The sequence below is a fragment of the Paenibacillus sp. H1-7 genome (assembly GCF_022354825.1).
In the GTDB taxonomy this organism is placed as follows: Bacteria; Bacillota; Bacilli; order Paenibacillales; family NBRC-103111; genus Paenibacillus_S.
Window position 1 is genome coordinate 4,840,223 of sequence record NZ_CP031168.1, and the last position, 115,343, is coordinate 4,955,565.

General features: G+C 48.4%; 94 protein-coding genes, 6 tRNA genes, 2 pseudogenes and 2 riboswitches (2 of these 104 running past the window's edge). Of the genes and pseudogenes, 19 read left to right on the top strand and 83 right to left on the bottom strand.

The features are described 5' to 3' along the window. From DVH26_RS21405 to DVH26_RS21420, 4 genes are all read right to left on the bottom strand, one after another. Positions 1 to 26, bottom strand: partial view of an ABC transporter substrate-binding protein gene (locus DVH26_RS21405; RefSeq protein ID WP_239625158.1) — the 5' portion only. 1,279 nt of this gene lie to the left of the window's left edge; 26 of the gene's 1,305 nt are visible here — the first part of the coding sequence; its start codon is at positions 24 to 26; the stop codon falls past the left edge of the window. A 727-nt stretch (positions 27 to 753) separates the two neighbouring features. Next, the gene (locus DVH26_RS21410; RefSeq protein ID WP_239625161.1) at positions 754 to 1,713 is read right to left on the bottom strand and encodes a glycoside hydrolase family 43 protein; all 960 of its coding nucleotides are present in this window, start codon (positions 1,711 to 1,713) and stop codon (positions 754 to 756) included. A gap of 217 nt (positions 1,714 to 1,930) precedes the next feature. Further along, positions 1,931 to 2,917, bottom strand: a complete 987-nt coding sequence (locus tag DVH26_RS21415) for an alcohol dehydrogenase catalytic domain-containing protein (protein WP_239625164.1) — start codon at positions 2,915 to 2,917, stop codon at positions 1,931 to 1,933. Positions 2,918 to 2,932: 15 nt separating this feature from the next. Then, the gene (locus DVH26_RS21420; protein ID WP_239625166.1) at positions 2,933 to 3,907 is read right to left on the bottom strand and encodes a zinc-dependent alcohol dehydrogenase; all 975 of its coding nucleotides are present in this window, start codon (positions 3,905 to 3,907) and stop codon (positions 2,933 to 2,935) included. A 298-nt stretch (positions 3,908 to 4,205) separates the two neighbouring features. On the opposite strand from DVH26_RS21420, the gene DVH26_RS21425 reads away from it, so the two are divergent. The 4 genes from DVH26_RS21425 (at position 4,206) to DVH26_RS21440 (ending at position 8,213) form a co-directional block, all read left to right on the top strand. Further along, complete coding sequence (locus DVH26_RS21425; protein ID WP_239625169.1) at positions 4,206 to 5,018, top strand: AraC family transcriptional regulator; 813 nt, start codon at positions 4,206 to 4,208, stop codon at positions 5,016 to 5,018. Between the two features lie 230 nt (positions 5,019 to 5,248). Continuing rightward, complete coding sequence (locus DVH26_RS21430) at positions 5,249 to 6,103, top strand: alpha/beta fold hydrolase (RefSeq protein WP_239625171.1); 855 nt, start codon at positions 5,249 to 5,251, stop codon at positions 6,101 to 6,103. A gap of 20 nt (positions 6,104 to 6,123) precedes the next feature. Beyond that, positions 6,124 to 6,870, top strand: coding sequence for a hypothetical protein (locus tag DVH26_RS21435; RefSeq protein ID WP_239625174.1), 747 nt, complete (start codon positions 6,124 to 6,126; stop codon positions 6,868 to 6,870). A 260-nt stretch (positions 6,871 to 7,130) separates the two neighbouring features. Beyond that, positions 7,131 to 8,213, top strand: coding sequence for a stalk domain-containing protein (locus DVH26_RS21440; protein WP_239625176.1), 1,083 nt, complete (start codon positions 7,131 to 7,133; stop codon positions 8,211 to 8,213). 207 nt (positions 8,214 to 8,420) lie between these two features. On the opposite strand, the gene DVH26_RS21445 is transcribed toward DVH26_RS21440, so the two are convergent. The 7 genes and pseudogenes from DVH26_RS21445 to DVH26_RS21475 all read right to left on the bottom strand — a co-directional run bounded on the left by DVH26_RS21445 (position 8,421) and on the right by DVH26_RS21475 (position 14,385). Next, positions 8,421 to 8,765 (bottom strand): hypothetical protein, encoded by a 345-nt coding sequence (locus DVH26_RS21445; RefSeq protein ID WP_239625179.1) that lies wholly within the window; start codon positions 8,763 to 8,765, stop codon positions 8,421 to 8,423. A gap of 6 nt (positions 8,766 to 8,771) precedes the next feature. Then, on the bottom strand, positions 8,772 to 9,203 hold the full coding sequence (locus tag DVH26_RS21450; RefSeq protein WP_239625182.1) for a hypothetical protein: 432 nt from the start codon (positions 9,201 to 9,203) through the stop codon (positions 8,772 to 8,774). 16 nt (positions 9,204 to 9,219) lie between these two features. Continuing rightward, complete coding sequence (locus tag DVH26_RS21455; protein WP_239625185.1) at positions 9,220 to 9,585, bottom strand: DUF2089 domain-containing protein; 366 nt, start codon at positions 9,583 to 9,585, stop codon at positions 9,220 to 9,222. Between the two features lie 259 nt (positions 9,586 to 9,844). Further along, complete coding sequence (locus tag DVH26_RS21460; protein WP_239625187.1) at positions 9,845 to 11,098, bottom strand: serine hydrolase domain-containing protein; 1,254 nt, start codon at positions 11,096 to 11,098, stop codon at positions 9,845 to 9,847. A gap of 14 nt (positions 11,099 to 11,112) precedes the next feature. Then, positions 11,113 to 11,979 (bottom strand): pentapeptide repeat-containing protein, encoded by an 867-nt coding sequence (locus tag DVH26_RS21465; RefSeq protein ID WP_239625190.1) that lies wholly within the window; start codon positions 11,977 to 11,979, stop codon positions 11,113 to 11,115. Between the two features lie 15 nt (positions 11,980 to 11,994). Beyond that, positions 11,995 to 12,327: pseudogene (locus DVH26_RS21470) on the bottom strand (PadR family transcriptional regulator). A 486-nt stretch (positions 12,328 to 12,813) separates the two neighbouring features. Next, positions 12,814 to 14,385, bottom strand: a complete 1,572-nt coding sequence (locus DVH26_RS21475) for an FAD-dependent oxidoreductase (protein ID WP_239625193.1) — start codon at positions 14,383 to 14,385, stop codon at positions 12,814 to 12,816. A 450-nt stretch (positions 14,386 to 14,835) separates the two neighbouring features. Between DVH26_RS21475 and DVH26_RS21480 the strand changes: the two genes are divergently transcribed. Further along, positions 14,836 to 16,377: an FAD-dependent oxidoreductase gene (locus DVH26_RS21480; RefSeq protein WP_239625196.1), complete on the top strand. Its 1,542-nt coding sequence runs from the start codon at positions 14,836 to 14,838 to the stop codon at positions 16,375 to 16,377. A gap of 195 nt (positions 16,378 to 16,572) precedes the next feature. Here DVH26_RS21480 and sigJ read toward each other — a convergent pair whose 3' ends face one another. Continuing rightward, positions 16,573 to 17,436, bottom strand: a complete 864-nt coding sequence (gene sigJ / locus DVH26_RS21485) for an RNA polymerase sigma factor SigJ (RefSeq protein ID WP_239625199.1) — start codon at positions 17,434 to 17,436, stop codon at positions 16,573 to 16,575. 44 nt (positions 17,437 to 17,480) lie between these two features. Beyond that, entirely contained in the window at positions 17,481 to 18,677 is a 1,197-nt protein-coding gene (locus tag DVH26_RS21490; RefSeq protein ID WP_239625201.1) for an NAD(P)/FAD-dependent oxidoreductase, read from the bottom strand. Positions 18,678 to 18,851: 174 nt separating this feature from the next. On the opposite strand from DVH26_RS21490, the gene DVH26_RS21495 reads away from it, so the two are divergent. Next, on the top strand, positions 18,852 to 19,730 hold the full coding sequence (locus DVH26_RS21495; RefSeq protein WP_239625204.1) for an RCC1 domain-containing protein: 879 nt from the start codon (positions 18,852 to 18,854) through the stop codon (positions 19,728 to 19,730). A gap of 198 nt (positions 19,731 to 19,928) precedes the next feature. On the opposite strand, the gene DVH26_RS21500 is transcribed toward DVH26_RS21495, so the two are convergent. Next, positions 19,929 to 20,714, bottom strand: coding sequence for a class I SAM-dependent methyltransferase (locus DVH26_RS21500; protein ID WP_239625206.1), 786 nt, complete (start codon positions 20,712 to 20,714; stop codon positions 19,929 to 19,931). A 348-nt stretch (positions 20,715 to 21,062) separates the two neighbouring features. Here DVH26_RS21500 and DVH26_RS21505 point away from each other — a divergent pair, with 348 nt between their 5' ends. Beyond that, positions 21,063 to 22,226 (top strand): MFS transporter, encoded by a 1,164-nt coding sequence (locus DVH26_RS21505; RefSeq protein WP_239625208.1) that lies wholly within the window; start codon positions 21,063 to 21,065, stop codon positions 22,224 to 22,226. 249 nt (positions 22,227 to 22,475) lie between these two features. On the opposite strand, the gene DVH26_RS21510 is transcribed toward DVH26_RS21505, so the two are convergent. After that, on the bottom strand, positions 22,476 to 22,934 hold the full coding sequence (locus DVH26_RS21510; RefSeq protein WP_239625211.1) for a DUF6223 family protein: 459 nt from the start codon (positions 22,932 to 22,934) through the stop codon (positions 22,476 to 22,478). 258 nt (positions 22,935 to 23,192) lie between these two features. Here DVH26_RS21510 and DVH26_RS21515 point away from each other — a divergent pair, with 258 nt between their 5' ends. The 4 genes from DVH26_RS21515 to DVH26_RS21530 all read left to right on the top strand — a co-directional run bounded on the left by DVH26_RS21515 (position 23,193) and on the right by DVH26_RS21530 (position 27,177). After that, positions 23,193 to 23,879 carry a response regulator transcription factor gene (locus tag DVH26_RS21515; protein WP_239625213.1) on the top strand — a complete coding sequence of 229 codons (687 nt, stop codon included), beginning with the start codon at positions 23,193 to 23,195 and terminating at the stop codon, positions 23,877 to 23,879. Beyond that, positions 23,876 to 25,015, top strand: coding sequence for a sensor histidine kinase (locus tag DVH26_RS21520; protein WP_239625215.1), 1,140 nt, complete (start codon positions 23,876 to 23,878; stop codon positions 25,013 to 25,015). Before DVH26_RS21515 ends, DVH26_RS21520 begins: the two co-directional genes overlap by 4 nt. Positions 25,016 to 25,820: 805 nt before the next feature. Further along, positions 25,821 to 26,168 carry a PadR family transcriptional regulator gene (locus DVH26_RS21525; protein ID WP_239625217.1) on the top strand — a complete coding sequence of 116 codons (348 nt, stop codon included), beginning with the start codon at positions 25,821 to 25,823 and terminating at the stop codon, positions 26,166 to 26,168. Beyond that, a complete protein-coding gene (locus DVH26_RS21530) occupies positions 26,155 to 27,177 on the top strand; it encodes an HAAS signaling domain-containing protein (protein ID WP_239625219.1) in 1,023 nt (340 codons plus the stop codon). Before DVH26_RS21525 ends, DVH26_RS21530 begins: the two co-directional genes overlap by 14 nt. Positions 27,178 to 27,262: 85 nt before the next feature. Here DVH26_RS21530 and DVH26_RS21535 read toward each other — a convergent pair whose 3' ends face one another. From DVH26_RS21535 to ehuB, 12 genes and pseudogenes are all read right to left on the bottom strand, one after another. Continuing rightward, entirely contained in the window at positions 27,263 to 28,243 is a 981-nt protein-coding gene (locus tag DVH26_RS21535; protein WP_239625221.1) for a phosphotransferase, read from the bottom strand. A gap of 364 nt (positions 28,244 to 28,607) precedes the next feature. Further along, on the bottom strand, positions 28,608 to 30,161 hold the full coding sequence (locus DVH26_RS21540; protein WP_239625223.1) for a SagB family peptide dehydrogenase: 1,554 nt from the start codon (positions 30,159 to 30,161) through the stop codon (positions 28,608 to 28,610). A gap of 63 nt (positions 30,162 to 30,224) precedes the next feature. Next, positions 30,225 to 32,168, bottom strand: coding sequence for a TOMM precursor leader peptide-binding protein (locus DVH26_RS21545; RefSeq protein WP_239625226.1), 1,944 nt, complete (start codon positions 32,166 to 32,168; stop codon positions 30,225 to 30,227). Continuing rightward, the gene (locus DVH26_RS21550; RefSeq protein WP_239625228.1) at positions 32,165 to 34,090 is read right to left on the bottom strand and encodes a putative thiazole-containing bacteriocin maturation protein; all 1,926 of its coding nucleotides are present in this window, start codon (positions 34,088 to 34,090) and stop codon (positions 32,165 to 32,167) included. Before DVH26_RS21550 ends, DVH26_RS21545 begins: the two co-directional genes overlap by 4 nt. A gap of 1,529 nt (positions 34,091 to 35,619) precedes the next feature. Next, positions 35,620 to 35,798, bottom strand: a riboswitch (cyclic di-AMP (ydaO/yuaA leader). 56 nt (positions 35,799 to 35,854) lie between these two features. Further along, positions 35,855 to 36,673: an ectoine hydroxylase gene (thpD, locus tag DVH26_RS21555; RefSeq protein WP_345774074.1), complete on the bottom strand. Its 819-nt coding sequence runs from the start codon at positions 36,671 to 36,673 to the stop codon at positions 35,855 to 35,857. Between the two features lie 51 nt (positions 36,674 to 36,724). Beyond that, positions 36,725 to 37,105: pseudogene (locus DVH26_RS21560) on the bottom strand (ectoine synthase); the annotation flags it as partial. A gap of 25 nt (positions 37,106 to 37,130) precedes the next feature. Next, positions 37,131 to 38,444 (bottom strand): diaminobutyrate--2-oxoglutarate transaminase, encoded by a 1,314-nt coding sequence (gene ectB / locus DVH26_RS21565; RefSeq protein WP_239625231.1) that lies wholly within the window; start codon positions 38,442 to 38,444, stop codon positions 37,131 to 37,133. Next, positions 38,434 to 38,982: a diaminobutyrate acetyltransferase gene (gene ectA, locus DVH26_RS21570; protein ID WP_239625233.1), complete on the bottom strand. Its 549-nt coding sequence runs from the start codon at positions 38,980 to 38,982 to the stop codon at positions 38,434 to 38,436. The genes ectB and ectA overlap by 11 nt, the downstream gene beginning before the upstream one ends. Continuing rightward, positions 38,979 to 39,818, bottom strand: coding sequence for an ectoine/hydroxyectoine ABC transporter ATP-binding protein EhuA (ehuA, locus tag DVH26_RS21575; protein ID WP_275590419.1), 840 nt, complete (start codon positions 39,816 to 39,818; stop codon positions 38,979 to 38,981). Before ehuA ends, ectA begins: the two co-directional genes overlap by 4 nt. Positions 39,819 to 39,836: 18 nt before the next feature. After that, positions 39,837 to 40,496, bottom strand: a complete 660-nt coding sequence (gene ehuD / locus DVH26_RS21580; RefSeq protein ID WP_239625235.1) for an ectoine/hydroxyectoine ABC transporter permease subunit EhuD — start codon at positions 40,494 to 40,496, stop codon at positions 39,837 to 39,839. After that, on the bottom strand, positions 40,493 to 41,137 hold the full coding sequence (ehuC, locus tag DVH26_RS21585; protein WP_481857533.1) for an ectoine/hydroxyectoine ABC transporter permease subunit EhuC: 645 nt from the start codon (positions 41,135 to 41,137) through the stop codon (positions 40,493 to 40,495). Before ehuC ends, ehuD begins: the two co-directional genes overlap by 4 nt. 36 nt (positions 41,138 to 41,173) lie before the next feature. Then, positions 41,174 to 42,082, bottom strand: coding sequence for an ectoine/hydroxyectoine ABC transporter substrate-binding protein EhuB (gene ehuB, locus DVH26_RS21590; protein WP_239625239.1), 909 nt, complete (start codon positions 42,080 to 42,082; stop codon positions 41,174 to 41,176). A gap of 373 nt (positions 42,083 to 42,455) precedes the next feature. Next, positions 42,456 to 42,600: riboswitch (cyclic di-AMP (ydaO/yuaA leader) on the top strand. Positions 42,601 to 42,726: 126 nt separating this feature from the next. On the opposite strand from ehuB, the gene DVH26_RS21595 reads away from it, so the two are divergent. Continuing rightward, positions 42,727 to 43,905: a KamA family radical SAM protein gene (locus DVH26_RS21595; RefSeq protein WP_239625241.1), complete on the top strand. Its 1,179-nt coding sequence runs from the start codon at positions 42,727 to 42,729 to the stop codon at positions 43,903 to 43,905. Between the two features lie 346 nt (positions 43,906 to 44,251). On the opposite strand, the gene DVH26_RS21605 is transcribed toward DVH26_RS21595, so the two are convergent. Next, a complete protein-coding gene (locus DVH26_RS21605) occupies positions 44,252 to 44,716 on the bottom strand; it encodes an Lrp/AsnC family transcriptional regulator (protein WP_239625243.1) in 465 nt (154 codons plus the stop codon). 148 nt (positions 44,717 to 44,864) lie between these two features. Between DVH26_RS21605 and DVH26_RS21610 the strand changes: the two genes are divergently transcribed. Then, positions 44,865 to 45,686 carry an alpha/beta fold hydrolase gene (locus DVH26_RS21610; protein WP_239625245.1) on the top strand — a complete coding sequence of 274 codons (822 nt, stop codon included), beginning with the start codon at positions 44,865 to 44,867 and terminating at the stop codon, positions 45,684 to 45,686. 519 nt (positions 45,687 to 46,205) lie between these two features. Beyond that, positions 46,206 to 47,315, top strand: coding sequence for a GntR family transcriptional regulator (locus DVH26_RS21615; protein WP_239625247.1), 1,110 nt, complete (start codon positions 46,206 to 46,208; stop codon positions 47,313 to 47,315). A gap of 149 nt (positions 47,316 to 47,464) precedes the next feature. Here DVH26_RS21615 and DVH26_RS21620 read toward each other — a convergent pair whose 3' ends face one another. The 9 genes from DVH26_RS21620 to DVH26_RS21655 form a co-directional block, all read right to left on the bottom strand. Then, positions 47,465 to 50,200 (bottom strand): alpha-mannosidase, encoded by a 2,736-nt coding sequence (locus tag DVH26_RS21620; RefSeq protein WP_481857534.1) that lies wholly within the window; start codon positions 50,198 to 50,200, stop codon positions 47,465 to 47,467. 92 nt (positions 50,201 to 50,292) lie between these two features. After that, positions 50,293 to 51,612 carry an ABC transporter substrate-binding protein gene (locus tag DVH26_RS21625; protein WP_239625251.1) on the bottom strand — a complete coding sequence of 440 codons (1,320 nt, stop codon included), beginning with the start codon at positions 51,610 to 51,612 and terminating at the stop codon, positions 50,293 to 50,295. Between the two features lie 206 nt (positions 51,613 to 51,818). After that, positions 51,819 to 53,117, bottom strand: a complete 1,299-nt coding sequence (locus DVH26_RS21630; protein WP_239625253.1) for an ABC transporter substrate-binding protein — start codon at positions 53,115 to 53,117, stop codon at positions 51,819 to 51,821. 378 nt (positions 53,118 to 53,495) lie between these two features. Then, positions 53,496 to 54,113, bottom strand: coding sequence for an FMN-binding negative transcriptional regulator (locus DVH26_RS21635; RefSeq protein ID WP_239625255.1), 618 nt, complete (start codon positions 54,111 to 54,113; stop codon positions 53,496 to 53,498). A gap of 335 nt (positions 54,114 to 54,448) precedes the next feature. After that, the gene (locus tag DVH26_RS21640) at positions 54,449 to 55,063 is read right to left on the bottom strand and encodes a 3-keto-disaccharide hydrolase (RefSeq protein ID WP_239625258.1); all 615 of its coding nucleotides are present in this window, start codon (positions 55,061 to 55,063) and stop codon (positions 54,449 to 54,451) included. 189 nt (positions 55,064 to 55,252) lie between these two features. After that, positions 55,253 to 56,101, bottom strand: a complete 849-nt coding sequence (locus DVH26_RS21645; protein WP_239625260.1) for a dienelactone hydrolase family protein — start codon at positions 56,099 to 56,101, stop codon at positions 55,253 to 55,255. Positions 56,102 to 56,318: 217 nt separating this feature from the next. Beyond that, complete coding sequence (locus DVH26_RS37365) at positions 56,319 to 56,462, bottom strand: stalk domain-containing protein (protein WP_481857535.1); 144 nt, start codon at positions 56,460 to 56,462, stop codon at positions 56,319 to 56,321. A 178-nt stretch (positions 56,463 to 56,640) separates the two neighbouring features. Continuing rightward, positions 56,641 to 57,672 carry a Cfr family 23S rRNA (adenine(2503)-C(8))-methyltransferase gene (locus DVH26_RS21650; RefSeq protein ID WP_239625262.1) on the bottom strand — a complete coding sequence of 344 codons (1,032 nt, stop codon included), beginning with the start codon at positions 57,670 to 57,672 and terminating at the stop codon, positions 56,641 to 56,643. A 544-nt stretch (positions 57,673 to 58,216) separates the two neighbouring features. Continuing rightward, the gene (locus tag DVH26_RS21655; protein ID WP_239625264.1) at positions 58,217 to 59,746 is read right to left on the bottom strand and encodes a glycosyltransferase; all 1,530 of its coding nucleotides are present in this window, start codon (positions 59,744 to 59,746) and stop codon (positions 58,217 to 58,219) included. 214 nt (positions 59,747 to 59,960) lie between these two features. On the opposite strand from DVH26_RS21655, the gene DVH26_RS21660 reads away from it, so the two are divergent. From DVH26_RS21660 to DVH26_RS21670, 3 genes are all read left to right on the top strand, one after another. Next, entirely contained in the window at positions 59,961 to 60,824 is an 864-nt protein-coding gene (locus DVH26_RS21660) for a glycosyltransferase family 2 protein (protein ID WP_239625266.1), read from the top strand. A 118-nt stretch (positions 60,825 to 60,942) separates the two neighbouring features. Continuing rightward, positions 60,943 to 62,082: a DegT/DnrJ/EryC1/StrS family aminotransferase gene (locus DVH26_RS21665; RefSeq protein WP_239625268.1), complete on the top strand. Its 1,140-nt coding sequence runs from the start codon at positions 60,943 to 60,945 to the stop codon at positions 62,080 to 62,082. After that, positions 62,079 to 62,720 (top strand): acetyltransferase, encoded by a 642-nt coding sequence (locus DVH26_RS21670; protein ID WP_239625270.1) that lies wholly within the window; start codon positions 62,079 to 62,081, stop codon positions 62,718 to 62,720. Before DVH26_RS21665 ends, DVH26_RS21670 begins: the two co-directional genes overlap by 4 nt. A 178-nt stretch (positions 62,721 to 62,898) precedes the next feature. Here the strand turns inward: DVH26_RS21670 and DVH26_RS21675 are convergent, their stop codons facing one another. The 40 genes from DVH26_RS21675 to DVH26_RS21870 all read right to left on the bottom strand — a co-directional run bounded on the left by DVH26_RS21675 (position 62,899) and on the right by DVH26_RS21870 (position 107,133). Then, on the bottom strand, positions 62,899 to 63,513 hold the full coding sequence (locus DVH26_RS21675; RefSeq protein ID WP_239625272.1) for a class I SAM-dependent methyltransferase: 615 nt from the start codon (positions 63,511 to 63,513) through the stop codon (positions 62,899 to 62,901). Positions 63,514 to 63,818: 305 nt separating this feature from the next. After that, positions 63,819 to 64,634 carry a tetratricopeptide repeat protein gene (locus DVH26_RS21680; protein WP_239625275.1) on the bottom strand — a complete coding sequence of 272 codons (816 nt, stop codon included), beginning with the start codon at positions 64,632 to 64,634 and terminating at the stop codon, positions 63,819 to 63,821. Positions 64,635 to 64,715: 81 nt separating this feature from the next. Continuing rightward, a complete protein-coding gene (locus tag DVH26_RS21685) occupies positions 64,716 to 64,895 on the bottom strand; it encodes a hypothetical protein (protein WP_239625277.1) in 180 nt (59 codons plus the stop codon). A gap of 166 nt (positions 64,896 to 65,061) precedes the next feature. Then, entirely contained in the window at positions 65,062 to 67,455 is a 2,394-nt protein-coding gene (locus DVH26_RS21690; RefSeq protein WP_239625279.1) for a glycoside hydrolase family 95 protein, read from the bottom strand. A 93-nt stretch (positions 67,456 to 67,548) separates the two neighbouring features. Then, positions 67,549 to 69,189, bottom strand: coding sequence for a type 2 periplasmic-binding domain-containing protein (locus tag DVH26_RS21695; protein WP_239625281.1), 1,641 nt, complete (start codon positions 69,187 to 69,189; stop codon positions 67,549 to 67,551). 113 nt (positions 69,190 to 69,302) lie between these two features. Further along, positions 69,303 to 70,217: a carbohydrate ABC transporter permease gene (locus DVH26_RS21700; RefSeq protein ID WP_239625283.1), complete on the bottom strand. Its 915-nt coding sequence runs from the start codon at positions 70,215 to 70,217 to the stop codon at positions 69,303 to 69,305. A gap of 15 nt (positions 70,218 to 70,232) precedes the next feature. Then, positions 70,233 to 71,195: an ABC transporter permease gene (locus DVH26_RS21705; RefSeq protein ID WP_239625285.1), complete on the bottom strand. Its 963-nt coding sequence runs from the start codon at positions 71,193 to 71,195 to the stop codon at positions 70,233 to 70,235. A gap of 267 nt (positions 71,196 to 71,462) precedes the next feature. After that, positions 71,463 to 73,712: a helix-turn-helix domain-containing protein gene (locus DVH26_RS21710; RefSeq protein ID WP_239625287.1), complete on the bottom strand. Its 2,250-nt coding sequence runs from the start codon at positions 73,710 to 73,712 to the stop codon at positions 71,463 to 71,465. A gap of 220 nt (positions 73,713 to 73,932) precedes the next feature. Then, positions 73,933 to 74,316: a hypothetical protein gene (locus tag DVH26_RS21715; protein ID WP_239625289.1), complete on the bottom strand. Its 384-nt coding sequence runs from the start codon at positions 74,314 to 74,316 to the stop codon at positions 73,933 to 73,935. A gap of 462 nt (positions 74,317 to 74,778) precedes the next feature. Then, positions 74,779 to 75,408 (bottom strand): hypothetical protein, encoded by a 630-nt coding sequence (locus DVH26_RS21720; protein WP_239625292.1) that lies wholly within the window; start codon positions 75,406 to 75,408, stop codon positions 74,779 to 74,781. 147 nt (positions 75,409 to 75,555) lie between these two features. Further along, positions 75,556 to 75,918 (bottom strand): hypothetical protein, encoded by a 363-nt coding sequence (locus tag DVH26_RS21725; RefSeq protein WP_239625294.1) that lies wholly within the window; start codon positions 75,916 to 75,918, stop codon positions 75,556 to 75,558. A gap of 196 nt (positions 75,919 to 76,114) precedes the next feature. After that, positions 76,115 to 78,709, bottom strand: a complete 2,595-nt coding sequence (gene ppsA, locus DVH26_RS21730) for a phosphoenolpyruvate synthase (protein ID WP_239625296.1) — start codon at positions 78,707 to 78,709, stop codon at positions 76,115 to 76,117. A 587-nt stretch (positions 78,710 to 79,296) separates the two neighbouring features. Continuing rightward, positions 79,297 to 81,348: an IucA/IucC family protein gene (locus DVH26_RS21735; RefSeq protein WP_239625298.1), complete on the bottom strand. Its 2,052-nt coding sequence runs from the start codon at positions 81,346 to 81,348 to the stop codon at positions 79,297 to 79,299. Continuing rightward, positions 81,345 to 82,577: a type III PLP-dependent enzyme gene (locus DVH26_RS21740; RefSeq protein ID WP_239625300.1), complete on the bottom strand. Its 1,233-nt coding sequence runs from the start codon at positions 82,575 to 82,577 to the stop codon at positions 81,345 to 81,347. Before DVH26_RS21740 ends, DVH26_RS21735 begins: the two co-directional genes overlap by 4 nt. An 89-nt stretch (positions 82,578 to 82,666) precedes the next feature. Further along, positions 82,667 to 83,452 (bottom strand): HpcH/HpaI aldolase family protein, encoded by a 786-nt coding sequence (locus DVH26_RS21745; RefSeq protein WP_239625302.1) that lies wholly within the window; start codon positions 83,450 to 83,452, stop codon positions 82,667 to 82,669. Between the two features lie 6 nt (positions 83,453 to 83,458). Beyond that, entirely contained in the window at positions 83,459 to 85,366 is a 1,908-nt protein-coding gene (locus tag DVH26_RS21750; RefSeq protein WP_239625304.1) for an IucA/IucC family protein, read from the bottom strand. Continuing rightward, the gene (locus DVH26_RS21755; protein WP_239625306.1) at positions 85,363 to 87,231 is read right to left on the bottom strand and encodes an IucA/IucC family protein; all 1,869 of its coding nucleotides are present in this window, start codon (positions 87,229 to 87,231) and stop codon (positions 85,363 to 85,365) included. The genes DVH26_RS21750 and DVH26_RS21755 overlap by 4 nt, the downstream gene beginning before the upstream one ends. Before the next feature lie 75 nt (positions 87,232 to 87,306). Further along, positions 87,307 to 88,383 (bottom strand): 2,3-diaminopropionate biosynthesis protein SbnB, encoded by a 1,077-nt coding sequence (sbnB, locus tag DVH26_RS21760; RefSeq protein ID WP_239625308.1) that lies wholly within the window; start codon positions 88,381 to 88,383, stop codon positions 87,307 to 87,309. Between the two features lie 16 nt (positions 88,384 to 88,399). Next, a complete protein-coding gene (gene sbnA, locus DVH26_RS21765) occupies positions 88,400 to 89,389 on the bottom strand; it encodes a 2,3-diaminopropionate biosynthesis protein SbnA (protein WP_239625309.1) in 990 nt (329 codons plus the stop codon). A 169-nt stretch (positions 89,390 to 89,558) separates the two neighbouring features. Next, entirely contained in the window at positions 89,559 to 90,035 is a 477-nt protein-coding gene (locus DVH26_RS21770) for a response regulator transcription factor (protein WP_239625311.1), read from the bottom strand. 60 nt (positions 90,036 to 90,095) lie between these two features. Next, positions 90,096 to 90,929 (bottom strand): hypothetical protein, encoded by an 834-nt coding sequence (locus tag DVH26_RS21775; protein ID WP_239625313.1) that lies wholly within the window; start codon positions 90,927 to 90,929, stop codon positions 90,096 to 90,098. Positions 90,930 to 91,072: 143 nt separating this feature from the next. Further along, on the bottom strand, positions 91,073 to 92,413 hold the full coding sequence (locus tag DVH26_RS21780; RefSeq protein WP_239625315.1) for an LLM class flavin-dependent oxidoreductase: 1,341 nt from the start codon (positions 92,411 to 92,413) through the stop codon (positions 91,073 to 91,075). Between the two features lie 602 nt (positions 92,414 to 93,015). Beyond that, on the bottom strand, positions 93,016 to 94,257 hold the full coding sequence (locus DVH26_RS21785; RefSeq protein ID WP_239625317.1) for an MFS transporter: 1,242 nt from the start codon (positions 94,255 to 94,257) through the stop codon (positions 93,016 to 93,018). Positions 94,258 to 94,812: 555 nt separating this feature from the next. Next, positions 94,813 to 95,703 (bottom strand): phosphotransferase family protein, encoded by an 891-nt coding sequence (locus DVH26_RS21790; RefSeq protein ID WP_239625319.1) that lies wholly within the window; start codon positions 95,701 to 95,703, stop codon positions 94,813 to 94,815. 393 nt (positions 95,704 to 96,096) lie between these two features. Then, positions 96,097 to 96,675: a ribonuclease H-like YkuK family protein gene (locus DVH26_RS21795; protein ID WP_239625321.1), complete on the bottom strand. Its 579-nt coding sequence runs from the start codon at positions 96,673 to 96,675 to the stop codon at positions 96,097 to 96,099. A 221-nt stretch (positions 96,676 to 96,896) separates the two neighbouring features. After that, positions 96,897 to 96,970 (bottom strand) — tRNA-Ile (locus tag DVH26_RS21800). Between the two features lie 4 nt (positions 96,971 to 96,974). Then, positions 96,975 to 97,051: transfer RNA gene (locus DVH26_RS21805), tRNA-Asp, on the bottom strand. Positions 97,052 to 97,055: 4 nt separating this feature from the next. Next, positions 97,056 to 97,129 (bottom strand) — tRNA-Glu (locus DVH26_RS21810). A gap of 26 nt (positions 97,130 to 97,155) precedes the next feature. After that, positions 97,156 to 97,228, bottom strand: a tRNA-Lys gene (locus DVH26_RS21815). 147 nt (positions 97,229 to 97,375) lie between these two features. Further along, positions 97,376 to 97,446, bottom strand: a tRNA-Gly gene (locus DVH26_RS21820). A gap of 3 nt (positions 97,447 to 97,449) precedes the next feature. Beyond that, positions 97,450 to 97,527 (bottom strand) — tRNA-Glu (locus tag DVH26_RS21825). 987 nt (positions 97,528 to 98,514) lie between these two features. Next, positions 98,515 to 99,150, bottom strand: a complete 636-nt coding sequence (locus DVH26_RS21830; RefSeq protein ID WP_239625323.1) for a pentapeptide repeat-containing protein — start codon at positions 99,148 to 99,150, stop codon at positions 98,515 to 98,517. A 76-nt stretch (positions 99,151 to 99,226) separates the two neighbouring features. After that, positions 99,227 to 99,751 carry an adenylyl-sulfate kinase gene (gene cysC / locus DVH26_RS21835; RefSeq protein ID WP_239625326.1) on the bottom strand — a complete coding sequence of 175 codons (525 nt, stop codon included), beginning with the start codon at positions 99,749 to 99,751 and terminating at the stop codon, positions 99,227 to 99,229. 18 nt (positions 99,752 to 99,769) lie between these two features. Next, entirely contained in the window at positions 99,770 to 100,624 is an 855-nt protein-coding gene (locus DVH26_RS21840) for an STM4011 family radical SAM protein (protein ID WP_239625329.1), read from the bottom strand. Further along, on the bottom strand, positions 100,621 to 101,997 hold the full coding sequence (locus tag DVH26_RS21845; protein ID WP_239625331.1) for an STM4012 family radical SAM protein: 1,377 nt from the start codon (positions 101,995 to 101,997) through the stop codon (positions 100,621 to 100,623). Before DVH26_RS21845 ends, DVH26_RS21840 begins: the two co-directional genes overlap by 4 nt. A gap of 20 nt (positions 101,998 to 102,017) precedes the next feature. Next, on the bottom strand, positions 102,018 to 102,803 hold the full coding sequence (locus DVH26_RS21850; RefSeq protein ID WP_239625334.1) for an STM4013/SEN3800 family hydrolase: 786 nt from the start codon (positions 102,801 to 102,803) through the stop codon (positions 102,018 to 102,020). 19 nt (positions 102,804 to 102,822) lie between these two features. After that, positions 102,823 to 104,040: an STM4014 family protein gene (locus tag DVH26_RS21855; RefSeq protein ID WP_239625336.1), complete on the bottom strand. Its 1,218-nt coding sequence runs from the start codon at positions 104,038 to 104,040 to the stop codon at positions 102,823 to 102,825. Between the two features lie 2 nt (positions 104,041 to 104,042). Then, positions 104,043 to 104,888, bottom strand: a complete 846-nt coding sequence (locus DVH26_RS21860; protein WP_239625338.1) for an STM4015 family protein — start codon at positions 104,886 to 104,888, stop codon at positions 104,043 to 104,045. A 184-nt stretch (positions 104,889 to 105,072) separates the two neighbouring features. Next, positions 105,073 to 106,011, bottom strand: a complete 939-nt coding sequence (locus tag DVH26_RS21865) for a hypothetical protein (protein ID WP_239625340.1) — start codon at positions 106,009 to 106,011, stop codon at positions 105,073 to 105,075. A 240-nt stretch (positions 106,012 to 106,251) separates the two neighbouring features. Next, positions 106,252 to 107,133: a sigma-70 family RNA polymerase sigma factor gene (locus DVH26_RS21870; RefSeq protein WP_239625342.1), complete on the bottom strand. Its 882-nt coding sequence runs from the start codon at positions 107,131 to 107,133 to the stop codon at positions 106,252 to 106,254. Positions 107,134 to 107,317: 184 nt separating this feature from the next. Between DVH26_RS21870 and DVH26_RS21875 the strand changes: the two genes are divergently transcribed. Then, complete coding sequence (locus DVH26_RS21875) at positions 107,318 to 107,959, top strand: NAD(P)H-dependent oxidoreductase (protein ID WP_239625345.1); 642 nt, start codon at positions 107,318 to 107,320, stop codon at positions 107,957 to 107,959. A gap of 140 nt (positions 107,960 to 108,099) precedes the next feature. Here the strand turns inward: DVH26_RS21875 and DVH26_RS21880 are convergent, their stop codons facing one another. The 6 genes from DVH26_RS21880 to DVH26_RS21905 all read right to left on the bottom strand — a co-directional run bounded on the left by DVH26_RS21880 (position 108,100) and on the right by DVH26_RS21905 (position 114,568). Beyond that, the gene (locus DVH26_RS21880; RefSeq protein ID WP_239625348.1) at positions 108,100 to 108,699 is read right to left on the bottom strand and encodes a TetR/AcrR family transcriptional regulator; all 600 of its coding nucleotides are present in this window, start codon (positions 108,697 to 108,699) and stop codon (positions 108,100 to 108,102) included. Positions 108,700 to 108,841: 142 nt separating this feature from the next. After that, positions 108,842 to 109,663 carry an SDR family oxidoreductase gene (locus DVH26_RS21885; RefSeq protein WP_239625350.1) on the bottom strand — a complete coding sequence of 274 codons (822 nt, stop codon included), beginning with the start codon at positions 109,661 to 109,663 and terminating at the stop codon, positions 108,842 to 108,844. 118 nt (positions 109,664 to 109,781) lie between these two features. Further along, entirely contained in the window at positions 109,782 to 110,033 is a 252-nt protein-coding gene (locus DVH26_RS21890; protein WP_239625352.1) for a DinB family protein, read from the bottom strand. Between the two features lie 393 nt (positions 110,034 to 110,426). After that, positions 110,427 to 110,585, bottom strand: coding sequence for a hypothetical protein (locus DVH26_RS21895; RefSeq protein ID WP_239625355.1), 159 nt, complete (start codon positions 110,583 to 110,585; stop codon positions 110,427 to 110,429). A 374-nt stretch (positions 110,586 to 110,959) separates the two neighbouring features. Next, positions 110,960 to 111,757: a DeoR/GlpR family DNA-binding transcription regulator gene (locus DVH26_RS21900; RefSeq protein WP_239625357.1), complete on the bottom strand. Its 798-nt coding sequence runs from the start codon at positions 111,755 to 111,757 to the stop codon at positions 110,960 to 110,962. A 426-nt stretch (positions 111,758 to 112,183) separates the two neighbouring features. Beyond that, positions 112,184 to 114,568: a polyprenyl synthetase family protein gene (locus DVH26_RS21905; protein ID WP_239625359.1), complete on the bottom strand. Its 2,385-nt coding sequence runs from the start codon at positions 114,566 to 114,568 to the stop codon at positions 112,184 to 112,186. A gap of 251 nt (positions 114,569 to 114,819) precedes the next feature. Between DVH26_RS21905 and DVH26_RS21910 the strand changes: the two genes are divergently transcribed. Further along, positions 114,820 to 115,343 carry the 5' portion of a pyridoxine/pyridoxamine 5'-phosphate oxidase gene (locus tag DVH26_RS21910; protein WP_239625362.1) on the top strand. 130 nt of this gene lie beyond the right edge of the window, so the window shows 524 of its 654 coding nt (coding positions 1–524); its start codon is at positions 114,820 to 114,822; its stop codon lies beyond the right edge, outside the window.

The window sequence follows — 115,343 nt, forward strand, 5'->3', positions numbered from 1 at the left end:
GCCGTTAGTACTAATTTCCTTTTCAAATTAGATCCCTCCATGTTCAGTGTATCTTTCTAGAATTAACTCTATATGACACAGCGCGGTGAAATACTCATCCATTAAACCAACTACCAATTGCGTGCTTGCGGAAGTGGTGCATCCATGTCAACACACCGGAAACAGAAACCGTTTTCATAATTTCCGCTTCGTTAGCTTGGGTTGCGAAAGAATCTCAATTCGATTAATCCCCCCTATCACCTGCCCCTCTATTCTTCATCTGACTGATAACTGCTAACTATCAGCCACTACTCTAACATCTGCATGCGAAGATACTCCTGTCTCATTTCTTGAGCCATGTCCGCACTTCCCCTCTTCTAGTTAATTTTAAAATTATCTTTATTGCATCCTGGTTAATATAATAGATTCCCTTTGCTCTTATGTCAATCAAAATGTTAATTAGTTAATTAAATGGTTATACTTTCGAGCTGAGTTAGGAGCATGCTAGACGTGACCATGAGAAAGAGGAATATGCTGAAGTGGCAGCCAAACCGGATTTGCTGTCTACCTGAAAAAAACAAAAAAAGCTTGATTTCTCAAGCTTTTTCGAGGCCAGTTATGTCCGTACTTTTATGTCGTCAGACATTTAGATATTGATGATAAGCATGCTCCCAAGCAGCGTATTAGGTCGCATCGTCGACTACTTCTGCCTCTTGAAAAACGTCGTGATTTTGGATGACGTGGCGTTTTTAATAGGGCTCCGCCTCAACCCTTTCATTCCCCTGAAGGCACCGGGATATCACTGCCGATGGGCGCCGGGATACCGAAGTCAGGCGTGCCGTCGGCATGCCATCCGAACTTCTGCGCGCAGGCGCATCGCAGACTCGCCCCGCCGTTCGATTCCGGAATCGCGTGATAGAGGATCCAGTCTTCGGTGCCGTCCGGCGATACGGTGAAGCCGTTATGCCCTGGGCCGAAGGCTTTGTTCTCCACACTTTTGGCGAAGACGGGACCATCGTGCTTGATCCAGCTGGCTGGGTTCATTACGTCGTCCGTCTCGGAAGCGGTCAGCATCCCGAGCGCATAGTCGTCCGACCAGCATGCGCTTGCCGAAAAAATGAGGAACAGCTTACCATTCCGCCTTAGGAATATCGGTCCTTCGTTAATCGCCATGCCGCCCTGCTTCTCCCAAGCCTCTGTAGGCGCGGACAGCAGCACTTCATCGCCAATCGTTGTCCAAGGATCGCTCATTTTCACCATATAGAGCGCTGACCCGTAATCCGGAAAACTCCCATACCCGGAATAGACAAAATACAGCTCGTCCCGGTGCTGCAGCACCGTACCGTCCAGTCCGGCGATCGCCGTGCGGATCTGCCCCTTGTCCACCCATTCGCCGCTAAGCGGATCGACCGACGCGTTCTCCAGCACATAGCACCGCCGCGTCTGGTCGCCCGGCTTGCCGCCTTGGCCGTCATTGGCCGTATAGTAGATGTACCATTTCCCCTGGATGAAGTGAATTTCCGGCGCCCATATGTTTTTGCAGTTCGGTCCGGTTTCAGGAGCCTGCCATACGGTTTGCGGTGTTTTATCGGCAATCCCGCTGATGGTAGCTGATTTCCAAATATCGATCCGGTTGCCCCGCGTCACCGTAAAATAATAAAACCCGTCCGTATGCCGGTATATCCACGGATCCGCGCCTTTTTCCACTAACGGATTGCGGAACGTTCTAGTCATAATGAAGCTCCTCCCCTACGGATTGCATTGGTAAATAATGAAAACATAATCTAACCTATCATACCAAATGATGATGTGATCGCCTATCATTTAGAAAACAACGAATAACAACCCGCTTTCGGCTGCCGGCACGAAGTATGAATGGCCCGACTATATAACGATGTCGGGCCATTCTTTTAAAGACATAAAATTATGATACAGCATTACTTAGCTTGTTTCACCAATCCAATACAACGCCGAGACAGGCCTGTTTGTTATTTAGGATCGTGCGCCACGCCTCAGCCGCCTGGTCGATCGGGAATCGGTGGGTTATTAGTTCCTCCGTCTTCAGCCAGCCCTCATGAATCCCTATAAGTGTTTCATTCATTCGCGGAGTCGTCCAGCCGGACGGGGTATGCAGGGTAATTTCTTTGGGCCTGAGCTTCTGGATGTCGACAATGCCTGAAGTTCCCAGAAACCCTGCAGAAACGATATGACTATCCCGGCTCATTAGCGGCATGAGCTGTTCCACGGTTTTCATCGAGCCAACGGTGTCCACCACGACGGAGATGGCTCCCAAGGAACCGAGCGCTTCATCTAGATCCGTGCCACCCGTCGTATCGACCCGCCGAATCCGTTCATCGGCATAAGCCATACGGTCCGGATGTCTGCCGAGAAGGATCACGTCTGCGCCCCGGTGCAATAGGGTTTGTGCCGACCAATGCCCAACCAGCCCATCACCGATTACGACAACGCGTTCTCCTTGACCAATTGGCGCCCTTGTCCCGCAGTTATACCCTACCTGAGTCAGCACCATACCGGAATAGGCGACCTCCGAGACGTCCTCGGGCAGCTTCCACACCTGACTCTTATCCGCTATCGCCGGATTAATGTGGCCGCCGGACGGGGAAAACATCCCGGAAATTCGACTTGCCGAGACGAAGACGCGATCTCCTTTGCGCAGATGATGGACAGCATTGCCTACTGATTGGACAATGCCGACCTTCTGATAGCCAGCAGCAATCGGAAACGGCCAAGGATCGCCTTCCTGATAGGATGTTTCCCCGGAAATCCGCTCCCCTCTAAGATAGGAAGACTCCGTTCCGATACTGATCCACGAATGCAGCACCTGCACCACGACATCCTGCTCTCCCGGCTCCGGAATGTCCACGGTCTGGTATTCAACCTGCAAACGGTCCGTAAATACTACTGCATTTCCTTTCATATCTATCGCCTCACTTTAATCAGCTTGACTAATACCAGGCACGAAACACACTTTGACCGCCTTCTGGCTTCGCAGCAGATCCACCGCCTGTGTGTATGCCTCCAATGGAAGCTCCACAGAAACCAGTGGAGCCAGATTGAGCCGGTTGGCTGCAATCAATTCCAGCGCATATTCCGCCGCTTCACGGTGATGACCCGGGTAACCGATTACCGTCAGGCTCTTATGGTTGAGTATATAATCGTCCCGCTGCACGGCAAACAGAGCAACCGCTTCCGTGGTATGATCCATGATATACCGGACCGCCTCTGGGTAACCGACACAATCGATCGCGATATCGAATGCGCTCTCGCTCCCCCGCGGCGCCACCTCAGGCGCACCGGGCTCATAAGCTTGATCGGCCCCAAGCTGCCGGGCTATTTGACGCCTCTCCGGGTTGGGGTCGATCCCGGTCACTGCGGCCGCCCCTTCAGCCAAAAGCATCTGGAGCGCAATCAATCCGGCCGGTCCCAAACCGTTGACCGCACACCGTCTGCCCTCTATGCCTACCGCCCGCTTCAGCTTCATCACGCTGGCACCTACGCACATAGCGAGCTCCAGCGAGGCCACCTGCGTATAATGCAGCTCCTTCGGAACAGCCAGCAAAAAATTTTCATCAATGACTACATACTCGGCATAGCAGCCCAGCTGATTATGACCGGGGTCTTTCCACGCACTTACAGTTTGACCGGGCTCGAATTGGGTGCAGCCCTCTCCTAGCTTGGCCACGGTTCCCGTCATCTCATGTCCCGGCTGTCCCGGAGGGTAAGGAAACGGAACGTAAGCTTGGTGGGTAAACATGGGTTTCCCGTAATAGATGTGCAAATCCCACTGCGGACAGGTTGTAACTGCCGTGACTTTGACCAGCACCTGTCCGGGACCGGGCTCCGGTATGGGCATCCGAACGAGCTCCGTCGTTTCCTTGTCAACAATTTGCAATGCTTTCATACTCATACGATCACATCCCTAAGATTATTTGAAAGATTTTCCGACTGACTGACGCTGACCGGAGCATTGAAATTCATTTTTGTTATAATAAGCTTGGAAGCGATTTCTTCTATGTACCATGTTACCCGAGCACAAAAGATTTGTATTTATTAAGATTGTTGCATTTAACAGATCGACACCATCGCATAACTGCACAGCAGCAGGCTGGGATGCAGGGAGCACTTCGGTAAATTTAATAAAAATTGACTTTTGGGGTTTTCCTCTTGATCTATCGTTTGCAAAATACCACAGGGGAGGTTAACGCATGATCCGGACCTGTCGTCATGTATACCCGAAATCGGAGAAAATCATGGGGGGAATTCATCCCTACTTTGAAATTTTATATGTCCTATCCGGAGAACTGTGTCTTCAATGGATGGGCGAAAGCTACTCATTTCATCCTCATTCACTGGTTATTATCTATCCCGATACCCCGCACCAGGTCGCTGCTTTATCCGAGAACTGCAGCTTCTGGTTTATTGAATTGGAAATGAAGGACCCTAGTCTGTTTCCGTCATTGGATACCTGCATCACGTGGAACCGGCAACAAGCTGCTGTAGCTCTGGTTACCATCGAAGAACCGGCTTACGGGGTCACTCTGAGCCTGCTGACTGCGACCATCCTATCCGGTAAAATCGAAACCTCCGACTACTATAAAGAGCTGGCCGTGCTCGATATTCATAAGCTGCTCATCATGATTAAGGCTGCCGGGAATCGGGAAACACCTGCTTTATCAGAGCCGTCGACAGCTCATGAATCGGTAATATTTTTAATGCGTTATATGGAGACCGAATACGCCAAGCCTATTTCCTTAAAAACAATGGTTGAGCTCACTCATTTTAATCCATCGTACCTGATCCGGATTTTTAAAAAAATCAATGGCATCACCCCCGCCCAGTATTTGCAATCGCTCCGATTGAATGCTGCCGCCTGCTATTTATCGACAACCGGGCTGTCTGTAGAGGAGATCGCTTTATGCTGCGGTTTTCAAAGCATTCATTATTTCAGCCAATCGTTTAAGAAAAAGCTGGGGGAAAGCCCTTCCCTATGGAGAAAACGGCTGCGACGCAATGTTTGATTTAGATAGTAGTAAGTAGATGACGTTAGCAATGAGTGAGAATCATTTTTCAAATTATCCGTTAAGCGAGGATATCGTCCGGTTAGTTTGTGATAAAAAAAAGCCTTAGCGGTTGATATGCGCAAGGCTTCTTCGGCCATGCATCGGTGCGGCAAACAGGTTCTTAAAGGTACATCCTTTACATATTTCTTATGCTAGGGTGAGATTGCTGCGAATGGGGGCAAGGAAAATTGGTTCTATATAAAAAAGTGAACATCGACGGGTTGGATATCTTTTTTCGCGAGGCGGGGCATCCGAGTTGTCCGACCATGGTCCTACTTCATGGTTTTCCGAGCTCTTCCCATATGTTCAGGGATTTAATTCCTTTGCTGGCGGACTGGTTTCACGTCATCGCTCCCGATTACCCCGGATTCGGGAATAGCAGCATGCCTTCCACGAAAGAATTTTCCTACACCTTCGAGAATCTTTCCCTCGTCATCGAGAAGCTTCTCGACAGGCTCTGTATTCCTCGTTATTTCTTGTACGTCCATGATTATGGAGGGCCGATCGGATTTAGGCTGGCCGTTCGCCATCCGAACCGGATTCTCGGATTCGTCATTCAGAATGCCGTTGCCGACGTTAAAGGGCTTGGACAGCCATTCGACCTCTTTAAAGCACTGTGGGCGGACCCGAACCCGAAGACAGTAGCGGCATTTTCCACGCTGACCTCCTTCGAATTTACGAAAAAGCAATATTTAACGGGAGTATGCAACCCCTACCTGGTTAGTCCCGACGGATATTCGATGGACCAGTTCTTCCTAGATCGCCCTGGCAATGGGGAAATTCAGCTGGCGCTAGGCTACGATTACCGGAAGAACGTAGAGCAATATCCAGTCTGGCAGCAATATATGCGAATCTATCAGCCCCCGACGCTGGTCGCCTGGGGCAAAAACGATTTTATCTTTACGTTGGAGGGGGCTCTTGCCTTCAGCAGACATTTAAAATATATCGAAACCTGTTTTCTGTGCGGCGGGCACTTCGTGCTGGAGGAACAAAGCCCGCATGTATCGGATTTGATCAAGAGCTTCTTTGCGCGGGTTTGTTAATAGTAAGGAGGAAAAAGTAAATGGCAAAGCGAAAATCAACTGCACCTAAAGTAAAGAAAAATTCATCCGAAGTGGCGCCCCAGACTGAATCAGGAAAGAAAATAATGATTAGCTCTACACCCGATTCCTCAAACAAAGGAGGGGCTTCTGGAGCTTACAGCAACAGCGCGATTGCAATGATGCCACCTGGGCAGTCGGTCCCTACATCGAAGTTGGAACAAATCCTAGGCATTAAGATTGCAAGGGCGATGCAGTCCGGTCCACGACACATCACCAAAGAGGCAACCGTTGCAGAAATGGGGGCAGATGGAAAGCTTACGATCCTACGTCATGGCACCAACCATTGGATCTGCTTCCCTGGAGATGAGAATCAGATCGGCAATCCCCCTATGTGTGCCGATCCCATGGGCTTGCAATGGATGATGGACATCATGGCCAAGAAACCGCAGCCCACGAATACGGCTCCAGGCATCATCTATATGCTGTGTGGAGCTACGCAGCATAGCAACACCGATCCGTTCGATAGAACAAGTCCGGCAATCCCGATTGGTCCGCACTGGATGATCATTTGGCCTTTTGACGCCAATAGGAGCGGCCTGCCCAATACAGTCCGAGATGCAGGTGCCTGGGTGATGTTCGATGGCACACCTTACGCCTATCTGCACATCTGCGGCACACCTTGGGAAGGGAACGTGTACAATGTGGCTATCCCGGGTGATCAGGTGCCGATCTGGACCATGGTGTATGGCTCGCGATCAGAGCCTTAATGTTGACAGTATATGCGGGCGCATGTGGCATACTTGCGCTCACCCTTACTCATCTTTTGGTATCTGAGCATTATTTTAATTAATAACAAAAAGTCCTCCATCTCCACATGTTTAGATTCAATGCCACAAATCAATAGGAGTTACCCCATAGCTTCCAAACATAATTTTGGACAACTGCAACCTATTCGAACTGACCTCCGTCTGTTGTATTGTCAAAATGATTGATGCCAAATTACAAACATCAGAAGGAGCTTAATGATATGAAGCAGAAACTAACTGTATTATTAACTTTGGCTGGAATTCTTGGGACGACGGCTGTAGTTGGAGCGGAAGATCTGGTAGAAAAGGTTACTGGTTACTTACAAAAAGATGTAAAGATTATTGTAAAAGGACAAGACAGCTCGCTTACGCCTGTCTATATCGATGGAAAAGCATATATTCCAGTACGTGACGCTGCGGCTAAGCTTGGTTATACGGTAAATTACGATGAAGCGAACAAAGAGATTGAACTGAATGAGGCGGCTGACTTGATGCGTGCATCTGGTGTGATTGTGAACGTTCAGGCTAAGGAAGACGGTAGTGTCCGAATTGAGCTGCTTGGCAGCACATGGGTCATTTTGACTGCGGACAAATCGACTGTCATCAAAAGCCTAGACGGTAAAGTGCTAACTGCAGCCGATCTGAAAGCCGGTACTCAAATTGACGCCGAGTTCGGGCCAGCCATGGCGATGAGCTATCCGGGTCAAGCGCAGGCTGTGAGCATTAACGTTCACGCAGATCGCTTGGTTAAAGAAGATACAATCAAAGAAGTGAAACAAACGGATGATGGATGGCAAGTTCAATTAGGCGATAGTCTGGTGCTTAACGGCGGTAAAGAAACTCGAGTTATGACATCTCAAGGCGAAGCCTTGAAATGGGAGGATCTGAAAGCCGGCACGAAAGTAAAGGCCTACTACGGTCCATTTGAAACGAAAAGCCTCCCTCCACAAAGCCCAGTATTCCTCCTTGTGGTTCAGGCTCAAGCACCTGGTATGGGTACTCCGAAAATGTCGCCGGAGACAGCGCAGGAATATCGCAACTTGGCATGGTCGCAAGTGAAGGAACAAGCGGCCCATATTACGACTAAGCAAGACGAAGCAGCTGTCCAGATTGTTTCCTCTAAAGAAGTTGGCGTCCTGGCTTCCACAGACGAGCAGAAGAAATTGCTCGCAGACGTTCAAGCAGCGAACGGCAATTTCGTGACGGTTACTTACAACACGGACCAAGACGAGCTGCTTGGACCGTTGACAGCTGTGTTCGATTTTAACACGAAAGCTTTTATCGGTTTCAACGCTAGAAGATAAACGATAGCTCAGCGGCCATGAAATTCAACCACAATTGAATTTCATGGTTTTTTTCTTTTTCAGATGTACAATCAAAATTCACCAATTGAATTGTTCCACCCTCCGATAATTCGGTGTGCTCCTTTTCAATACCGTGGCAATCTCCATCACTGTAATAATGGACCTCCCGTCTTTCAGCTGAACCTTTTCTGCAAATGAAAGCTTCCCCTACAATTTAATCAACACTTCCGTGCCGTCCTGAGCCTGGACATCGACCAGAACCGTTCCTTTGCAACGCTGCAACTCCTTGATGAGCTGCTTGAGCGCTTGCTTCGTGCTTCGGTTATCGAGAATCGACAGCAACAGTTCATTCCCGAACCGGCTGCTGTCCGAATCGAAAGCATGCTCCCGGCTAGAGTGCCCACCCGCACGTCCACCGTGCTTGTTCAGCCAATCCTTCATTATGCGCTGGACTAATTTGGAAGTAAGGATAGCGCTCCCCATGCTTAATACGGCATAAGGGACCGGAATCGTAAAAGCATGCTCCTTGCTCTTAACCCTCACAATCATCATGACCCATCACTCAACCACTACAGTGACGGTATCCCCTTCACTGGAGCGGATGTCAATGATTTGCCCGTCAAGCTCGTTCTCGATAGCGTCGATCAGCAGGTCGATATCGATATCCTTCACATATTTCGCAGCTTGAGGAAGATTCGAGGCGATGCTGTGCCCCGCTCCGAGAACAGCCTTCACCAGTTTAATCGGCAAATTGATGTTGACATTATCATTCTCTTGGGATGTTACGCATATTTTCAATGTTTTGTCTAAATAACCGCCGGATGCCGATGACAGTTTCTTCGAATAGTCTGGTTTCCCCAGCACCTGCATGGCTTGCGTTGTATAAGATGTTTGCTTCTCCTTGAGAGCGTCAATCAATTCTGAAGCCTTGCCTGAATCAATTTTGCCTTCCTGCATCATGGACAGCACTTTGCTGATTTCTTCTTTCATTGCTTCTTCCTCCTCGTTATTCATCCTTCAACATTTTGACCGCTTCATCCGCGGTGATTTCGCCATTCTCCAGCATGGAAATGACCTTCTTCTCATCGACTTCCGGCTTCTTCCGTGTATCGTAACCGAGAGCCGTAATGATATCATTGAGCTTGCCGCGTACCGTCGGGTAAGATATGCCGAGCTCTTTCTCCACTTCCTTAATGTTGCCCCTGTTCACTAGGAAGGTGATCACAAAATGGAGCTGTTCAGGCGAAAGTAAAGCCAGTTTTGATAATTCGAACTTGTTCTCAATCGTCGTTCGGCAATGTCCGCATTCCAGCTTGACGGCGTGCAGCGTATGGTTGCATACAGGACACTGTGTGATGATGGGATATTTCATACTCTTCTCCTTCCTTTTTCAAAAATTATAAATCAATATATTCAATTTGTAAATTCAATTAATTAATAATTATTAATTTCATTATTAACTATTTTAATTTTTAGATGTTTCGCTCAAGATTATTAAACGAATCCATTGGGATGTAGCCAGTTTGGGACACGATAGTTGAATAGAGCGCATCTAAAAAAGAAAAGGCAACCCCTAAAGGATTGCCCTAAAACTTGCCGTTACAGACAGCGCGGTGAGCCGTATCATAAAATCAGTCTTCGATTGCCTGGTAGACCGTGGTCCAGAAGTCGTGGATAAGCCTCGCTGAATCCGGGGTGGACATCCCGACCTGGGTAAGCAGGATTCCGGTGAGCTGGTTGTCCGGGTCGGCGTAGGTCGAGGTACCGCTTCCGCCATCCCAGCCGAACTGGCCGATGGACGCATAGTCACCGCGGTAGGTGCGCACCGCCATTCCCATCCCCCAGCCGCCGTGCTGCCCTTGGCCAAATGACACATGGACATTGTTGGCGGCCATGGCGTTTCGGGCGTCTTGTTGCTCGGGCGTGAGGCGGTTGGTGGTCATCAGCTCGACGGCTGGCCGGGACAAGATCCGTTCGCTCCCGTGCATTCCGTGATTCAGCAGCATCCGGAAGTAGGCGTGGTAGTCATCAACGGTAGAGACCAGCCCGCCACCGCCTCCCTGGAACGCCGGAGGCTGGCTGTGGCGTCCCCCTTTGGCCTCGTCCCACACGATGAACTCTCCAGTCTGCGGGTCGGGGGCATAAAGGGGCGGCAGCCGGTCGATCTTGTCGGCGGGCACATGGAAACCGGTGTCCTTCATGCCTAGGGGGGCGAAGATGCGTTCGCGCAGGAACGTCCCAAACGGCTGGCCCGTGACCCTGGAGACAAGCACGCCGAGTAGATCGTTGCTGATGTGGTACTGCCAGCGCTCTCCAGGCTGATGCATCAAAGGAAGGGCTCCTAAGCGGCGCATCCACTCGTCCGGCTCGGGCATCGGCTCCGGTAGATCGGGCGTGAGCCCCTGCTCGAAGATCGCGCCCATGATCGGAGTGCCGAGCGACGTCATATCCATGCCGAGCCCGAACGTGGAGGTCAACAGATCCCGTACGGTGATCGGCCGCCGCGCCGGCACGGTGTCGTCCAGCGGGCCGTCGATCCGCTTCAGAACTCGCCGGTCGGCAAGTTCCGGCAGCCACGTCTCTACCAGGTCATCCAGCCGCAGCCTGCACTCATCGAGCAGGACCATCGCCGCCGCCACCGCTACCGGCTTGGACGTCGAGGCCATCCGGAAGATCGTGTCCCGGCGCGTCGGCGCGCCACCGTCATGGCGCATCGTGCCGATCGCTTCGACGTGCGTCTCACCGTACCGGCTGACCAGAGCGACGAGCCCAGGAATCTTCCCGGACTCGACATGACGTGCCAGCACGTCGCGCATTCTGCGCAGCCCTGTTTCAGAGAAACCGCTGCTCCTCGATCCAGTTGTAATCTTCGACTTGTTTTGCATGTTCTTCCCCTCCCTCAGATAACCGTTACTTTTGACAAATCGGCACCAATGCCTTTAAGGGCGGCATAGGTCAGCTTATCTATCATCGCGCCGTCAAAACAGATGGTTTTGATAGCACGGTAATACTTATTGGTCAAAGCAAAGCCAGAATGAAAAGACACATTCTTGAGTGTGGCTCCCCTGAACGAAACTTCGTTCAATGCCGCCTTGGTAAACTTAACGCCGTTAAAGGTTTGCCCGTCAAGACATAGACCACGCAGATCGGAGGAATGAAAGTCAACGCCGTCAAACATACAGTTTTCAAAGATCGTTTGTCTAAGGTCGGTCATGGTTAACTTGACATCGGTCAGCTTTACATCTTTAAATTTTGTACCGGCCAACCCCGACTTGCTAAAGTCGGTACGTACGAGAATGGATCTATTGAAGCTCGAATCCGAAAGGTCAATTGTAGTTAGGATGCAGTCCGTCAGATTTGCATTGTCAAAATTAGCTTCACGCACATTGCTGCTCGCAAATGTGCTGCCTGTCAAGTCGGCCCCTGCAAAGTCGGATCCCTGCAGCGAACTTGCTGTAAATTTTCCTTTATGCGCGATAACGCCTGCAAAATCGCTCTTTGCTAGATTACTCGCGCTGAGATTGGTCAGCACCTGCCGCTCCAGCGAACGGGAGAGATTTGCAACCTCCTGTACGGTTTCCTCAATGTCTCCGATGCTATCAATCGTCTTCTTAAACGCAGTGTCATCATCCATGCCCTCGGCTTTCAGTTCTTGGTACCGCTCCTGCAAATCGGAGAGCAGGTCCGCCTTTAATTCGGTAACGCTCTTCACTCCGTCGTATGGCGCAAAAACCCCATTCAGATAGTTCGTCAATTTCTCATTCATAACATCAAGTCTCCTTTATAATAAGTTGTCTAGCACACGCTTGGCGTACTCCCAAATGCTCTTGTTGCGATCGTAAGTTTCCTTCCTTGCCCTCCTCGGTAATTCATAAATATTTGCGCCTTCCGCCTTGTGACTCATCGCCCCAATGCGACTCGATATCTCCGTCAGCCTCAAGCCTCCGTACGCTCGAATACATCGTGGCTTCCTTTAATTCGTACTCGCCGTCTGAACGCTCGGCAATCAGCTTGACAATCTCGTAGCCGCAGCGGTCAGCTTCGGATAAGTGCCTTAAATTATCGTATCCGTATGTCCGTGAAGCAGGTCGGATGTGATTTTGTTCTCTATCATGTAATCACTCCCACAACTGCATGATACGACACATTACTGTGACTGTCAAGGTAATATTTTAAATTTACTACTTTGCCTATAAAATATTTCGCACAATCACGCGGCACCCAATCGATCTATGATTTTTCTCCTTGCCTCGCCCGTAAAGCACAACATCAACAAGTTTCGTTACGCTTATCGGCAGCAGCAACAATCCAGCGGTGGTTCCGGATACAAATGGCCAGAGTTCGGTCGTCAAACTAAAAAAACAACCTCCGCCATATATAGGCGAAGGTTGTCTCCTGCTTATGCATTAATAAACAGCAAATACTGCAGCATCCGCTTCGGCATGACCGGCATCGCTGCTCTCCCTTGCAGCATCCGAAGCGGCGAAGCACGCTATTCGATTCGAAGCGTTGTAACCGATTCAGCACTCAACACGTCAAAGCAGCAACTTGTTTTAAACCGCTGCTGCTTTATGTTTATTAAACACGAGCAAACAGAATTTTACACCGGACCGACTTTAGGCCATGAAAGCTCGATCCCGTGCTCCTTCAGCAGCTTTTGCAGCTCCGTCAGCTTATTCTTGTCAGCGCGAACTTCACGCGGAGTATAATCTTTGGCAAGACAAAACGCAGCCGTGTAGCCTGCGGATTCCCCAATATTCCACTCGACCGGGTGTAGCCGGAAGCAGCCGTTCGTAATATGGGTAGTTCCGATGTTTTTGCACGCGGCAAGAAGATTATTCATCCTTCTCGGAATTAGACTGCCCAGCGGGATTTGGAACGGCAGCGACGAGATGTCCAGGAACGTGCGCCCGCTCATACTCGGATGCAAATCGATTCGATAGCAGCCTATCCCGACTGAGTCGGCAAAGCTCTCCGCCCCCTCCTCGCCTCTTAGGGCGGCGCTGACATGCTGTTCAAGTACCGTAAACTCCGCCTTAATCCTTCGCGATTCGCGTATATAAGGCGCTTGGGCCATGCCGTCCTCGGTGCCCACAACATCCGGCCGCAATCGCAATCCGGGATAGCCTGCTTTCCCGTCCGGGCGGGGCGCTTCGGTTTGAAGCCAATACAACAGCGAATAGCTCAATTGTTTAGCCTGCCGCAGGTGCTTGTGCGATTCGTGGTCCGGCACATCATAGATGTTGCCTAGGAAGTAATCGTTCTGTGCCCAATTCACGAGCGAAATGTCTGACGAATAGGTTCCTTCTATAAAATTGCTTTTATCAATGATCCGCCGGTAGAGAAATAAAGGATATTTGTCCGTTCCGGGAAATAAGGCCTCTTCCGTTGGTTCGAGTGTCCTCGGATCGGGCGATACCCAATTCAGCAGCGGATTCGGCCATATCGGAGGTTGAAAGGATCTCCAGAATTCGTAATCCTTCGGCTTGTCAATCGTGTGATCCTCACCTTCGAAGTAATCCATTGCGAAGCAATAGGTGAAAGCTTGAATGTCGTGAGGATTGGCCGGCCCGTCCAAAGCGTGGGGCTCCTTCGTATCTCGCTTCGACTCGGCACCGGTCACATACTCCACACCGGTCAGAGGAAGCAGATCCCCGCACTCCGTTGCATCAAGGAAATATCGGGCGTGAATCGTCGTCTTATCCCCGCAAGCGTCCTGCACCGTGACTGCCCGCACCGAATCTCTTTCAACTTCGGCTTTGACCGCCTTCGTACGTGTTTGGATGATAAGCTTTCCGCTATTGACGTACGGAGCCAGCATCAGCTGAAGAACAGCGAGCATGGCTCTAGGCTCCGCGCATAGTCTGCTTACCCCTCCATTGCCGGGATTCAGGTAAACGGAAGAGCGGCCGGCATCGGACAACGGATAATAATGTCGGTAGTAGCTGCGCACATGATCTCTAAATTTGCGATAACTGCGCGTGCAGCCAAACTGCTCTATCCATGGATGCTCGTCCGGCGGAACCGCCTGGCTCGTCAACTGACCGCCTATCCAATCGCAAGCTTCGGCCATGTAGACGGTGTGTCCCATACCGCATGCTGCCAATGCTGCCGCGCAGCCGCCAACTCCTCCGCCGATAACGGCGATATCGACCTTCATTTCTCTATTCATCCTTACTTCCTCCTCACCTATCGGCTTCATTTCGATTTCATTACTTAGACGGCAGGAATTCGTAGAACGTTACCTGCTATTCCACGAAATTCCATTTGTAACCCAAAATAAAAAAAGCCTGATCTCTCAATCAAGCTTCCTTCCTTTGCTTACCCTGATTTAGGCCTATTGAAACGATTTCCCTAAACTTCGTTCAACCGCCATGATATCTATGATCTGCTTGCTGCCGGGACGTATCATGTCTACAACGTATACGTGTCTCTTCCGATTTATCTGTTAATGTCCCCCTTGAGAAAATGAAATGACGGTAACGTTTGCCGGCGGATGCATGCAGCCGCCTTTTTTGAATGTAACTATGTGAGCTTATTTAGAAGCTTATTCAGATAAAGTATAAAAACCGCTCCATTGATTAATATTATGAAAAAAATACCATTAAGGGGAAGATACCAAATGACACTACCGCATGAATCTTCAACCGGTCTCCCGCAATATCCTGAATCCTACTGGTTAGCTTCTTCCCGTATTCCTAGCTTTTCTAAGCTAACCCAAGACATATCCGTAGACACGGCGATCGTCGGAGGAGGCATATCCGGTATCGTTACGGCTTACATGCTCTCCAAGCAAGGGCTTAAGGTCGCATTGTTAGAGGCCGGACAAATCCTTAACGGAACCACCGGGCATACAACTGCCAAAATTACGGCCCAGCATGACCTGATATATGATGAGTTCATTTCTCACTTTGGCGAGGAAAAGGCTAGGCTCTATTACGAAGCGAACGACGATGCCTTGCGTTGGATTAAACAAACCATCAAGGAGCATCAAATTTCATGTGATTTTGCGGAAGAGGATGCTTATATTTATACGGCTTCCGATGACTATGTGCAAAGGATTGAAAATGAAGTTAGAGCCTATGGAACCTTAGGCATCCCAGGCGCGTATCTGGAACGGACGCCGCTGCCTTTTGAGACTAAAGCCGCTGTCGTGATGAAGAATCAGGCGCGGTTCAACCCGATTCCTTTTTTAACGAAATTGGTTGAGCAATTTACCGCTCAGGGCGGACAAATTTATGAACATACGACAGCTGCAGCAGTCGAGGAAGGTGATCCGGCCACGGTTACTACCCTTGAGGGTCATAAGGTTACCTGCCGTTTTGTTGTATCGTGCTCCCATTTTCCTTTTGGAGGAGGAGGATTGTATTTTGCAAGATTGCATGCCAGCAGATCTTACGTGCTGGGTGTGCGGACGGATAAACCTTTTCCCGGAGGCATGTACTTAAGCGCCGAAGAGCCCAAGCGTTCACTCCGCTCGGTGACGATTGACGGAGAGCCGATGATTCTTATCGGGGGGGAAAGCCACAAGACAGGACAAGGCATCTGCACCATCAAGCATTATGAGGCCTTGCAGCTGTTCGGTGAAGAAACGTTCGGACTCAAGGAAATTTGCTACCGGTGGTCGGCACAGGACTTGATTACATTGGATAAGCTTCCTTATATCGGGCCAGCGACCGCGGATACTCCGAATATCTTGATTGCCACAGGCTACAAGAAATGGGGTATGACCAGCAGCGTAGCGGCGGCTTTATTAAATGTCAAAACGATAACCGGTGAACACAGTCCTTATCAGGAGCTGTTCACGCCGTCCAGATTTTATGTGGACCCGAGTCTTAAAACATTTATTGTGGAAAACGCGGATGTCGCTAAACATTTGATAGCCGGTAAGCTCGATATGTCTGATAAGCTGCATCCTGACGAGCTGAACCGAGACGAGGGCGGCGTGGTAAGAGTGAACGGTAAGCGGGCAGGAGCCTACAGGGACGAGCACGGTGAGCTCTATATCGTGGATACGACATGCACCCATATGGGCTGCGAGGTGGAGTGGAACAACGGCGACAGAACATGGGACTGCCCGTGCCATGGCTCCAGATTCTCCTATAAGGGCGAGGTCATCGATGGACCTGCGAAAAAGCCTTTAAGCAAGGTCGAAGCCTTGTAGCCAGTGGCTAACTAAAAAAATGCCGGCCATAGCCGGCATTTCTTCATTTTGGGGCTTTTCCGGACAAAGGAAAAGCCCCTTCCGCCATAATGCTGTCTGCAGAAGAGGCTGCTCTTACAATAGCTTCTCGATCTCCTCATTGTAGAGCGAGCTCGCCGCTGCCAACGAGTTTATGAAAAATCTTCAGTCGATTACCTAAACCCGTGCAAGTTTATCCGGGTTTCGAACGGCATACATTCTGGCAATCTTTCCGCGTCGGAGCTGCATGAATAAAACGGCCACGGTTTCGTCCTTCGACCGGATTACGATACTGGTCTCCCCATTCAAAGGGACGAACTCGAAGTGAAAATCACCCTGAAAATTGGATCTTAGGCTGCGGATCCCATCGAGCAGGACTTGGGTCACGTGATCGCTCGTTTGTACCGGATGCCTGAACGCGATTGCTTTCCCGCCTCCATCGGCGATGAACATGACGTCTTCAGTCAACAATGACATCACATGTTCGACGTTCCCTTGCTCGAGGGAGGTGAGGAACCGGCTCACCCATTCCAATTCGACTTCTTCGGCCGCAACCGGCTCACCCTCGGATATGCCCATTTTGCTTCTTGCCCGGCTCAACAGCTTGCGGCAGTTCGCCTCTTGCTTGCCGAGCAGTTCCGCGATTTCGGGATAATCGAAGCCCAGCGCCTCACGCAGGACGAAAACCGTCCGCTCTGTCGGCGTCAGCCGCTCCAATAGTACTAGCATGGCATACGACAGCAAATCGCGTCGGACGACCTTCGTTTCGATCGTATCCTCCTCAGACGTCCTAATTGGTTCGGGGAGCCAAGTGCCCACGTACATTTCCCTCTTCTTCCGTGCCGACTTCTGCAGATTGAGGCAGTGATTGGTCACCATTTTGCACAAATACGCCTTCGGTTCCTCCAGACGTTCGGGATGTACGTCGCACGCCTTAACAAACACGTCCTGCACCGCATCTTCCGCGTCGGCAGCGGAGCCTGTCAACTGATATGCCAGCGTGAACAGCAGCGCTCTATATTGATCGTACAGTTCCTCCATCCGCCATCTCACCTTTTCCTGATGTTGATATTGGTATCTAGCTGCTATCGTAGCATACTGCCTTTATCCCATGCCAGCTGCCTGATTTTCCACCCCAGCTTTCCCGTGATGATAATATTCAGTCCCCATTTGCGTCCCCATACAAATCCGCGATTCTCCCCCAAGCCGATGCAGAAGAAATCCAGTATCGAGCTGGCGGATGTGTGAACCGGCGCGGGGCGGCCCTCCAGATCGGCCATGACGATTTTCCCCAGTCTATCTGCCTGCAGCGCGCCTTCTCCGGCCCTCATCAAATCGGTCTTTCCATTTCTCGGATCGACGATTCTCGCACAGTCTCCGACGCTGTATACGCCCGGCGCCCCTTTGACTCGGTAGCATTCGTCCACCAGCACTTGACCATCGGGAGTAAGCGGCAAGCCCATACTTCGTAGGGCAGGATTCGGGATCAGACCAATTGTCCATATACATAGGCCAACCGGAAGACAATCGCCATTACTGAGCTTCACCGCTCCTGCTTCCGCCTGCATCGCCTTTCGATTGTAAAGTACTTTTACGCCGTATTCGCCGAGAAACAGATCCAATTTCTTTCCTATTTTTTCCGGCCCTTCAAGGAATAATCGTTTTTGTCCGCTCAGCAAATAGACAGAGATGTCGGACGGGTTCAGTCCTAGCGACGATGCTTCCTTCTGCATCTCAAGCGCCAGCTCGGCGGAAGTTTCTACTCCGCTGATGCCCGCTCCTACAACCGCAATCGTCATCAGTCGCTTTCGTTCCTCAGGGTCCGTCTCACCGACAGCTTTCCGCAGGTTAGTGTGCCAGCGCTCCCGGATGTTTACCGCGGCTTGCGGATCGGTCAAGGCGATGCCGCCCCGATCGGGTTCCAGCTGCCGAGCGATGCTGCCGACCGCCACGACCAAAAGGTCAAACGGCATTTGGGCATGATTTCCTTGCGCATCCTCATAACGAATCTGTTTTCCCCCGCTATCCACGGACGTAACCTTACCTTGTACGAATTCGACACCTTCAGAGAACGAGTAGTGCGTCCATGGAATCATAATCTCTTCTTGGCTCACGGCTGGCCTGAACAACAGCATTTTGCGCACATGACCGGGCTGCTTGTCGATCAGAACAAACCGGATCTGCCGTCCGTTCGCTATACCCCGGGTCTCTTCCATAATTGCTTTGAGCGAATGAAGCCCAACGTGGCCGCCTCCGATGATTACACAAGTCAAATCGTTCATCTTTCCTCAGCTCCTTATCGTTTTGCTCATATAACAACGTAAGCCTCTGATTTGTGACATCGAAAACGAACGAATGATAAATCATGCATGGGTTCGTTTAATTTTTGAATCGTTGAAAATTCACGAAGGTTCTGCAATACTATCTATAAAATTATGATTTAGGGGGGATCGATTATGGAAACCGTTGAGCCAAAAGCATACAACTCACAGGTCGGCGCGCTGGGCGCCATTGCGGCGGGTTATCGTCAAACTATCGGACTTAAATCGGACGGCACAGTGGTGGCTGCGGGTGATAATAAATATGGCCAATGTGATGTAAGCGGCTGGCGTGGTATGGTGGCGGTTGCAGCGGGGAATGCTCATACGGGTAATTCTCATACAATCGGTCTTAAATCGGACGGCACGGTGGCTGCTGTGGGTTGGAATAAGCATAACCAATGCGAGGTAAGCGGCTGGCGCGATATGGTATCGGTTGCAGCGGGTTGGCGTCAAACCGTCGGGCTAAAATCGGATGGCACGGTGGTGGCTGTGGGTCGCAATAATGAAGGCCAATGCGAGGTAAGCGGCTGGCGTGATATGGTGGCGGTTACGGCGGGTGACTGGCATACCGTCGGGCTAAAATCGGACGGCACGGTGACGACTGCGGGTAATAATCGTTATGGCCAATGCAATATAAGTGGTTGGCGTAAGATGAGAGCGGTTGCGGCGGGCTACCTTCATACCGTCGGTCTTAAAACGGATGGTACGGTAGTGGCTGTGGGTTGGAATAAGCGTGACCAATGCGATGTAAGCGGCTGGCACGATATGGTGGCGATAGCGGCGGGTAGTAATCATACCATCGGACTTAAATCGGACGGCACGGTAGTGGCAGTGGGTTGGAATGAGCATGGCCAATGCAATACAAGTGACTGGTGCGATGTGGTGGCGGTTGCGGCGGGTTGTGCTCATACCGTCGGGCTTAAATCGGACGGCACGGTGGTGGCTGTGGGTCGCAATAATGAAGGCCAATGCGATGTAAGCGGCTGGCGCAGCATCCTACTACCCGGCAAATAGTTTTCAATCGGTTCAGCACAATGTGCAGAGCTTCATCGGATGGTCCTCCTTATTTATGAACACAACAAGACGCACGAAAGCCGACTCCTGTGGATCGCGATCATGCGGTTCTTCAGCATTCCGAAATATTTACACTGTGAGTAGGTCCAACCGCCGGAACTATTTTGCTTGAGAATCCGGCAATATCAAGAGTACCCTTTAGCTTAAATTACACTTTTTCCGCGCTGTTACAATGGGCTGGTAATAACCTGATTCCGATGGCATAGACCATTCGATATCCGTGAACCCGGCTTTAATCAAAAATTGATCAAACTCTTCTCTTACTATAGCTCTGTATCTCGTTCTGTTATGTTTTGTTATCCATTGCCCATGAATTTCTTGTAGTAAAAAATGGTTTATCTGATAGATTTTCGCGTCATCTGACCAATCCCAGACCTGAAATACAATTCGTTTGCCGTTCTCGAAAATGCGTGGCTCTGTAGCTCTCGGCTTTTCTTTTACCAGCGCATCATAATCTCTTATAGTAATGATAAGAATGCCCTCATTTTTAACTTTTGAATACATGCTGCTTACAGCCAGATGTAAATCTTCATCGGTCAGAAGGTGCGGGATTGCATTATCTGCGGAAAGAACGACATCAAAAACTCCGGAAACATCTTTTTCTAATGAACGAAAATCAGCTACCCCAAAGTTTATCTCTACCCCGAACGATACCGCCTCTATTGCCGCTCTTTCTATGGATTGTGGACTTATATCAGTACCCGTTACTAGAAATCCGTGATTAGCCAACCCTATTGCTTGTGTACCGATACCACAGGAACAGTCTAAAAGCGAGGCACCCTCTTTGCTTCCACTCGCGAGTTTTGAATGAATAAATTTGCTTAAAACCTCACCTTGCCAAGAAATCGCATGATACCAGTCAACGAAAATAAGATGATAATCCTCCGCTAGATCATCATAAAAATCTAAAACAGACTCATCCAATATATTCACCACCTACTTGGTAGTTATAATCTTCAATGGTAATTTCGACAGTTCTCAATCAATTCCTTCCTTTTTATTCCACCGCCTATTAATAAGCTGTTTTGGGTCCGTAATTCTTTCCAATTGCTTTTGAAGACTTACTATTTAAATTAATAAACCCGCGGATGAATAGCGAAATGAAAGAGCAAAATCATGATGAGCTATCGGTTGGAAAAATACATAAGCCTCCTTTATATCTAACATAAATAATACTCATTATTTTCATACAATTATTGGCATTATAATTTAAAAGGAAGTTTAAGTACGTATTTTCAAATTTTGAAAAACATTACTTTATTGGAGGTAGAAATGACAAACATATGGATACTAGGGCTTGTTAGCTTTTTTACCGATATGGGAACGTATATGGTAACTTCATTAATCCCCATTTTGCTTGCCTCGTCCGGACCTTTTATCATTGGAGTGATTGATGGATTATCGGAGAGCTTAGCCAGTATTTTAAAATTATTCTCCGGCCGGCGTTCGGATCGTCTGAAGAATAGAAAAGGACTTGCTATCGTAGGGTATGGCTTATCCGGTGTAGGAAGAGTATTGCTGCTTATATCAAGCTCCTGGATCGGTGTTTTTATCTGGAAGCTTATAGATCGTACAGGGAAAGGAATTCGAACGGCACCGCGGGATGCGCTTATTTCGGAGTCCGGCGGAAAGAAAAAGCAAGGAAGAGTATTTGGTTTCCATCAAATGATGGATATGTTAGGTGCTTCAATCGGGATCGGAGCTGCTTATTTGATCTTACGAGCAAGTGGAGAACAGGACCTTAATGATGTATTTCTCTACTCTCTCATACCTGTAATTATTGGTTGGGTACTGTTATGGGGAATTAAGGAAAAGAAGAATGAACCTGAAAAAAAGGACCTTCCAGCAGCGGCAAAACCGAAGCTTGATTGGAAGCGGTTAAATCCGAACGTCAAAAAATTAATGGTTATTGTATTTCTGTTCACTATTGTAAATTCATCGAATTCATTCCTATTACTAAGAGCCGCAGATTTAGGTGTTTCAACTGCAAATGTTTTACTGCTATTTCTTCTCTTCCATCTTGTTGCGTCTTCTTTCTCTTATGTCTCTGGCGTGTTGTCCGATCGGTTCGGTCGAAGAATTCTGTTAACCGCCGGATATGGGCTATATGGAATTGTATATATAGGTTTTGCAGAAGTAAATACAACGATCGGACTCATTATTTTATTTATGCTTTATGGGCTATATTCAGCTTTTACCAAAGGGGTTGAAAAGGCTCTGGTTGCTGATTTAGCAAACCCGGAAAGTAAAGGAACTGCTCTTGGTTTTTATGCTATGATAACGGGGATTGGCCTATTTCCTGCTTCATTGCTAACAGGCTGGTTATGGCAATTATTTGGCGCTGAAGTTTCGTTCTTTATCAATGGGATCATCGCAATCATTGCATCGATTATGTTATTTCGAACACTCTCTTTTTCCGCTAGCAAATCAACTTAAAACATATCGTCATAACTACTTATTTGAAAAAGCCGCTTATCTTTTATATAAAAAAGAATGATATCGTAACTATGTCCATATTCAAAAAACGCGCCAGTACTCCTTAGTACTGGCGCTATTTTTGAGTTCTACAGAACTATGTTTCGACAACTTGCCTATTTCAGGAGATAACCGTCGTGCCCTTCCCTCTCACAACCCTGTGCCATTGAAACACGCTCATGAAGGACAGGAACAACAAACATGGTCGGGTCAGCCGGCGCGGCGGGAGCGGGAGCGAGCCAGAGTTAGCCCAGCGAGGACCATACTGATCAGCCCCATCACGATAGCAATGATGGCCCCGGCTCGCCCACTGCCGGTGCCGAAATCACCAGTGAATAGGGTCAGATGCAGCAGAGCGTAGGCTATCACAATCAGTCCCAGCACCGCGGCGACGATAGCCCCACGTCGACCGGAGCCCGTACCGATGCGACCGTTGGAGCGGGCAAGAGACAGCCCGCCGATGACCGCGCTGATCAGCCCTGCTACCGCGTCCATCGTGGCCCAGAGTCTCCCGGCGGTTAATCCGTATACGACATTCCCGTTGGTCACTTCAGCGGAGACAATAGTTGGAACAAATAGAAATGTACAAAGTATTACGAATGATACAAGCATCATTTTCATTTGATTCATTACTCCTCTTTGTTGAGTGTTTTCATTGCAGCACCGCACTCTTAATCGACATCACACACAATCAGCAACACATTCCCTTCGCCTTCAATATTATGTTTTCAATAAAATCGTTCCCCTCTCTTTTTTATTCTTCGTGACTTTTACTTTCCTTTCACAGCCAGTTTACACAACAAATGTCGAGAACTTATGCAGATCATCCTCTCTTTGCGTGGATTTCTTCAAGAACCTGTCAATTCGCGGTATAATCTCCGTAAGCGGTACACTGGAAGTTGATTAAAAGTGGAAAGATGTGATGGAATGGAACCGAAATTGTTACTTGCGGAGGATGAGCCGGGCATGCTGGAGGAGATGCAGACCTATCTGCAACGTGAAGGTTTCCGTATATTAACCGCGCGGACAGGCAAGGAAGCGCTGGTTATTGCCCGTTCGGAACGGCCAGATATCGTCGTGCTTGACTGGATGCTCCCTGAGAAAAGCGGCATTGACGTATGCCGCGAAATAAGGCAAACCTCGCATTGCGGCATTATTATGGTCACGGCGCGATCGGATGAATCGGATAAAATCGTCGGTCTGGAAATCGGCGCGGACGATTATTTGACGAAGCCGTTTAGCTTGCGCGAGCTCGCATCGCGCATCAGAGCTTTACTTCGACGCTTGAACGGACTGGAAGACAGATCGATGTTCTTGGAAAGAGACAACTTGATCATTTCCGAGGCAAAATGCCAGGTATTCAAAGATGGCAAGGAAATTCAACTGACGCCGACCGAATTCAAAATTTTATTCACTTTGGCGGCGCGTCCCGGAATCGTTTTTAGCCGCCTGCAGTTATTAAAAGCCGCGTTACAGGACGAGTATATGGGATATGAACGGACGATGGATTCGCATATCCGAAATCTCCGTAGAAAACTAGAGGATGATACAGGCAATCCCCGATATATCCAGACGGTATACGGCTTCGGATATCGATTCGGTGAATTATCATGACGATGACGGTACGACAGAAAATATTCGTCTCCATGGGACTGCTCGTTCTTATGATCGGTGGATCTCATATCGTAAATAATCAGGTTTACATGGAGTCTTTGTTTGATCAATTTAGTCAGGAAGAAATCGATACATCTTATTTGAATGCACTACCCGGGGAACAAATCGAGATCTTGAAGACATACGTTATAGGTAGGATGAAGCGTTTTTGGCTCGGAAATTGGGTGTTTTTCGTAACAATCGGGCTGTTCTTCAGTTTATGGATTTCGGGGGTCCTGACGCTTCCGCTAAGAAAGCTTATAACCGCTATCGAACGTGTTGCACGAGGCGATCTGGATGTGAACGTTCCCGTACAATCAAAAGACGAGTACGGCAAAGTAATCCAGACATTCAATGATATGACGCTCCGCCTCCGGGAAGCAGAGGACGGCCGTAGGCGGTTGGTAGCTGATGTCGCTCATGAGCTTCGAACTCCGCTTTCTATCATGCAGCTAAAATTAGAAAATGCTCAACAGCTCGGCCAATACGTCCCTGCTGAAATGCTGCTTAGACTTCATGACGAAGTGATACGGTTAGGCTTGCTTGTGGAAGATCTTCATGTCTTGTCTTTGGCTGAAGCGGGGCGGTTAGTATTGGATTGCAAACCTATAGATCTGGCCGCTAGACTTGAACAAATCGTGGATGATGTGAAAATGGAGGCGGAGGAGAACGGACTGGAAGTACAACTCTCTTCGAACACGATGCCTGTGGTGGTGATTGCCGACGCGAGAAGGATCACGCAGGTGTTCATCAATTTGTTAACCAATGCAATTCGCTACACGTCGGAAGGCGGAAAGATTTCGGTTGTAATTGAAGACAAGGTCATGGATCGGGATTCAGTCTATGCATGTGTCTCTGTGATAGACACTGGCATCGGTATTCCAGCCGAAGAGCTGGCCCACCTGTTTGATCGTTTTTATCGTGTGGAAAAGGCCCGTTCGCGGCATACAGGCGGAACCGGGCTCGGATTATCAATCGCCCACCATTTTGTCAAATTCCACGGAGGGTTCATTCGCGTTGTGAGTAACCCTGGTGAAGGTACGACATTTACCGTCTATTTGCCTTTGGGTAATGATATTTTAAACAAGATTGGATAAGCTAGAGAGAACATTAGGGATTCGGCCTCTACTCTTTCCACCAGGATCCAGTGTGTTTGTCAAATTTCAACCCAGAGACTATTTTCCATAAAGTTCAGGACTCTGGGGATTCCAAGTAAACCTCGGGTATTATAGGCAATCTGCTCGTCCTGCTCGCCCCACTCTCCCCTAGGAATAGGGACAAAAACAATAAATAAAGCCCAAGTGGGCTTTTCAGGCTGTCGAGAGAGTCTCGACAGCCATTCTTTATATTTACCACGTCACCGCGTTAATGTTGTATAAAATTAAGATATAACCGATCACGTTGGCGTCCAAAATAAACCTTAATAGAACATGCTGAGCCCCGTATGAGCCGAAATATCCGCTATGGCGTACGTCTTTTCCATGTCTGTCCTCCTTTTCTCAAGCCGCATCTGTGAATTCGGACCTGCTGCGAGTATAGTACAACCTGAACCATGGTTCAGGTCAAGCAGGCAAATTTTGAGTTCATTATAGATTACCCCGTTTGCGATGAATTAGGATCGCGCCTCTTGCTCAGACAATCCCTACGCTTGTGAAATGACATGCCTTTTTTCCATAAAGCCGCAACTCCTCTCTCAAGTGGTCTAACTAGCAAAATCCCCAGAAACGAATCTGTTTTCTCATTTTTACTTGATTACGTCTTAGAGCAGGCAAAAGCGGATTTTCTCAAAGTCCAATACAATACTGTGTTTTGGATATTGCTATATTTTTCATCATAGTGTATGATACACAGTATAAAATATATAGTGTATGACGCACAGTATGATGCACAAGAGGTGGAGTAATGAGCAGTTTACTGAGTTCACTGACGACGGAGTTGCGTAGAGGTACGTTGACATTAGCTGTATTAAGCCAGCTGCGAACGCCCAAATATGGATATTCGCTTGTTCAAATTTTGGAAGCGCGGGGGATCACGATTGACCAGAGTACATTGTATCCCCTGCTCCGCCGTCTGGAAAAGCAGGAGCTGGTGACAAGCAGCTGGGATACGTCGGAAAACAGGCCGCGGCGATATTATGAGTTGAGCGCATTCGGGACGGAGATTTATGAGCAGCTTTTGAAAGAATGGGAAGAAACAACCCGTGAACTGAACATTTTATTAAAAGGAGATGGTACCTATGAATCTGATTGACTTGTATATTCAAGAAGTAACGCGAAGGCTTCCTGAAAAAAATCGTGCAGACATCGCGCTGGAGCTGCGCTCGACGATTGAAGACATGCTCCCGGATGAATATTCCGAACAAGACGTCAATTCCGCGCTGCTGAAGCTCGGTGATCCGGCGATCCTGGCGAACGGTTACCTGGACCGTCCGATGCATTTAATCGGGCCGCGGTTTTATGATTTGTACATTCAGCTGTTAAAAATGATTGTGCCAATAGCTGCAGCGATTTCTATCGTATCCGTCATTGCGGAGAGTGTGATTGCCTACAAGGGAAGCGAAGCGGTGCTAAACATCATTCTGGACACGATTGGACATGGAATATGGTCGGTTTTGAGCGGAGCGATTCAAGTGTTTTTCTGGGTAACGATTGTATTTGCTATCCTGGAACGCACCTCGAATTCAAAATCCTTTGATTCCAGCTCCTACTTCAAGCCATGGAAGCCAGATAATTTACGCAAAATCCCTTTTATCCCCAAAGAAAGGGCGATCTCCAAAGGAGAAGTGTTCGGCAGCTTATTATGGACCACTATCTGGGCATCGGTTTATTTTAACGCGGCTCATCTGGTGGGGGTTTATGAGAAAGGGTCGAAAGGCCTTGTGTTCGTCACGCCTACTTTCAACCAGGAGGTGCTGCTCTCCTACTGGCCGCTGGTCGTCTTCGTTATCGCATTGGAAGCCGCAACGACGATTTATAAATGGACTACTGCGCAATGGACCAGAAAAGTAGCCTTGCTGAATGCCGCATTCCATCTCGTCTCTTCCATCATTTTCATTATCCTTATTAGTGATCCACTGCTGTTAAATACCGACTTTGTATCGTACATGACGGATTTATTTGCAATGACCGACGCATCCAAAAAGGGAATCTACGCTATGGCCGTCTTTATATTCGTTCTATTCGCTGTGATTGATGCCTATCAAGGCTTTCGCAAGGCAAATGGCTTCGGAAAGCAGCGCGTCCCTGCGTCAAAACTATAACCCTATATGCAATTGAAAAAGGATAGCTTAATCCAAGAATTCTTGGACTTGCTATCCTTTTTTTGCACTTCCGCTTTCGCATCATCTATATATTTCCCAACAAAGCGGGCAACTTGTTTTGATTTTCAGCAAGCCAACGCATTTCCTTTGCGAAGCGAACGGGAGGTACACTATGTTGAACCATGTTGGCATGTATCCACCATGTGCTTTCCATATACCACAACAACCTTAATGAAATTGTTAAGTAACCCTTTACCACGGTGCGTTCTTCGCTGTACCCTTCAATAAATGCTGAGGCAAGGGAGACATCTAAATTATCATCTAACGCACATGAAATAATAGCACGAGCAACATCAAGCTGCGGATAGTCATATCTTAGCCGATCAAAATCAAGAATTGCAGTTAATCGATTCTCATGAAATAGAAGATTATCGACCCAAAGGTCACGATGAGCCCAGCCTAATTGAAGTAATTCGAGTATTTCTATATTTATTTCTTCCGTTGCTCTGTGTTGAGTTTCTATATCATCGAGCAACTGGGTTTTACCAGCTTCCTTCGCCTGTTTCCAAACGGAGTTCCAGTGTGCTAAACGCTCCTCACGACTAGGAGGAATAAATTGTGGGCTTTTTTTAATACTAATGGTTCCATCATTTAATAATCGATGCATTTTTCCTGTTGCTCGACCTAAATCGTATATTTGATGCACATTGGTTTTACCTGGTGGAATTAGGTTGCCCTGGCAATATTCCATCACCATAAAGCGTTCTCCGTTATCAGTTTCAAGCAAAATCCTTTCATTATGAGATAGCAGCTTGGGACACGCAAGACCCTGGGCAAATAATCTAATCTGTTGAGAGAATGCAAACAATAGCGCCTCTGGATTATTCAATCTTCTTTTATTGTATTGTTTAAGTACAAATTGCCCTGAATCCGTTGTAACTATCCATTTTAAGTTTAACCACCCTCGTTTTATTGGAGTAGCTTCAAGTACGTTTACATTGAAGAGGCGATGGAATGTTTTTAGTAGATCATCTCGGATCATTTCTTCTGAGATCATTGTCTCCAATTGACCAACTCCTAAATTTACGTGTATAAGTTATATTCCTCGCAGGGCCCTTTGTAACCTCTCTTCTTAGTAATAATGAATGCTTTTCGTAAAAACTCCGCGAATTGATATAGTCACCTACCGCCACCCCTACTTACGCTCTTGACAGTGCGGTCTTGAAGGCATAAGAAAACCGCCTTTCCAGTGGAGGCGGTTCGTTCATTTTCTTTGAAAGTCCTTTGATAGAAAGAGCAAAATCCGACGGAATCTTCGGTCTCGTCATTACGGAAGACCAAGCCGACCAAGGCTACAGTATCGAGGCACAAATCGGATACTGATAATAATAACTTTTCCCGTACCGCATCTCGGCAAAATCAAGTATCAACTAGCTATGCAGCCCTCCCTCCAGCCGGGGACGGTGATGGCAGTGACCGATCGGGATTTGGACGAGGCTGGTTCGTCCTTGCATGGACATCCTATAGAGCTCATCGCACAATCCGGCCTGAAAGCCAAGAAGCGGACGCCCGCCCATGCCGAGTGCGGTTGCCGCCAGCAGCAAGCGCTGCAGGAGCATGCCGGCCTCCATCTGCTGGATGCGGTATCCTCTATACCCCAATTGGGGAATCAGATGTTCGTTGTCGCCGGCGATGTGCAGACAGATAGGTACTTGAAACAAATTGACGTTGTGCAATGTCATCCCCTTCTGCAGCCGGAGCCGATGATCACCGGCAAGCACGCGCCGGAGCGCGTGAGCAGCTGCATCATAGCGATAAGCGCCGTCCGGTATGCCTTCGACGTTATAGAAACATCCGTATAATGCGACACGAGTCGGAAGTGACTCGGCCACGCCGTCCAAATCGTTGCGATAAGCGAAGGAGACTACAGCTTCCTGCAATAGAGCGGCAAGCTGGTGCGCTGTTACACGGCCCAAGACAAATTCGCTTTCAGGCGAATGCCGTGCTCGGCTGGCTGCCGCTAGATCGAAGCTGAGCCGCTTCACTGATGGTAAATAGACAGTCTGAAGTCCGCTTTCCGCTCGATTGACGGGCTCGAACCGGCGAAACGTCGACAGCGAATCGATCGCAGTGGCTTCGTTCATCTGAGTCAACTGCAGAATCTGCTTAACCGACCTCGAACGCACATAATAATCATGCTGAACAGCCGGAAGCTCGCGGCAGAGCTCATCCGCTGTGACTTGCATCCGGTTACCGCCGGCATCTTCTATCCAAGCGATGTCGCGCTGCACCGAAAGAGGTACGACCGCAAATATGTTCTCCTCTGAACCGGATAGCCCGAGCAGATGGCCCACGGGTCGGTCCAGAAACCTGAAATGCACTCTAGATGCATAACCGAACCGTTTCGCAGCTTCCTGCATTTGCCCTAGCAGCACGCCTGAATCGAGCCCTTGCAGACGATAGGCAAAGGTGCTGTATTTGAAAGCATTTTTCCAAACCATCGTCGATACAAAAATAGCGCCGAAGCATGAAGATAGGTCACAGCGGTTGCCAAGAGCCCGGGTCAAGTACGAATCGAAACCGCCTTTGCGCAGCAGCACCAGGCGGTGATGCGCTGCATCGTAATGGTAAAGTCCGGGAACGCCGACTTCCGTGCGGAGATATACGTACAATTCGTTTGGGTACAACCCTCCTCCGGAAGGGACGAATCTGCGGTACGTCCGCATCGGAGACGCAAGAGAATAGCTTACTTGCGTCAGCCCATATACGTACCATAGATAATGGCCGATGTCTTTAAGGCTCGGTTCGACAGGCGTTACCCGTGCTTCTAGTGTCATCGGGATATCCGAGGACAGCGGAAGAGTCGGCAGGCCGCGATACAGCTTATACGCAAGCGGTGCATCATCCCAATCGACCTCCCAGCCGGGCAGCCCACTCACGTCGCCGTCGGCATGAAGCTGGCGAACAAACGCTTCCAGGCTCATTCTGCTTCCCCCAATCGCCATTTAATGATACCTCGGTTTGGCATAAGCCGACATCATCGGGGCTCAAGGGAACGGATGCGGATGAGCATTGAGCTCCTTCGGACGCAAAGGCCGATCCGTATACCCGAGCACTGCCGGCACTCGAAGCGCCCTTTCCAGTCCCGTTAACCTGGTAAAATGGTAACCGAACGTCATTGGCAGCATGCCGGGTATCAGCACTTTCACACAATGTAACCCGTTACGCTTTAATTCCGGTGTCGATTGGTCAACTACGATCACATCCATGTGCAGCTGGAGAATTTTACCGATCATGGCTCTTAGGTCTTCGGTCAAATCCCAGTGCTTCGGAGCGGGCTCAAATTCTTGAGAGAACGAGCGCATCGGCCGGTTTTCCTCCAGCAAAAAGCGCAGCCGCGGCTCCGCCTCCGGCAGGCTGTACAGCATGGAATGGTCCTCCATGCTCCGAACCAGCGAAGGATTGTGAAGCATCCGCATATAATCCTCCCGGTTCGCCTCGAATTTCTGGTCTAGTGTAAGCATCATCCCCGACAGCTCATGAACCGCCCCTTTTGCTGCCCGTACCGGGTCCGGGTGCGCTCCGGCAGCACAAACAAGGTTCAAGCCATTAGTCTTTCTATTTTTTGCCACTGCCCAAATGCTGGGAATGCCATGCTCCATCGTCGCATTAAACAAGAGCACGTCAAAACCGGCAACGGCCCGCAGCCGCTCAATCATCAGCGTCAGGTCGCGGTCACCGGCGGAGTATGGGTCTATGCGGGGAAGCGGCAGCTGTGCATACCATGTCAGCAAGAACGAATCGCGCTCCACGACCTCCAGTATCCCGTACATGATCGCTTCCTCCAAGCTTCCGCCCAGGGCGCAGCCATTGGATGTCTCGTACACAAAGCCTTGCCGGCAGGGAGAGCTGTAATACGCAAGCCACTGCGGAACCAAAATCGGGCGTTCTTGCGCAAAAGAGTATCCCCAGACCCAATCGGTCTCGGCATCAGGATCGAACGGCCTAAAGGGAAATCCAGGAAGCTCATACTGCTCCTTCGAATACAGCCCAACCGTCACGGGATCGAGCGCTTCGTCCGCTAGTTGCCTGTAGCTGCCGTGAACAACTGGCTGCTTGCCGCGCGGTGCCGTGCCGCAATACCGCTCCAAGCCCTCCAGAATAGCCGACAGCTCGCTATCTGCATAGCTGTTCGTCCTGCCGGCCGTCACCTCATCCTGCTCTAACATCGGAAGATTCACAGTTGCATCGGCTAAGGGCGAAACCAAATCCAGCATTTTTCCGTTAATAAATCCCATCTTGTAATCGAGATAGTCACGGGCAAGAAAAGCTTTCAGCTCTTGGAGCGATCGGCTGCGGTAGATGTTGTCTCCGACTTTCGGGGACGGCTTTAGCGATATCCGGGCTGCATCCCGCGAATCTTCGGGCAGACTTCCGCATATGGGACACAACGGGTCCGGTAGGAAGAAATGGCTGGAGCAATTCAACGTCTTCAGGTTGACCAGAACCACACGCTCTTCTGTACGGGAAGCGATACGCCGTAGCACGTTCCGCGATTCCTCCGCAAGCAGATGCGCCATATGCAGCAGCCCCGATCGTGATGCCCATGAGTCAGAGGGGCTTCCCCCGGTCTCCGTCAACCGCTGCTGCAGCCCCCACATTTCCCTGCGGTCGCGTCCTGCTAAAAGCTGCCGGGTATCGGCGCACCTGGAGCATCCAGACTTGCCTGGCCTGACGAGCGGCCCAACAACGCCTTCACCGAAGATGACGAAACCGCGAAGCCATGGAATGCCAGCAGCCTGCAGCACCCCTTCCGCCTCACGGTGATCGGCTGGATGCCAAGCATCATTCAGTACCAGGGCAAATTCCGCATCTTCCGGCAGCTCTTCTCTGATATGGGTCAAACGAACGATACGGCACTCGGAGATAAGCTCCCCACACACCAGCTCCGCCAGCACTCCTTCTCCGACAACGGCTACGACCGCGCTCATACTGCTCCCCCCTCTCCAAGCAGCACGCCGAAGACAGCAGCAGGACCATCAAGCAAAAACGGTTCCACCGCCAAATCAATGACGTAAACTTCCCGGCCGCTTAGTTTCAGCTTCCGCATCGCATCCTTGACCCCATCCAGACTCGCCTCCGACTCCTCGGCTGGGACGGACAGCTCCAGAGGGTTGCCCGAGCTAAGCAGCATGGTCTCCACCTCTACGGCTTGCGGCAAGCGGTATAGGGATCCGTTTTGCGCCTTCATCAGAGAGGCCTGCAGTGCCCTGCGCAGCGCCGTTGTCACGGTCAAGCCGGTGCCTGCGAACCATCCATCCTCCGTACCTATCCATATGACGGGAAAACCGCACACTTCCTCACCAAGCCCGATCGTCGGTGTGCCCCGCATCGTAGTCAGCGCCTGTAAATAAAACCTGCATGACTCGTCGTCAATCTGACCGAGCCGAACCCGAACGACAGTTGGCTTACGGTCTGTCGACCGCGCCTCCAAATGCTTCGTCAAACAAGCCTGCAGTCCGCGAGCAGCGCCTTCTGCGGCCGTCTCTCCGATACCGATGCCGATACACTGCTCGGTATTCACGAGAACTCCCGCAAGCTGAGATACATACGCCTCAAGCCCGGCGAGCCCCGCTTCACGACGCGCCTCCCTGTGCGTCATTCCCGAACAAACGATGTCCGGCAGCAGACCGGCGGGTCCGGCAGACAGCGGATCGGTTGTCTGAACGCGACATTGTGACAAGGGCAGCTGGCCAAGGTCCCCTTCTTCCCAGCTATGGAAAATTCCCGTTCGGTCCGAAGTCAGCTTACTGAAGTACGGAAACAACCCATTCACTGCGTCTTTCGGTCCATCCTGGAGCCGAAGCTCAACGTCATCTACCCAGCTAGCTGAGGCAGTGACTTTTCCGGCAGCAAGGGGATGCGGCAGTAATGAATGCCAGCTTCCTTCCAATGTCTCCAAATCAAGCAGATACAATGAGTTTCTCTGCTCCGGCTCGGCAGCTCCCGTCAGAGTCTTTAACAGCTCGAAAACGATCACATTCGCGAGCAGTGCCCCCGCCGTTGAGGAGAAGGCAAACCTCTCCGGATCTTTGAACACTTGGGACTTGTGGATGCGCCTCCACGCCGATTCCCAACTGACCGTACTCTCCGGCTGCAGGATAGGGCCCGCGATGCCGGCCTGATGCAGTCTCACGGCAGGAAGCAGCATTTTGCGTTCCGCTTGGCATGCCTTATGAAGAAGCTGGAGCTCCTCGCAATCACCCTGCTCAGACACGTAGAGGACCGCTTGGTACGGGCGCACGGCTTCCCTCCAACCGTCGGCATTCTTGTTCGACAGTACAGCTTCCTCGATCACCACCTCAGGGTCCGTCAAGCGGGCGTGCTCCGCCAAAGCCGTCAGCCGATGCCGATCCGTCGGCAGCGAATCCGTAATCAGCATTCGAAACCGAGTAAGGCCCGACTCAAGCAGCGACGACACAAGCGCGGAAAAGATCTGACCGGAGCCTACCGCGAGCACTTCAGCCTGCCGGTAGCACTGAAACCGGTAAGCGCCGGAATCGCCGAAGCTGTCGAGAAAAGCGATTTGCCCTGCATACCTGCGGACCGTTTGCTCCGAGAGAACGTGCGGGCGATCCTGGCTCACATCGCGCGCAAAGCCTTTTTCCCTCAGCACTTCCGCGATTTCGTACACTCGGTCCCTGTAAGGCCCGGATAGCCCGTCCGTCAATTCCTCCATTGTGTGCTCCCCGTTGAACATGGGGATGAGCTTTTCAAGCCATCGGTCAATCATCTCACCTTTCATTTGGAACGTGCCAACGTTGTTTCGGAAATAGACGCCGTCATTCTGATCCGGCAAAAAAAATGTATCCGCCTTTACCTGAAGGCGCGCAGACGAGGTCAATTTTGTCATCTCAGCCCTCCTAGCTATAAACGCTTTTCTACAATTTTCAATCTTCGTTCTACATTATATGTACTTCTATTTGTCCCTCATGTCATACATCATCTATGAGATAGAAAATCGCCCCTGCACAGCACTGTGCAGAGGCGATCGGTTTACTTTAATCATATGAGAGACGAAAGTGTCAGCCTTAGCGGCAGCGGTGGCCGCCACAAAATCCTGCGCAGTTATGACAACGAAAGCCGCCACAGAAGCCCCCGCAGCGAACGCCTCCGCAGAACCCGCCGCAAAATCCACCACAAACTCCGGCACAAAAAACTCCGCAAAATCCTGCGCAAAATCCGGCACAGACTCCAGCGCAAAATCCGACACAAAGACGAGAAGGATCTACAGGCACTTGGCCATTAGGATATTGTCCGGCATAATACTGAGCTTGCTGATCCCAAGGTGTCATTTCCGTTGCCTGGAACTGCGAAACATCCAACTGCTGAAGCTCATTTTGAAAATTAGTCATTTGATAAAACCTCCAGTAACTTTTTTTGATATCGACATGATTCCAACTTATGGGCGAAGCTCCGCGTTTGTTACTGAGTCAAAGACCTATTTTTTAGGCGTTTGTACCAACATCTAGACAAACAAAACAACAGCCCCCGGATATCCTCTGAGGGCCAATTTACATGAATATTCCAAATATAAGAACATACGTACCTATTTATAAACAAAAAAATAGCCCAGAAGTACTGGGAAAAAAGTATTATTAGGTATTGTCATGTCTCCTGCAGGAATTTCATTATTCCTGTACAATCGAACTTAGGCAAGTTGTATTGCGAATATTAAAGCTTCATCTATGAACAAATCAATGCTGCCAATAGTTATATAAGTGAACCGGACTGCCCAGTACCATTCCTCCACCGTGAATTGAATAGAGCGCTAAGCATTGAAAATCAAAACAATAACTTAGAATCGTTTTCGATATAAATAAACACTGATGAAGTAACTTCATCAGTGCCGTTTGCTGCTTATTTGCTGTAACCATCTCTAATCTATATCATTTACCAGGAAGGATACATCGCATTTGTTTATAAAAAAGATATGTGTCGCACCAAGTGCTCTATAAGTTTGTTTATTATATTTACGTCTTGTTATGACATAAATGCTTTCTACCCGCCAATTGCTGCACAATTGAATGAGGCGGCATGTCAGGGTGAAGCTATCCTCGAATAAAAATACTTTCCGTATCGGAAGATGAGGAGCATCGTCCCACTTGTTCCCATCCGATGTATCGACGGATATAATCTTTTTGACCCCCATTGCTTCCATTCGCTTCTTTCCAGAATGGCTGTTAACTATTGCGTAGTAACCGACTCCTCGCTCCCTCAGTTCGTTAATAAACTGTTTGCCTGCTTCGTTCGGGGCGGATACCAATACGCACTCCCCCAGAAAATACCTTAATCCGTTCATTTGTTCCCCCCCTCCGGAGGCAACAAAACTAAAGCATTGTAGAGTATTTCTATATAGCTGCTTGCTTATAAAGGTTTGCTGCCTCACCAGTTTGACGCTTACGAGGTTAGCTGTCGGATTCGGACGTGAGAGTCGCCCTACCTTCCATGCGGCCATGCCGGCATTTGAAGGATTCACCCCAAGAGACGGGCATCGAGATTCATGCCCGTCCTTCATGGTTCCCCCGCTTCCGTGAATCGGAACTCAGCATTAGAACTACTATTCGCATATTATTTTATTTCGAATTTATTAATTCTATATTATCAGATTTTCTATTCATGCCTCACGCGATGCGATAAACCCTGGTCGCGGCTTCATGCCGGAGAAGGGCTCTACCAGCTTATTCTCAACACTATTAAAGACAAGAAAGATATTACTTCGGGGCATCGGAGAAATGTTCGAGCTGGATCCGTGCATCAGATTGCAGTCGAACAGCAGCACGGAGCCTGCTTTGCCGACAGGAGCGACAATACCGCCTTTCTCGGTCAACCAACGCATGCTGTCATGATCAGGCACGCCATACTGCTGCTTCCTTAGAGATTGTTTGTAGTGATCGTCGGGAGTCTGGCCGGTGCAGGCTATGAAGTGGCGATGGGATCCCGGTATGACCATGAGCGGACCGTTGAAGAAATAATTGTCCTCTAGTGCAATAGAGCAGCTTAGCGCCCGCATTCGCGGCATTCCGTCCTCTACATGCCATGTTTCAAAATCGGAATGCCAGTAAAACTCTTTTCCTGTAAATCCCGGCTTAAAATTAATGCGCGATTGATGAACATAAACGTCGCTGCCAAGGATTTGCTTGACGACCGCAAGGAGCCTATCGTGCACTGCAAGCTGATGAAATACCCCGCTATCCCGATGAACGGCAAACACGGAGCGAACCTCTTCGCTATCGGGTTCACGGATGACCTCCGGTTTGTTGTTGTCACTGCCCGCTTCCTGCCAAATCTTCTTCAGTTCTTCACGCATGGCGGCAACTTCTTCTTGAGTAAAAAACTCTTCCAAAAACAAATATCCGTCCTGTTCATAACCGGAAAGCTGCAATGCATTAATAACTTGTTGATTGATTATGTGATTATACACCACCGGATCCACACGATCGAGGATTTGCGGTTCCGATTGAATTCGCGACGGATAGGCATCGGGCTCTCCGAGAGGATAAGCTCCGCTCTCATCGTGAACCTCCTTGCCTGTGCAAGGGGGATTGAAAACGCAAACGACTCTCAGGTCCGTCTTGCTTCGCAGTCTGTGCTTCTCGTGGCCATTCAAGACGTACAACGTGCCTGGTGTTACGGGATAGGTCTTATTCTCATCCAGAACATCGATTTCACCTTCACCCTCAATGCAGTAAACCGCTTCAATGTGATTTTTGTACCACATATCCGTTTCGGTTCCAGCCTTCATCGTCGTATCGTGAAGCGAGAACCCGACACCGTCCTTACGCAACAGCAGACGCCGGCTGACCCAAGTGGCCGCATCCACATCATGCTCCGTACCTAATACCTCATCCAAATGCCTTACGATCATATCGAGAATCCTCCTTGTTCTGCCGTTATATGAGTTTTATTCGCTCTTTTCGGTAGTACTCGGCTACTTCTTCCATGCTATCGCCAAGAATGCCTAAACCTCGCTGCAACGAGTACTTATCGATGATCAAAGGTGGCATAATTTTGGCTACCTCGCTATCGGTGCCGGACGTCTCCATGATAAGTCCGCGACGGAAGGCGGCGGCACATATCTCTCCAGCCATCCCTTCCATAGGGAACATGATCCCCTGGATTAGCCCGCGTCCCCTCCATTCGCCCTTCAATTCTGGAAATTGGGATATCAGCCCCTTCAATCCGTTCTCCAGCTGCTTGCCTTTCTCAATGACCGAGGCGGCGAAGTTCTCCTTTTCCCAATAACGAAGCGCTTCTGCGGCGCACACGAAAGCCAGATTATTGCCGCGGAACGTTCCATTGTGCTCGCCAGGAGCCCACTGGTCGACCTTCGGGTCAAGAAGTGTTAACGCCATCGGCAGGCCAAATCCTCCTATTGATTTCGACAGACAAACAATATCCGGGGAGATACCGAAGGGCTCGAAGCTGAAGAACGGTCCCGTTCGGCCGCAGCCCATCTGAATGTCGTCAATGATTAGAAGGATGCCGTATTTCCGGCAAAGTGTCTCCAGCTTTTGCAGCCATTCGCCGTTTGCTGTATTTAGTCCGCCCTCACCCTGAAGCGTCTCTACAATGACCGCAGCTGGAAGAGATACGCCGGAACCGCTGTCGCTCAAATAATTTTCGAAATAGGCGATTGAGTCGACCCCTGGTCCCATATAACCGTCATAGGGCATGATAGTCGCATTGTGCAGCGGGACTCCGGCGCCCTGACGCTTAAATTTGTTCCCTGTAACGGCCAGAGCCCCTAGAGTCATGCCATGAAAGGCATTCGTAAAGCCAACCACGTTCGTACGTCCCGTCACTTTCCGTGCAATCTTCAACGCCGCCTCAACCGCATTCGTTCCCGTCGGTCCCGGAAACATGATTTTGTAGTCTAGCTTTCTCGGTTTCAGAATGACCTCTTGAAACCGTTCGAGGAAATGCCGCTTTGCTTCCGTTGCCATGTCCAGACTATGACTTATACCGTCTTCAAGAATGTAGCGGATCAGCTTCTCTTTCTGCATTACATTGTTATGGCCGTAATTTAATGCTCCTGCCCCTGCGAAAAAATCGAGGTATTCCTTGCCCTCCGTATCCCATAATTTGCATTCAGAGGCTTTACTGAACACGACGGGAAACGACCGGCAATAGCTTCTTACCTCGGATTCCATGCTTTCAAAAACGGTTAGGGAGTTATCCGCAGATATCGATTGTCTACTGATCATTGGCTCCTCCTCCTTTGATTCGGTTGATATTTCTAGATCCAAGCGTGATTCGGATCAGAGGTTCATCTTCATGTCCGGCTTCGGGAAACAGCGATGCCGGGAAGCCTCCTTCCACCGTCTCGCAGACAGTGTTTCTTGATTGGGCTGCCGTCTCGAACAATCGGTGCGACGCCCGATTGCCCGGAGACACGGTTGCTTCCAGCCGGGAGGCCTTACGAACGGCAGGCAGTTCAAGTAATGATTGCAGCAATCTTGTGGCGATCCCCTGCCCCCTCTCTTCCGAAGTGACACCGATCTGCCAGACGAATAAGGCTGATGGGTCGTCAGGCTGAACGAACGAGGTCACAAAGCCTACTATTTGCCCGTCTTTCTCCGCCACCAGGCACGTATCGGCAAAATATCGGAACAATAAGAGATACAAATAGGAAGAGTTTGGGTCCAGAGTGCCAATATGTTTGACAAGATGCCAAACAGCATTTGCATCCTCGATTGACGGAGGGCGAATGTTAACCCTCTCTTGCTCCGGTACGTGCTTCATCGGCCGGACTCCTTTCCCATGCCGCTGCGGAAGCGAGATAAAAACATTTGCAGTCTCTCGCTTTGAGGACGTTCAAATATCTCTTCAGGCGTCCCTTGTTCTACGATAAGTCCGCCGTCGGTAAAAATTACGCGGTCTGCGACATCACGCGCAAAATCCATCTCATGCGTAATCAGCATCATTGTCATGGATCCGTCCTCAGCAAGCTCCTTAATAACTCTCAGAACCTCGCCGACAAGCTCGGGATCTAATGCTGATGTCACCTCGTCGAACAGCATCACTTGCGGTTTCATAATCAAGGCTCTCGCAATAGCAGCACGTTGCTTTTGGCCTCCTGATAACCGTATCGGATATTCTTCCGCTTTATCCTTAAGCCCAACCTTGTCGAGAAGCTCCAGTGCCTCCGTAATCGCTTGTTCCTTAGGTATTTTCAGCACAGAAATCGGTGCTTCCGTCACATTGCGAAGAATCGTCATGTGGGGAAATAAATGAAAATGCTGAAACACCATCCCGATCGAGCTCCGGACACGATGGAGATGCTTCTCATCCGCACGGATAAGCCGCCCTCTCACGATTCGATGCCACAGATGCTCTCCATTAACCTCGACGGTTCCTTCTGTCGGGTGCTCCAGAGTCATTAGAATCCGGGCAAGAGTGGTTTTACCGGATCCGCTCGGTCCTATGACTGCCACCTTTTCACCAGCATACAAGTCCAAATCGATTCCCTTGAGCACTTCCAATTCCCCATACGACTTTCGGACTCCCCGGTATCTCACGATGGGATCGGATCGGGTTTCCATTGCTCCTGAGGTCATGGTTACTTCCGGAATAAGCATCCTATCGCCCCCTTTTACTCACTTGCGCGCCAAACGTATTTCCAGCCTCTTAAGAAGTAGAGAAGATATACAGCTCATGATGAGAAACAACAAGCCCACCAAGGTGAATGCTTCTATGTAGCGAAACGATGCCGAGCCTAATGATTTCGCTGTCTGCAGCATTTCCACTAAAGTTACGGCTGAAAGGATCGGCGTCTCCTTAAACATGACTATCAAATAATTTCCCATAACCGGAAGTACTGGAGGCAGCGCTTGCGGCAGAATAAGTCTGAGCCATGTTTGCTGTGGGGTAAAATTTAACGCCTTCGCCGCCTCCCACTGACCGCTCGGAACAGCCTCGATCCCGGACCGGTACACTTCTGCCAGATAGGTGGCATAATGAATGCCTAAACCGATCACGCCAGCCGTGAATGGAGATAACGAGATCCCATACATCGGCAAAGCATAGAAAACGAACAACAGCTGGATCAACAGCGGTGTTGACCTGATCAATTCGGCCAGAAAGGACACCGATTGCGATATCGCTTTATGCTGTACTCGTTTTCCCAAAGTGATGGGCAGCGCCAGAAGCATGGCTAGGATGAATCCGAATAAAGCTGCTCCCACTGTTACCGGTACGACCTCCAGCAGCTTTGGCAATATGCTCCAAGCGTATTCCCAATTCCATTTCAACATCATGACCTCCCCACAACAAAACGTCGCTCCAGCAATCGAATGATGCGGGTCATGAGCTGGGCAATACCGAAATAGATTAACAGAATCAATATCAAGATAAGCGTTGTCCGGGACATATCGTACGACCGCAGCATCATGCCCTGGTATGTCAATTCCGCCAGAGTGATGAGAGACACCAGGGAGGTGCCCTTCAAAAGCTCTATTTGAAGATTTCCGAAGGATGGCAGTGCCATTGCCAATGCCTGCGGACCGATGATACGACGCATCCGCATCCATGGAGTCATATTAAGGGCAATGGACGCTTCCGTCTGACCTCGAGGTATGGCAAGAATAGAGCTTCGGACAATTTCGGAGCCATATGCGCCGTAATTCAGCCCAAGCGCTAGCACAGCTGCCGTCATGGCATTTACACGAATATCCAGCAGCAGCGGAAATGCGAAATAGAGCCAGAATAGTTGTACAAGCAAGGAAGTACCTCGGAACGTTTCTACATAAAGGGCGGTGATCCATTGAAGCGGCCGCAGCGGGGACAACCTTGCCAATCCCGCTGCTATGGCAAGAACAAGAGCAGCAGCGGTTGAGAGGCAGGTTACTTCTATGGTAATGACCGTTCCTCTCCATAGAGCCGGAAGCAGTTCAACCATCAACATCATCGCCTTCCATTGTTGTTAACCAGACTGCTAGTTAGTCAGCTCCGTGGCAGTCATTTTGCCGGGGAGCTCCTCTTCGGTAAAACCGAAGGGTTTTAGAATAGTAAGCAGCTCTCCGGAGGATTTCAGCTTCTCCAATTCCTCGTTGTAAGCTTTTACAAAGTCATCGTCACCCATCCGAAACGCCGCTGCTCCATACCCCCGTACGCTTTTTCCGTCTACCGTAGGCTGTTCGAAGTCTTTAACGCGTTCAAGCTTATCGTCTTTGGCTGAATCCAGCATCGCCTGAAGAGAAGGACCTGTCATCGTGACAACCTGTACCCGGTCGGATTGCAGGGCCGAGATCGCTGACGGCTGATCAGGTACTGTGACGATTTGATTTTTAGCCACACCTGATTTCGTTAAATATTGCTCTTCAATTGCGCCAACCATTACAGCCACCTTCACATCCTGCTTGGAGGCAATATCTTTGTAGCTGTGGATCCCCTTCGGATTTCCTTTTTGAACGGCAATCGCTTCGCCAATACTGTACTCCGGATTGGCAAACAGCACTTCCTTGCCGCGCTCCGGAGTAACGAACATACCGGCTGTAATAATATCGAAGCGCTCTGCTTTCAAACCTGGGATTAATGAACCGAACTCGGTCAATACCCCGTTCATCTCTTTGATCCCGAGCTTTGTTATTATGGTTCTTGCTACTTCCACGGCTTCTCCCGTCAGCTTCCCATCTGGGGTGGCATAAGCATACGGCTTTTCATTAGCGAAACCGACGGTGATGAACCCTTGTTTCTTTGCCTTATCCAGCGTAGATTCCCCTGCACTCTGCTGAACATTCCCAGTCGTTCCTCCGTTGACCGGTTTCGCGTTGTCTTTGCTGCAGCCGGCAACAGCTACTGAACTGAGCAGAACTGCAAGTAGTATTCTTAACCCTCTTTTCATTCGTGCGCTCCCTTCAATTTGTTGCTTGTTTGGGGCCCCATATAAGGGTAACATGGTCCTAATACTATACTCACCTCTGTTCTAGTCCCCTCAGGTCACTTGAGCCCCCCTCTCCTACCGATATCCCAGATTAGAGCCGATATATGGAAAAATCCTCCCCTATCCTCAGGATTCCTGATAAATACAAATTGTCATTTTGGTTCAATAATCGTCATATTCAAATGATTATGGTTATTTTTACTTCTAAATCTTGTGATATTGCTAATTCATTTCGAATATCGCGGTTTTAGTGAATGAAATTTAAAAAAATCACTGTGTTAAGAATAATTTAATGTTCCATTATTAGGTTGACCCTCTTACTTATCATCCGTATAATAAAGACACGCTTAATTTCCGATTCTCCAATCGGAAAGCGGGGGAACCAATTTTTAGGGGCGAATCGATGCTCTAACAGTATCGTAGGGAACCATCTTTCCCAAGTCCGTCAGCTAACCTCGTCAGCAGTAGATGGGTCAATAGTTCCGATATATCGGTGTTACGAGACCCTTATTTGGGTCTTTTTAATTTGGCCCTGAACAGGCAAAGGTGTATGTCCCTTTGCTTACAGGGTCATTTTTATTTTTCAAATACAAGGAGGAATCGCAATGCCTCAGCCGAAGTACATCACCGATATTGACAGGATCAAGTGGATACCGGAGCAAGAAAGGAACCGGCTCAAGCAAATCACAGAAAAATTCGTGTTTCGGGTCAATGATTATTATCTTAACCTCATCGATTGGAGCGATCCTGACGATCCGATTCGTAAGCTGGTCATTCCGAACGAAGGAGAGCTCTTGGAATACGGACGTTGGGATGCATCCGATGAAGATACCAATTATGTCGTCCCCGGCTGCCAGCACAAATATCGTACAACGGCGCTTCTCATTGTTTCGGAGGTGTGCGGCTCTTATTGCCGGTACTGCTTCCGAAAGCGGCTTTTCCGTAATGACGTGAAGGAAGCGCTGTCGGATGTGGAGCCGGGGCTTCGTTATATCGCCAAGCATCCAGACATCAATAATGTGCTGCTAACCGGCGGAGACAGCTTAATTCTGGCTACGCCAAAGCTAAGGGGGATTATACAACGGTTGCGTGAGCTGGACCATGTGAAGATAATCCGGCTCGGATCGAAAATCCCTGTTTTCAACCCCATGCGGATATATGAAGACGAGGAACTGCTTGAGACGATTCGTGAATATTCAACGCCGGAAAAGCGCATTTATGTAATGGCTCATATTAATCATCCTAGGGAAATCACTGAGGAGGCAAGGAAAGGGTTTCAAGCGCTGCATGAGGCTGGAGCCATAGTTGTGAATCAAACACCTGTGCTTAAGGGCATTAACGATGATCCGGCCGTACTTGGAGAACTATTGGATCAATTGTCATGGGCAGGTGTCACGCCCTATTATTTCTTTATCAATCGCCCGGTAGCTGGTAATAAGGAATTTGTGCTGCCTTTGCAGCAAGTTTATCGGATAGTTGAAGAAGCTAAGGCGCGGACATCCGGTTTAGGCAAGCGTGTTCGTCTATCCATGAGCCATACCTCTGGGAAGATCGAGATCGTAGCCATCGAGAATGGGAAGGCATATTTAAAATACCATCAGTCGCGTGATGAACAGTACGGTAAATTTATGGTGCTCGATTGCCCGGATGATGCCGCTTGGTTTGACGATCTCCCTGGCAGCGAAAATTTCTGGATCAAGCCCAGTAAAAAGACGGAAGCTGTCGTATCCGTAAATGAGCTTCCGGATATGCCGCAAGATTTGAGAGCATTTCGGAATGCGTAACAGCCGGCTCTTTTGGCGCTAAAGTTAAACCGTCAGGATAAGCTGATTTTGAATTAGGTCACGTTCATGTTGTTATATTTTACATCCCAAGGCTTGGGCTGAAGCACTTATAAAATACTTATCGTAACGCAGCCCTTTAGTCCAATAAATAAGCAGGTTGCTGGGCAACCTGCTTATTACTGACTATTAAACTATCTATCCTTTTACACACAACCCTTGCATCCAAGCTGTCCCCTATCACCTATATTACAAAGTGTAGAATTCAAGCCAGCAAACAGATGCTTTTGAACGATCCGGACATGTCCGTCAAAGAGGTTGCTATCAGCTCCGGATATCCCAGCATAAGTTATTTCAATAAATTATTTAGGGAACTTGATGCTTCATGGCTCGCCACGAGACTTTTATCCTCGAAACGAGTGGAAAGAACCACAAGGGTCGTTGAAAATCCAAATGCGTTGCAAGCTTCTAGGAAGGCTTCCAATGACTCACCTGTTTCTGTTACAACCTTCAACATATAATTATACTCTCCACTGGTTCTGTAGAAATCGACGATTTCAGGGGCCGCTTCGCTGAAAGCTTCGAATTCCTTGCAGTTATTCGACTTGAACAGTACAAACGCAGTTGTATATTTGCCCAGCTTGGACGCAGAAATCTCAGCACGATAACCCGTTATGACCTCCTGTTCCTCCAATTTCCGAAGCCGTTCGGTTACAGCCGGTTGTGACATGGCAATCATTCGACTCATCTCAGAAACCGTAATTCTGGCATTATCATGAAGAATGGACAGTATCTTTAGATCGATATGGTCCATGAACAGATCACCTCATATTTATAAAGTTTGACTCGGAAACAACGATAGAAATAAGTTTTTAACCCCCAAACTCCTTACTCTTCTTATTTAAATTGTAGATCGGTTCCCCTAAAATGTCACTATAAACCAGTAAGGGAGACTGAGAACAATGACAGTAAACGAAACAAGAAGGACTGAAGGGGTAACCTATTTTACGACCGTAGATGGTGTTCGGATTGCTTACAGAATTGATGGATTGGTCGACAAGCCGGTACTCGTGCTTGCGAACTCCATCGCAACCTCTATGAACATGTGGGATGGGCAAATCTCCGAGCTTTCAAAGCATTTCCGCGTTCTTCGCTACGACTATCGGGGGCATGGCGACTCGGATACGCCCGACGGTCCGTATTCGTTCGACAGATTGGGAAGGGATACTATCGAGCTGCTTGACGTACTTCAGATCGACCGAGTGCATTTCCTCGGGCTGTCGCTCGGCGGCGCCGTTGCGCAATGGCTGGGTATACACGCTCCGGAACGGATCGACCGGCTAATTCTGAGCAATACCTCCTCTTATCTTGGGCCAGCAGAGCAATGGCAGGGCTTGATTACCTCCGTACTGGAACAGGGAAAACTACCCGAATTTGCAGATATGTTCATCAAGAACTGGTTCCCTTCGCATATGTTGGAGTCGGAGAACCAGCACGTCACCTCATTTCGCGAGATGGTGCTTGCTACTCGTCCACATGGAATCGCAGGAAGTTGGGCTGCTATCCGCGACATGGATATGCGCCGGACTGCCGCACTAATCAGCAGTCCGACATTGGTTATCACAGGGCAGAATGATACGGTGACGCTTCCCGAGCATGGTGAATTGATCGCCAAGACCGTACCTGACGCAAAGCTGCTCGTATTGCCCGCAGTTCATCTATCCAATGTGGAGTATCCGACTGAATTCCTCAGTGCCGTGCTCGAGTTCCTGCAAGTAAAATAAAGTTTGTAAGCAAGAATTGACAACAAACTCTAACACCTAGATTGACAAAATCATACGAGTGTTTACGATACCCTCCATGGCGATATAATTGGTAAGCAACAGAGACCGGTTGTTATTAATACGGAGGTAATCTAGGACATGATATGGAGCAGCTGCCACTGGCAAGCTGTTTCTTGTTTCGTTCAGTCTCCTTTTGTTCAATCACTTGTTTCCATAAAAGATGGACCCCTCATTAACTACGTTCACTAACATCACCTTTTCCATAACTACAAAGTAAGCGCTCTATTCTGTGTTTCATTGTAACAATTCGCGAAAATGAAAGGAATGATATATCTTTACGAAACTTGATATATTTTTACCGAACCTGCATCATGACCTGACTGCCGCCTTCCGATAAATAAACCAAGTGTTGTTGCTGTTTTCTGCGGACTTTACTAAAACCAAAAAAGGTTGTATATTTGATATAAAAAAACGGGGGAGAGCAGTATTCCTATGTCTAATACCCAAAAAAGGGTTCCTATGTATATACAATTAAAAAACTACATCATCAATCAAATGAATACGGGGGTTTGGAAACCAGGAGACAAGCTTCCTTCGGAAAATGAATTAGCCGAGCAATTCAATGTCAGCCGAATAACCGTAAAAAACGCCATGGCTGATATTGTAAAACAAGGCTTGATCACCCGAATTCAAGGAAGAGGCTCCTACATTTCCGATGATGCATCGAATCAGCTGATTGCCTATGAGCATCAGGAAATAGCAACCGGGTCGCCTCTTGTCGTATTTCTTATGCCTCGACTGGATAACCTGTTTACAGCCAACCTAATGACAGGAATCGAAGAAGAATTGGCCGAGCATGGATATCACCTCGTGTTCAAGCTTACTCATGATTCACAGGAACTAGAAAATAAATTACTCAAGGAGTTCACTCAGCTTGAGATCAATGGGATCATTATTTATCCTGTAGATGGTGAAACGTTCAATGATCAAATATTGAAGTTAACTTTAGACCGCTTCCCCCTTGTCATTATAGACCGGTATCTCCGCGGGCTTGACGCTAACTATATAAGCTCAGATAACTTTAAAGGCGCTTATGAAGCCACAAAGCATTTAACGAATCTCGGACATACCAAGATTAGCTTTATAAGCACAGCCGTCTCCGGAACGACTAGTATTGAAGATCGTTTGCACGGGTATGAACAGGCTCTAAGCGATTCCGGCCTATTCATCGATTACCGGTTGAGACTAACGCTAAGCAGCGGGATGCCGGTTGTTGAACAAATCAAAAGCTATTTGATGGAAAACCCCGATGTTCAAGCTGTGGTGACCACAAATTCGGCCATCGGCTTGATTACTATGAAAGCGGCCAAATCCCTGAATCTTCAGGTACCCGACGATCTGTCCATCGTTTGCTTCGACGACTATGCTCATTCCGAGCATTCAGAAATTCCATTAACCTATATTAATCAGAATGAGAAGAATATGGGGAGAGAGGCTGCCAAACTCCTCGTATCCCTCATTCAGGAGCCCAATCAGGACCGCCGCAATGTCGTTCTACCGAACAAACTGGTCGTTCGGAATTCGACGACGAGTCCAACGGTTGCGAAAGAAGCAGGATCTGAAGCATAATCCTTTGATGATAGCACGTTTAAGGAAAACCCGAGGGAGCCGCTTAGCAGCAGCCTCGGGTTTTCAGACTATTATGACATGGAAAAGCCCGTAAACCAGCAGCCGATTCAGAATCAAGCTGCAGATTGTTACGGGCAACATCTTTCGTTTTATACTTCGCCTAGAGAAAGCTTTCCTCCAATAGTCATAATTTCCGCTGGACGAATCGGAATCACATATCCGACCCCAATCTCCTCCCCTTCTTCTTCAAGCACATTACTTCCGTATAGGGAGTCATTAGATCCATGTACAGACTCAACATGCAGTTGTGTCGCTAGCTCTGTCATATTGAACCATCGCATAATGAAGTCATCTGAAGAACCGTTCATCTTAACCGTTGAGAGCGCAAGCCCGTCGCCTGACCAACGGATAAATTGATACTCTGCCGGCAGAGTTCCGGATTGCAATGGGATTTGTACCGCTGTCCAAGGAATCTGTGCTTGGTAAGCCGCTGCAAACGACTGTATGGCATCATGATTATCGCCGTGTGGAATAATCACATACTCAAACTCATGATCTCCCAAGCACTGTGCCTCCGGAGTCTCGAAGACTCCCCAGTCACCCAGCTCGCGAACAGCTCTTAGCAGAGTAACGGCTATCGTACCCCTGTCGTCACGCAATATCTCATATTCATTTAAACCAAAATTGCATACCGTCAGTCCGTAACTGTCGTTGTGGACATTGACAAAGGCCTGTTGATGCTGACAGTTACTCGGGTTCGTCCATTCTGGTGCAGGTACCGTATCCCTGGCAGCTACCTCAAAGATGGAATCAGCGTAATGGACGGCTGAGTTAATATCCGTAGGAAACAGCACTCGAATGCGGTGATCCTTCGCTTCGTTTCTCAGACTCGTTGTAACTTTAAGCTGCGGAACACCTTGCTCCAGCGTGAGACGAGTCGTAACGGTTAGTGATATGGTTTGTTTGCTCCGTTGTGCAATACGCTCAAGGAACGGGACGAATTCTTGGATTTCTTGCTCCAATATTTCATCGCCGCTAACAGGAATTTCCCAATGATGAATAATTGCAATCACCGTATGAAACGATGTTTGCTCCTCTACATAAATTTCAGCCGGTAACCCACGGGTCGTAAGGGGAACATCCCCCTCCGGTGCCCTGAAGATATACTCATTTCCGATATCACCCACATTTTCATAAGCGCCGAGGCCGGTATAAGTCTTAGCCGTTCTTTTATCAGTGATATCATAGGTTCCATCTTCGGCAATGAATACGCGTAAGAATTCGTTCTCCATCCTGTATGGGACGGCTTTATTCAGAAAGGCTTGCGAATGTACAGTTTTCGTTACATCTCTGCATAAGGCAAACGTTGTATACCCCAAAGCCGGGATGTTTTGTGCAAGGAACTGCACACGTACGGAACGAGCCATGTAAGGCTGACGAAACCTATCTTCGGGTAGTTCATAGCCAAAGGTCGCCCCAAGGTCTTCCAGCTTGGCATCTAACATATCCCCGTTTTTATCTTTTACAACATAGCCTTCAAGTGAAAGCTCCTTTAGCTCCTCGACAATCTTCCTTCGATTTCCATTTGCAAGCGGAAGTCTCTTGACCTCCAAGTCGATGCTGACTACGCCGGTACGATTCCAGCCAGACGTGTTGAATATAGTAAATGGAATCGCAGATTGATCATAAGCCGTTTCGGTATCTATATTACCAGTGATGGCTTTCAAGCTATTGGCTGTAATTTGCTCAGCAACCTGATAGCTTTTAGCAAACCGAGTCATCATTTCTTGGTGAACCTCATCAACGCTGCAACCGCAAATGCTATCATGCGGATGATTTTGCATCAGAGTTTTCCACGCATAAGTTAACCAGTGCTTAGGGTACGTATTCCCCGTCAGCTTGGCGAATGTGGCGATCGGTTCGGCGACCTTCTCCAAATAGGTTTGGATTTTCTGATTCGCCTGCTTAATATATACCCGTGAGGAAGCGGTATTAACTAATGTCCACCACCCGTTTGTCCGCTGGCTTCTTAATTCCCCGCGAATGGTCGATAGATTCTCAGGCAGCTCGTTCTTCAACCGGGTTACATATTCGATAAAGTTGGAATGAAGAAACTCAACCCCCGGGTACAAGCTTCTCGCAGTACTAAGCGCATCTGACAAATTCGTTTGTACGGGCTGATGATCACAGCCATTCATGAATAACAGATGTGGTGTAGAAGCATACTTCTCGGCATCCCGAATCTTCCGTTCCCAGTAGACCAAAGCCTCGTTAGGATCAGCCGGAGCTTCCATGCCATTATGATACCAGTTGGCGAACAATATCCCGAGGATGGTTGAGCCGTCCGGTGATTGCCAATTCATTTCCGAAAAGGCCGATTCATAGTCTCCCCTTGCTTCATTATTAAAACCTACCGGCTTTACCCCTCGCCCGAAAACTGCAGTATCCATACCTGCTTGAAGCAAAATTTGCGGTGCCTGCCCCATATTGCCAAACGAATCGGGGAAATACCCTAGCTTACAGATGGCGCCATATTCCCTTGCATCCTCATGACCAATTAATAAGTTTCGGATATTCGCCTCACTGCTTGTTAAGAATTCATCCTGCAGGATGTACCACGGCCCGATGAGCAGCTTCCCCTCTTGAACCAAGCGTACAATCTGCTCTTTCTTCTCAGGTCTGATTTGCAAGTAATCATCCAAAATAATGGTTTGCCCATCGAGATGGAAGCTTCGAAACTCAGGGTCCTGCTCAAACAAATCGAGTAACGTATCCATCATCTCAACCAAACGTACCCGATGCTTTTCAAAGGGCAAATACCACTCCCGATCCCAATGTGAATGTGAAATGATGTGTGCATACTTTTGTGGTACCAATTGCTCCACTCCTCTTATCTGTATGGTTATCTGCAAAAATTTCTTAGCAGCAAATTAACGTTTCCCTTTTTATTTTTGATGTTATTTCATTTAAACCAGCATCACTTCTTTTTATTGGCTAGCTCCTGTTCAATCGCCTTATTCGCTTCTTCCTGGGTTTCCCTGAGCAGGGTGTTAACGTCCTTCGTCCCGGTTATGAACGATTCGGCCGCTGTGTTGATTTTACCGGCAACGATAACGTGATATGGATTGGGTGGAGCCATTTTCGCTGATTTAACTTTTAACGCCCCTTGAATGTTCTTGCCTTTCGCCACTTCTACATCGGCAAGAAAATCTTTTTTAATCGACTCGTCATTCAAAACGGTCAAACGGCTTTTTTTATTCAAAATGGTTTGAACCTCCGGAGAGCCAAATAACTGAATCGCCTTGAAGGCTTCTTCTTTATTTTTGGATGATTTGGAAACAACCATCATTTGTGCGCCGTGGTCAATGGTGACTCCAGGGTTATCCTTATAGGAGGGGGCCCCAACAAGATCGAAATTGAGCTGCACTCCCGCCTGTTTAATGAAGCCTATCGTATCAGGAATCCAGTTCAAATACATGGCGGTTTGCTGCGTTTTAGTAAAGCTGTCCCAACCAGGCGGCTTTTGCCCATTTTGGACCATTCCAGGAATTTGATAAAAAGCTTGAACCTGCTCCATAATCGATTTGATCTGATCATTGTCAATTGCCGCCTTATTGGTTTTCGGGTCGACAAAAGACAAAGATCTCACTCTGGCAAAAAACTCGGGATTGGTGGGGAGACTTCCGCGGTATTGGACCCCATCCTCAAAATAGGTCATTTTCTTGGCAAGCTCCAAATACTCATCGAAGGTCATGCCTTCTTTCGGGTAAGGAACACCCCGTTTATCGAAAAGTTCCTTATTGTAAAACAATGCCATTTGATTTAACGCAAAGGGAATGCCGTAGATTTCACCTTTAGAGCCTAATTCCTTTATCCAATCGATATTGGGACTTGAGAAATGACTTAAATCCATTTTGTATTTCTTCACAAATTCACTTACATCATATGGAATATCCAGCTCCTTAAGGACAGGAAATCTTGAGTTTGCCGAATAAATAATGTCGGGAGTCTGACCTGCAGCAACCAATTTATTGATATCATCCCGTACAATCTTCAAGGTAATGTGAGGATACTTTGCCTTTAATGGTGTGATGAGTACCTGTTCGAATTCTTCATCGGTCATGTTTAAAAAATAAGGTGCCAACGTAAGCTCAACAGGAACCGATTCCTTTGGCTTGTCGCTGGACGACTCTGGTTCCAACGATTTTTGACCGCTGCAGCCTGCCAGCAAACCGGAAAAAATAGAACCGATCATCAGTAATGAATACGCTTTCTTGAATGAGCGTTTGTTGGACATCGGAATTTGCCCCTTCCTAATATAAAGCTAAGCTTCTCATTGAAACAACATCCGTTGATCACTATACCTTTATCTATAAGCGTTTCTATGATTGATCAAATTATAACATTCAAATGTACCCTTGTAAATATAATGTATATTCAATTATATCATTTACATTACATAAGATTCTGAGAACGGATCAACAAGCAAGGTTTCGGACCCAATTATTTGGCGCCGGCTTCTTTCTCACGTATTCTCTGGTTCGCTTTCTCATCCGCTTCTCTTAATGCCGTATTCACGTCCTTACCTTTCTCGACTATATCCTTCAGCGCTTCGTTAATAGCGCCACTTGCTATTGAATCATATTTTGTTGGAGTGAACGATTTCGCCGGTCTTGTTTTGTAGATGGCTTGAACGTTTTTGTTCTTCAGAAACTCAATATTGGAGCCGAATGCGTCTCTTATCTTAGCATCTTTAAGGATGCTGACCCGGGCTTGCTTCGACATATCCGTCTGAACTTCATCGGAAGTAATTGTTAAAATCACCTGAAAAGCAGCATCCTTATTCTTGCTGGTTGATGAAATTCCCATCGCATGCTCGTCTACCCTCATTCCGGTGCCTGGTGCCTCCGGCCATGTTGGATAACTAACGATATCCCATATATCGGGATTCGTATATAATTTTCCCTCGTAAATAATATTGACCGAAGCGATCATGGCTAGGGTACCTTTTAACAAGAGATCGTTGGCAGCCGAGTTATAGGTAATCTGCTCGTTGCCTGGGATTTGTCGAATCCTGGCCGCATTGCTTAATACCTTCTGCCATTGATCCGAATTAAGGAGTGATTTGTTCATCTTGGGATCAACAAAGGGCAGACTTAACTGGGACGCCATTCGTTCAGTCACATTCGGTTCCAATCCGCGATACTGAATCCCGCTATCGAGTTTAGTCAATTTTTTGGCTAGCTCATATACGTCATCCCAAGTCATGCCGTCTTTTGGATAGGGCATACCGAATTTATCGAATATTTCTTTGTTGTAATATAGTGCTGAGAAATGTCTCCAGTAAGGGATTGCAATAAGATCTTCCCTTTGTGTGCCTGCTTTAATCGCATCAAGAGCCTCCGGTTCAAAGCGCCCAAGATCTAAATTATACTTTTTGATCAGGTCGGATAAGGAAATGACTAAATCCAAATCCCTCCAGGTAGAAAAGCCGCCAACGTTGCTATCGATGACGATATCTGGTGTTTGGCCGGCAGCTACGAGCTCAGGCAGCATTTTCCCCTGGACATACGGTATCATTTGCACAGTGATCCATGGATATTTCTTGCTTACGGGGTCCGTTATGTATCGTTTCATTTCTTCGTCGGTCATCCAACCGCTAGGCATTCCGATTGTTAAAGTAACCGGTGGATTATTGACGGCGGGTGTATCCGTTGACTCGCTCTTTCCTTCCTTGTTGATAGTTGAACATCCCGAAAAGACGATCATGGCAATGGACGTTACAAAAATAATTTTTTTCACCACAGTATCCCTCCATTCAAATAATGATGCAAGTTTTCCAACGATCAAAAACAATGAAGGCGCTTTCGAAAAAATGAATTTGCACATAATAGATATTGACAAACGCTCATTTCATCCCCCCTATTTATTAATTCAAATACGGTTACAACTGAATGTGTATTTCTGTGATTGATCGGATTATAACATCCGCAAGTTCACTTGTAAATATATTGTATATACATTTATACTCTTTGGTCAACACTCTATTAACTGTTATAATAGATCCTTCCTCTCTCGGTGAAGCGGTAGCGATACGTGAAAAAAACAAAGCAGCCTATAATCGTGATTGAAAACCGGATTAAGGCTGCTTTTGTTCTGTTGTGGTTAACGGAAATACCGTTAGCTTAATGGCCTAAGATTTTGTTTCATAAGAGAAGAAATTCTTTGCTCGTCAGTATTTTGGATTTTCTCAAGCTGTTGAATAACCAATTCCTGTCGTTGTATTGAATGATTTTGGCTTAACTTTGCTTTCCCTTCTATCCTGTTAATTTTCAATTTAAAGCCTTGAACTCCCTTGTTCAAACCGCTTAGAAAGCCGGGATCTATATCACGCAAACTGTAGGAGCTATTAGGAGCTTCGTACTTTAATACCATATCATTTAAGGAAGCCATCAACTCATCTTCGTTATCTATGAGTTCAACTTCCCCATATACGTGAACAGTCACGTAGTTCCATGTTGGAACTGCCTTATTGGTCTCATACCAAGACGGAGAGATATAACAATGAGGACCATGAAATACTCCTAACACACTTTGATTCCTAATGTCTTTCCATTGAGGATTGGGACGAGCAAAATGTCCGACTAGATGCATATGATTATTATCGAGAAGTAAGGGCAAATGGGTGGCAAAAGGTGTTCCATCATGTTGAGAAAACAAAGTAGCAAAACTATTTTCTTTAATAATCTTGTAGGCAACGGATACATCCGTAATTTCAAAATGCGAAGGTATATACATATGGTCTTCCCTCTCTTACGTTATAATGTTAGTAATCATAAACAAATAGTAGTGTAAAAGAGCGGATTACTAAAAGATCCGATTTGCAAAAATTTTAGTGAACCATTGATAAAATTCTAGTATTACCCTGCTCGGTTTCGATATTCTACAATCCTGCTCGTAAAATAACGCGGCTGCCAATTCATGCCGGCAGCCGCGTCTTGATTGTATTTAAGCAATCGTTTCCTGTTAGTTGAAAGAATTTAAGCACCCTATGCTATGGCCCGCAGATTGAAACGTAAAATAACCGATTATCGAATGAAGTTCTGGTAAGCGGCTGCCACTGAACTAAAAATCTATAAGGAAATCATTTTTATATTGCGAAATTCTACATAGCCCCCGTGGTCCTGTAGTCCAATGTGACCTGATCGCGGGAGATCCCGCCAAGCGTACTTGAATTTATTGTCCGTACCGTCCGGGTTTTTACCGGCAACAGACCATTGATCTATATCTGCTTCAACTACCACGACGCCATTCAACATGAGCTCAATTTGATTGTTATCGCATGTAATCCGTATTTGATTCCATTCCCCCGCCTGACGTACTGTATTCGAGGAGGGAGCAACCAGATCATATAAAGCACCCGAGCTGTTTCTACTCATCTTTTCCTGATCGTAGGTATCCAATATTTGCATTTCAAGCCCCGTATTCACCGGATCCTGAAGGTCTGACCACCTAAAAAAAATCCCGCTATTGGTCTTTGATGCCGCTTTGTATTCCAAATGGATAATAAAATTTTCAAACTGGTCTACAGTATACAGATATCCGTTGCTCTCCCCCTTACAAACGATATTTCCACCCTGTACCAGCCACCCATCTGGATGTTTCGTTGCAGCCCAGCCGTTCAGTGTTTCCCCGTCAAACAACAGCCGATAACCTGAATTAATTTCTTCTTCCGTCAGAACATTCATTGTTATTCCTCCTAATAAATTAATTAACTATGAATGAAGACACATATCCGTAAGCATACCGTGCTCAACTTGGCTGTTTTCGAACTCTTCGGCTACTATAAGGTGTTCTCACACCGCAAAGCACTCCTGACTGGAATGAGAACAGAGAACAACTGCAGACACATGTGTTCTCTGTTTATTACACTATTGTTAACTGTTAGGCAGCCGAACCTGTTCAGCATTCGGTTCGCTCAGGCATTCATTCAGGAATGCCAGGGTACGTGCGAAAGCATCTCGAGCGGCATCCACTCGATAACTAGTTCTACTATCATTGAAAAAAGCATGAGGTGCTTCCGGATATACATGGGGGACGAAGCTTTTGCCAGCTGCATTCATCGCTTCTGCAAATGCCGGTACTCCATCTGTTATCCTTGCGTCCTTGCCGCCATAGAAGCCGATTACTGGACACTCGATATTTAGAAGTTGTTCCGTTTGAGGCGCATTTCCGTAGAAAATAACGGCTCCTGCCAGCTTCGAATCGAGACATGCAAGCTGCGCCGACAACGCGCCGCCAAGACAAAATCCGACGGATGCAACCCGCTTTCCGCGAGATGCCGGCTCCTGTTCACGCAAGTACTCCGTTGCGGCTGTCACTCTCTGTAAAAACGCGGGGATGTCACGCTGGAAAATCATCTTCTGTGTTTCCTCTAACGCTTCCCGTTCTTCCTCTGATTTTTCAGCAAGTGCTTGTGAACGTGCTTCCGGATTACCCCAAACACCTATTGGAAGCGAATCCATGAAAGCCTTTAACTGTGCGATTCGCTCAGGTTTAAGCGGTTCAGGATGTTTGCCGTTTAATGCATACAAATCCGGAGCGAATGCGACATAGCCAGACATAGCCAAACGATCCGTCACACTTTGAATATGTCCATCAACACCCCATATTTCTTGTAACACGATGACGGCAGGTTGCGTACCGATAGCCGCTGCAGGTTTAGCGAGATAACCGCTATATGCATTGTCACTACCGTAATGAACCCATTTTGTTAGCAATTCCATTCCTGTACACACTCCTTTGAAAGAGGCTATTCTCATTAAGATTATCATATCTAGGGAGATATTGGAAAGCTCGTCTATGATCTAGTAATTTTAAATCGAAACAAGCATCTGTTCTTGCTGTGAGCCTTTATCTGGATTTTTGTGGTCACATTCGAACTCGCATGCTCGGGATAAAGTGTGATAAAATAGCGCTCCCCCAAGAGGGAAGCGCCTGCTTTTACTTCATCATAGTATTGGACATTAGGAACTGATCTACAACATCTTTGCCTACGTAGGTTCTATCGTTAATAATGACCGCTGCGCTTGCTGACATTTTTTCCGAGCCGTTGACTACCAACATGCCGCTTCCAACTCTAACCATAATCTCGACATGTCCATCATGGCATCGTCCATTTTCTTATCCATCATCGCCGACTTGTCCTTGGTCAGCATAACATTTCATTTCACTCGTTAGCAAATAACGAGAACATACGTCCGTGATGTTCTCCTCATCGTCTGCAACCAATATTTTTATTGCTGCTATAGCGATTCACCGCCACTTACTTGTGTCCGTATAGTTGACCGCATGCTGCATCTATGTCGGTTCCGAATTGAGTTCGCACAGTGACATTAATTCCCTTTGACTTCAAAATACTGACAAACCTTTGAACCCGGGCTTTGTCCGATTGATGGTAGATCTCTGACGTTACGTCGGTTGAATTGTAGGGAATCAAATTGACATGAAATAAATGTTCCCAAGGACCTCTGTCCTTTAACAATGCAGCGATAGCCTCCGCATGCTCATTTGAATCGTTTTCTCCTCGGAGTAAAATATATGCAATATATACTTTTCTGCCTGTATTACGAATATGCTGATCCAGCTTGTTCAACACAGCATTAAGAGGGAATCGGCTGTTAATGGGCATTAGCCCGCTACGCTGTTCGTCGAACGGAGAATGCAGTGAAAAGGTAAGGTTAACCTGCGGAAATTCCCGTGTCAGACGATCGATACCTGGCAAAATGCCGATAGTAGAAACTGTAATTCTTCGATGGCCTAATCCAAAGATTCGTGAATCTGTTAGAATCTTGAGTGCGTCGAAAATATACGGATTGGCCAAAGCCTCCCCCATTCCCATGAATGAAACACTATCCAAGGCTTGACCGTTAAAATGAAAATATAACAATTGATCGGTAATTTCATCAGCTGTTAGATTTCGTTTCAGTCCGATAGTCCCTGTAGCACAGAAACGACATCCATATCCGCATCCGCACTGACTGGAAATGCAGTATGAATTCCAGCCGCGCTCATACCTTAGTTGAACCGCTTCAATATGTTCATCACCCTGTATGGAAAAAAGCACCTTGTTCACTTGTTTGGATGATTTTTGCATGACAGGAGCTAAGTTCAAAACGTTTTCTCCAAGGTTTACAATTAATTCGTTTCGTATACTTTTGGGTAACATGGTCATTTGATCATATTCACCAATTCTTTGCTTGAAGATAGCATCCACGATTTGTTGGAACCGATATGCAGGTTGGTTTAAACATGTCAATATGTGTTGAATCTTTTCATATTTCGAAGTTGATTTCATGTCTTTTCTCCTCTTGAGCCGGAGAAAATGTTATTAGCATCCTTTATTGGAGCATTAACACATACATTAACCAACTAGATTTAACCCACGAAGCTTGTAGCTAAGTCGCTACGTGCATCTATCAATAGATGGAAAATGCTCCGGCTTCCGTTTAGTTTGATCGTGAACCGTGCCAACGGACAATGAACGGTTCACACAATCATTTACAACCTCAAACATTTATTTCAGCCTCCTAAAATAAAAGAAAGTTTTCGTCCAAAAGTAAAAGGGCTACAAGAAAGTTACTTTTCTTGTAGCCCAAATAGTTACAACTAGTCCAAAGCAATTACTGGATTAGCAATGTATACACTTTGAGTGAAGAGAATAAGTAACTTTCTTGCTTCAAAGAATAAAACAGCGGATGTTTTATCTTTGTAATAAGCAAGAAATTTTACATTATTCCCCTCAACTCCTGTCAGTAAATTTGCTAATATCTTAGCATAATCACACTTTCGTTTCAACCTGCTCTCCAAATTGGAATTGGCACTTGATGCTGACCTATCTCTTAAGGCATCACAACCACTTTCTCTTTACAAGATGCACAATACTTCGCATATTGGATGCAAGTCTCCAGTGAATCTTCCAGCTCCATTGGCCACCAGCGGATCGCCCCCGTAGGCGCTTGGGACGCGTAAGACTCCACCTCTTTGGGGATACGGCCCACAACAATAACCTCGGTGTTCTTAAAGCCCGACTCCATACCCTTCATGAGGGTCTTAGTTAATTGAGTATGCTCCGTTTCCGGATGAGAGTATGGAATTGGGAACAATATCGAAACCCGGGTCGTGTCTTCATGAATGACGTGAGCTGTTTTTCGGGCGGGATCGTGAAGCGGGGTCTCCCATACACGGCTGTACGGCAGCTGCTCCGGCAGCTCCAACTCGCTCAGCCTCGAATGAATTCTATCGTGGTAAACTCGTTCTAGCTCTCTAACCAAAATTTGAATTTGCTTATTTCTTAGAAAAGTGGTGTTGTTCCCCTTTTCGTTTCTATACTGGATATAAAGTAAATCGGGAACGGCCGCAAACTTACTACAAAGAAACGTTCGAATCAGCATGTCGTAATCGTCCGCAACCAGCAGCTCGTCACGATGCCCTCCGATCAGATGATAACAATCCCGGGACCATGCGCGAGGATGATTCGGCAAACCGACTAAATGGCGGACCGTATTGCCGTTGATCGTCGTATGTCGCTGCCCATTTTGCCAGCGGTTCATATCATGCATCCAGACCCGATAATATAAGCTGTAACCAAATCCGCAATCCCATCCGTACCAATGCGCTTGAAGGTTCTCTGCGTACACCTCGGTGCAATCCCCGTAAACCAGGCCGCATTCGGGATTTTGCTGAAATGCCCGAACAATCTTCTCCAGGCAGTCAGGCATCAGCTCGTCATCATGATCCAGCTCTACTAAGATTTCCCCTGTACAAAGACCTGCGGCATACCTTTTGAGCGCCCCGATATAGCCATTGCGAGAATCCTGGCGATACCTCCGCACGCGCGGGTCTTTTAATGGGAGCAAGTCATTCTTGTAAGTTTCATCGTCATCTCCAGAATCGTCCACAATGACCCATTCCCAGTTCGGGTAAGTCTGATTTAACAGCGATCGATAAGGACGTTGAATTTTTTCCTTTGACCTATAGCTGGCTGTGAACACGGAGATCAGAGGCGTATTGGAAGAAAATCGGGTTGGAGGAATGGGTTTGTTTTCAGGGAGAGGATCCGTCCCACGGAGCCAGCAATAAAACAATTTATACGATTCGAGTTCATCAGGCGATTGGAAGTGCAGCCAACGTTTTTTTTCCTGAACAGGCAGAGATATTAGAGATGTAAAAGGTTTCCAGTCCTCGCCCATGGAAACATAGACGCGTGGCTTTCTGGGGGCGGCATCAATTAGTGGATCATCAGGCCCATACATTTTCACAGTGATGTGGTTCTCTTCTAACCTTAATATCGGTTCTTTCAATAAATTCTTAGAAATCTTGTCTGTCACAAACAGATGCACTGTTAATAAAGGAGTGAAGTCCGACGACAAGCTGATTCCCCCTTCTTAGATGGCAAACATGAGCGAGAGCTGAAGTGCCGATCCATACTCTTTTTAACATTCGCAGTTTATTCCGCTGTTCTCATATTTGTCCGCCTAAATGCCTTGTATGAACGCACATTTCGCTTGACAACGAATACTCTGGAAGGTAGCAATCTCTCGTACAAGGCGGGACGCCACTCATGATTAGAAAGGTGGAGTTATCTTGCAACATGCGCTGGTTAGTGTCGTTATTCCCGCTTATAACCGGCCCCATACGCTAAAAATCGCCATGGACAGCATACTCGAGCAAACCTATCCCAATATCGAAATCGTCATATGCGACGACAGCTCCAATAACGAAGTGCAGCAAATGCTGGAAGCAGCTTATCTGCCTTACTATCCCCAAGTCAAATATTACAAAAACGAGAAAAACCTCTTTCTTGAAAACTGGCACAAGTGCTTCGATCTGGCGTCGGGGGAATATATCAATTACTTGATGGATGACGACGTATTTCATAAAGAGAAAATCTCCAAAATGCTTCGATTTTTTCACGAATTCGAAAACATTACGCTGGTCACCTCCTACAGGCAAACCATCAATGAATCGGGGAGCTTTCTTGCTCCGCTCGCTGCAACGGTCAAACTCTATGAGGAAATCAGAGTGATGGATGGAAAAATGCTAGGGAATATCGCATTAACCCGCTGCTTAAATGTCATAGGCGAGCCGACGACCGTTTTATTCAAGAAAGCGGACCTTACCGAACCGTTCGGAGTATACCGCGGGAAGCAGTATTCGCTTATCAACGATATGGCAGCCTGGTTGTTTCTGTTGTCCAAAGGAAAGGCGGTGTATATTCCGGAAGCTCTCAGTTATTTTCGATTACATGCCAACCAAAATAACAATACGCTTGGCTTCAAGGCGTTCAGCGAATGGCTGGATATCATGATTGCCTCCAGAGAAGACGGGTTTCTAGAGACGAAGGAATTGTTCGAAACCGCCCTTCTTGCTTACCGCAAGCGTGTGCAGGGGTACCCTCAATTTGCAGCGGACATTCAGCGAATCGATTCGATCTTGAATACATCATAATGAACTAACGTGAAATCGGAGTGCCTGTTATTCGCCGTTCCACCCAATCGATGGGTTCATATGATAAGGTATGCACACTTTAATTCGAAAGAGGATTCCAGAGGGAAGTGGTTGCCTTATGTATGATATTCCGTTCTTGCGACCGAATCTAGTCAAAAAAGAGCAGTTGCTTCCTTATTTTGAAAACATAGAAGCAAGCAGGATTTACTCCAATTACGGACCATTAAATCATCTGTTTGAAACACGGGTGATTGCCCAAATGTTCGGTGGCACCGGCGCAGCCGTTACGGTGCATAACGCTACGATCGGGCTGATGCTGGCGATTTCCCAATGCAAGCGGCCCCGAGGCAAATATGCGGTGATGCCCAGCTTTACTTTTGCAGCTACCCCTCTAGCCGCCGAGTGGTGCGGGCTTGAGCCCTATTTTCTGGATATCGAACCGGACGATTGGCAAATGAACAGAGCGCAATTGGAGGAGACGGTCGGGCGGTTGGGCGATCAGATCGCGGTGGTCGTTCCCTACGCCACTTTCGGTTCAGCTATCGATTTAACCCTATACGATAAACTTCTGCAGGATGGAATTCCGGTCGTCATCGATGCGGCTGCCAGCTTTGGAACGACTGCTGCAGAGAATACTGCACAATTCGGTAAAGGCTTCGGTGGAGCCGTGGTGTTCAGCTTTCACGCAACCAAAACATTTGGCGTCGGAGAAGGCGGGCTCGTATATAGCGCGGACCAGAATCTCATTCAACGAATCCGACAAGCCGGTAACTTCGGCTTCTCCAGCTCAAGGGAATCCGTTATGTTAGGCTTAAACAGCAAATTATCCGAATATACCGCCGCTATCGCCTTGGCTACTCTTGAAGGATTCCAGGCAGTACGGGAGCGAAGACAAACGATTATTGGTTATTATCACCGTGAACTACAGCAACAGAATTTATTGCTGCGGGGATGGTCTTCCCAAAAGATGCAAGGCCAGGTACCCCTGCAATTTTTCTCTATGCTAAGCCCGGACTCTTCGGGTAACCGGGAAGTCATCCGGAAGTTAGCCTCCCATTCGATAGAAGCCCGCACTTACTTCTCCCCGGCATGCCATCAGCAGAAGCAGTTTCAAAGCTGCTCCCATTCCGATCTTCGGGCGACGGAATGGATTGCAGACCGTATTGTCAGTCTGCCGCTCTGGGAAGAAATGAATGAGGCCACCGTTAGGCGAATAGTGAAGGTGCTTGGAAGTATGACCGAGGAGAACGCCATATGAGAAAGATTGTCATTTGGGGATCGGGCGGACACGCCCGCGAGGTCAACTGGCTTTGTGAGGAACTGGGAGTGCAGGTGCTGGGTTTTCTGGACGAACGGCCTGAAATGAAGGGCCAACTGGTGAATGGGGTTACCGTATTGGGAACGCTTGCCGATATCGCAGCGATGCGGCATGAGGTCGAGATCGTATGTGCCGGGGTCGGGGACCCGGCGTTAAAGAAGCGGTTCGCTAACGATGCCATCCGGTCGGGATTCCGAATCCCAGACCCCCTAGTTCATCCGCATGTTCGTTTGTCGAAGAGAAATATCGTGGGGCAAGGCAGCATGATTTGCGAGGGGGCCATCCTTACCGATAATATCCAGATCGGATGCCACGTCATAATCAATCGAAGCGCCAACATCAGTCATGATACGGTCATTGACGATTATGTCACCATCGCCCCGGGCGTGAATCTGGCGGGTAACGTGTCCATAGGCGAAGGAGCTTACATCGGCATCGGCTCTTCGGTTCGTGAGAAATGCCGCATCGGCTGCTGGTCTATGATTGGCGGCGGAGCCTTTGTCAAAGATGATATACCTGACTTTACAATGGCCGCGGGGGTTCCAGCCGTCATCAAGAAACGGCTTGATAATGTTTGACCCTATCAACTACAATGTCCCTACTATTGTCCTTAAACCAATTACAATTTGAAGATCCAGCTTCCCCTTACGAGGCCACTGAAAAAAATCGTCACATAAAAAAAGGTACAGATCTTCAATAAAATTGAAGAGGCTGTACCTTTTTTGACGAATATATATTTGGACAATGGCAGTAACGCTATTGCCCCCTGCCCTTTCTTGAATCAAGAATAAACATAGACGCATCTTGTCCCATGAATATTTTACTCCCAGTATAAAAAGTATCGAATTGAATATCCGTATACCCTATTTTAGCCATGACGTCGGATAGCTCTCCTGGATTAAAACCGTTATGGACAATATCTGAAGCTATGTTTTCATTTTTATTAAAATCTACGATCAGAAGATGTCCTCCTTCATTAAGAACATCAAATAATCTTGATAAACTCATCTCAACATCATGAATATGGAGTAGAACCTGTGCCATGAAAATATAGTCGGCCTTTAGATTCGAAAGACTTTCCTTTTCAAAATCAAAGCATAATGTATCTACATTTTGGATATTAAAATCAGTTATTTTTTGCTTCATTTGATTAATCATGTTTTGTGACGTATCCAGAAAAAGCATAGAATGAAACTCGTTTAACAAGTTCATTCCCACAAGACCGGTTCCGCACCCAAAATCAATGGCATTCTTACTTTTGGTATCAACTAAATAATTACGGATGGCATCTGAGGATACCTTCGCAATTTGGATTCTTTCAGGAGTGTCATATATATTAGCAATCATTTCAAACTTATCCGTATTTCCCATTATTCTCACTCCTATCAATCTTAATAAACAAGCATGCACACTAAATAAACTTGTCTTTCTATAGGATACGACTCTTCTCGCCACAATTCAACCAATCTGCCATTTAGCTTAACGAGGCTTCCTCCGCTTTAAACACTGCTTTTGGCCCCTGACAGCTTAACTCACTTCTTATTTCGAGTTGACTTGAATATTCAAAACAAACGCCCCGTTTCCCTCTCATCGAACCTGATGATGATATTGGGACGGGGCATTATTTAAGGTGGAGCTTTCTTCATGTATGTACCGTTGCGCAATGCCAAGAACGCCTATTGTTCTGCGTCCATCTCTTTGGCCACCTCTTCAATTTCGAATCGTGTCACGGTTGTCAGGAAGGATAAATCTTTACTAAGCGCCAGCTTAATCTGTTCGGCGGCTTCCTCCTTCTTCCCTAGCTTGTTAAGGGTAAGTGCATAGTAATAGTAAGGCTCGGCGCGTTTCGGCGATTTGGATATCAGTTGCTCGAACATCGCTTCCGCCTCCGTCATTTGGCCAAGCATGTAATAGTTCAATGCGCAGTTGTCCAGAATCGTCTTGTCATCGTTGTTGAACGCATACGCAGCAAGATTGAACTCCAGTGATTCGTTCAGGTCTCCGTGCATCAGCTTGAAATAGCCCAGATTGCCGTAGACCAACGTGTTTTTGTATTGCTCGAATACGCCTTCCAGCTCTTTGATGCCATCGTCCCGCTTCCCCTGCAGCCAATATGCGGTAGCCAGGTTGCAGCGAGCCTGCATCCTTATCTCGTGATTCGCGGTGCGACTAAGCAGCTTTTGCAGCACAGCCACCGCTTGTTCCGGGTCGCCAGTCCTCATCAGCATATAGGCATAGCCGACCTGATGCTTCTCCGGACACGGCTTGCTGGCATAGGCTTTCCGGTACCAGGCAAGCGCCTGCTCGAACTGGTCGGCTGCGAATGCCGTGCTCCCGCGAATGGCATAGTAGTTCGATCTGGAAGCATACACCATCCCCCCAATCAGAATGATAACAAGCCCCCATCCGAGCAGCGTATACAGCCTGAATGCAATAAACACAATTAGTACAAGTGCGGCGCCGGTAAGCGCCAGTTTGATAAGCGGCTTCATTGAACCATCCCCCTTTTTCCACACTAGTACTATAATAGCCGGAAGCGGAGATTTAGCCAAATGGAGTCTTAAAACTTGTAATTACCAAATCGTTAATATGCCATCCAAACCGCCGTCTGCTGTGATAACGGTTCCGTTTATATATGAAGAATGCGGATATCTTCTGTTTTTCTCTACGTCGAATACGACGCCCATCTCAGTTCCGCCCCCTGCTGAAACCTTGGCGCCCTCTTTTGCATAAGCTCCGCGATTTTGATTCATATCGGCCCTGCTGAACAGAAAGAGCTTGGTCAGAATGCTGCATTCCAACCAAGCTTATCTACGATACGCATCATGATTAAGAAAATGTCATCATGCAATCCGTTTGTTCGACTTCATGGACTTTATGGACTTCATGGACTGCCGGATCCGGCGGATTCAGCTACATTCAACTTGAAGAGATCTCCTGTCTTGGAACCAACCGATAGGTTTGTCCGGAAGGCATTAAGAAAGTCAGCACCCCTTCACGTTCATTGCATGCAACCGCAGCGCCAGACGCATCCTCCACCCGCAATGAAGTCTGTGCAAGCACTCGGCAAGTACCTCCCTGAACAGAACTAATAGTCGCAGAAGCCAGCATCCCCGCCTCCCATTCCATGCTGACTGTGTATCCGCCTCTGGCGCGCAGTCCGCTGATCGAACCGCAGCTCCAGGCATCCGGCAGCGCCGGCAGCAGGTGCAGCACGTTCCGCTCTGACTGCAGCAGCATCTCCGCAATCCCGGCGGCAGCAGCAAAGTTACCGTCAATTTGGAAAGGAGGATGAGCGTCGAATAAATTCGCATACACACCCGCTCCAGTGAATTCTATCTCGTCCTCCTTCACCAAGCGCAGCAAATTGGAAATAAGTCCAAGCGCCCTATTGCCGTCATGGAAGCGGGCCCATAGGCAAATCTTCCAGCCCAGGCTCCAGCCCGTACCGCCATCGCCCCTCCGTTCCAAGGAGGTCCGTGCTGCATCAAATAGCTCCGGTGTATCTGTCCCATGGAGCTGCCTCCCGGGAAATACGCCGAATAAATGCGACACATGCCGATGGTGCACGTCCTGATCCTCAAAATCCTCCGACCATTCCTGCAGCTGGCCGTAGCGTCCGATGCGAAGCGGGAGCAAGCGGTTCCGTGCGTCCGAAAGCTCCCTCTTGAACTCAGCATCCTGCTCCAGTAGCTCCGCCGCCTCGCAGCAGTTGGTAAACAGATCCCAGATTAGGGCCAGATCCATGGTAGCTGCGGTGCATACGCCGGCAAGGCCATCTTCCGTCCTGAATTTATGCTCCGGCGAGGTGGATGGCTTCGTGACCAGATAGCCATCCTCGTTCTCAATAAGCCAATCGAGGCAAAACTTCGCCGCCTCCTTCATGATCGGATAGGCCGTGTCTCGCAAATACCCCTCATCCTGCCCGAAGGCGTAGTGCTCCCACAAGTGCTGGCAGAGCCAGGCACCCGCCATCGGCCAAAGCGCCCAGACGGGATCGCCGTGACCGTAGGCACCGACCGGAGCGCTTTGCGCCCAAATATCGGAGTTATGATGCGCCGTCCACCCCGCTGCTCCGTAATTGACCTGAGCCGTTCGTCTGCCCGTTACGGCCAGGCGGCCGATAAAATTGATCAGCGGTTCATGGCATTCGGCTAAGTTGCACGTTTCCGCCGGCCAATAGTTCATCTCGGTATTAATATTCAGCGTAAAGTTGCTGCTCCAAGGCGGACGCGTGTCCTGATTCCATATTCCCTGCAGATTCGCCGGCTGGGTCCCTGGTCTGGAGCTAGCAATCATCAAGTATCTGCCGTATTGGAACAGCAGCGCTGCCAAGTCCGGATCGTTCGCTCCATAGGTCATAATTCGTGCATCCGTCGGCATGTCCTCAGGGCTAACCCGATTCCCTAAGCGGATCGACACCCGCTCGTAGAGACTCCGATAGTCCTTCACATGCCGTTCCCGCAGCTCTTGATACGTGTACTGCATAGCGGCAGCCAGGGATGCTTCCGCGCGTTCTCCGGCCAACCTGCCTTGCTTACCCGGCTCACAATCAAAGCCATTAAAGCTTGTTGCAGCACTGAAGTACAGCGTCGCACACGTAGCCCCTCGGACATGCAGACCATCGTGGTCCAGCTGAAGCCAGCCGCCTTCCACAGTCGCAGCCAGCCTGCCCTCAAACGTCATCGCGCCACCCTCTTCGGTCTCCCCGTAGCGGATCGGCCTCAGATTTTCTCTGTAGTAGCTCGGGTCGACATGCTCTGGAGCGGTTCCTCTCATCACCCACTTATCCCCATCTACGAACGTCCGCACTCTCAGCTTGCTGTCCAGCTTTGCCGTGAAGCTCAGCATCCCCGGCTCGCTGCAGGTAAGACGTAGCGCCATGACTTGGTCGGGAAAGCTGGAGAACATCTCTCTCCTATATCGAACAGCACCTACGACAAATTGCACCCGTGCCAGAGCCTCCTCGAGACACAGCTCCCGTTCATAAGCGGCGGCTACGCTGCCATGCTCAAAGGACAGCCTCAACGTGCCGAAGGGAAGATACGATTGCGTATATGGACCCATCATGTTCTTGCATGCCAGATCAGCCTCTCTATATCGGCCTTCATCCAACAGCCTGCGAACCTCAGGCAGCGAGGCTAGAGCCTCGGGGTTGTTCCAATCCTTCGGCCCGCCGGACCACAGCGTATCCTCGTTAAGCTCAATTCGCTCCTGCTCGACCGCTCCGAAGATCATCGCACCGAGCCGCCCGTTACCAATCGGCAGCGCCTCCGTCCATTCCTTGGCCGGCTTTGTATATTGCAGCTTCATGATATTCTCCCTCTCTTGAGTTACTATCGATAGCTTTAATAGGAAAAGGAAGCAACCATCCCATCAAGCTTCCTTTTCCGCATCATACCGGCGTTATTTCTTCATCTTGTCATAGGCTTGTTGATAAATTTGTAAGAACCGTTCGACGTTCAAGTTTTTGAAGCCAGCCAAGTATGCCTCCCAGCTGCTGTCGATATCCTTCGCTCCCGTAATGAATTGCAGCATGTTTTCTTCTACATACTTTTTAATATTCGTCTTCATCAGCGATGCTTCCGTATTGGCCGCCTCGTCTAAATAAATGATCTTCGGTAACACTTCCTTCGGCTGACTGCCATCGTAAAGCTTTGTCGCCTCGTGCAGCCTTCTTTCATAGCCGGCCGCATCCTTAATGTCCATAGGAGCCGCCCAGGAAGAACGGTAATCCTTGGTCTTCAAGAACGAGCCGATCTCGCCCCATTTATTGTTGAGCGGCTTCTCTCCTTTCGGACGCTGTACAGGTACATACTTCGCCGGTTGCCCGTCCAAACCCTTGTCATTAGCGCTAGCTACATCCCAGTTAACACCTTTTTCTCCCATCGTGGCGAGCGTCGTGCCTTCCTCGGAAGCCAAGTAATCGGCAAGCTTAATAAGTGCAGCTTGCTTTTCTTTACTGGCCTTATTCGTAATCACAAACGTAAATCCATCAATGAACGGTGTTGTCGTTGCAAACTTTACACCTTGGGGGCCGGTCAATGGAGGAACCGGATCATAATTTTGCTGCTGCGGATTGCCGGCAATGTCAATGAAGATGGCCGGATGCATTCCGGCTCCCGCTCCGAGCAGCGTCATATCGGTACGATTGCCAAGCTGCTTGAAGGCGTCCGCATTTTGCGTGAACGCTCCTGGGTCGATCAGTCCCTCCTTATAGAGCGAGGCCATATACTTCAGACCTTCCTTCCACTGGGGCTGCATCGCTGCGACGTTTAACTTCCCATTCTGCACATCCAAATAGGTGGAATCATCGTTATAGACAAAGGCATTCATCAAAAAGGCGGTAACATGCGTGCCGTACGTTTCATTGGCGCCGCTTAGCGGTATCTCGTCTTGCTTACCGTTGCCGTTAGGATCTTGCGTTTTGAACGCCTGCAGAACCTTTTTGAACTCATCCGTAGTTTTCGGCATCGCAAGCCCCAGCTTCTGCAGCCATCCCGTATTGATCCACATTTTTGACGGAAAGGAACAATGATAGCACTCATTTACCGGAGGTAGGCCGTAGATATTGCCGTCCGGTGCGGTTACGGCTGATTTCAGGTAGGGAATTGCCTCCATATTTTTCTTTAGCACCGGCGCATGCTCGTCGATTAGTTTATTCAGCGGGACAAGCACACCTTGTTGACCAAACTTCATGAGCTCAGAAGGTGAGAACGAATCAACCCAGCTTTGGCTCATAAAAGCATCCGGATAATCGCCGCTCGAGATGGCCAGCTTGCGCTTTTCCTTGGCGGCGTCATAAGGCGTGACAGTCCATTGGATTTTCATATTTAGCTTCTCTTCCACAAGCTTTGTAAATGTATTGGTCATGTAGTCGGTATTGGGGTCCTGAGGAGCGAAGATGGTGACCGTGACCGGCCCGCCAGAAGCCGTCCCATTGTTAGCGTCCGGTGAAGCGGAATTCTGCTGGGAATCGGAGCAAGCGCTAACGACTATTGAAGAAGCTAGGCATACAGACAGACCGGCGTACAGTTTTTTATTCATTGTTCGTTAACCTCCCTTTACTTTCAATGAATTGTTATCTCATGAACAGTCTATCTACTCATAGATTACCATTGAATGGCCATCACCTCCTTATTAAAATTTGATTTCAGCGTTCAGCCTTTGATCGAGCCGATCATCATGCCCTTGACAAAATGCTTTTGCACAAACGGGTAAATGATCAGCACCGGCAAGCTGGCAACTACAATCAAGGAATATTTCATCAGATCCTTCATTCCTTGACGGGCGAGCATCTCCTGCAGGTTGGAATTGTTGCCGGTCTCCGTGTTGAGTATCAATATATTTCGCAGCACCAATTGAAGCGGAAAAAGCGATTGAGACTTCAAATAAATCAGTGCATCGAAGTAGGCGTTCCATTGTCCGACAGCGTACATGAGTACCATGACCGCAATAATCGGCTTGGACAAGGGCAAGACGATCTTGATCAAGAAGCCCATGTCACTGCAGCCGTCCAGCTCCGCCGCCTCGGCTAGCTCATCGGGAATGGTCGTTTGGAAGAAGGTTCTCGCAATAATAATTTGCCACACCGCCAAGGCCTGCGGGAGCAGAAGCGCCCATCGGGTATCTACCATATTCAGTGATTTGACCACCAAATACAGTGGGATCAGCCCCCCGGAAAACAGCATCGTAAAGGCAATAAGAATCATCAGCACGTTGCGTCCGTAAAAGGTTTTTCTGGATAAAGGATAAGCAATCATGACAGTTAGTACGACGCTGATTACGGTTCCGAGCACCGTATATACGATGGAGTTCCAATACCCCCACCAAATTTGGTTATTGTCGAAGACCGCTTTGTAGCCAAGCAGAGTCGGATTGACTGGCCAAATCCACACCTTGCCGGAAGTCACATCCATCGGGTTACTAAACGAAGCGCTTACAATATGCAGAAGCGGAACCAGAATCGTCAGAAGCACGATGATTAAAAATAAATAGATGCCGATGAGAAATATCTTGTCCCCGAACGAATCCCTAATGAAGCCGGTTGTTTTTCTTCTTATGATGCGATCCAATGTTCTCCCTCCTCTCTACCACAAGCTGTTGCTTGAGATGCGTTTGGCTATGAAGTTGACAATCAAGAGCAGAATCAAATTGACGAACGAATTGAACAATCCTACCGCCGCACCAAAGCTGAAGTTAGAGTCGAGCAGCCCCATTTTATACACATAGGTGGAGATAACCTCGGAAGCATTGGCGTTGAGCGGATTTTGCAGCAGGTAAATTTTCTCGAAGCCGATCTGCATGATGTTGCCCACATTTAATATCAGTAAAATTGTTGCGGTTGGCAGAATACCGGGTAGATCAACGTTCAGCATTTTCTGGAATCGCGAGGCACCGTCCACCTTAGCCGCCTCATACAAATGGGGATCGATACCCGAAAGCGCCGCTAAGTAAATGACTGCTCCGTAACCAACGTTTTGCCATAAATCAGACCACACATAGATGGATTTAAAATAGGCGGGGTCTCCCAAAAAATTGGGCATCTCCATCCCTAGCGCCTGCATAACCGATTTCAAAATACCCGTTGTCGGCGAAAGCGCGATCATAATAATGGAAACCATAATAACAGTGGAAATGAAGTACGGCGCATACGAAACCAGCTGAACCGTACGCTTGAATATGCCATTACGAATCTCGTTAAGCGCCAGCGCCAGAATGATGGGACCGGGGAACCCGACGAGCAGATGGTACAGGCTAATTCCGAGCGTGTTTTTGAGCAGGATGCCAAAGTACGGATTGTGGAAAAACAAGTCGAAATATTTGAAGCCCGCCCACGAGCTTCCCCACATCCCCTTATTGACGTTGTAATCCTTAAAGGCCATTACCACCCCCAGCATAGGGATGTACTTAAAGATGAGCAAATTGGCTAGAGGCAGCAGGATCAGCAAATAAAATTGCCAATGCCTTTTGATTTTCTGCCATGCCGTTTTTTCTCTACGGACATGTGTACGGGCTGCCGAGGCATCCTTTGATACAGGAAGCGCATTCATTTTTCTCCCACCTTTTTGGATTGATGTGCTAAGGTGATCGTAGTGTATCCGGTCTCGTCCGGCTAGAAGCACTTCTTCCGGGGGGTACACTTGAGTTACAACGTCCAGGGTACACTTGCTCCGGACCGTACACTTGCCGCTACACAATACAAAATAGCTTGTAATCAAGCGGTTTCATTGTAATAAAAAAAGAAGATCACGACCCATCTTGCCTTTCAGGCAAAGTGGGCTGCGATCTTCATATCGTTTCTATCTTGATGAGGTTTGTTAACTCTCCTCGACAACCAGGCTTCGGAACACACTGGGCGAAGCGCCCGTTACTCGCTTGAAGACGCGGCGGAAGGCATGCGCACTGTTGTAGCCGACACGCTCGGCGATTTCCTCAATCGTATACTCGCCTGCCGACAGAAGCTCCGTTGCACGCTGCATGCGCAGCTTCTCCAGATAAACGGAGAAGTTCTCTCCCGTATGTTGTTTAAATACCTGTGACACGTATTTCTCGGGAAGCTGCACTTGGTCGGCTGCAAGCGTAAGACTGAGCTGCGAAGATGCATAGTTCGCTTGCAGGTAAGCAACCAGACTCTCCGTTATCGCCTGGTCCTTGTGCTGACCGGTAGGAGCTGTACTTTCGCACAAAGCCTGGAACACATTCTCAACGATGGAGCGTACAAGAGATGGAGCTTCCTTCGCGCTGATTTGATTCACCAGATCCTGCAGTCGCTGCATATTATCGCCACCACGCAGCTGCGAAACCAGCTTATGCGCAGTACCCTTCAGCTCAAAGATCAGCTGCTTGAACATCTCCCCCGTGACCTGCCGTGCCACCAGATTCTCCTCGAAAATCCGCTCCAGAATCGTCCCCACCTCAGGCCAGTCCCCATGCTTCACGGAACTGATCAGCCGCATTTCCAGATCGATCGGATAATACAATATCCCCATTTCGGTCGGCAGCTGATCATACCATATGATGTTAAACAGCGAGTAAGGAGCGTGCTCCATCGCTTGTTTAGCCTCGTAATAGGAGCGGTACAAGTCTGTCAGGGTATGGAAAACGCCTCCGATGGATATGGACACCTGTATCCCATATTGCCCTGACAAAATATCTGCCAGCTGCTGCAAATTCTCATTCCACTGTTGTACTGCTTCTCGCTCCAACGGCGGCGGGCACGTCCATATAAAAGAAAGCTGATCCAGCTGATCATCCCCAACGATCATCGACTGTGCAAAAAGCTCCTTCAGCAGCTTATGAACAATGAGGCGGGAGACATTTAATTGATCAATGGATTCGTGCTGTTCCATTTGCTTCATGCCGTACAGCTGAAGAATCCCGACATAGCCGCTGTGACCTTGGAAGCGGATATCTAATTGCTCATTCGCATACTCCTTCTCCCTATCGGTAAGTCGGCCCGATAGCAGGCGGCCTATGTAAGCTTCTCGCAAGACCGGAGCCTGCTTCGACATATCCTCCTCCAGCGTCCGATAATTACGAATGAGCTGCGTTACATTTCCCTGAAGAAAATCAAAGCCGTCCTTCCCTTTATAGCTCCCGTCACCAATGGACTCCTTCAACAACGAGGCAAGCTCATTCAGCGGCGCACTGTTGCGGTAAGCAAAGATCAGAGCGATGGCCAACCCTACTACAGTCGTAATCAGCAGCAGGTACAGTGTTACATCACGGATATAGAGCGCCTTGCTGAGCACCTTGTCTTTGGATAGACCGGCGATATAAGTCCAGCCGTTATAATCCGAGTTCGTTTGTATAACTATAGTGCTTCCGTCCGGCTTAGTTCCAGCTTCACGCCAGTCACCGTCGGGAAGGTCGCCGTATGAAGCAATGAGCTGCCCTCGTCCGTCAGCGAGCCCAATCCAGCCTCCGTATTCCAGCGTGCTGCGGCTCAGCAGCTTTTGCACCTCACGCTCATCGATCAATACCACCAGCGTTGCGATCTCATGGCCCAAGGTGACGGAGTTCATGTACGTAATCACATTCAGCTCTTGAACCTTGTTGACAAATCGCTTGGACGGAAGTATCTCATCCTGATGCATCGTATGTAATACGGATTGCTTCCACTGCTCGACATCCATATCGGCGTAGTGGTATAAGCCGTAAAAATCCTCTATGCGAACATACGATCCCTGAGGGGTCAATATGGCATCATTCGTTTTAGTATAAAGATAAAAGCCCAATATCATCTCATTGGAGAAATGGTAGGGCGTCAGGCTCTTCCATGCCTTAAAGGCGTTATATACTCCGGCTGCCTGCCCGCCGTTAACGTACGTATTCAGGTCATCGTTAGTGGAGATTTCCTTGGATAAATTTTGAATCCCTTTCAAAAGGTTATCAACAAAATCCTTGCTCTGATTCAGCATCATCAGGCTTGTTTTTCTAGAGCTGTCCGTAATCGCCTGATCTGCAACACGATAGCTGATCATTCCGCTTAGGAGAAAAATAACAAGAAAGAGCAGGTAGGAGATCAGAAACTTTTTGAAAATATTCAATCGGAACTTCTCCTTCATGAACCTCTCCCCTTCACCAGCACAATGTTAGCGCTATCAAAATACTAACATGGCCATTCTATCGGGTCAACCGCCATCATAGGCCCTTAAGCGGCATGATGGAACCTTATCAAAGTAAATCCCACTCAGCTATACGGTTGAACCGAACCATTGAATTTAACTTAACCGATTAATAGCAAAAAGGGACCGCCCGTTTTAGTTACAGGCAGTCCTCCGCTCCTTACAATGAATCGTAGGTTGTATCGTTCCAAGAGAAGTAATCTCCATACGCCCAATGGTAAGCCTTCGAAGTATAAGACTTCGAGCTGTCGACAGGAATATCTCCAGTTCCTACAATAGCCGTACCGCTGTTATAATAATCGTAGCTGCTCCATATGTTGACACCGTTCTCATAGATGGTCATTTCCACACCTACCTCGGTCAAACTGCACCACTCGCTTCCGCAACCGTTAAAAGCGGTATACGCCCGGGCATCAATATAATTATTTTCGCTGCTGATATAAGATGAGTAGTCCATGATTGGACTTGCGGCTAGTGCGCTGCCAGCCGTTACAGTGAAAGCGAGGGTGAGAACGGCTAACATGGTTTTAACCTTGATTTTCATCGAATAATCCTCCTATGATTTCATAAATGAAAAAATACTCCATCATTCCGTATTCGTCGATCTCGATTTTAATAATTGCTCCTCCCCAAAGCCTTAGTTCATAATAATGCGCTTTCAAAACAAAAAAACGCTGTCGTTATAGAAAAGGCATCACCTCCTTTATTAGGACGACCGACTTAAAAATCTATTGGTAGCGGCAAGGATGAACGGCTGGAAGGCGGGCTTAATTCTGAGGGTAATAATGTTGAGGGTAAGATTAGAGTACCATGCCCTTTAAGAAATAGTCAATATTTGGATTATTTGAGAGAAATTACTTTTCTTTTTGAGACTGGCCCCTACCATAATAAAAGAACACACGAGGTTCATAGAAATTTTAAACCTAGTGATAAACAAAAACACCATTCCATTGTTGGGAATGGTGTTAGACTGTATCCCCAGAATACGGGTCTCGCTCTCCTTACCTTATTTATATTCAGTACCTTTTCTAATCAGGTAGCTTATCAACAGAATAGGTATGACATTGATACTTATGTACATTTCTGTGTGATTACTTGATACAGCGAAATTAAATGAATTTAAAAAATGAAAGTTTATGCCAATCGTAACGTTAGGCAAAATTTTAAGGGTAAGCATAAGTGCAAGTCCTGATAAAAATTTGTAGGTAACTCCTAGGATGGTGAACTGAGGAATTTGTAGTATTTGAATAAATACAGTAACACGCTTACCGTACTTCCTATCTTTCAGAATCAACACCCCAGCAAGAACTAAGATTACACTTAATATGAAAAAACCACCAAATATTGATACTACGACAAGCCAGTTCTTGTTAGAAATGATTTGAATACCAAAGAATAAACTCATTAACATACCTAGCAGACCACCAACAATTTGATACCATCCGATCCCCCGTCGTATATTCCGCTTTCTTTGGCTTTCAAATTTACTTGTCTCGAGGTATTTTTTTGCTATGCTTATGGCGCAAGCATCACAATATTCAGTAAGGTATTCGTCCCGGCAGTGATTACAGTATTGCCCCTGACATCCTGGACATGTAAATTCTACTTCCGCTTCTTGATGAACCAAACAATTCATCGTTGTCCCCCTTGAGATGTTCACCCTAAATCGATAGTTATTTGTCGTAAACGCTGAATAAAACGCGTAACAGAATTAAAATATTTTTGAGTAATTGTAGTGGTTGGTCGCATTTGTTATCACCCTCCTCAATAAGAATACTCGTCTTCAGATAACACCAACTTGATACTCATCCTCATAAATAATCGTTCCAGGGTAATTAGAAAAAACGATGTCATACTGGACATGATATTTATCCAATAAATCCATTAGCGGCTGAAGTTCTGTCACCATTTCTTCAGACGAACCTACCTTGAACCATGTAATTGCCCTATTTGGATTACCGTCCTGGTAAAACGGAGGTTCAGGTAATTGTTCTTTAAACCACTCATTTACAGCCAAAAAATTAGTTGACTCCTCTTCACTTATACGATTATTTCTGAGAAGATGCCAGCATGCTCCAAAAATGCCTACTGGCTTTCCTGTTTTACCAGCATAACGAACCTGGATACGTAAATACCGTACGTTCATGTACCATCATCCTTTCATGAACCTGCTCTTGATCTATATTAGTTCAACATTTTACATAAAATCCCTTTAATCCTTATTTACACGAAAAAATGTGGCCGCCGATCCATACCGGCAGCCACATCTTAGTATACGTTATCGATTAAAAGTTACTAATCACATCCGCAATACAAAGGTCATTGATTGACGTTTTTCTCCATTACAATATTTCAATGTAACCTTCTGTTCCGTTCACGCGAATTCTCTGCCCGTCTTTGATCATTTTGGTAGCATTATCCACACCGACAACTGCAGGTAAGCCATATTCACGCGCGATAACAGATCCATGGGTCATCAGTCCACCGACTTCGGTGACTAGGCCTTTTATGGATACAAACAAGGGTGTCCAGCCAGGGTCGGTAAACGAGGTAATTAAAATATCTCCTTCTTCTAGATCCACATTCTCCATATTTAAAATGACACGCGCCCGCCCTTCTATAACTCCGGAAGAAACAGGCAGACCTACAATCGCATTAGCCGGCAGATTGTCTCGTTTGTACGCACCTGTAATGGTTTCGCCATCAGAAGTGATGACACGAGGAGGAGTTAGTTTTTCGAAAAATTTGTAATCCTCTTTTCGTTTGTTGATTATTTCATAATCAACTTTATTAGTGCGTACAACTTCGTGAAGCTCTTCAAAAGTGAGGTAGTAAATATCTTCTTTTTCCTGAATAACGTTAGCTTTCATAAGCTGTTCGGCTTCTTTCATCATAGCTTGCTTATAGACATAGTATCGATTAATCATGCCGTATTTGGGATACTCACGATAACCGATGAAATTCCGGATTAGACTGATCATACGTTTTGTCTCTTCTGCTTTTTTCTCACCATCCGGCAATTGTTTCAATCGATCTAATAGCTCTCGTTCTTTTTCCAAAGCTTCCTGGAGGCCTTGCTCAAATTTCCGATTGCCGGCATTTGGCTCGAAGTTTTTGAGGTTACCAAGAATCATAGGGACAAGTGTAATTGGCTTTTCACTCCAACGAGTTCTAGTAATATCGATCTCTCCTGCACATCGCATCCCGTATTTATTGAGATAAGCATAGATAGCGTCTTGCGTTTCCTGGCCACCATCCAACTTAACCAACTCATCCAAAAAGCCATCATCTTTGGCATGCTGCAAATAATCTATGACTTCCGGATAAGGGCGAATCAGATCCGCTACATTCATTAACTCCAGACCCATTTCCGAAGTAATATTGTTGGGTACAGATTGGGAAAGCGTATCCGCTGCGTTTATTTCGCCTAACCATTTGTTCATATTTTCATTGATCCATGAAGAAGCATTCATTGCAGCCATAAAGACCGCCGTGCTTTGCGGATCAAATAAGATCTTCTTTAATTGCTGTACATCTTCCAAAATAAAATCAAACAATTCGGATCCTGATTTCGATCGGATGTTATGTTTTAGCTCTTCTATCGATGATTGATTTTTCTTGATTAAATCAGCAACGATAGTCGGATCGTTATCGATTTGTGCCAGCGTATCTGTATTACTTCTATTGGGAATCGGTGCTGTTTGATCATTTTCTAACAATTTTATATAATCTCGCTCTATTATGGTCATGAGTGCGCCCTTTATGAGCGGATCGGATCCAATGGTATTCAATAAAGCTTCCCGGCCGACAGGTGTAGCCAGCCTAGGTGCAACATCAATAAACAACCTCCCGCCGGCTTTACGCATAGGTGCAGGAGTAACTAACAGGTAAAAAGACAATCCCAATGGTTTTATGGGATCTGTCATCATTTGTTGATGACCAACAGATAAATAGACGTGATTTTCTTGATCATTCGCTTCAGGGACCGGGTATAAAGTAGTGATCTGCCGACTCTGGACAATATAAAATGTATCATCAGCCAAACACCACTCAATATCTTGAGGACAGCCAAAATAAGCTTCGATCTGTCTTCCGATGCGTGCCAGTTGTAAAATTTGCTGCTCAGTAAGTGTTTGAGACTTTTGCTTATCAGGATCAATACGTTGTGTCTCTGTTCCGCCTTCTTTCCGTCCATAGATAGCCAATTGTTTGGCTGCTATCCTTTTCTCGACGATTTCCCCTTCCTGTACTTTATAACAATCGGCGGATACCAATCCAGAGACCAGTGCTTCTCCGAGTCCAAAACTCGCATCAATTGAGAGCAGCTTTCGGTTGGAGGTAATCGGATCAGCGGTGAATAATATTCCCGAAGCCTCTGGGAAAACCATCCTTTGAATGACAACGGATAAATAAACTTGACTGTGGTCGAACCCATTCTGCATACGGTAGATTACCGCGCGATCCGTAAATAGGGACGCCCAGCATTTGCTGATATGGTGCAGGATTGCTTCTTTACCGATAATATTTAAAAAGGTATCTTGTTGACCGGCAAAAGAGGCATGCGGCAAATCTTCGGCGGTCGCGCTAGAACGAACTGCATAGGCATGTTCCACGCCTAATTGGGAGTGATAATGGGTAACTGCATTTACAACATCGGCAGGAATTTCTGCTTCCATAATGATTTGACGAATCTTCTTGCTCACTTCACCAATTTGATCTCGATCTTCTGCTTTTAGCACGGTTAGTTGAGCCAACAATGCTTGATACGTTTCGTTTTGTTCGACGGCTTTTTGATATCCTGCTGTTGTAACACAAAATCCTTCAGGTACCTGTATTCCTTGAATTTTTGATAATTCTCCTAAGTTCAAACCTTTTCCGCCAATGAGGAACAGCTGCGTCTTTTCGATTTCCTGGAAGCCGAGAACCAACGAACTCATTCAACATCTCTCCTAACCATTAAATTGAGAAAAAACATTTGACAAGAGTTTACCGCCATGATACAATTAAATTGTAAGATGAGATACATACGACCATATTTATGATAACAGTCGTGAATTGATTATATCATTGCATCTGTTCATATGCAAGCGCCAAGAATCTGGTTTTTTTTCAGGTTCTTTTTTGATGTTCCGCTGCTATTTGTCCCGTCCAAAAAACATTCAATTCTGCTTTCAAACCGCATAGATTATGCAACCTTAGGAAATTCTAAGATTGTATTGTTTTAACCTTTGCGTTAAACCACATGCTTTCCCGATCATTCTTCATATGATCATGAACCTCTCCATTGATACACACTGAAGTATCGCGAAACAATTCCAGCTCCTTCGAAAACAAAACAACAAGCGCACTGAACGCCCTGCAAGGGGTATTCAGTGCGCTTTCTTGTATGGGTGGTTATGAAAGCGTAGAACAGATCATCGGAGTGAGCGAGAGTTTTCCAGTCACTTCTGCGCTACTTTTCACCCAAATGGCATCCGCTCAGTTCTAACTCAAGCTCGAAACGTTGCGAACAGGGCGGCTGATGTCAGTTTAAGCCTGCAAATGGATTGACCGACATGCCAGCGCCCGACGGCATGCTGCCGGAAACGGCTCCCTCCTGCTCCAGCAGCGGCTTGAGCAAGTTTTTCCACGGCCAGCTTGGCTGCCTAAACAGAGCATCTTCCGTCAGCTCGCGGACAGTCACAGGCAAGTCAGCCAGCTCGATCGCTTCGAGCAAGCTTTCCTTCAGCTCGACCCCTAGACGCAGCTCCGCGATGCCGTACCGGTGTGCAACCGTCTCTAGGATGGAATACAGATTCACCTGGATTCCAAGCGTTTGGATATAAAAGAGCAGCTTCTGCGGAGTCTCATTGTAAAGCGAATTGGGATAGCCCGGCTTCATCTTGTAGCAAGGATCATCCAGCCCGTGCATCTGCATCCACGGCAGATGCAGTCTCGCGGAATCGTGATCGCGCAGCAGCATACCTGCAAGCTTACCATCGCGGAGTACAAGCACCACGTTTTGCCCGTGAATTTCCGGGACTACACCCAAGCGGAACATCCTCAACACTATTTGACCAAAGTGGACGCACACTTCCCTGAACAACTGGATGGCCGACTCGACCGTTTCCGGCAATGAACGAAGTCGCATCCAATCATCGAAGATATGGTGCGCTCCAATAGGGCGCAGGACGGATAAAGCCGACATCGGCATGAGACGAGTCTCTTCTCTTCCAATTAGATGCGGCGGATAACCGCGTACGAGTGCGGACAAATGACGAGGAGGATCGGCGAACAGGTCACCGTTCTCCGGCACATACGCCCACCAGTTCGTTTCATCGCACAAACTCAGCTGCTCTTTAAGCACCGGATCGCGCTCTCTTGCCTGCTCCAGCAGCCGCTGTCCCCGCTCGCTGTTCATCATGTGCACAGCAGGCAAATACCGTACCGCACCGAGCGAGACGATGCCGAGCGGCAGCTTGACGTGTTGTGCACCTCCGTCTAATGGAGCAAGCGACCGGGCCGAGGAAGTCGAAACATAGTTACCGGCTTCCACGCCAAGGGGCATGTAAATACCGGAATCCAGCTCGTGCGGCAGCATCTTCGGCAGCACGGCTTCTAGCTGCCACGGGTGAGCGGGCAGCGCCGTGTATTCCTCCGGCGACAACCCGAGCTTCTTCATCGCTTCGTCTATGCCGGCGCGCTCGTCCGCCGTCAGCAAGAGGTCGGCGGGACCGAATGACGCACCTCGCTCCGCGTTGCCGCTGCCGTGCAGCAAATACTCGCGTTTGACCGCGAGCCATTGCAGCTTGACCGGCTGGCCCGACTCAGCGCTGTAGGCTCGGTAATCCGCCTCCGTCCACCCGCCCTTCGCTTTGGCGACGGGGTGAAACGGTCGGTCGCGCCAAGCGGCATGACGCTCCAGCCTGACAAACGACCACGGGTCGCCGGTATGCCCGCCGTGTTGAAGCTCTGCCGCCTCTTCTTCTGCGAGCCTCGCCGACCACTGCGCCTGCTCCAGTGACAGCTGCAGCAGATCATGCAGCCGCGTCACGCCGGTGGAGCCGTCCGGTGCAGTTCGCCCAGGCTTCTTACCGTTGTAGAGTGCATCCGTCAATCGGCGGAGCACCTCTGCAGCATCCAAGCGAACGGGAGACATGCCGCCAACCTCGTACACTCCGCTGCCCGCTATATAACGATTAGTTTGCACGAACCCCGGCCTCACCTGGAATACAATACTATGGCCCGACTCCCGGTCTGCCCACCAGCGGTAAAGCTTCGCTTCTGGCCGAACGGATCCGGGTTCAGGGCTCGCTTCGTCGCTTAGCGCATTCAAGCCGTCAGGCCATAATGCGGCGACGACCGCGTCTTGTCGGGCGTCAGTCAAGCCGATCAGCTCGCCACGCCCTTCCACTTCGGTCAAGCCTTCGGCCAGAAGCGCATTAATCAGATCGGCAAGGATTCGTTCCGCCGCCTCGGCAGCCAGTGCTTCGTACGCATGCGATGCCGAAGCACCCTTCGCGTGACTTTGCTCCCTTTCAGCTGAGCTCTTAGTGCCTGCTACTGCGCCGGATAGTCTTTTTACGGTCACGCTCATTGCGACTCCTCCTGCCCGGCTTCGAAAAAGATATGATCCGGATGCGCATGGCTGAGAAAATCATGCGCCGAGATCGTCCAGCCATAGGCTCCCGCTAAATGGAAGAGCAGCACATCCCCGATGCGGAGACGGGAAATGCGTACGTCCCGGGCGAGCACGTCCTTCGGCGTGCACAGCTCGCCGGCTGCAGTAATCTCGATGTCCCTTACTTCGGGACGCGGGAACGGATAGTCCCACTGCTCCAGCGGGACGATTTCAAACGGATGGCTATGCTGCCATGCTCCCGGCAGCCGGAAATGATGCGAGCCGCCCCGCAGTACGGCGTAATGCTTGTCGTGGTTGCACTTTAGGTCAACAACTTCGGCGGCGTAGTAGCCGCAAGTAGCCGCCAAATAGCGCCCTGGCTCGAACAGCAGCTCCACACCCGGCAGCCGCTTCTCCTCCAGCACACGGCTAAGCTCCTTGATGAATACGGGCCATTCGAATTTGCGGTCCAAATCAGTGTATGAAATGCCGAAACCGCCACCCGCATTCAAGTAACGGACCGTCAAGCCGAACGTTTCCTTCCACTCCGTTACTCGGTCCCAATAAACCGAAATGAGCAAAGCGTGCAAATGCGCATCCAAATTGTTCGAAATCGAATGGAGGTGGAAGCCCTCCAGCTGAAGATGCGGTAGCGACTGGGCGAGCTGAATCGCTTCGGGAACATCAGCCTCGTCGATGCCGAACTGCGTAGGACGCCCCGCCATGACCAATGTCGCTTCAGGGAAAGAAGCGCGCAGGTTGACGCGCAGCAGGACGGAAGCTATTTTTCCAATCCTTCCTGCGATCAGCGAGATGCGGCGCAGCTCGTGCATGCTCTCGGCATGGAACAGCATAACGCCAAGCTCTAGAGCCTCTGAGATTTCGTAATCTTTTTTGCCGGGTCCGCCGAAAATAATCGGTTTGTCTGCCGACACCTCGCGGACTTTGCGGACTTCCCCGATCGATGCGGTTTCAAAGCCATAAACGACAGGTGCCAGACACTCCAAATAGTCTCTAGACGGATTCGCCTTCATCGCGTAAAACAGCCGGCACCCTTCCGGCAAGCTATCCGCGCATGTCTGCGCCCGCCCGCGCAGTTCCCGCTTATCGTACAGAAAAGCGCAGACTGGCTCAGACCCATCCTTCTTCAAGCGTTCCACCAAAGCAATGACGGTTCGTTCTGCTTTCGTTACCACAGCATTCATCGGTTTCTTCGCACCTTCCTTCCAAAATATGTATAAACATCCGTATCAGCAGCTTCGCTGAGCGCGCTCATCTGTGCAAGATGCTCAACTTACCCCTTTGCAGCCTGTACTTCTGCGGCGAACGATTGCAAATGTGCCCGCATGGCACGGAACGACACGCCCCGTTCATCCCCGAGGACGAACGCTCGTACACCGAGCTGCCGCCACTCCTCGTAATCTTCCATTGCCCTGGGAATAGCGCAATAAGTCACGCCTTGACGCAGGGACGCTTCGTACGATTGCTTCAGTCCCGCTTTCACTAGAGGAGCGCGCGTTTGCCACGGAATTCCGTAAGACTGCGACAAATCCGCCGCCCCTTCCAGCACCATGTCGATGCCGGGCACGGACAGAATTGCATCAGCTTGTTCTACGCCTGACCTGCTCTCAATCATAGGAACAACCATGATCTCCTCGTTCGCCCTGCGTATATATTCGGTCAAATCGTGCTTGCCGAACGTCCCCGCCCTGCCGCTGTTCAAGCTGCGGCTCCCTTCGGGAGCGTATTTGCAAGCGCGGACGATCAGCTCCGCCTGCTCGCGGGATTCCATGTGGGGCACGACGATGCCGAGCGCTCCCCCATCGAGCGCACGCAATATTTCCTTCGGATTCGGCTCGGACACGCGCACAAGCGCCGTTAATCCGACCGCTTCCGCCGCACGAATCATATTTTCCAGTGTTTCCGGGTTCACTAGCACATGCTCCGTATCCATAATGACAAAATCAAATCCTGCGCAGCCTACCATCTCCACGACAACAGGCGAAGGGATCGAGCACAACAGCCCGAATACCATCTCACCTTCACCCAGCTTCTGTTTCAGCCGATTCGTTCCAAGCATGGCCGGTCACCGAAACGGATGGAGCGGGTTCGGCGCATCCTGCATCCGAATCTGGGTATCCCCAAGCAATCGGCGCGAAGTCAACTGCTCCACTTGGATCGTGCTCGCAAACAAATCAAATGCCTGGTAACGTGCTTCATGCTGAGGATGCTCGCGACGATATTCGTGAACAATGTCCGCCACCATTCGCCAGAAGCTTTCCTCCGGCAGCCCGTAGCGTTCCTCCAGCAAGAAGCATACCTCCGTCAAATTAATGAAGAAAAAGGCGTCATGGACAAAATCACGCACCATGTCCGCACGGTCTGTCTCAATAAACGAATTCGGATTTACCCGAGCGTGATGGTCGGATAAAGCGTGCAGCACCGGGCAAACTTCCGGATTCGCCAAATCCCGGCGGGAAAACCGGATGCCGTCATGAAAATCTTTAAATGCGACACGGACGGGAACGCCGTTGCGGTGTATGAGCACCATGTTTTGCGCATGCGATTCGAGTGCAACGCCATGGGCAAATAGCAAGTGAATGAGCGGGCGCACAGAAACGTTCAACAGCTGACGCGTCCATGCTTCAACACCATGCGCCTTCACCCATGGGTCGATGAACGGTGTACCGCTGCGCTCGATATGGGACAGCGCATTGAAAGGCGAGGCTTCCTCCTCTTCACGCAAAAAGAGGTGTACACTTTCCCGCCAAATCGCGCCCAGTGTACCATATGTTTTGGACCTGACCAGAGCGGGCAGCGGCGCTGTCTCATGATCGTAGACAACCCCTGCGATTTCCCGGAGCAGCACAAAGTCAAGCTGCTGCGCCACGGGGTCCTGCTCCACCAATTGGCTCAGCCAATCCGAGATAATCGGCGCGTTCAGCACCGTATGCTTCGCGAGCATGCGTCCGGTCGACGTATTGATAAGGTTCATCGGCAGTTTCAAATACGCTCTCTCGCGATGCGACATATTCGCTAATGTACGGATTGACTGCTGCGGCCGGTACTCGTCCTCGCCTTCGCCCAACAATACGATCTCGCCTTCAGCGATGCTCGAGTGCAATAGCCGTACCGTAATCTCTCTCCACTGCCACGGATGCACCGGAACGAATCGGTACGCTTCCGGAGATTTTCCAGCTGCCTTGAGATTCTCAGTGAACCGTTCCGCTGTCCCGGCCCCTAGCTCCGTCACCATAAACGCGTTGAAATCGAGCGCCGCCGAGTGCGCCAGCGCAACTTGATCTACAGGCACCGCCAGCCATAACGGATACAGTGCGGGCTTGAATTCCGGTCCGAAAGACGCGTTGTCCTCCAGATTGAAGCCGATTCTTGATTTATAGCAGGGATGGTAAGGATGGCCATCCATAATGGTGCCCTCCAGCTCGTCGTAGCTCCTCTCCGAACCGGAAAGCTCACGCAGCGGAGCAGCATATTGCGCCTGTACGTCCTTGATCAGTGTTTGCCCAAGCTCTTCCATAAAAAGAGCGAGTCGGTCCGGCTCAATCACCGGTCCGAGTACTTCCTGCACCAAGTTGGCAAGCCGCGCCTCATTCTCCGTCCCTTCGGAGCCTACGCGCCGGACGGCCCCCGTCCGGCTAAGCCGGATTCGACCGAAGCTCAGCTTTGTGCGTCCCGTGCATAGATAGGTAACCGCTTCTCCATCTGCCGTCACGCCGGATAGCACAATCTCCTCATCCTTTGTCGATTCGGAGGTTGCTTGCGTTTCATCCTCGGCATTTTGCCGGACAACAATGCCTTCGTAAAGCAGCGATTCGATCAGTTGACGGATGATTCGCTGCTCTACCCTTCTATACTCGGACGATTGAAGCGCCTCGATCCAGTCATTCCCCCGTCTACTTTCGTTGTGTCCGGCGACGGACGAACCACGCATCGTGGCTTCGCCTTGTTTTTCCTTTGTTTGCTGTATAATCATCGGCATTCTCCTCCTTCACATATAGGATTCGGTATAAGGACGTAATCCGGTGTCTCGCCACGTTCTTGAAACCGGCTAATAAAATTGGCTTTGGCAGGCAGGTGCGGGGTCGACAGCAGATCGTCGATATAACGGCACAGCCTGTTATCGGCCTCCTCCTCGCAGCGAACGAGCTCGCCTTGAAGTACATGGTGCACGACGGACCAGTAAGTTTCTTCATCGTTCCGGCTGAATCTGCCGATCACATGAATGAGAGCTCCCAGATGGTTCACGACATAGTAATATTTAAGCCTCAGCCACGCCTCTGCTTCCTCGTATAGCACCGGGCTATCCTCCGGGATAAGCTTTGGGATCCAGCCGTGGGCTGATGCTATCTTCCGGTTGACGCTGATCCCTTCCAGATCGCGGGCGTAGTAGCGTATCGGGTAGCCCTGCTCCAGCGCAAGCAGCGAATTCTGTACATGCGCTTCCAGACTGATGCCGGTCGAAGCAAACAGCCGGAGCAACGGCAGCAAAGACAGCTTCAAATAAGCGGCCAGCCATGTGTGCCAATCCGGCAAAGCTCCTCCGCCCGACTGCCGAACCGCAGTAAACAGCAGCGGCTCATCCTGGCCTGGAGGCAGTTCCAGTAATCCGGCGACGACATAGCAGCGCTGCTGCTCCGCCCCCGCCAGCGCTTCCGCCTGCCGGTATACGACGGCAAAGCTGGACGCAATCCGTTCCTGCAGCTCTTCGTCCGCTTCAGCCACATGGACTGTCCGAAAGCCGGTCTCACGCAAAATGACCATCCCGCCTGCGGCGTCTGCCCCGCCCGGTCGATCTTCCAGCGCTTGACGCAGTACAATAGCCGCATCCATTGTGCGTCTGAGCTGCTCGCTTGTATTTTCACGGATAAAATTCGTTATGCGGACATGAATCGGCAGCTTGTAGAATGTTCCGGCCTCCGGCTCCCATACGGTGCGAACCGACGAGGTCGGATATACAATGGGACCAATCGGTCCGAGATCGACCAGCTCGCGCTGTTCCAGCATTTGACCGACAACAGGCAGTCCAGATACGTAGCTCATCTGCCACGGATGGAGAGGAAGCAGCTTATATTCGCCCATCTTGCTTCCCAGCAGCTTCTCCGCTGCCTCCGCTACACTTGCCGAAGTACGGTCGTCCTCTGCTCCTACCCATTCTTCGTGGAGCAGGCGACGCGATACGGCAACATAATGCAGCGGAAACGATGCCGATAACTCCGGCGCGTAACGGTCCAGCTCCAAGTCCGAGAAGCCTTGCGAGCTTTTTGGCGTCGGGTGGAACGGGTGGCCGTACAGCAGCGATTGCTCGGAGCGGATATAATCAAGCGGCTTTCGCGCCATCTCCGTTTCCCGTTTCCGTGCGTGTTCCAAGTACAGCGCCGTTCGGCGGATGCTGTTCTCGATCTGCTCCCGCATGTCGAGACATCGCTGCTCCCGATCCGATTCAGACTCGCAGAAGCTTACCTCGGCCAGCAGCGCTTCAATCAGTGCCCCGGTATCGACTTCGACAAACGGACATTTCGATTCGCTGGCCGCCGTTAAATAAAACCGGTCCCCAAACGCATGTTGACCGGAGCACGAATAATATACGATCTCTCCGGCTACCCGCATGCCCGTTGCTGGAAGCAGCACTCCGAAGGGCTCCTCGGTCCCGTTCCGCTCTTCGCTGTCAGCACCGGCGCTTGCCCCGAGATCGAAGATAGCTGTACCTGCTTGGTTCCGCGGATCGGCTATCCCGCTTTCCCGCAAATAGCTGTTCAGCAAGGCGCGGAGGGCAGCCTTCTCAGCCAGCCTCCGAGCGTTTCCTGACACCGCTTGGGGAAGCTCCTGTTTATACAACATGTCCTTACTCCCTTCCCTCTGCTGAGGATGCATCATCGCTCCTTTAGCGGTCGTTCACACAATCCATGGCTTGCTTTAATATAATGGCAGTCTTACGCCGGCGCCTTCTTTGAACGCCTCGATATAGATACGACGGGCGCAGGCTATATCTTCGATAGCCATTCCCATCGGATTCAAGATGATGATTTCGTCCTTGTTTTCCCGTCCCGGCTTTGAGCCAATCACGATCTCGCCAAGCTCGGCGTGAAGCTGTTCCCGTGAAAAGCGGCCTTCCAGCACAAGCTGGTTAAGCACTTTTTTCTCCCGGTTGGACTGCTCCCAATCATCGACGATGACTTTGTCCGCCATGATGTATGCTTCCTTATGTACGTCCATAATCGAAATATTACTAACAAAAGCCCCTTTTTGCAGCCATTCGAACGGAATGTAAGGCGAATCCGCGACCGTGCATGTTACGACAACCTCGCCCTCGCGCACAGCCTTCTCCGCACTAGCCGCTATGGTAACCCGCACATTTGGGAAAGCCGTGTGAAGCGTTTCCGCCAGTCTCTCAGCAGCCGCCTGCGACTGATCGAACAAGTGGACGTCGCTGACATGAGTGTAATGCTCCAGCAGCGAGGTCAACTGCGCTTTAGCGATCAGGCCGCATCCGACGCAGGCGATCGTTGCGAAGCTGCTCCGCGCCAAGTAACGCGCCGCTACGACCGTTACTGCCGCCGTCCGCATGCTGCTGATTAGTCCCGCTTCCATGACGGCCACCGGATAGTTGCTCTCCGCATCGTTCAGCACTATGACCCCGCTCGCCCGCTCCAACCCCCGGGCTTGCGGATTATCGTGCTTGCTGCCGATCCACTTAATCCCGGACAGCGGCAGCTCGCCTCCTACATGGGCCGGCATCGCTATGATTCTGTCCGCAATGTGGCCATCCTTGCCCGCCGACCGCAAATACGGCTTCAGCGGCTGCACGTAATCACCACGTGCGTGCAACGACAGTGCTTCTTCCAGCGCTTCCGCATAGAGCTTGGAGGAACCTCCTCCGAGCGACGCGATCGCCTCCCTGTTCAAATAGAGCAGCTCGGGTGCGGTATGAAACCCTGCTTGCTTCTGTACATCGGCCGAAGCCTGCGGCCTGTCTTGTTGCTGTATCGTCATTTCGTTCACCTTCCGTTTATTGTAATTGAGCGACCCACTCGTCGTTATAAACCAGATCCAGATAGCGGTCACCGCGGTCTGGCAGGAGCGTCACGATCCGCAGCGGGCGGCCGGGCGGCTGCTCTAACGTATGGATCAGCTTTTGGAGCGCCGCCACAATGGACCCGGACGAGCCCCCTGCGAAGATGCCTTCCTGCAGCAGCAGGTCGCGGCATCCTTGTGCCGATTCTTTATCGGAGACGTGGATGCAGCTATCGATCTCGTCGCGGTTCAAAATTTCTGGAACGCGGCTCGCTCCAATGCCGGGCAGCTCACGCTTGCCGGGCGCTCCGCCGAACAGGATCGATCCGACTGCATCAACCGCTACCACTCGCAGCGCCGGGAACTTCTCGCGCATTTTGCGGCTCGTTCCCATAATGCTGCCCGACGTGCTGACGCCGGCAATCAACAGGTCTACATGGTCGAGCGCTTCAACGATCTCCGTGCCGGTGCCTTCATAATGGGCCCGCCAGTTGTTAGCGTTGGCGTATTGGTTGATCCAAAAGCCGTGCGGCTCCTTCTCCAGCAGCTCCTGCACTTTGCGGATGCGGGTTTTCAAATACCCTCCCTGATCGTCGCGCTCTTCAACCATCTCGATGCGCGCACCCATCTGTCGCAAAATATCCAGGTTCGTCTTAGCGATTTTCGGATCGACGACGCACGTAACGGTCAAACCATAGATCCGTGACATCATCGCCAGTGCGACGCCCAAGTTGCCGGAAGTGCTCTCGATGATGTGCGAGCGCGAATCAAGCGCACCGGTACGAAGACCTTGCTCAATAATGAATCGTGCCGGACGATCCTTCATGCTTCCGCCTGGATTCATATATTCCAGCTTGGCAATGACCTGTACGTGCTTTTGCGGAAACAGCCTGCTAAGGTGAACAAGAGGAGTTTGCCCGACGCATTCGGCAATCGAGCGCTTCACGGACGCGACAGACGCGTCCGCCAGCAAAAGATGGGACATGATCGTTCCTCCCTGTACTTGAATTATTCTCCAGGAAATGAGAATGATTATCATTAACCTGCGAAAAAATCGTAACACAAGACGGAAGACAACGTAAATGCTCCAAACGGATAATCCCGGTAATACAATAGTAGTACTCAAATCATGATGCGCGATGCCGGAACCGGCCTTACTGAGGTAACGTTTCTTCGAGCCGCTTGACAGCAATCATCTGCCGGAGGGTAAAAATAAAATCAGCGCCGGAGCATTTGATATCCAGCGCCTTTTTGATATTTTGTACATGCTTTTTCACCGTATTTTCAGAAACGTAAATGACGCCTGCGATGCGCTTGATCGAATAATGATTGCACAGCATGAAAGCGATTTCCCGCTGCCGTTCGCTTAGCTTCGTAAGCGCGCTGCCTGTAGTCTCCTGCACTGGCGGCACAAGTGAAAGACCGGCTCCGGCTGCGCTTTCTCCTGCCCCCTCCCCGCCCGAACGGGATCCGGAGCTATCGAATTCTAGCGTCACCTTCACGAGCTCGGCAATGTCCATCGCGGACACTTCTCTTACAATCAGGCTGTGCAGCATGGCCAGCTTCTGTCTTTCCCCTTCGCTGTGAACATGAGAATCAACAATAAGCTTCAATTTAGTAACGGACATCATCTATCCTCCCTTAAAATTCGTTGGTATGTAACAGCATACGTTCGTGGTGAACCCTACCCCTTATTTCGTGGTGTTCGTCTCCTCCTTTGCCTGAACAGATTTGACAGACTTGTGCCTGTGGGCTTCGTGGGCTTTATCGATCCGCTTATCATCCGTAATTCGCGGACAGGTATAGCAATATCGGTCGCCACCCGGTAAGCAGTAATTCAAGCAGCATTTGGTGCGTACGATAATAGGCTTTTCCGGCGCATAAGGATTGCTCACGCTCCGAAAAGCGGTCGTCAGAGGATTCGCTTGTAATTGCGGAAACCGCTGAGGACGAGACGAGCCGTAGAGCTCGTGAAAATCGTCTTCGATTCGTCCGCGCTCCGCTTCGGATAGTGCGGTTTCCTGCAGCCATTCGTTTTTCCAATAGGCCAAGCCATACGACAAATTGCCCCACAGCGTGCCCGCGTCAATCCGCGTCACCTGTGCAACGCGCCACACCACCCGGCACGCCTGATCAGCAAAGACATGATCAAAATAAAGGGTGCGCGCCTCAGCATTATCCGCCCGCCCGCGCAAAAAATCCGGCTCCTCTGCCGACTGCACCGCAAATTGAAGGCCTTTCGCGCTCAAAACGAACTGTACACGATCAGGCGACAGATCGACCGCCTCGCGACATCTCATATAACCGTGCATGGCCCCGGAAACAAGCAGCCCGTATTGTTTGACAAGCAAGGAGCCGGTGACTTGCAGCGCCGGCGATTGAATCGACTCACCGAACGCGCCGAGAAACGAGAGCAGCCTCTCGTCATTCTCCAATTCGCTCAGCTTGAAACGGATACCTTCCATCGATTCCGTAAACGAAAAGCGGTAAACTGCCGCCCAAAGGCAGCGTTCTGATGCGCACATATAAATACTCCTCTGTAAACTTGATTAATTTTAGGCCGCTACATCAGGGTAACGGGCGCGGCCTCTGCCCTTAATGTTTTCATTTTGTCACGAAGAAAAACGCTTCATGCCGCCCTAGAGGACAATGAGTAAGCCCGCTTTTGTCAAATAGGCTGTGGAATTTTGACGGCAGGCCGCTGCAAGCCATAGTGCTCACGAAGCGTTCGTCCGCTATACTCGGTGCGGAACAGACCGCGCCTTTGCAGCTCCGGAACGACAAGACTCGTGAAGTCTTCAAGCCCTCCCGGAAAATACGGGGGCATGATATTGAAGCCATCCGCCGCTTCCTGTCCTATCCACGCCTCCATCTCATCGGCGATCTGCAGCGGAGTTCCAACCATTGTATAATGTCCACGGGCGCTGGCTGTCCGAAGCATAAGCTGACGGATCGTCAAATGTTCCTTGCGCACCATGTCCACATACATCTGAAACCGCGCCTTCTGCCCTTTCACCTGCTCGATAGAGGGCAAATGCTCCAGCGGAAACGGATCGTCCAGCGGAAAGGCTGCCAGATCGATTTCCATGGCGTTCGATAGCCGAATGAGGCCAAAGGCTTGTGACGTCAGCTCATTCAGCTGCGCTTCCTTTTCCCGCGCCTCTGCTTCGGTCGCACCGATAATAGGGCTAAAGCCCGGCAATATTTTCAGCTCTTCGGGGCGTCTGCCATACTTCGCCATGCGCTGCTTCAAGTCTGTATAAAATTGCTTCCCGTGCTCCAGCGTATCTTGGGCGGTGAAGACTACCTCCGCCGTTTCGGCCGCCAGCTCTTTCCCCGCATCGGAGGAGCCTGCTTGCACAAGCACCGGATAGCCTTGAGGCGATCTGCCGATATTCAGCGGCCCGCGTACGGAATAATGCTTGCCTTTATGATTTAAAGCGCGAATTTTCGTTTCATAATCGGTGTAAATGCCACTCTGCTTGTCCGCGACAATAGCGTCGTCATCCCAGCCGTCCCACAGTCCTTTCATTACGTCTAAATATTCCTTTGCACGTTCATACCGGTCGCCGTGTTCAGGATGGGCGTCTAGACCGAAGTTCAGGGCGGTCGCGTCCCCAACCGACGTCACGCTGTTCCATCCCGCGCGTCCTCCGCTGATATGATCAAGCGAAGCAAACATGCGGGCGACGTTAAATGGCTCGCTGTATGTTGTGGAGACAGTGCCGATCAACCCAATTCGCTCAGTACCCATCGCCAGCGCCGACAGCATCGTCAGCGGCTCGAAACCGCCGAGAATTTTATACTGCACCGCCGGAGTAAGCACAAGAGCGTCGGCGATGAACAAGGAATCCAGCTTCGCGCGCTCTGCGATTTGCGCCAGCTTAGTATAATAATGAATATTCGTAATACACTCCGGCTTCGTCTCCGGATGACGCCACGACGCTTCATGGTGTCCCGTATTCAGAACAAACAAATTCAAGTGCATTTGCTTTTTGGCTTGAGTCATGCTAGATACCTCACCTCTTCGGATTTATTTAACGGCCGATTAGGGGACGGTTCCTTAGATTCTTGGTCAGTTGCAGCTGGTGGCCGTCACGAACCGTATATCGACCGAACTTTGTAGCCTTCCTTGTGAGATGCTCACGTGCGTGCCACGCAACATCTCATCTCGGATCTAGCAGCCTTTTGTCTGCGTGGTTGCACAGAGAGAAGATGGTCTACGTGATAGGGGTCAACTGCTTTACCGATGATTCACGTCGGAGATGATCGTTGCGCCTTTTAATGCTCGTGCGGCTCGATGCCACGGCATTTTATGCGACAGATTTGACTCCGCGTGTGTGCCAGCACGACTTCCACGGCGTCATTGACTAGCATGACACGCGTTGTGGCATCCTTTCATCATTGTTTAGCATACTGAGCGACAGATTCAATGATAATGATTCTTGTTATCATTTAAAAGTTTAGCGTACGCTTTTTTGAACATCCATGGTCTGAAATATCCATTTTTTTGCACCGTACTATCCGTTTGAAGGACTGCGTTCAAGCTTGGTCAAGCTTCACAGTTTCATTCTTGCGCATCGATAGTCCCATTCGTCTGTGGAATGGCTATCATCGGCCGGCCGTTTCTTGCGACGGCTGTGCAGCTTCCTTACTCTGCCCAAGCAGCCAGACCAGCAGGCCGCCGGCGGCAATGACCAACCCGTGCAAAGCAAAGATGGCGGACGCACTAACGAGGCTGCCTAGCGTACCGCTGGCCATCGGGCCTGCGATTTGCCCGGTAAATAATAAGCTGCGGGACAGCCCCGTTCGAAATCCTAACTGGTCCGAAGCAGATGAGCGCGTTATCGTCAAAAACACCGATTGGATCAGCGCGCTGGAGGCAAAGCCCTGCAAGATGCGCAGCGGAATTAGCCAGCTGACGCTCGGAACCGCCGTTTGCAGCATAATAGCCGAGCCGCACAAGACGGCAGCCACCGCATAATTAAGCCGCACCGGCTGGACATCATTTCGTTTGCCCCACCAGGATGACGCAAGCCATACCGACGCCCAGTTGACCGCCTGCAGGACACCTACCCATACAGTCGTATGCGCTGGATCCTCCACCAATTGCTTCACGTACACGGGCGTAACCGTCAATAAGCCGAAAACGCCGAAATTCGCCAGAATGCCCGCCAGCAAAAAATGACGTACCTTAGGCTCGCTTAATAGATGAATCCACTGCTTGCTCATCCGGGACGATACGACGGACGCCTTTCTGCGTTGCAGCTTGTTTTCTTTCAAGAACAGCAAGCTAAATAACGTCCACATGCCCAGTACTGAGCCGAGCAGCATAAACATCGGCTGAAAGCCGACAAGACTGAGCAGCAAGCCTCCAAGCAGAGGACCGAGCATGGATCCCGCGGCTAGCGCCCCTTCCAGCTTGCCCCGTACTTTGCCCTGCTCCCCCGGCTTCGCTTCTGAAGCGGCATAGGCGGACACGGCGTCAACGACGCCTCCAAGTGCGCCTTGCAGCAAGCGCAGCACGAACAGCTGAAACGGCGTTGCGGCAAAGCCCATCAGCGCCAATACAAGTGCGGATCCGAAAAGCGCCCGCACGATCATCATTTTGCGGCTGGTCAGATCCCCGAGCCGTCCCCAAAGCGGCGCCGTTAGCGCCGCCGAGATCGGCGAAGCTGCCAAGGCGAGACCGCTCCACAGCAGCACGGAGGCGTCGTCCTCGGCTCCCATCTGCTCCATATAAAACGGCAGCATCGGAGCAATGACCATGGAGCTGAACACGGACAAAAAATAGCCGCCCCATAATATGCCGAAATTCGCTTTGCCCCACCCAACCTGGTTTGCTGCTTCCAAAGATACCGTCACTGCCCTTTCTGAGGTTTAATTGATAACAATTATCATTTAATTCGCCAACATCATATCATGTTTCCGCAGCCGGGTGTATGATCCTTTTGGATAATTTCCGTTATCGAATTGGAGTATAGAGATGGCTTACACGCTCTCTCCGGTATCCGTTTGCAGTACCTGATAGTGCTTTCATATCAGAAATTTGGGCTTGTCAAGAGTCTGATCCAAAAAAATAAAAAAAGCCGCGGTATGCGCGGCTCTTTGAGATAATGTCTTGTCATCCGATATTTATTAGTCTTGCCCTCTTAAAATAATATTGATATTTTTGCAAGCTCTTTCTCTGCGCTTTTGACGGCTTCCTGGTCTATTTCTAGCGATCTACCGGATTGTATGGACATAATACGTTCAATAACTGTAATAGACTGTGCCCGAGTTGTAGAACCTGATTTTTCCAAGCTACCGCCATTTCCCCCTTGAATTATCCCCTTACTCACAAGAAATCAAGACCACGGTATTCGTTTGTTTATTTCCACCCGCAATATTTTCTCCAACTATGTTAGTCTAAACAAGTTTGAACAGTTTATAATCTTGCGATCTATAAAAAAATCTGGTGTACCCTTTTTCAAAGTGTGGTTTTCGCGGATTCCCCTGGAGGTTTTCGATCATATCATATAATCCGTAGATCCTGTCATACATTTGGCTTCTCTCATAGAGCGTTGCATCTTCTGAACCGTACTCCGTAAATACCGCGTGTCTGAATTCTCTAGGATAATAACACATATACATAAAATCCAATGCCGGATCTTCCATTCCTGCTTCACTAAAATCTATAATCCCGAGCCTACCGGCTCTCTCGTCCCATAGAATATTATCATAGTGGAAATCTCCATGCACAATGCAAGTTGGAACCGAAGCTGAAACTTCATAATATTTACACAGGAAATGCATCACTTGTTCCATCTCTGATGGTGACAGTTTGGCTTGCAGCAGCTTAACCCCGTCATTCATATCATTCCGAACATCTTGTTCAAAACGGCTTGGCAAGGCCTGTCTGCGCTCTGATTTCATATGAAGCTGTTTCAAAAAACTTCCAACGGATCGCCCAATTTGTTGTGCATATTGCGAGTGTTGTTCCACATACTGAGGAGTAATTCGATATCCCGGCACGTATTTTTCTACCACGAAATGTTGGGTCGGAGAAAGATACAGGCATTCTGGCAAAATAGCCTCCGTCTGCCCTGCTAATCTGCGAATTAGCTCCTGTCGGACATGATATTGATCGAACTGTAATCCATCACGAAAGAAAGCAATAACTGTCTTTTTATCCAGAATCAGAACGTCTTTCTCGCAGCCTGTGGTAATGTACTCAACTTCCTGAAAAACTAGCTCCCCTAGCTCCGCTCTCGCAATATCCAGTTTCTGCTTAATCCATTGCTTATCCCGATTATCCAAATTCAGTGCCTCCATATAAATACCTTCATCCAGCTTTTCGCAGCTGTAATAAGTTCTGGATCTTGCTTCGACATCCCGTTACTTTTCCTTCAATTCACTAAGTAACTCAATAATCTTCTCATTTTGATCAATTTGTGTAATAACATTTGAATTAAGTTTTTGAATAGCAACAAAAATACCAAACAAAGCACCTAAAATTAAGAAACCAGTGAGGGTATCCATGAGAGAATCCTTTCTAAGACATGATTCATTGATCTTCAGTTTTTATTATAGACGCAGAAATTGCAAATAAGTTCCAACGGAATATCGATTTACCAAAGCCTCATGAGCAAAAATAGAAGAAAGCCTGGGGATTTCCCGGGCTTTCTTCGTCAATTTAAAGGAGATATCCTGTTAAGAAGAAGCGGCTCGTAACCGAAAAGGCTTTTTCGTTTCGCGGTCAGCAACACTTACCATTACCGATTCTGGTTTAACCCTAGCGATTAAACCCATTGCTTCAATTCGACTAACCATCTCCGAAAGATAAGCTGCCGTCTTATTCTTAGCGCCGGTTCCTCCGTCAATATCTACCATGAAGCGGATATCTGCCCCTTGGTCGATATACGGTAAGATGATGTTCTCGAGACGTTCACGTTCGGCATAACCGAATTGAGCGGCAATTTCTTGGCTGAAGGTCGTTTCCAATGACAATTTTTCTTGAACAGAGTAGATTTCTCTCGGAATTATCACTTGCCGGCTGCATAACCAAGCGCCTCGTCCTACTCGATACACCACAATGTAGCTTACGAATTTCGTATGGCCGGGATGTGTCTGAGCGTCAGTCGTAACCACGAGATCATATACTGCCCTTGAATCGCACTCGATGAATCGCGAAATCCGATCCATTACGTCTCCAAACTCAAGGTTCTGTTCAGTTGTATTGCGGAATGTCGTTTCATGAATCAATGGGAATTGTCGTCTTTTTGTTTTCATGGGATTCACCTGTAATGCAAGGTTCGCTTCTTCCTTTCGTTTGGGTTTGTTTGCTGGGCCTTGATGGGATTGATTCAACGCATTGTGTCTAACCATGGTGGAGCTTGAAACCACAGGCGAGGTGTGGTATGCAGCTTTTAAAAATCTATTCCCCACATGCACAAGATATGAGTCTGGCTGGATAGGAACCAGCGCGCTTTTTACTGATCATCTTTAAAATCTGCTGTCGAATGGACTTGAACCACCTGCCTCCCGGTTATCAGCCGAGCGCTCTAACCTCCTGAGCTACGACAGCATATTGGCGGTCCCAAGGGGATTTGAACCCCTGACCTCTGCGCTGACAACGCAGCGTTCTAACCAACTGAACTATGGAACCGTGAAGACGTAGACGGGATTCGAACCCGCGTATCCCTGTTCGAAAGACAGGTGTGTTATGCCGCTTCACCACTACGTCATATCTTGATGGTGGTAGAAGATATTTGGTGCCGGCGAAAGGGATCGAACCTTCAACCTACTGATTAAAAGTCAGTTGCTCTACCGATTGAGCTACGGCAGCATGTGGATGCGGTAAATCCTTGCTAGGAGCGGGTTAAGCTCCCACCGATTTTTTACAGCTTGTGTTTCGTTCAACCACCCATCAGAACCCAAACTCATGGCTGACTCACACTCTGCGAACCGCTTTTTATATGTACTTTTAGTGTGCGGAATACAGGAATTGAACCCATACTGAATGCTTGGAATGCATCCGTTCTACCATTAAACTAATTCCGCATTTGGTGACGCATGCCGGATTCGAACCGAGCGAATGCAGGATTGAAAGTCCTGTGGCTTAGACCACTTGCCTAATGCGCCATAATATGATTGGAAGGGCTGAACAGAATTAGAACCTGTGAATAATGAGTTTACGATTGCCGTGTCAGCCAGCTTCTCCATCCAACAGGCGCCTTACCCCTCCTACAGAACATACGTTCTATCCAAGGGTATAAAAAAGGCTGCTTAGCCCGTCGTGGTTCCATTCAAGTCGCTGCCCCAAGAATAAAGGACAAGCACCAATGGACCACTTGCCAGGTCGCAAGTAGCCTTTTACGCACAATATCAATGTATGCACGGATTCAGATTCGGAACGGTCCGTGATTCATGGTCACGTTAGCGCCATTCCTCCTCTTCTAAGGATGGAAAGGCTCAAACATGGTACGTAAAAGCTACTGATGATTGGTTGGAAATAGGCCTCAAGAACATCGCTAAATTGCCCCTTAATGCTGCTCTCGCACCAAACTTGCTTATGATCAAAAGTGTTCTCGTGATACTTTTTTGGCTGTTCATAGTCCTGCTTAGACGGATTGTTGAATAACTGGCTTCTCATTGCCTATCCCTTCCTTTCCTTGTAGGTTTAGTACCAAAATACTATCTCGCATTACCGCTTTAATGTTTTACCGCTTTACTGTTTATGATATTATCATGGGGAATTTTTAATGTCAACCCTTTTTTAACATATTTTCTTTTTTTCCTCCATTTGTAGATAAAACAAAAAAGACCGCTTCTCCAGAGCGGTCTTCCCGTATCCAACCAAATACGCGTTTGCAATAAACGTGATTTGCTTGCAGATCCCCATTTTTGTCAGAGGTGATCGGATATCGATAATAGGCCGCGTGGCGAAGAAAAAGGTTTTAACGCATTGAAAACTGAATGGTCGCCCTCGGTTAGGCTCCACTTTTGAATGCTCTCATATCCTAATAGGTAAAGTGCCTTTTTCATCCCGCTCACGCTCCTTTCCGTGTACTTTAATTTTTCTCATCTTAAAACAACCGCATCTTCTGTGTCAATAAAATTCTTGAGAGCCTATCGAATCATTACCCCCAAAAGCCCTACGAAGGTTGAAGCCTGATGACCGGCAATAATACAACCCTCCAGATCCTTAGCCTCCACAATTAATACCTCGAAGTTACAATCGCTTAGATCGACTCCCTTAAGCTTGGTTCCAATCATATAAGCTTGATCCATATTGCAACGGGCGAATGCTATTTTTTGAAAGTTCGCAGTAAAAAAGTCTGCGCTGATTAATGAACAATCCTCAAAGCTCACCTGCTTAAAGTTGGCTATGCGAAAATTCGAAAAATCACCCATACAATTCAGAAACCGGACATTTTGTAGCCTGCTTTGAGAAAAGTTGGTGCCAATAAGCTTACAATTTCTAAATTCAGTACGGTGAATGAAGGAAGAAGGAAACTGTACATTAGAAAAATCACATTTCTCGAAAACAACATCTGTTATTTCGACTTGTTCCAACGATGACTCCGTAATGGTCACATTTCTAAAGATCATTTTCTCCAAGGAAACCCTATTTGCTTCCTGATGTTCGATTGTAATATTTTCAATAATCCCATTACTAAGCTCTTCTCTGGATTCTAATGAGTCAATAGACCTTGATTCGAGTAACTCAACGGTAATTTTGGGCTGCTCCATTTTAAAATTCATTTTGCCTCCATCCTAGCTTGGTTGATTAGACAAGCACTTTATATCATTCCCGGTCCATGGAGAAAAAACATCGCCTTTACAGCTGGCGATGTTCATTTACTACATAGTCCACAATCTGGCGCACATTCGCGTCCACACTGCTCGTGTGCGTATGGATCGTGATTTCCGGACTTACTGGAGGTTCATAGATATCGGAAATCCCGGTAAATGCTATGATTTCACCTTTTCTCGCTTTGGCGTATAAGCCTTTCACATCTCTGCGTACACATTCGTCCAATGGACAATACACATACACTTCGACGTAGGACTCCAGCTCAGCGCGCGCATAATCCCGCATTTCCAAGTAGGGTGCGATCATTGAGATGACCGTCGTAACCCCATTGCGGTTCAATAGCTTGCTAATATAGACCGCGCGACGAATATTCTCCATCCGATCTTCTTTGCTGAACCCAAGCTCTTGTCCTACCTTGCGTCTAAGCTCATCGCCGTCCAAGCATTCGACCCTAACCCCTCTTTCCTGAAGCGCAGCGGTCAAAGCTAATGCGGTAGTCGTTTTTCCAGAGCTTGGAAGACCTGTTAACCAAACCGCCGTCCCATTCATTACTCTGTTCTCCCTTTACTATAAAATAGCGATCCGTTCGAGTACGCGGTCCCCGTATATAGGCTCGAACGGTTGCCCCTCCATATGAATGTAGCCTATATAGCAATCACATTGCCTCATTCGGCACGGACGTTCTTGGGATAATCGTTCCAGGCCATCTTTATACAGATTTCCGATCACTTGACGATCCTTGTAGCAGCGTTTTACACGCCCGTCTCCCTGGACATAAAATACCGTTTGTCCAGCTCGGCACGGCTTGCCCATACTGTCGTAATCCAGCGTATTAAGAACAAAATACGGGTCTATTTGGGTCAAAAACGCTTCATCCTCGGCAGAATAGTAATCCCGTCTATCTTTGTATGCGTTGACCCACATGTAGACATCTTTAGGCAATGCCTTCCTTATGGAAGAAATGGAGTGGAACGCGTTCTTGACGCCGACACAGCCTACACTGAAAGGGATTTTCTGAACGTAGAGCTTGCGGCATTGCTGTAAAAACCGCTCTTCCTCCGTCTGTCCGGGATGGTAGGTTACCCAGAATGCAGCAGTCGCCGGATTCAAATCGCATGCCCAATCGAGCTTGGCGGATAAGTTCGTTTGAATCGCGACTTTATCGACATGCTGCATGTGGGACAGCTCAACCAAAGCTTCCCTATACCAACGATGTGTAAGTCCTTCACCATAAGGGTTAAAAAACACGGACAGCCGATGTCCGCGGTCCGCTTGCTTCCTTACCCAGTCGACAAAGGTCTGCACCTGCAGCCGATCCTTAGCTAATGTATCTTGACTGTCCGTGTTCTTGCTGAATGGACAGTACGGGCAGTCGTAATTGCATGAGCTTAAGCTTCCGCGGAAATAAATCGTCACCTTCATGAGACCACACAGCTTTCCATGCGGGCACGTATATCCGGGGAGATGAACCAATCTCCGATGGCGTCGGAGTACATAAGCCCCTCTTCCGTCAATCGCAGTACCTCATTCTCTATAACAGCAAGATCCGTATGTACAAGCAGATTCAATTCGGGATAATCGATAAGTGCTGACGTTGTGAACCGATCCGAATAGCTGCTCAATGCCAAGCCTTCCGTATGAAGCAACGCTTTCAGTATAAAGCGGCGCTGCTGGTCATCCTTGCTCAACACAATGCCGTAATCTGCCTGCGTGTAGTCGGCCGCAGCTACATAGTCGGCAATGATGCTCGCAGTAGCAGAACGCCCTACGCTGTACCGCGAGGAGTAATGGACCGTTCGTGTGTAAGATCTGGCACCACAGCCAAGCCCAATCATGCCTTCCTCCTGACAGCCGTAAGGAAGCAGCCGTTTCTCCGAACCCGCTTCCGCTTTGGCGAATCTGCGCATAGAGTACTGGGTATACCCTTGCTTAAGCAAACGTTCCCGCGCTGCAATATAGAATCTTACTCTCTGGTCCTCGCCACTCCGCCTTATCTGCTCCGGCTTTACAATCGTATGCTCACGCGTGTACAGAGGATAAATAAATATCTCCTCCGGCTCATAAGACAGCGCCTTATCCAAAGAATACATCCATGAATCAAGGGTTTGACCGGGAAGTCCGTATATCAGATCCAAGTTCAGGATCGGAAATTGGTACCGCTTGAGCTGCTCCAGAGCTCTTTCGACTTCCTGCGGCTTTTGCGGGCGATAGATCGCTTCCGCTTCAGTCTCAATAAAGCTTTGAATACCCATGCTGACTCGATCCACTCGCCTGTTTTTTAATATACTGAGGCGCTCGGAGGTAACGGTTTCGGGAGATGTCTCTACTGAGATGGATACGCTGGAAGGATCCATGCCAATCACATGTTCAGCAATATGAAACAAACGTTCAAGCTGAACTGGTTCAAGCAAAGTCGGCGTTCCCCCGCCGATAGCAAACCGTGCAACCGGCTTATTTCGAATGAACGGAGCCCATTGTTTAGCTTGTCTTTCCAAAGCATCCACATATTCGGCATGTACATCGGCTCTCTTATCTGGCAGGGTGAACAAATTGCAAAAGCCGCAGCGAGCCCCGCAAAACGGAATATGCATATATAAAAAGAACGTCTCTGCCAACTCCTTGCCCCATAGCTCAGAAAGCGCCAGCTTCGTCTCCAATTCTCGATAAGAGGTTTTGTGCGGATAAGAGTACAGATAAGACCGGTAAGGCTCTGTTGTTATGCTGTCCTTCCAGCTGCGCAGAGCCTCCGGATTCCGGATGATGTCCGAGTAATTAGGGTAGACCGTACGGCTCATGGTGATCTTCTCCTCCCACCTTACAAAATAAATTCGCGATACGGCACGTTCCACACGACCTCATGCGCAAGCCTGTGACCGTTGTAGCCATCTTCACCGTAGGCGGTGCCATGATCCGAGAACGCCATACAAAAAACAGGACGCTCCCGTTCTCTGAATGCTTGAAACAATCGACCGAGTTCACCGTCAACATAACGGAGTGCCGCGCGCTGCGACTCTACCGAGTCTTTCTTCGCTCCTGGCACAAAATAATGATTCGGGCCATGAATCGCCGAAATATTCATAAACAGAAACAGACGCTCTGACTGATCCGATTGGTGCAGCAGCTTGATGGCATGATTCACCTGATGCTCAGTGGAGCGTTGATTTGTGACCCCAAAGGTCATCCGCCAATAGCTTTCCTGAAAATATCCGGGAAGCACTTTGGCCAGCGGAACTTTTTTCGTGAAAAAGATGACTCCGCCGATACAGATCGTACGGTAGCCCTCTGCCTGCAAGCCGGATACGATATCCGTTGAATCAAATTGCCATGTATACGGATGCGTCTTTAATCCCGTATTTTTCGAGTGAAACAATCGAACATGCTCCGACTTCTCTGTCGTCGCCGGAGTTGGCAGAAATCCGCCAAAGAAAGCATGATGAGCCGCATAGGTGAAGCTGCCCGGCGTATGCCGCAATTCCCAAGGTTTGCCGCCGCACAAATTCGGGCAGTTGTCTTCCTCCATTACGGCGGCGTCATAGCGCAGCGTATCCAGCGTAATCATGAGAATATCATGACTTCCTACAATTTCATTCATGTTAAACATCGTGGTGATCCCTTTCCATTTAGATAGTCGAAGGGACTGAAGCCATTCTCATTTCCCACTCATAAGGGTCATGTCCTTTATAATGACTATGATACAGCAAATCTCCGAACGGATTGACATCCAATATATAAGGCCGATAGGAACCGCTGCTCAGTAATACATCTATGCCTGCAACAGCAGAATGCGGAAATACCGATAACGTTTGCTCGGCACATTGTCGCACGACATCTTGATGTTCGCGAGTCAGACCCATTTCCTCCAAGCTCATTCGCTCGCTGTCCAGATGCAGATTCGTTATAGGGGTACTGCTAACCCTGGCAATACTGTGACATGACTTGCCTGCTACGACGAGCTGCCGGATATCGAACGTGCGATTCTGATAAGACGCTTTCGGAATCCATTGCTCTATATGAGCGCCATGCCCCAGTAACCAGTTGATGATCTGGCGTATGACTTGCCGTTCTTTATAGTTCACCAGCCTCTTAACGTTATAAAATAACGGAGGTCTGGATTGATAATTCTCCACACCTATTGTAGTCACGGCTGATTCCGCGCCTGTAGCGGGGTTTACTTGGTACGCAATGACTCCGCAAGCGCCGGATCCGGCTGCAAGCTTAATAAATATACGGTATGTTCGTTCATTTGCCATCGTATCTCGCAGCGTATCGTAATCCGGAATGGCTTCCGGCGGCGCTAATCTTCTTGGCACCGGCAATCCGGATGATAATAGGAGCCGGTGCGTAAACCTCTTATCGAACATGGCGGCTATATCCTCAGGAGCATTCATCCATCGCGGCGTATCCCATAGTTCTCCTGCCTCCCTGTCCAATCGGGATAACAGTCTGCAATATCCTCGAAACCACTGGGAGGGATGATACAGCTTGCCCTTGATTTCCTTCAACCCTTGTGCCGTTCTTCCCGAAATAGGCTGAACAACGCTTTTGCTATACCTATGCCAACGCTCGTCAATAGAAGGGCTTACCGTATCAGGAGCGCCAAGTGCAATAAGCTCACGCTCCACTTCAAAATGCTCCCCTGGTGCGTCGAGCCGCAGCAAGGGCGGTTCTTCCATCGTTCGGCCCAGGCTCTGTGCTATCGAGCTCAAGGATGCTTTTCCCTGCAGCAGATCGATATAATTCAAAACAAGGGCCGGGGGCAACCCCAGCCGCACTCTTGCCGCTTGCAGTTCGGTAGTTCTTCTATTACCGGCATTGCCGATTACAATCATCGACTTCATCGTTATTCCGTCAAGGAAGGATAGCGATAATCCTCGTCGTCATCAGAATCCTGCTGATCGCTGATATTTACGTTGAGGCCTGATTGCTCCCAACGATTCATCATTTCATCCGACATGTAATGATAGCTTAAATCAAGCAGCTCCAGTTTCTTTACCCTCTCGCTCTGGATAAGTACTTCGGCCCCCTTATCCGACAACGTACCCATGGAAAGGTCCAGCGTATGTAATTGCTCAAGAATAGGCGCGTCGGCTAATGCAATAGCAATTTCATCTTGAATTTCACTGTCTTTGAGCCCAAGATAGGTAAGCTGCGGGAATTTTCCGGGCTCGATCAGCGGGAGTACATCTTCAAGGCTTCCGTCGAATCCATACTCTTCAACCCCAAGATAAAGCTCCAGCTTCTTCAGGCTCCTGAAGCTGCCTTCGCTAATGCTGGTAATGACGTCTGTTCCAAGCCCTCCGCAAATGATGGTTAACTCCTCCAGCTTGTCATGGTGAGCAGGATCAAGGCTGAGGCCCGTGCTTCCTTTAATAGTAAGGGATGTAAGCTCGGGATACGCTGTCAGTATCGGCCCCAGGTTAGATTGATTAATCCAGGAGACCTCACATTCTTCATAGGACATATCGCCGATAAACAAGCTGCGCAGCTGCGGGAAGCGGTCTTTCAAGCGTACAAGCGCATCGACAATTTCACTGGAATCATTTTCGTAAGCGCCGCCCCAGTCTCCGATGATGAGACTTTCTACCTGCATGCACTCCTCCTTGGCTGCAAGCTCCTCTATTAACTCTACTATTTTGACTCCATTCTCGTATTGATCATAATCGACAGATAGTTTACATTCGGACATGGGAATACCTCCTGATAATGAATAATGACCTTTCATCCATTATAAAAGCCAATGACGCGCGTTTCAAATATATGCCAAATAATTAAAAAGCGTCCCATTAACCGAATTCTCGCTGGGCGAACAGAGTGCAAAAAAGACCCCTGCCAAGTACCGTAAAGGCCTAAACAGGGATCTCCATTATTGTTTATACTAGTAATCTATCTAATCCAATCGCACTGATTAATAATCGCTCCTTCTTAGTTCCGAGCATTTTTTGTGTCCAGTCTACAAAGCCTCCATCACCGATGTTATACTCCCTATCCTCGATAACGGTCTTTATAGTAAATTGCAGACCCTTATAGTATTGATTTTCCTTTTTGGGATTCCCTATGCTGATGACCACATCATCTAATTGTAATCCATGTCCGTATTCCACGACTCTGGATACCAAACCAGCACTGTCTTTATACCCGTCCCGTTCACTAACAATAACCTCGATACTAGAATTGAAAAGTGATTTGAAGATCGTTCGGTATACTTCTATATGTTCCCACAATGATTGTTTTTCAAAGTTGTATGAACCCTGGTCAACCCCGGATGACACCATACAGAATAAATGAAAGTGAGTGAGTAACCCTGGAGTATCACCAAAATACTGTGCCCGCACATGCCTATGAGTAGTGCAAAATCGCAAGAAATCCTCTCTTGAGCATTTGTTGGATTTTATCAAATCTGCGATATGCAGAGCGATAAGATTCGTCGCATCCGAAACAACTTCCGTCCCCCTTAATGCGGAAATGACCTTATTTTGATCAACTGTCCCTACTGCAGAGGCACAGCCCAAAGGGGCAACAGGTGACAGTTGGAGCGGGGAAACACCCTGATTCACGGCAATTTTTAAAATATCCATTTCCAGCTGCTTTAGCTGAATTGGCTCTATCTTGGCCGGTTTAACAAACCGATTTTCTGTGTATCTCTTAAGCAGGTCATTTGGAGAGGACTGTTTAGCCTTTTCATTAAATAATTTCAAAAGAAGCGTATTGAGATCGCTGCCTGATAATTGTTCTGTTAAGAGTGTTATCAAATCAGACTTCTCAAGTCTTTTCAGTATCCTTTCAAGGTCAGCTGAATACTCAGGTTCCAAAAGACTCACTCCTTCTCTTACCCTCGAGAAAGCAAAGGTTCGACTTGTTGGTGATTTGTGGAATATTATAGTCGGAGCCTAGATTATGGTCAACATGAAATACATGATTTGTGTTTCCCGTAAGCATCGTGAACGTATAGGTTTCGTCGAGCAATTGGTTATCACTTAATACGGACCGAATAGCCCCTGTTCCAAATTTGTTTGGAGTTGAACTGTCAAACGGATAAGAGCGGTTCATGTTCAGTACCTCCAAACACTGCCCAACACCTTCAGATCGAGTCGTCTGATAGCTGCTGGGTCGGATATCAAGTCGACTTCGGCGATTTTCCCTTGCCTTATCGTATATTTGAGTACATAAAGCAGCCTTCCGCGAGGAGCTGCTATGACACCAATGGATCCGTTCACCAGTGCGATCTGTGCAGCCGCTTGTATACGTCCCGACACTTGCTCGGCAAGAGCTCTTGCGCCTCGAGTTACAGCCAACGCTCCTGCACGGCGATCATCACGAAGCTCCACATCCGGATCGAGCACAGCAATCAGCTTCTCGAAATCGCCTGCGCGCGCGGCAGCCAGAAAAGCCTCAATAAGCTTCCGCTGACGCACCAAATCACCTTCAGGCGCCGTCTCAGTCCCCTGTACCCTGCGGCGTGCCCGGCTCGCTAGTTGTCTGGTTGCGGCCTCGGACTTTCCAACGACGGGGGCGATTTCTGTAAACGTCAGGGCAAATATATCATGGAGAACAAAGGCTACACGTTCCGACGGGTTCAATTTGTCGAGCACTACAAGCAGCGCATAACCCACTGAATCGGCCAACAGTGCTTCATGCTCAGGGTCGCACTTATCCTTATAGCTCTCATACATATCGGGCATGTGGGATTCAAGCGATTCCTCACGTCTTGATTTACGTGAGCGCAGCATATCCAGGCATAACCGTGAGATTACGGTGGTGAGCCATCCACCCAAATTCTGGACATCGCAAGTATCCGCCCGGCTATACCGCAGCCAAGTCTCCTGTACGGCGTCCTCCGCTTCACCCAACGATCCTAGTATTCTATAAGCAACCGCTAACAAGTGACTCCGGTGTGTTTCGAATTGCTCCGCCATCCATTCAAGTTCGCTCATTATTCCTATTCCTTCACCTTTATATTAGAGGTCCTATAATATTGACGGATGAAAACTACATGATGTGACAGACCACAAATGTTTCATTGAAAATCACTGCTATAGTTGCTAACTTGTCACATACCTTAAGCTTCGATTCGTCATTGAAGTGAAAGCCAATAAAATCGAAGGTGGTAATTTCAATATGACAACCGTATTATTCATCACGGCACATCCGCATGATCATAACATTTCTCAAAGCATGGCCGTAGGCAGAGAGTTCGTACAGTCTTACCGTTCTTCAAATCCTTATGATGAAGTGATCCATCTTGATCTGTATCAAATGGATATTCCGCAGCTTGACGCTGACGTTTTTAGCGGTTGGTCCAAGCTGGGGGCAGGCAATACTTTCGATACATTGACTGCTGCCGAGAGATCAAAAGTAAGTCGTCTCAATGAGCTGGTAGACCAATTTGTTGCTGCGGATAAATATGTATTTGTAAGTCCGGTATGGAACTATTCCTATCCGCCCGTTATGAAAGCATATATTGATGCCATCTGCGTTGCCGGAAAGACATTTCGATATATTCCGGGTCAAGGACGGGTCGGCTTGCTGAATACTAAAAAGGCGGTTCACATTCAAGCAAGCGGAAGCATCTTATCTCCTGGATCAGCTGATGCTGAATTGGAGATGGGACATCGCCATTTGGCTAACATAATGGATTTTCTTGGGGTTTCTAGCTTCGAAGGCATCTTTGTAGAAGGTATGGCCGCGGCTGCTGACCAAGCGTCCGTAATTGTAGAGAGGGCTCTCCAACGCGCACGTGAGGCTGCTGTAGCGTTCTAAGACTCTGTTTTGTCACTAGATTGAAAAAGGCAACGGAATAGACCGCTGCCTTTTTTCATTTTTCGTTCATGTACTAACGTATCCGCTACGCTATAGGAGTAAATGCTAATTGAAACAGAGCCTCATTTCACTAGCTTCGTTTATTTCATCACTGTATCATCCATTTGGCGCACAGCATTCCAACAGGAACGGATTGCTTCAGCAACGCTTTCGCGGGTTAATTCGTAGATACCGTGTAGCTCGGCTTTCAGCAAGTAAACAAATTGCCCATAATGCATCTGAACCATCATTTTCGGATTCAATGAGATAAAGAGCTTCTGCTGAATCGCTTCCTCGTACAATTGGTTCATAGGCCCACACCAGCCGCCTGTGTAGACTTCTTGCTTCACTTCGTCATAAATGTAAGGTGAGAAGGAATATTGCTCAATAAATTGAAAGCCCTGCGGGTATTGCTTACCCAAGTCGACAACTCGGCTCCAACCCAGTTCGAACTTTTCACGAATCGTCCTACCCTGCAATAAACCTTCACGCACATATTCTCCGTTAAACGTGACAATGGCTTTGTACAGCTCGTTAACAATATCTTCTTTGCTTTGAAAGTAGTGATAGATACTTCCTGTCGATACTCCAGATTCCTTGGCGATTAGCGACATGGAGGTAGCCTGCAGTTCCTTCCTAATGATGATGTTCAGTGTCGTTTCGAGGACGGATCGCTGCACCTTGTTGTATCTTTCAAACATTCGACTCCTCCTTTCTCACGTTAAATCGAACGTTCATTCTATTCAGATTACACCAAGTATCTTCTTAAGTCAATGCAACCGATTCTCCTCTAACGTCTAAGATATCCATCGTAAATTACAGGATATAATTTTTAGACTCGGGTTACATATAATTTCTAGCTATAATCTCTAAATACTCTTCAATCGGTACGGAGTTTCTAAGAGCCATCAGCTCGTTGCCTGCCGACCCGATGACGGTACGGAATTTATCGCTCTCTCCCGTAGCTTGTGCGACAATCGCATCCACAATAACCTGAGGATCATCCAATTGGCTGCTGGTCTCTGAAGTGTTCATTAAATTTTGTACTTTCGTCATCAGATCATCATAATCTGTTATATTTTCATCGCGGTTCCAGGTGATATTATTTTTAAAATTGTTGCCTGTTGAACCGCCCTGCTCGATCAATCTAAGCTCGATATTCAATGGCTTCAGTTCATAATAAAGACCTTCCGTCAGCCCTTCCAATGCGAATTTGGACATGTTGTACAGCGATCCGAGCGGCACCGCAGTTGTTACTCCCATGAAGGAGCTGATGTTAATAAACATACCTCCGCCATTGGCTCTGAAATGGGGCAAAAATTTACGAATGACATTGATCGGCCCCCGAGCGTTAACGGCGAACTGCCAATCGATCGCATCCTCTTCCGCTAATTCCAACGGACCGTAAGTGCCCATGCCGGCATTATTAACAACGACGTCAATTTTCCCGAATGCGGCTATGGCTTGATCGACTGCGGTTTGAACTTGCTCTATTTTTGTGACGTCAAGCTTGAAAATTTGAATATTGTCATAAGCCGTAAGCTCCGTTTCTTCCTCAGGTCTGCGCATGGTAGCCGCTACATTCCAGCCCATTTCAGCAAACCGGATCGCTGTTAATTTACCCAAACCAGAGCTAGTTCCCGTAATAAAGACAGTTTTATTCATAATATAACCTCCATTTAATAAATTAAACAATCCGCATCGCTTTAGATCGAACGTTCATTCTAATTATGCTGCATGCTATTCTGTTTGTCAATCGGAACAGATAGCACATGACGTTATTCTACTCATCTTTCACTTTACTAAACTCTTCTCGTACACTTTCCATTTGGGTAATATGACGCTTGGCATGCTGACATAAAAAATAAATATATTGGTACACATCAATCTTCCCAAGGTTATTTACTGTCATGGTTGTTTTGTATAAAATGCCTTCGCCATTTGGTATTTCTCTAAGAATGTCTTTGCATTCATTTATCTGTTCTTCCATTATTCTTTTGATTTCTGATATCGTTTTGTCACCTACCGGCTCCATATGTTCAGGTCGAACCCAGACAAATGATTTATGTTTATCAATCTGGTCAAGTTCCCCTAAATTGTATTTAATCCGTCAAGATTTGGGAAAGCTCTTGATCTATGAACTGTATTGTTCTCTTTACTGTCATTATCTTCCCTATAGATTATGGGAAATTATAACAGGACCTAGACTCTGATTACAATATATTATTTTCCCACTATCTTCACTAAAAAGGGAGTGAAGTCGTAGCTCCATCCGCTTCAGATCCGATTCCCAAAACCATTGTGCGCAAGCTGGTTTGTTCACATGATAAGCCAATAACAAAAGCTGTCGAGAACATCTCGACAGCTTGAATCTGCCGATGTATTCGGCAGGCTATAATTTTTATTAAGCTTGCGCTATCCTATCTCATCACGGTTTGGACAATAACGCTTTTGCGTCGCGCAGCAAATAGCTTGCTGCCTTGGAATCAATATGCTTGCCGCTTTGCGCGCTGACTTCATTCAATTTATGTTCAAGCTCATTGGTGTCACCAAATATCTTGCGTGAATGCAGCTCCGAAAACTGCATAACGTCAGACACTCTACATGAACCAGCCACTAACTGACTCACGCATTGCGTTTACATAAGTGACCTCGTGAGCGGATAGTCGATTTCGGACTTTACCGGCACGCATTGGCAATGCGTTCATGTTCATTCTTGAATTCTTGATTTCTCTTCAAGCGTATGTAGTCCAATCATTGGTCCAAGCCCATCAATTAAACTGCTGTGATGCGCTTCTCTTAGTTCCTCAAGTCCCCCTATTTCATGTTGGCTTTGACAGTACCCATTATAGAGCACAAAAATGCAAAACAACAATACATATTGCATTAATTTACGTATTATTAATATTTAATGCTTTTTTATGCCGTTTTATATGCGATAAAGCCACAAAAAAACGCAAGCTACGAAGAGCCTGCGTTTATGATGGAAATATTGTGTTTTTTATACATGTCCAATAGGGTATCGTCCATATAAGAATCTGTAACAATAGTATCAATCTGATCTAATCCGCAAATATTCAAGTAAGATACGGTTTCGAACTTGCTCGAATCCGCAACAACGACTTTTCGCCGGGCGCTTTTTAGCATCGCATTGATGACCTCTGCCTCCCCTTGCCGAAAATCCGTCAGTCCCTTCTCAAGCGAAATCGCATTGATACTGATAAAAGCAATATCGATATTGAAATTCATAATCTCTTCCTCAATCGATCTCCCGTATAAAGAGAACTCCTCGTGATTCAGATAACCTCCCGGAACAATTACCGTAAACCCCTTTTTTTGGGCCAAAATATCCGCGACACGAAGCGAATTCGTAATGACTGTCAGCTTCTCGAAGCGAGCGGCGAGCCGTTTGGCGACTTCAATGTTCGTTGTACCGGCATTAAGAGTAACCGCTTGATACTCCTTAACCAGTTCAACCGCATGCATGGCCACTTCCTGTTTTCTCTCATTCTGCGTTATTTTGCTCTTAAAGAAAGTTTGATTAGTAGCCAGCTCCTCCCTCTTGGAAACGGCTCCGCCATGTACGCGTTGCAGCTTGCCCTCTAGCTCCAGCCGTTCAAGATCCCGGCGAACCGTATCGAGCGATACTTGCAGCAGTGACTTTAATTCCACTACGGTAACTTGCCCTTTGGACTCCAGTTCCAATATGATTAATCGATGTCTCTCCTGTGCCAGCAAATCGTTCTCCCCCGTACTCATGCAATAAATTGCTACTATTTTAGTATCGTATCAAAAATGCATTGTCCAGTAAATGTCGCAGCTTCGGGAAAAGTTTCTCAAATCCGATCCATTTATGATAAAGTCACAGAGAGCCGTACTTAAAGCACAGCTTGTTCCGCATAATATTGAGCCTGTGCACTCCACAACTCATAATATTTCCCATTGACATTCTGAAGTAATTCCAAATGTGTGCCTATTTGAACGATCTGCCCGGCATGAAAAACTGCGATCTGATCACAAAACCGGCATGAGGAAAGTCTATGGGAAACAAACACAGCCGTTTTCCTGTTGGCGAGGACATCCTTGTTGTATTAAACCGTGGCAAAAACATACTTACAAATACAAATAAAAGTGCAATGCCTTATGGCATCGCACTTTTTTATTTTCTTATCCTGAAATAATCATTTAACTATCCCGAGTAATGATGTAGGTCAGCAAATGCTTCAAGAAGACAGGACTTCGCGGCAGCTTCCTCAGCTCCTCCATCGCAAGGCAGTAGTGCTCCCACATCTCTTTTTTGGCGCTCTCCCGGCCCAGTACGGTCACGAAAGTCGAAGTGTTGTTTTCAACGTCCTTGCCGGCGGGCTTACCGAGCACTTGCAGATCCCCTTCTGCATCGAGCAGGTCATCCTTGATTTGAAAGGCAATGCCCGCATGATAGGCAAATTTCGTTAAACCGGCTATTTCCGCAGCGTCGGCTTTAGCAAGAATGGCCGGCATGACCAGCGACGCCTCGAAGGCGATTCCGGTTTTGCAATAACAAATGCTGTTCAATTGCTCCAGTGTCAGCACGGTCCCCTTGGATTGCAAATCCATGGCCTGCCCCGCACACATGTCCCCCGCCCTTTGCGACGAATATTTCATCAGGGCCATCACGACTTCGGCATCAAACCCAACGAGGGAAGACTGCTCTTCGATCGCCTTCTGGATCAGAAACAGACCGGTTAACTCCGCGGTGGCGCTATCGTGCACCTCGTGCAGCGTTGGACGCCCTCTGCGGACGGGCGCATTGTCTTGCGACGGCAAATCGTCGAAAATCAGGGAGGCTGTATGCATATATTCCAGCGATCTCAACAGAGGAGCGATTGCAGCCGGCTGCAGCCCGTATTCGTCGACTCCCATAACCCAGGCCAGTATGGGCCGCAGTCGCTTGCCGCCCCCCTCGAGGCTGTAATTCGCGGAGTCGATCAACGCGTCCTTCATCGGCGGACTCCCGTCTTGCTTCGGAATGAGCAGCATACTGTTGATTTGCTGGCGGACCGATTTGACCGTATCCAGAAACTGCTGCTTTTCATTACGGTCGTTTTTCAAAACTGTAACCATCCGGTCACGGAGCAGCTTGTCGAAGAAATCTACATCGTCCGCTTTTTTGACCATTTGTTGGACCATTCGATTGAATTCCGGCATCCCGGAGGTGAACGCGGCTATGATTTCGTTATATTGTTCCACGCCTACACGCTGACGGCATCGTTTTAAACCGTTGACGGCTCGGTCGAGAATCACTTCCCGGGTTTTGGCATCGTCGTCATACACATGATGGATCAGATGCGAGATGACCGCCCAATACAGCTCAAAGGGGTTGATCAAATCCGGACGCTGTCCGCCGTAGGTCAAGTAATACGTATAGGGTGTCACCGCCCCGGTCTTCATATCTTCAAACATATCGGCAAAATCGTCGGCAAGCTGATTATAGATACCGTAATAAAAGGTTCGCTGATCGATATCGTCGTCCGCAGGGGCATGAATGACAGAGCGGACAATCAGCCGGGAATAAGCGGATTTCAAGATAATCGGCACATACAGCTCTTCGTTCGTGTAATTCGGATTTGCGAGTACCTTTGCGCGGTCAGTATCTTGGGCATGAAAAAATATATACGATTGTTCGAAAAAAAGCCGCTGCGTTTCAGTAAGCTGATTCCTCTTGATATATACGTAAGCGTCACGAAGCTCGGCATGAACAAAACGGATCAGTTCCTTGTTGGGTCCGGTCGTTTTCCCGGGATCCGGTACAGTTCCTGTAAGAAGAGCGGTCCGGATCATGCGGCCATATTGTTCTTTCTCTCGAACGGATAAAACTGGGGAATCGAGCAGATCGTCAATAAAAGGATAAGTCAAGCCGTACGAATACCCGAGCCTTATCGCTTCATCCAGTCTGCGTTTACGCTCCGCAGGGGGAGTATGGTCGCCCATCTCTTCGATTACGTGCAGAACAACCCCCGTAATGATTTTGATAAGCTTGCGAACCGAGTGCTCAGCGTTCATTTCCTTCGGAATGTGTGCAGCAACGGTACGGAGCTTGTCGATTACCCAGATGATCGCAGCTTCTATCCCTTCCTTCTGTGCCCAGCGGTACAGTCCGGCCAAGCTCATAAACTCCGGAGCTGTCCCCTCTTTTGCCGACGTAGATCGGATCAAGTGCTTCTTGACATCGGCGACAACCTGGTGAATCCGGGTTTGGGCTGCGGGGTCATTCAGCGACTTCCCCAGATCCCGCATGTAAATATAAGAGACGCTCCGATCTAGGAAACGATCCAGTTTGCCAGTATGGTTCAACCATCTTATATAGTTGTGATAGTCCCGGGAATCCGGTTTTCGAATCGTTGTTGTAAAAAAGGACAGCAGAGAATGGCTGCCTATATGGCTTTGCTTCCATAATTGAAAGTCTTTGGTCAAAGCAGACACGTACGATTGTTCCTTAACCTGCTCGTAAAGCGAAGCAAAATAGTGAGCCGCCTTGCGCTCGGCCAGCCGATAACACAAATCCGCTTGAAGCGTAATCTCCTCATACATAGGACGGTCCCTCGACTTCTATTTTTGTTTAACAAGAATCCATGAAAGGGATTATGTTTACATTGGTATACGTGAAAGTCGTAGTGCTGGTTACGGAATCAGACTGATGTTGGGCTGGATTCGTTTGTCATGTTTTATATACATATACGAAATATATGATTTTGCGATAAATATATATTATTCATATGAATTGATATTGTATATGCTTTACTTGAAGGAAGCTAAATCACATTACGGAGGGTGATGATTATATGGAGCGAATTCGCGAAAATATTAGAGCACTCCAATCACTTGCAGGTCCTTTACCAGCTTTTCTTATCGACGATGCACAAGATGATCCGTATGAGCTTTTTCTGGAATGGTTTCAAACGGCTATTGATAATGGCGTGCATGAACCCCACTCCATGACTCTCTCCACAATAGATCCAGACGGCACTCCTGACGCGCGTGTGCTTATATTGAAAGACGTCGACGACAAGGGCTGGTATTTCGCATCGAGCTCAGAAAGTAATAAGGGCAAGCAAATGGAGACTAATCCGTCGGTCGCATTAACCTTTTATTGGTCATTAATCGGAAGGCAGGTTAGAATTCGTGGACAAGCGGTTCCTATGGGGCAAGAGCTCAGTGCCAAAGATTTTTTGAACCGGGGCATCATAGCCCGGGCGATCGCTTTGATCGGCAAACAGAGCGCTGTTCTAGACGACCGATACAGGTTCGACGAAGCTTTAAAGGAACAAATGAATCTCCTTCGAGACAACCCTGATATAGTGTCCCC

Coding starts and splice junctions, on each gene's coding strand:
- DVH26_RS21410 (WP_239625161.1), bottom strand. CDS start 1,713: ATGACTAGAACGTTCCGCAATCCGTTAGTGGAAAAAGGCGCGGATCCG.
- DVH26_RS21415 (WP_239625164.1), bottom strand. CDS start 2,917: ATGAAAGGAAATGCAGTAGTATTTACGGACCGTTTGCAGGTTGAATAC.
- DVH26_RS21420 (WP_239625166.1), bottom strand. CDS start 3,907: ATGAGTATGAAAGCATTGCAAATTGTTGACAAGGAAACGACGGAGCTC.
- DVH26_RS21425 (WP_239625169.1), top strand. CDS start 4,206: ATGATCCGGACCTGTCGTCATGTATACCCGAAATCGGAGAAAATCATG.
- DVH26_RS21435 (WP_239625174.1), top strand. CDS start 6,124: ATGGCAAAGCGAAAATCAACTGCACCTAAAGTAAAGAAAAATTCATCC.
- DVH26_RS21440 (WP_239625176.1), top strand. CDS start 7,131: ATGAAGCAGAAACTAACTGTATTATTAACTTTGGCTGGAATTCTTGGG.
- DVH26_RS21445 (WP_239625179.1), bottom strand. CDS start 8,765: ATGATGATTGTGAGGGTTAAGAGCAAGGAGCATGCTTTTACGATTCCG.
- DVH26_RS21450 (WP_239625182.1), bottom strand. CDS start 9,203: ATGAAAGAAGAAATCAGCAAAGTGCTGTCCATGATGCAGGAAGGCAAA.
- DVH26_RS21455 (WP_239625185.1), bottom strand. CDS start 9,585: ATGAAATATCCCATCATCACACAGTGTCCTGTATGCAACCATACGCTG.
- DVH26_RS21460 (WP_239625187.1), bottom strand. CDS start 11,098: ATGCAAAACAAGTCGAAGATTACAACTGGATCGAGGAGCAGCGGTTTC.
- DVH26_RS21465 (WP_239625190.1), bottom strand. CDS start 11,979: ATGAATGAGAAATTGACGAACTATCTGAATGGGGTTTTTGCGCCATAC.
- DVH26_RS21475 (WP_239625193.1), bottom strand. CDS start 14,385: ATGAATAGAGAAATGAAGGTCGATATCGCCGTTATCGGCGGAGGAGTT.
- DVH26_RS21480 (WP_239625196.1), top strand. CDS start 14,836: ATGACACTACCGCATGAATCTTCAACCGGTCTCCCGCAATATCCTGAA.
- sigJ (WP_239625199.1), bottom strand. CDS start 17,436: ATGGAGGAACTGTACGATCAATATAGAGCGCTGCTGTTCACGCTGGCA.
- DVH26_RS21490 (WP_239625201.1), bottom strand. CDS start 18,677: ATGAACGATTTGACTTGTGTAATCATCGGAGGCGGCCACGTTGGGCTT.
- DVH26_RS21495 (WP_239625204.1), top strand. CDS start 18,852: ATGGAAACCGTTGAGCCAAAAGCATACAACTCACAGGTCGGCGCGCTG.
- DVH26_RS21505 (WP_239625208.1), top strand. CDS start 21,063: ATGACAAACATATGGATACTAGGGCTTGTTAGCTTTTTTACCGATATG.
- DVH26_RS21515 (WP_239625213.1), top strand. CDS start 23,193: ATGGAACCGAAATTGTTACTTGCGGAGGATGAGCCGGGCATGCTGGAG.
- DVH26_RS21520 (WP_239625215.1), top strand. CDS start 23,876: ATGACGATGACGGTACGACAGAAAATATTCGTCTCCATGGGACTGCTC.
- DVH26_RS21525 (WP_239625217.1), top strand. CDS start 25,821: ATGAGCAGTTTACTGAGTTCACTGACGACGGAGTTGCGTAGAGGTACG.
- DVH26_RS21530 (WP_239625219.1), top strand. CDS start 26,155: ATGAATCTGATTGACTTGTATATTCAAGAAGTAACGCGAAGGCTTCCT.
- DVH26_RS21540 (WP_239625223.1), bottom strand. CDS start 30,161: ATGAGCCTGGAAGCGTTTGTTCGCCAGCTTCATGCCGACGGCGACGTG.
- DVH26_RS21545 (WP_239625226.1), bottom strand. CDS start 32,168: ATGAGCGCGGTCGTAGCCGTTGTCGGAGAAGGAGTGCTGGCGGAGCTG.
- DVH26_RS21550 (WP_239625228.1), bottom strand. CDS start 34,090: ATGACAAAATTGACCTCGTCTGCGCGCCTTCAGGTAAAGGCGGATACA.
- ectB (WP_239625231.1), bottom strand. CDS start 38,444: ATGATCAGTAGACAATCGATATCTGCGGATAACTCCCTAACCGTTTTT.
- ectA (WP_239625233.1), bottom strand. CDS start 38,982: ATGAAGCACGTACCGGAGCAAGAGAGGGTTAACATTCGCCCTCCGTCA.
- ehuA (WP_275590419.1), bottom strand. CDS start 39,818: ATGCTTATTCCGGAAGTAACCATGACCTCAGGAGCAATGGAAACCCGA.
- ehuD (WP_239625235.1), bottom strand. CDS start 40,496: ATGATGTTGAAATGGAATTGGGAATACGCTTGGAGCATATTGCCAAAG.
- ehuC (WP_481857533.1), bottom strand. CDS start 41,137: ATGGTTGAACTGCTTCCGGCTCTATGGAGAGGAACGGTCATTACCATA.
- ehuB (WP_239625239.1), bottom strand. CDS start 42,082: ATGAAAAGAGGGTTAAGAATACTACTTGCAGTTCTGCTCAGTTCAGTA.
- DVH26_RS21595 (WP_239625241.1), top strand. CDS start 42,727: ATGCCTCAGCCGAAGTACATCACCGATATTGACAGGATCAAGTGGATA.
- DVH26_RS21605 (WP_239625243.1), bottom strand. CDS start 44,716: ATGGACCATATCGATCTAAAGATACTGTCCATTCTTCATGATAATGCC.
- DVH26_RS21610 (WP_239625245.1), top strand. CDS start 44,865: ATGACAGTAAACGAAACAAGAAGGACTGAAGGGGTAACCTATTTTACG.
- DVH26_RS21615 (WP_239625247.1), top strand. CDS start 46,206: ATGTATATACAATTAAAAAACTACATCATCAATCAAATGAATACGGGG.
- DVH26_RS21625 (WP_239625251.1), bottom strand. CDS start 51,612: ATGTCCAACAAACGCTCATTCAAGAAAGCGTATTCATTACTGATGATC.
- DVH26_RS21635 (WP_239625255.1), bottom strand. CDS start 54,113: ATGTATATACCTTCGCATTTTGAAATTACGGATGTATCCGTTGCCTAC.
- DVH26_RS21640 (WP_239625258.1), bottom strand. CDS start 55,063: ATGAATGTTCTGACGGAAGAAGAAATTAATTCAGGTTATCGGCTGTTG.
- DVH26_RS21645 (WP_239625260.1), bottom strand. CDS start 56,101: ATGGAATTGCTAACAAAATGGGTTCATTACGGTAGTGACAATGCATAT.
- DVH26_RS37365 (WP_481857535.1), bottom strand. CDS start 56,462: ATGGTTAGAGTTGGAAGCGGCATGTTGGTAGTCAACGGCTCGGAAAAA.
- DVH26_RS21650 (WP_239625262.1), bottom strand. CDS start 57,672: ATGAAATCAACTTCGAAATATGAAAAGATTCAACACATATTGACATGT.
- DVH26_RS21665 (WP_239625268.1), top strand. CDS start 60,943: ATGTATGATATTCCGTTCTTGCGACCGAATCTAGTCAAAAAAGAGCAG.
- DVH26_RS21670 (WP_239625270.1), top strand. CDS start 62,079: ATGAGAAAGATTGTCATTTGGGGATCGGGCGGACACGCCCGCGAGGTC.
- DVH26_RS21675 (WP_239625272.1), bottom strand. CDS start 63,513: ATGGGAAATACGGATAAGTTTGAAATGATTGCTAATATATATGACACT.
- DVH26_RS21680 (WP_239625275.1), bottom strand. CDS start 64,634: ATGAAGCCGCTTATCAAACTGGCGCTTACCGGCGCCGCACTTGTACTA.
- DVH26_RS21685 (WP_239625277.1), bottom strand. CDS start 64,895: ATGAATCAAAATCGCGGAGCTTATGCAAAAGAGGGCGCCAAGGTTTCA.
- DVH26_RS21690 (WP_239625279.1), bottom strand. CDS start 67,455: ATGAAGCTGCAATATACAAAGCCGGCCAAGGAATGGACGGAGGCGCTG.
- DVH26_RS21695 (WP_239625281.1), bottom strand. CDS start 69,189: ATGAATAAAAAACTGTACGCCGGTCTGTCTGTATGCCTAGCTTCTTCA.
- DVH26_RS21705 (WP_239625285.1), bottom strand. CDS start 71,195: ATGAATGCGCTTCCTGTATCAAAGGATGCCTCGGCAGCCCGTACACAT.
- DVH26_RS21710 (WP_239625287.1), bottom strand. CDS start 73,712: ATGAAGGAGAAGTTCCGATTGAATATTTTCAAAAAGTTTCTGATCTCC.
- DVH26_RS21715 (WP_239625289.1), bottom strand. CDS start 74,316: ATGAAAATCAAGGTTAAAACCATGTTAGCCGTTCTCACCCTCGCTTTC.
- DVH26_RS21720 (WP_239625292.1), bottom strand. CDS start 75,408: ATGAATTGTTTGGTTCATCAAGAAGCGGAAGTAGAATTTACATGTCCA.
- DVH26_RS21725 (WP_239625294.1), bottom strand. CDS start 75,918: ATGAACGTACGGTATTTACGTATCCAGGTTCGTTATGCTGGTAAAACA.
- ppsA (WP_239625296.1), bottom strand. CDS start 78,709: ATGAGTTCGTTGGTTCTCGGCTTCCAGGAAATCGAAAAGACGCAGCTG.
- DVH26_RS21735 (WP_239625298.1), bottom strand. CDS start 81,348: ATGAGCGTGACCGTAAAAAGACTATCCGGCGCAGTAGCAGGCACTAAG.
- DVH26_RS21740 (WP_239625300.1), bottom strand. CDS start 82,577: ATGAATGCTGTGGTAACGAAAGCAGAACGAACCGTCATTGCTTTGGTG.
- DVH26_RS21745 (WP_239625302.1), bottom strand. CDS start 83,452: ATGCTTGGAACGAATCGGCTGAAACAGAAGCTGGGTGAAGGTGAGATG.
- DVH26_RS21750 (WP_239625304.1), bottom strand. CDS start 85,366: ATGATTATACAGCAAACAAAGGAAAAACAAGGCGAAGCCACGATGCGT.
- DVH26_RS21755 (WP_239625306.1), bottom strand. CDS start 87,231: ATGTTGTATAAACAGGAGCTTCCCCAAGCGGTGTCAGGAAACGCTCGG.
- sbnB (WP_239625308.1), bottom strand. CDS start 88,383: ATGACGATACAGCAACAAGACAGGCCGCAGGCTTCGGCCGATGTACAG.
- sbnA (WP_239625309.1), bottom strand. CDS start 89,389: ATGTCCCATCTTTTGCTGGCGGACGCGTCTGTCGCGTCCGTGAAGCGC.
- DVH26_RS21770 (WP_239625311.1), bottom strand. CDS start 90,035: ATGATGTCCGTTACTAAATTGAAGCTTATTGTTGATTCTCATGTTCAC.
- DVH26_RS21775 (WP_239625313.1), bottom strand. CDS start 90,929: ATGTGCGCATCAGAACGCTGCCTTTGGGCGGCAGTTTACCGCTTTTCG.
- DVH26_RS21780 (WP_239625315.1), bottom strand. CDS start 92,413: ATGACTCAAGCCAAAAAGCAAATGCACTTGAATTTGTTTGTTCTGAAT.
- DVH26_RS21795 (WP_239625321.1), bottom strand. CDS start 96,675: ATGAAAACAAAAAGACGACAATTCCCATTGATTCATGAAACGACATTC.
- DVH26_RS21830 (WP_239625323.1), bottom strand. CDS start 99,150: ATGAATTTTAAAATGGAGCAGCCCAAAATTACCGTTGAGTTACTCGAA.
- cysC (WP_239625326.1), bottom strand. CDS start 99,751: ATGAATGGGACGGCGGTTTGGTTAACAGGTCTTCCAAGCTCTGGAAAA.
- DVH26_RS21840 (WP_239625329.1), bottom strand. CDS start 100,624: ATGAAGGTGACGATTTATTTCCGCGGAAGCTTAAGCTCATGCAATTAC.
- DVH26_RS21845 (WP_239625331.1), bottom strand. CDS start 101,997: ATGAGCCGTACGGTCTACCCTAATTACTCGGACATCATCCGGAATCCG.
- DVH26_RS21850 (WP_239625334.1), bottom strand. CDS start 102,803: ATGTTTAACATGAATGAAATTGTAGGAAGTCATGATATTCTCATGATT.
- DVH26_RS21855 (WP_239625336.1), bottom strand. CDS start 104,040: ATGAAGTCGATGATTGTAATCGGCAATGCCGGTAATAGAAGAACTACC.
- DVH26_RS21860 (WP_239625338.1), bottom strand. CDS start 104,888: ATGTCCGAATGTAAACTATCTGTCGATTATGATCAATACGAGAATGGA.
- DVH26_RS21870 (WP_239625342.1), bottom strand. CDS start 107,133: ATGAGCGAACTTGAATGGATGGCGGAGCAATTCGAAACACACCGGAGT.
- DVH26_RS21875 (WP_239625345.1), top strand. CDS start 107,318: ATGACAACCGTATTATTCATCACGGCACATCCGCATGATCATAACATT.
- DVH26_RS21880 (WP_239625348.1), bottom strand. CDS start 108,699: ATGTTTGAAAGATACAACAAGGTGCAGCGATCCGTCCTCGAAACGACA.
- DVH26_RS21885 (WP_239625350.1), bottom strand. CDS start 109,663: ATGAATAAAACTGTCTTTATTACGGGAACTAGCTCTGGTTTGGGTAAA.
- DVH26_RS21890 (WP_239625352.1), bottom strand. CDS start 110,033: ATGGAGCCGGTAGGTGACAAAACGATATCAGAAATCAAAAGAATAATG.
- DVH26_RS21895 (WP_239625355.1), bottom strand. CDS start 110,585: ATGCAGTTTTCGGAGCTGCATTCACGCAAGATATTTGGTGACACCAAT.
- DVH26_RS21900 (WP_239625357.1), bottom strand. CDS start 111,757: ATGAGTACGGGGGAGAACGATTTGCTGGCACAGGAGAGACATCGATTA.
- DVH26_RS21905 (WP_239625359.1), bottom strand. CDS start 114,568: ATGTATGAGGAGATTACGCTTCAAGCGGATTTGTGTTATCGGCTGGCC.